We start from the raw sequence: 114,522 nt of genomic DNA, 5'->3' as shown, positions 1-114,522 counted from the left end.
CGTTGAAGCCGATGATCACCGCGTTGGACGCAGCTGCCAGGTTGACGTTGGTCTCGGTGATGCCACCGACACCGCGGTCGATGACCCGCAGACGCACCTCGTCGTCGATCTCGATACCCATGAGGGCCTCTTCGAGGGCCTCGACGGTACCGGAGTTGTCGCCCTTGAGGATGAGGTTGAGCTCGTTGTGCTCCTTGAGAGCGGCATCGAGATCCTCGAGGCTGATCCGCTTACGGCTCTTCGCAGCGAGCGCGTTGCGCTTGCGTGCATTGCGCCGGTCGGCGATCTGGCGAGCGATACGGTCCTCGTCGACGACAACCAGGTTGTCGCCGGCGCCGGGCACCGACGTGAAGCCGATGACCTGGACGGGCCGCGACGGAAGCGCTTCGAGGACGTCCTCGCCGTGCTCGTCGACCATTCGCCGGACGCGACCGTAGGCGTCGCCCGCGACGATGGAGTCGCCGACCCGCAGCGTGCCGCGCTGGACCAGCACCGTGGCGACCGGACCGCGACCGCGGTCGAGGTGCGCCTCGATGGCGACGCCCTGCGCCTCCATGTCGGGGTTGGCCCGCAGATCGAGCGATGCGTCTGCCGTGAGCAGCACCGCTTCGAGCAGCTGGTCGATGTTCAGCCCCTGCTTCGCCGAGATGTCGACGAACATGGTGTCGCCGCCGTACTCCTCGGTGACAAGGCCGTACTCGGTGAGCTGCTGACGGATCTTGTCCGGGTTCGCGCCCTCCTTGTCGATCTTGTTCACCGCGACCACGATCGGCACGTCGGCCGCCTGGGCGTGGTTGATCGCTTCCACCGTCTGCGGCATGACACCGTCGTCGGCCGCGACCACGAGGATCGCGATGTCGGTGGACTTCGCGCCACGGGCACGCATGGCGGTGAACGCCTCGTGACCCGGGGTGTCGATGAAGGTGATCAGGCGATCGTCACCGTTGAGGTGTGTGAGCACCTGGTAGGCACCGATGTGCTGCGTGATGCCGCCGGCCTCGCCCTCGCGGACCTTGGCCTGACGGATCGTGTCGAGCAGTCGGGTCTTGCCGTGGTCGACGTGACCCATGACGGTGACCACGGGCGGACGCTGCTGGAGGTCTTCCTCGCCGCCCTCGTTCTCGCCGTACTGAATGTCGAACGACTCGAGCAGTTCACGGTCCTCGTCCTCGGGGGAGACGACCTGCACGACGTAGTTCATCTCCGAGCCGAGCAGCTCGAGGGTCTCGTCGTTCACGGACTGAGTGGCCGTGACCATCTCACCGAGGTTGAACAGTGCCTGCACGAGTGCAGCGGGGTTCGCGTCGATCTTCTCGGCGAAGTCGGACAGCGATGCGCCACGAGCGAGCCGGATGGTCTCGCCGTTGCCACGCGGCAACCGCACGCCACCGACCGACGGCGCCTGCATCGAATCGTATTCCTGCCGCTTCTGCCGCTTCGACTTGCGACCGCGACGCGGAGCACCACCGGGGCGACCGAACGCACCGGCTGCGCCGCCACGGCCACGACCGCCGGCGCCACCGCCGCCGGGACGACCGCGGAAGCCACCGGGAGCACCTGCTCCTGCGGGCGCGCCGCCACCGGCGCCACCACCGCGGTAGCCGCCGCCACCGCCGGCGCCGCCACCGGGACGACCGCCCGGAGCACCGCCGGGACGACCCGGACGGCCGGCCGGAGCCGGACGTGCAGCCCGCTGCGGCATGGCACCGGGGTTGGGACGAGGGGGCATCGAACCCGGAGTCGGGCGAGGTCCGCCCTGACCGGGAGCCGGACGCGGACCGCCCTGGCCGGGAGCCGGACGGGGTCCGCCCTGACCTGCGGCGGGACGACCCTGACCGGGAGCCGGGCGGGGTCCGCCCTGACCTGCGGCGGGACGACCCTGGCCGGGAGTCGGGCGGGGACCACCGGGACGCGGAGCCGGACGCTCTGCCGGAGCAGACGAGTACGGGTTGTTACCGACGCGCGGGGCCTTGGGGCCGGGACGCGGGCCTGCCGGCTTGGGACCGGGCTTGGCCGACGGAGCCTGCGGGGACGCCGCCGCAGCGGGTGCCGCTGCTTCGGGAGCCGACGCAGCCGGAGCCTCGGCAGCCGGAGCGGCCGGAGCCTGCGCGGCCGGAGCCGGAGCTGCGGGAGCCGGCTTGGGGGCGACCGGCTTGGGAGCGCCGGGCTTCGGCCGCGAACCGGCGGCCGGGCTCGGAGCCGGTGTGGTCTCGGCCGGCGCGGGTGCCGCCGGTGTTGTTTCGGGGGCCGGGGCTGCAGCCGCCGGCGCGGGTGCCGCCGGGCGCGGACCCGGACGGGGTCCTCCGCCGGGACGCGGTCCCGGGGTGGGTGCGGCCTTACCGGCCGTAGCGCCGTCTTCCTTCGCGCTGCCGAACGATTCGCGCAAACGACGCGCAACCGGGGGCTCGACGGTCGAAGACGCCGACTTCACGAACTCGCCCTGCTCCTTGAGCCGTGCGAGTAGTTCCTTACTGGTGACACCGAGTTCTTTAGCCAACTCGTGCACGCGGGCCTTGCCTGCCACTGCTCTCCTCACTGATGAGGTCGAGCCGGCCAATGCCCGCACGACCTCGGGTTATCTCCGATGGACGTTCATCGCTGGTGCTTCACGGTGTGCTCATGAGTGTTCGTACCTGTTCTTCTCAGAGTTCGATGTCACTGTTGGTGCCTCGTCGCCGATCTCACTGTCACGCAGTCCGGTGACAATCGCCGGACTCCGCCACGTTCTGTGATCTCGCCGCCGCGGACCCGACCAGCTGATCCAGCGCCGCTGTATCCGGATTTCCGGATACTTTGAGTGCTCTGCCGAATGCTCGGCGCCGAACGGCCTGACCCAGGCACTCCGGGGTGGGGTGCAACCATGCACCTCGCCCGGGAAGCCTGTGCCCGGGGTCGGGAACCACGACGAACGTTCGTGATCCGTGCTCGCGTGCCACGACCCTCAGCAGCTCGGCAGCCAGCGTTCGCTGCCGACAACCGATACAGGTACGCACCGAGCCGGTGCGCGACCCATGGGCCGAGGGCAGTTCATGCTGAACCATCGACCACTCTACCGTTGTTTTGCGAAGAATCCCGCATTCCACGCCTACCTGCCTGTCGGCGCGTTACCGGAAGCCTCGTTCGTGGCGGGTGCAGCGTCACTGCGGATGTCGATTCGCCAGCCGGTCAGGCGTGCTGCCAGGCGGGCATTCTGACCCTCTTTGCCGATGGCCAGGGACAACTGGAAGTCGGGCACCACCACGCGCGCGGCGCGTGCTTCGGGGTCGACGACCGTGACCGATACCACCTTCGAGGGCGACAGGGCATTTCCGACGAACTTCGCAGGATCCTCGTCGTAGTCGATGATGTCGATCTTTTCCTCGCCCAGTTCGCGCATCACGTTGCGCACGCGCTGACCCATCGGCCCGATGCACGCGCCCTTCGCGTTGAGACCCGGAACGAGCGAGTGCACGGCAATCTTCGACCGGTGACCGGACTCGCGAGCGACCGCGACGATCTCCACCGAGCCGTCGGCGATCTCGGGCACCTCGAGCGCGAACAACTTGCGGACCAGGTTCGGGTGCGTACGCGAGAGCGTGATCTGCGGTCCGCGCTGGCCGCGGGACACGCCCACGACGTAGCACTTGATGCGGTCGCCGTGCTCGTACGTCTCGCCGGGGACCTGCTCGGCAGGAGGGATGAGCCCCTCGGTGCTGGTCGTCTCGCCGCCGATCTTGACCACCACCATGCCGCGGGCATTCGCGCGGGAGTCGCGCTGGACGACACCGCTGACGATTTCGCCCTCGTGGGTGGCGAACTCGCCGAACCGCTTTTCGTGTTCGGCGTCGCGAATGCGCTGCATGATGACCTGGCGCGCCGTCGTTGCGGCGATGCGTCCGAAGTCCTCGGGGGTGTCGTCCCATTCGGCGACGACGTTGCCGTCCTCGTCGCGCTCCTCCGCGAGCACCTGGATCGCACCGGTCTTGGTGTCGACGGCGACCCTGGCGTGCGGCTGGTGGCCGTCCACGTGGCGGTACGCCGTCAGCAGCGCGGTTTCCAGCGTCTCGATCAGTTCTTCGAACGGGATGTTCTTCTCGGACTCCAGCATTCGCAGAGCCGCGATCTCGATATTCACTTGTCCAGCCTCGTTTCGTTCACGTCTTCTTCTTCGTCTTCTTCGTCGCCGAGGACCTCGGCGATCTCGCCTGCGGCCGCCCTGCCGTCCGGGAGTCCCCCGGCCAGTTCGAGCTCGCGCGGGTTGGGCTTGGCGAACTCCACCTCGACCACCGCATGCCGGATCTCGCTCAAGGGGATAGCGCGCACGAACGGGCCGGCACGATCCGGCAGCACGACGCGGATCTCGTCACCGACCAGTTCTCCGACGCGCGCGACGATGGTCTCGTCGGCGAGCTGGATCTTCGCCTTGCGTCCTTGAGCCCGCCGCCAGTGCCGGTCGTGGACGAGCGGGCGGCCTACACCCGGACTGGTCACTTCGAGCATGTAGGGCGCCTCCCCGAAGTCCGACACGGAGTCGAACGCCTCGGAGACCACCCGGCTCAGTCGCGCGGCCTCGTCCAGGCTGAGCCCGGCATCGCTGTCGACGAGCAGCCGGACCGTGCTGTGTTTTCCGGCCGCGGTCACCACCACGTCTTCGAGGTCGTATCCCTCTTCGGCGAGAAGATCGGAGACGAGCTCGACGATCCGTTCCGGGGGCGGCACAGGCATTGCGGGCGGGCTCCTCGTTCAGTTGTGGTCACAGCGGACAGCCGGCCGATACGGATCCGAACCGGCTGGGTCAAGCGTAACGCGCAAATCGGGGCGCCGTGACCAGGCCGCCGTGGTTCGCTACCGGGGTCTGCTGGCACGATGGTGCGGTGCCGATGTCAGTTACCCGTACCACCCTGTCCCGACGAGCCCTGTTGCGATGGTCCTCGGCGACGATCGGCGGGGTCGGTGTCCTGGGAGTCACCGGATGCGGGCTCTCCGACGACGACGCCGAATCGGAGCCGGATCCGCTGCTGGCGCAGGCCGCGAGCGCGCGGCGGGATGCCGCGACCGCCCGCGCACTCACCGCCCTGTACCCGGATCGGGCGGGCGCGCTGAGCGTGATCGCCGACGAACGCACCGCGCACGCCGACGCGTTGGACGCGGACGTCGCTCGCATGGCGGGAATCACTGCCGACACGACCACATCGGGTACCTCGTCCACCACGTCTGCGCCCGGCGCGGAGCAGCCGACCGTCGAACAGTTGCGGGAAATGCTGGTCCGGTCGCAGCGCAGCGCGGCGGACCTCGCCCGCACGCTCACCGGCTACCGAGCCGGTCTCCTGTCCTCGATCAGCGCAGCATGTGGAGTCCAGACGGAGGTTCTGCTGTGAGTTCCCCGGAGCTCGGACCCGAGCAACAAGCCCTTGTCGACGCGCTGGAGGCGGAGCATTCGGCCGTCTTCGGGTACGGACTCGTCGCCGCGTTCGCGGACCCCTCCCGTTCGGGTGACGTCGCCGCCGATGCCGCCGCGCACCGTGCCCGCCGCGATGCAACCGTCGACGCACTCCAGTCCGCCGGAGTGACACCGCCCACCGCCGCGCCCGGGTACACCGTTCCGTTCCCGGTGACCGACCCCGTCGAAGCAGCCCGGCTGGCCGTGCAGATCGAGAGTGACACGGCGGTCGCGTGGCGGTCGGTCGTCGAGCGCGCACGCAGTGAGGCCACGCGTGGAAACGCACTCGACGCGCTCACCGAAGCCGCCTTGCGCGCTGCCCGCTGGCGTGTCGTCGAAGGGGTTCCCCCGACCGTCGCCTTTCCCGGCCGGCCCTGACAGCGGCGCCGTGGCCGAGCCCGCAGGCTCGACCACGGCGCGTGGTGTTGCTGCTCGCCCGGCCGGGGCCGGACGCGCGGCGGTCAGACCCTGGCCAATCGGTCCGAGTCCCGGGACTCCGGCAGAACCGACGGCGACTCGACCGGGAGGTTCGCGTCGCGCACCTCGCGGTACGGGCGCAGGTGGGTGTACAGCTCGTCGCGCAACGGGTTGCGGTGCCGCGTGACGATGGTGAACACCTGGTAGGCCGCGACGGCGATGTTGGCCGCGAGCGACAGCGCCGACACGACGAACAGTGCGGTGGGGTTGTGCGACGACTCGACGGCGAACTGCGACGAGGTCACGAACGTCGGGACTGCCATCGTGAACATCATCCACAGGGCCAGCGTGTGGGCGCGGTGCTGCAACCAGGCGCCCTTCTTGATGAAGAAGGCGGGGATGGTGCAGGAGATGAGCAGGGCCGCACCGGCGTAGAAGGCGTGGTCACCGACGCAGTTGTAGACGTAGGCGAAGTTCCACAGGTCGTACGCGATGATCCAGAACCACATCATGTCGGGCCAGATCATGTCCTTGGACTTGTCGCGCGAGACGATGATGCCGGCCCAGCCGCAGATGGTGACCAGGTTGAGGATCCCGGCGATGCCGTTCATGTAGTTCCACGGACCGCCGACCATGAAGACGCCGTCGTGCATGCCCTGCATGCCCGCGACCTCGAAGTCACGAATGACTGCCTCGCCGATGTTGATCGCCAGGATCAGGGCGGGGAACATCAGCATCCAGCGGTTCTTCGCCAGACGCGGGACGTACCGGATGAGCATGAAGCCCAGGCACCCGATGAGCGCCGAGTACACCTTCACCCAGTGGAACCAGGTGCCCGTCGACGAGCCTGCGCCGGCCGTCGTCGGCCACACGAACAATGTCAGGACGAGAGGCAGCGCCACGAAGAAGCCGAGACCGGCCCACTTCCAGCGGCGCGTCACCTCGTTGAGGGCGATGAGGGCGGCCAGCACGACGCACCACATCACCCAGGAGTACCAGGGAATGGATTCGAACAAGAACATCGGAGCTCCTCTTCGCGGCCCGCGGCGTGCGTGCCGTCCGGATATCTTTCGCGGCCCGCGGCATGCGTGCCGTCCGGATATCTACGGTAGGAATCCCGGCACCGAGCGTCACTAGACATCTGACGCGATGTGTCCAGGGACCTCGGGCGGTACCGTGAGCCATGGCCGACGAGAGTGCCGATGCGCAGCGGCGTGCAGGTGCACGCGACGCGCTGGCAGCCGCGCTCAAGGCCCGGCTACGGACCGAGCCGCTCGACAAGGTGACCGTGACGGAGCTGACGCGCGACTGCGGACTGACGCGGCAGGCGTTCTACTACCACTTCCCCGACGTGCGGCACCTCGCTGTCTGGGTGTTCGAGAGAGAGGTCGCCGGCCGTGTCCGCACGTACGCGTCCGAGGAGGGATGGGCCGACGGTCTGGTCCGGTTGCTGCTGTACATGCGCGACAACCGCTCGTCGACGCTCGGGGTGCTCGACGGGCTGGGCAGATCCGGGCTCGAGCGCTTCCTGTTCGGCCAGATGCGGCCCGTCACCGAGGCCGTGATGGACCAGGACGGCGGCGGACCGGCACGCGCGCAGGACCGCGTGCTGGTGGTCGACTTCTATACCTCGGCGGTGCTCGCCGTGGTGCTGCGGTGGGTCTCGGACGGCATGGTCGAGCACCCGTACCAGGTGGTCGGCGATCTCGAGATCATGCTGCACGGCGCGGTGCGGGAATCCGTCCGCCGGCTCGACGCTCGTGCCACGCCGCCGCGGCGAGCTCAGGGCCGGTGACCGGCAGGGCCGGGTTTCCGGGACAGTCCCGACCGTCACCGGTTCAGTGCGCGCCGTACCGCCATCTCCACCGGGGAGGTGCCGGTGGCGTCGAGCCGGAAGGGTGCGACCGTCTCGATCGGCGGCTGGGCGATGATGCGGGGTGGCCGAATTCCGCACCCCTGCCCACTGTTCGGCGGTTGAGCGCTGCGCATCGGCTGGGCCGCATGCACCAGGAACGGGTGGCACACATAGACATCGCCCGCGGCACCGGTCGCCTCGACCGTCGGCCGGGAAGCCGCGTCGAGCATGCCGTCCTCGTCCATGGCGCGGCACAACTCCAGCACCGAACGCCCGTCGCGGTGGTCGACGAGGTAGCCGGGCACGTCGAGGTGCGAACCCACCTTGATCCTGGTGGGAGCGTCGTCCGGTCCTACGTCGGTGAGCAGGAACAGCACCAGCAGACCCCGGCCGCGTGAGCGGAGATCGACGTACGGCCAGGTCTGTCCCTCGACGGCGAAACTACCGTCGACGTGCCATCCGGTATCTCCGGGATCGGCGGGATGCGGAAACCGGACGGGAAACGTGCCGAGGCCGCGGGGCCGAACCCAGCGGCCGGATCCCAGCAGACGGTCGTAGGCGTCGAGTAGGACCGGCATCGTGGCGGCCTCGACGAACGGCGGATCCCATCGACCTCCGACCCGCACGACAGGTTCGGTCCACGTGCCCGGGTCCGATCGGTCTGCGTCGAGATCTTCCCAGAGGAGATCGCAGCACCGCTCCGTGATCGAGCGCGGAACGGCGCCTGCGATCTTCAGATATCCCTCGTCGATGAAACGCTCGGTGTCGACCATGCGCTCGGTGTCGATCACGCGCTCGGTGTCGGCCGCTTCCCGGTTCTCGCTCACACGAACAATGTCCGCCGTCCCGGGTGCCGGGCGCCACCGATTTTCTGCCGGACCGGCGGTCCCGGCTACGGCTACTGCTCGACGACCAGTGCCAACGCGAAACCGTCCCAGCCCTTGACCCCGACGGTCTGCAACGCCGTGGCGTCGAGACGAGGTTCGGCCGCCAGCACGGCGAGCAGTTCCCGCGACGCGCGGACCTTCGAGTCGTCGTCCTCCGGATCGCTGATCGCGCCGGCGCGGACCACGTTGTCGACCACGATCACCGTGCCCGGACGTGACAACCGCAACGCCTCGCGCACGTAGTTGCTGTTGTTCTCCTTGTCGGCGTCGATGAACACCAGGTCGAACGGTCCTTCGAGGTGCGGGAGCGTGTCGAGCGCCGCGCCGACGCGAATGTCGACGCGCGCTCCGACGCCGGCCTGGTCGAGGTTGGCACGCGCCACCTCGGCGTGCCGGGGTTCGTACTCGAGAGTCGTCACGTGTCCCGACTCGCCGACCGCGCGTGCCAGCCAGATCGCCGAGTACCCGCCGAGCGTGCCGATCTCGAGCACCCGGCGGGCACCTCGGATCCGGGCCAGCAGGTACAGGAACTTGCCCTGAACCGGCGCGACGTCGATGGGCCTCAGTCCCGCCTCCGCGTTCGCCTCGAGGGCGGCGTCGAGGGCGGGATCGTCACCGATGAGGAAATCGGCGAGATAGATGTCGGTCGCGCTCCAGTTCTCGGACATGGGCCCATTCTGGCCCACCGGCTCCGGGTGTGCGATCAGCGCCCGAGGATCTCCCGCACCGCCTCGCCCACCGGCACCTCGCTCGACTCTCCGGTGAGGCGGTTGCGCACTTCGACGTTGCCGTCGGCGAATCCGCGTCCCACCACGACGACCAGAGGCATCCCGAGCAGTTCCGAATCCTTGAACTTCACACCGGGCGACGCCTTGCGATCGTCGAACAGCACGTCCAGGCCGGCGTTCGAAAGTTCCTCGACGAGGTTTTCCGCCCCGGCGCGAGCCTGCTCGTCCTTGTTGGCGATGACGACGTGCACGTCGAACGGCGCGACCTCGGACGGCCAGCGCAGGCCCTTCTCGTCGTGCTGCTGCTCGGCGATCACCGCGACCAGGCGGGACACGCCGACGCCGTACGAGCCCATCGTGGGGCGCACCGGCTTGCCGTTCTCGTTGAGCACATCGACGGCGAACGCGTCGGTGTACTTGCGGCCGAGCTGGAAGACGTGGCCGATCTCGATGCCACGGGCGGACACCAAGGGGCCGGCACCGTCCGGCGACGGGTCACCGTCGCGGACCTCTGCGGCCTCGACGGTGCCGTCGGCGACGAAGTCACGACCGGCGACGAGCCCGAAGACGTGCTTGCCGTTCTCGTCCGCGCCGGTGATCCATGCCGTTCCGTCGACCACGCGCGGGTCGACGAGGTAACGGACGCCGTTGGCGAGCAGCGCCTTCGGGCCGATGTAGCCCTTGACGAGGAACGGGTTGGCGGCGAAATCGGACTCGTCGAGCAGCGCGACCTCCGCCGGCTCGAACGACGCCTCGAGACGCTTGTCGTCGACCTCGCGGTCTCCCGGGATGCCGATTCCGACCAGTTCCCACTCTCCGCCGGGCTGCCGCACCTTGACGAGGATGTTCTTCAGGGTTTCGGAGGCGTCGACGTCACGGCCGAGGATCTCGGTGGCCACCTCGACGAGCGAACCGATCGTCGGGGTGTCCGGCGTGTCGTGGACGACCGCGTCCGGCAGTCCGTCGAACGGAATCGGTGCGGGGGCGAGCGTCTTGACGGCCTCGACGTTGGCGGCGTAACCGGACTCGACGCACCGGACGTAGGTGTCCTCCCCGACCTCGCTCTCGGCCAGGAACTCCTCCGAAGCACTGCCGCCCATGGCGCCCGACGTCGCGGACACGATCACATACTTCACGCCCAGGCGGGCGAAGATCCGCTCGTAGGCGTCGCGGTGTGCCTGGTACGACTGCGCGAGGCCCTCGTCCGTGAGATCGAAGCTGTACGAGTCCTTCATCACGAACTCGCGGCCGCGCAGGATGCCGGCGCGGGGGCGCTCCTCGTCGCGGTACTTGGTCTGCACCTGGTAGAGGGTGACCGGGAAGTCCTTGTAGGAGTTGTACTCACCCTTGACGGTGAGCGCGAACAGTTCCTCGTGCGTGGGCCCGAGCAGGTAGTCGTTGCCCTTGCGGTCCTGGAGACGGAACAGTCCGGCGCCGTACTCGGTCCAGCGGTTCGACGTCTCGTAGGGCTCGCGCGGCAGCAACGCGGGCAGGGAGATCTCCTGCGCTCCGATGCTGTTCATCTCCTCGCGGACCACCCGCTCGACCTGACGCAGCACCTTGAGCCCCAGTGGCAGCCACGAGTAGATGCCCGGCGCGATGCGCCGCACGTACCCGGCCCGGACGAGCAGTTTGTGGCTGGCGACCTCGGCATCGGCCGGGTCGTCGCGGAGAGTGCGGAGGAACAGGTGCGACATGCGAGTGATCACGGTCGATGAGCCTACCGCTCGCCGGAATCGGGCCCTCGGTACGGTGGGCTGTTGTGCTGGTGCTTCTCCCCCCTTCCGAAACCAAATCCACCGGCGGCTACGGCGGGCCGCTGGATCTCGGCGACCTCTCGATGCCGCAGCTGACCGAGACCCGCGAGCTGCTCGTCCGGGCTCTGGTCGAGCTCGCCGCCGATTACGACGCGTCGAGCCGGGCGCTCGGCCTGGGCGCGAACGGAGCAGACGAGATCGAACGCAACGCCAAGTTGTGGGTCTCCCCCACCCGTCCCGCACTCGAGCGGTACACCGGGGTGCTGTTCGACGCCCTCGACGCCGCACGCTTCACGAAGGTGCAGCGCGAGAAGGCGTACCGGCGACTGGCCGTCGGCTCGGCGCTGTTCGGTGCCGTGCGTGCGAGCGACCCCATTCCGGCCTACCGCCTCTCGGGTGGCTCGAAGCTTCCCGGGTTCGGCACCCTCGCGGCGTTGTGGCGGCCCGAGTTGACCGACGCGCTCGTCGCCGAGGCGGCAGGTGACCTCGTCGTCGATCTCCGTTCGGGTGCCTATCAGCAACTCGGCCCGGTTCCCGGCGCGATCACCGCGACGGTGCTGACGGAAAAGCCCGACGGCACCCGCTCGGTCGTGAGCCATTTCAACAAGCACCACAAGGGGCTCCTCGCCCGCGCGCTGGTGCAAACCCGGGCCGAGCCGGCCGATGTGCGTGGTCTCGCGCGCGTGGCGTCGAAGGCCGGACTGCGGGTGGAGATCGCCTCCCCGACGGAACTGGTCGTCCTCACCTGACCCGGACTGCCGGCGCGACGCGCCGGCGGTCCGGGGTGACACCTCACCCGGACTGAGCGGACTTCTCGGCTTCCTGCGCCTGGGCCACCTCTTCGGAGGTGAACCGGATGAACAACGCCGCGATGCCGGCGATCACCGCGCACGCGGCGCATCCGACGAGGGCGAACATGTATCCCTCACCCTGCGCGGTGAGCTGCGCGGCGGTCATATCCGCGACCGCGCCGGACGTGCCTCCCAGCGACATCGTCTTCGAGGTGGCCAGCGCGCCGATGACGGCGAGGCCGAGCGGTCCGCCGAGCGTCTGCGCGACCTGCGCGATGGCGGACAGCGGCCCGATCTCGTGCGCGCCGACGCCCGCGATGGCGCACAGCGGAAGCGGAACCACGGCCAGACCCACTCCGAACCCGACGACCAGCACCAGCACGAACAGCGTCGGGAAGTACCGCACCGTCTCGTCCATCGTCGACCCGTAGAGCAGGCTCAGGGTCATGATGACGGCACCGGTGACCACGAGCCATCGGGGCTGCACCCGCGCAGCGAGCTTGGACGAGGCCGCGGCCGCTCCCCCGAGACCGAATGCGAACGGCACGAACGCGAGGCCCGCCTGCAGCGGTGTGTAACCGAGGACGTCCTGCACGAACAGCGCGACGAACGCCGCGAGGCTGAACATCACCGCGCCGGCGAAGAAGATCGCCACGAAGGTCGCCACGCGGTTCTTGTTGCGGAACAGCACGAAGGGCAGGAGGGGGTTCTCGGCACGGCGCTCGACCAGCAGGAAGATCCCGAGCAGGACGACGCCGGCAGCGAGCGCACCGATCACCGCGGCGCTGCCCCAGCCGAGTTCGGGACCTTCGGTGAGGCCGAACACGATGCCGGTGCATCCGAGCGTCGCAAGAATGGCACCCGGAACGTCCAGCGCCAGACGTTCGGACGACGTTTCGCGCAATGCACCGAGGGCCAGTACGACGATCACGACACCGATCGGGACGTTGATGAGGAAGATCCATCGCCACGACACCTGCGTCAGCGCCCCACCCAGGATGAGGCCTGCGATCGATCCGACGCCGGTCATCGCCGCGAAGACCGCAATGGCCCGGTTACGGGCGGGACCGGCGGCGAACGTGGTCGCCACGAGCGCGAGCGCCGTGGGTGACGCGATCGCGGCGCCGACTCCCTGGAGCGCACGCGCACCGATGAGCATCGCCTCGTTGGTGGCCAGACCGCACAGCAGCGACGCGAACGTGAACAGGCCCACGCCGGCGATGAACATCCGTTTGCGCCCGAAGCTGTCTCCGAGGCGGCCGCCGAGCAGCATCAGCCCACCGAACGCGAGCGCGTACGCGGTGAGGACCCAATTCCGGCCGGCGTCGGACAACCCGAGTTCCGCCTGCAGTGGAGCGAGAGCAAGGTTGGCAACGGTGCCGTCGAGCACCACCATGAGCTGCAATCCGCTGAGGACCAGGGTGGCCAGAGCGAGTGCGCGAGCGGTCATGGGGTGCGCGGCGCCGGAGGCGTGTGCGGTATCCGAGGTGTGTGCCACGGGGTCCAACGTTACCGACCTTCCGGACCGAACCCGGCGACCGGACCGATGACGATGATGGCGGGTGGACGGGTCCCCTCTTCGCGGACCCGGGCGGCGACGTTGCCGAGATCGGTCCGGAGCACCCGCTGGGTGGCCAGGGTTCCTTCCTGAACCACCACCACCGGGGTGTCGACGGGCCGGCCCCCGGCCGTCAGGGCGTCGGCGAACTTCTCGATGCGTTCGACGGCCATGAGCAGCACGAGCGTCCCCCGGAGTTTCGCGAGGGCACTCCAGTCGGTGAGCGAATCGGGATGGTCGGGCGCGACGTGCCCGCTCACCACGACGAACTCGTGTGTCACCCCGCGATGGGTCACCGGAACACCCGCGGCGGCCGGCACCGAGATCGCGCTGGTGATGCCCGGGACGACTGTCACCGGTATTCCGGCGGCGGTGCACGCCTCGAGCTCTTCGTATCCCCGTCCGAAGACGTAGGGGTCGCCACCTTTGAGCCGGACCACGAACTTTCCGGCCTTCGCCCGATCGATCAGCGTGTCGTTGATGACCTGCTGCGCCATCGCGCGGCCGTACGGCAGCTTGGCCGCGTCGATCACCTCGACGTGCGGATCCAGTTCGGCGAGGAGTTCCTGGGGGGCGAGATGATCCGCCACCACCACATCGGCACGGGCCAGCAACCGGCGGCCCCGAACGGTGATGAGGTCCGGATCACCGGGTCCACCGCCGACCAGCGCCACGCCGACCGGTTTCTGCGCCGCGTCGTCGGCGACCTCGGACAGCGCCGCGCCCGCGAGGGCGTCCCGGATGGAGGTGCGCACTGCCGCGGACCTGCGATGGTCGCCGCCGGCGAGGACTCCGACGGAAAGCCCGTCGTAGCGAGCGGTCGCGGGTGTGACGGCACTACCTTCGCGTGCGCTGTCGGCGCGCACGCAGAAGATCCGGCGGCGTTCCGCCTCGGCGACGATGGCGGCGTTGGTCTCGGGCTCGTCGGTGCAGGCCATCGCGTACCAGGCGTCTTCGAGGTCGCCGTCGCGATAGTCGCGGATGTCGAGCGAGAGACGGCCCTTCGTGGCCATGCTCTCCACCGCGGGTGTGGCGGCCCGTGCCACGACGTGGACATCGGCGCCCGAGGCCACCAGCAGGCCCAGACGACGTTGCGCAACGCTGCCGCCGCCCACGACCACCACACGTCGTCCCCGAAGGTCGAGCCCCACCAGGTAATTGGTCTCGTCGTCGGCTACCGGCACCGGCATTCCCCATCTCTCGTGTCGAAGCGAACCGTCGAGAGATCAACCCCGGGAGCGCTCCTCGTCTCGCCCGCCCGTCGCGGACGAGTGCGGCCCGGCTCGGAGCCGGGCCGCCATATCCGTGCCGCGGATCAGACCGCGGCGGCTTCCATGGGTGCGACCTGACCGCGACCCGGAACGACGTCGAGCTGAAGCGTCTTGGTGGTGTGGTCCCACACCTGACGGAACAGATCCTGGTTCTCGGTGAGCTTGACCCCGAGGGAGGGGACCATCTCCCGGAGCTTGGGCTGCCATGCGTCCCACTGCTGCGGGAAGCAGCGTTCGAGAACGTCGAGCATCGCGGGGACTGCGGTGGACGCACCCGGCGACGCTCCGAGCAGACCCGCGATCGAACCGTCCGCAGCGCTGACCACGGCGGTACCGAACTCGAGCACGCCGCCCGCGCCCTTACGGCGGATCACCTGCACGCGCTGGCCGGCGACGATCAGCTCCCAGTCTTCGAGTCGTGCCTCGGGCGCGAACTCCGCGAGGGTGCCGATGCGATCGGCGGGCGACTGGGTGAGCTCACCGACGAGGTACTTGACCAGGCCGAGTTCGGTCACGCCCACTCCGAGCATCGACATCAGGTTGTTCGGCTTGACCGACTTGGGCAGGTCCATGATGCCGCCCTGCTTGAGGAACTTGGGCGACCATCCGGCGTACGGCCCGAACAGCAGACCCTGCTTCCCGCCGATCACGCGGGTGTCGAGGTGAGGCACCGACATCGGGGGCGCGCCCACCGCGGCCTTGCCGTACACCTTGGCGCTGTGACGAGCGATCACCTCGGGGTTGGTGCAGCGCAGGAAGGCACCCGACACGGGGAATCCGCCGAAGCCCTTGGCCTCGCTGATGCCGGACTTCTGCAGGAGGTGGAGGGCACCGCCACCCGCGCCGACGAAGACGAACTTGGCGTGGACCTTGCGGGACTCGCCCGTGCGGCGGTTGCGCACCTTGACGATCCAGCTGCCGTCGGACTGCTTGCTGATGTTGGTGACCTCATGGCCGAAGAAGACCGTGCCACCCGAGGCCGCCACATTGTTGATGAGCTGCTTGGTGAGGGCACCGAAGTCGACGTCGGTTCCCGTCTCGGTCCAGTTCAGCGCGACGGGGTCGGAGAAGTCCCGGCCGGCGGCCATGAGCGGCAGCCGCTCGGCGAAGAACTCGGGGCTCTCGGAGTACTCCATGCCCGCGAACAGCGGATGGCCCGCGAGGGCGTCGTACCGGGCACGCAGGTACTTCACGTCGTCCGCGCCGTGCACGAAGCTCACGTGCGGGATCGGGTTGATGAAATCCTTGGGGTCGCTCAGGATGCCGTTGTCGACCGCGTACGACCAGAACTGGCGCGAAACCTGGAACTGCTCGTTGACGTTGACCGCTTTGGCGATCTCCACCGAGCCGTCGGGCTTGCCCGGCGTGTAATTCAACTCACACAGCGCCGAGTGGCCGGTACCCGCGTTGTTCCACGGGTCGCTGCTCTCCGCCGCCGCGGCGTCGAGCCGCTCGAAGGCGGTGATCGACCAGTCGGGCTGGAGCTGACGCATCAGCGCGCCGAGGGTCGCGCTCATGATGCCGGCGCCCACGAGCACTACATCGGTTTTCGCCTCTACCACGTTCTCTGACACGGGGAAATCGACTTCCTTGTCTGTTCGCACGCGCCGTCGCGCCTTCGCGCACCGCTTACGTGAGTGTCCCGAACGCGCCCGCACACAATCCCCGATTTCAGGATTCGTCCGCAGCCGCGCGACTGCGACGCACAGGTTACCCGGGCGTATACCGGCTCTTCATTTTCACCTCATTGTCTACCCGCAGCACCCCCCGCCGAACCCTCCTAGAGTGTGATAGTGACTACTTGGCAGCCCGACATCCTGGGCGACGGATACGAGCAACTCGTGTTGCCGCTGGGCGACGACCCGGACGGTGAGGGCGACATCACCGCAACCCTGGTGCGATATCAACCCGCCACCAGCGCGGTGGGCGAGCCGAGCACGCTGCCCCGTCGCGCGGTTCTCTACGTTCACGGCTTCACCGACTACTTCTTCCAACAGCACCTCGCCGAACATTTCGCCGCGCAGGGGTACCGGTTCTTCGCACTCGACCTCCGAAAATGCGGACGCTCGCGCGCCCCGGGCCAAACGCCCCACTTCGTCACCGACCTCGAGTATTACGACCAGGAACTCGACGAAGCGCTGCGCATCGTCTCGGCCGAGGTCTCCGGTGGCGGCGTCGTACTGGCCGCGCACTCCACGGGTGGCCTCGTGCTTCCGCTGTGGCTCGACCGCCTACAGCGTCGCCCCGGCGGATCGGCCTCGGCCGGGGTGAGCGGGCTCATCCTCAACAGTCCGTGGTTCGACCTGCAGGGCCCGTCGTATCTGCGCAACGTCGGTACCGCCGCGATCGACGTGCTCGGACGCGTTCGCCCACACTCCGCCGTGCCCGGGCGAAAGCTCGACACCTACGGTGTCAGCCTGCAGAACGGCGGCTGGTCCTACGACCTCGACATGAAACCGCTGACCGGATTTCCGATCCGGTTCGGCTGGTTGCGTGCCGTGCGCATCGGGCACGCTCGCCTGCATCGCGGTCTCGATGTCGGGGTGCCGTCGCTGATCCTTCGTTCCGGGGCGTCACGCTTCGCCCCGAAGTACGACGCCACCATCGACACCGTCGATGCGGTCCTCGACGTGCGTCAGATCGCGCGGTGGGCGGGCTGCCTGGGAGACCGCACCACGATCGTGCCGATCGCGGGCGCGCGACACGATGTGTTTCTCTCCACACCGGGGCCCCTGGCTGCGGCATTCCGGGAATTGGACCTGTGGCTGGGATGGTTGAACGGAGACGGAACCGCGGGCGAGCCCGCCGGGGCCGGGGATGTTTCCGCACCGCCACAACCCACGGGAGAACACGCGTGACCCATTACGACCTCGCGATCATCGGCTCCGGATCGGGCAACTCGATCCTCGACGAGCGCTACGACGGCAAACGCGTCGCGTTACTGGAGGCGGGCACCTTCGGTGGCACCTGCCTGAACGTGGGCTGCATCCCCACCAAGATGTACGTGTACGCAGCGGACGTTGCCCGCACCATCCGGTCGGCGCCCAAGTACGGGATCGACGCCACGATCGACGGGATCCGGTGGAACGACATCGTCGACCGGGTCTTCGGCCGCATCGATCCGATTGCCGCGGGCGGTGAGCAGTACCGGCGTGAGGGCTGCGCGAACGTCACGGTGTACGACGGTCATGCACGGTTCGTCGGCGAACGCACGCTCGACACCGGGACCGGCGAGACGATCACCGCCGACCAGATCGTCGTGGCAGCCGGCGCGCGCGCCGAGATCCCGCGGGAAGTGCTCGACGGCGGGGTGACCTACTACACGAGCAACAACATCATGCGGCTCCCGAAGCTCCCCGAATCGATGGTGATTCTCGGAACCGGCTTCATCGCGATGGAGTTCGCCCACGTCTTCTCCGCCCTCGGCACCAGGGTGTCGGTGATCGGGCGGAGCGGCAGACTGCTGCGCCACCTCGACACCGACGTCTCCGAACGCTTCACCGCACTCGCGCAGCAGAAGTGGGACGTCCACCTGGAGAACCCGGCCCGTGCCTTCCGGCCGGTGGGCGACGGAGTGGAAGTCGAACTGGCCGACGGCGCCGTGGTGGCCGGAGACGTGCTGCTCGTCGCGACGGGCCGGCACCCCAACGGCGATCTCCTCGACGTCGCGGCGGCGGGGATCGAACTCGGCGCGTCCGGGTCCATCGTCGTCGACGACTTCCAGCGCACAACGGCGGAAGGTGTCTTCGCGCTGGGCGACGTGTCGTCGCCGTACCAGCTCAAGCACGTCGCGAATCACGAAGCGCGTGTCGTGCAGCACAATCTCCTGCACGACGCGTGGGGACCGGACACCTCCGCACTACAGCGCACCGATCACCGGTTCGTGCCTGCCGCGGTGTTCACCGATCCGCAGATCGCGACCGTCGGACTCACCGAGGCGGAGGCCCGCGCCGCGGGATACGACATCTCCGTCAAGATCCAGGACTACGGAAATGTCGCCTACGGCTGGGCGATGGAGGACACCGAGGGGTTCTGCAAGCTGATCGCAGACCGGTCCACCGGCCTGCTTCTCGGTGCCCACATCATCGGTGCGCAGGCATCGACAGTGATCCAGCCGCTCATCCAGGCCATGGTGTTCGGTATCACGGCACAGGACATGGCCACACGCCAGTACTGGATCCATCCGGCACTTCCCGAATTGGTGGAGAACGCACTGCTCGGCCTGTAGAGCCGAACTCCTCCGGCCCTCGCACCCTCCGCGGCTGCGGGGGCCGGATGCGTTGTGGCCTACCAGCTCCCGGTGCGCAACGCGATCGCCGACGCGAACTCTGCCGCTGCCCGTGCGGGCACGTTGTCGATGCTGCCGAGGTCGACCACGCGAAACTCTCCGGTCACGTACCGCATCGAGGCGTCCGCTTCCGGCTTGCGGGCCGGGTCTCCGATCACGATGGTGGTGGGTACTTCCGCCACCGGTGCCGACGCGTCGCGTACGGCGCCGTCGAACATCGGGACGACGGGATGGCCGCGGTCGACCACAACGAGACTCGCGAAGCGGCCGAAGCGGCCGGAAGCGACCGTCCAGGCCATTTCGGCGCCGGCGCCGATGCCGGCGAGATGCACCCACGGCAGCGACAGTTGATCGAGCACGGCGAAGACGCCGTCCGGGGTCAATCCGTCGAGCGTCTCGGGCACGATCGTGCGCAGATCCGAATTGTGCAGTCTCTCGCACACCGCGTCGAATACGTCGGCTCGTTCCCCCGCGTCGGGCAGCAGCAGCACGGAGTGCCGGCTGTCCGGTCCGTCGACGCGCACCTCGATCGAACCCGAATCGGTGGTCACCATCGTCGATTCCATGCCCCGAAACGCTACACGTCCCCACGACGACCGGCCCTGCGTCCCGTACCCGGGAAACCCGGACGGGCACGCCCGTCGCTTCTGCGATTTCCCGACGGATCGGTGTGTCCGGGTTTAACCGGATCCGGCCCGGGAAATCGGCCGCTATGACTCCGACGAGCAACGGCGACCGCTCGCCCCGAAACGACCCGTCCGACACCGTGTCCGGCCACGATTCGGTCTCCACCCTCGACCGAACCGCCGAACACCGGGAAGCACACGCACCGGCGACATCGTCGGCACCGGCGAACACCCGACACGAGAACCGCAAGCTCGGTGGCTACGTAGCAACCCTGCTGCTGTACGGGCTGTTCGTGGGGGTGGTGGCCGTCCTGACCGCAGTCACCCCTCGGCGACTGCCGGGACGGCTGACCGTGCGCGACCTCGTCGTCTCCGCCGCCGCGGCCCACAAGTTGTCGAGGACGGTGACCAAGACGTCGGTCACGCGCCCGCTGCGCGCCCCGTTCACGAAGCCCGGTGAAAAAGGCGGCCCCGGCGAGGTCATGGACCGGCCGGCCGGGCGTGCGGGCCTCAAGCACAGCATCGGAGAGTTGCTGACGTGCCCGTTCTGCTTCGACGTGTGGGCGATCACCGCCGTCACGGTGGGCAGGGTGTTCGCACCCGCCGCCACGGTTGTCGTGGTGGATGCACTCACAGCGCTGACGGGCGCAGATTTCCTGCACCTCGCCTACGCCCGCGCACAGCAGATGGCGGAGGGGTGATCCGGCGGGTCGGCGGACCCGGCGACGGGTAGGTGAGACGGCCGGTTTACGGAACCGTCAGAATCTCGGCTCCGGTGTCGGTGACGACGAGCGTGTGCTCGAACTGCGCACTCCACTTGCGGTCCTTGGTGACGACGGTCCAGCCGTCCTCCCAGATCTCGTAGTCCGGAGTGCCGAGATTGATCATCGGCTCGATCGTGAACACCATGCCCGGCTCGAGGACCGTGTCGATGTCGGGGCGGTCGTAGTGGAAGACCACCAGACCGTTGTGGAAGGTCTCGCCGATGCCGTGACCGGTGAAATCGCGCACCACCCCGTACCCGAACCGGTTCGCATACGACTCGATGACGCGACCGACCACGTTGAGGGCTCGCCCGGGCGCGACCGCCTTGATCGCCCGGGCTGTGGCCTCGCGGGTGCGTTCGACGAGAAGCCGTGCCTCCTCGGACACATCACCGGCGAAGAACGTCGCGTTGGTGTCGCCGTGGACGCCGTGGATGTACGCGGTCACATCGATGTTGACGATGTCGCCGTCCTCGATCACCGTGGTGTCGGGGATGCCGTGACAGATCACCTCGTTGAGCGAGACGCACACCGACTTCGGAAATCCCCGGTAGCCGAGATCGGACGGGTACGAACCGTGGTCGCACATGTACTCGTGTGCGATGCGGTCGATCTCGTCGGTGGTGACGCCCGGTGCGACGGCTTTACCCGCCTCGATCAGCGCTTGTGCAGCGATCTTCGACGCGATCCGCACCTTCTCGATCGTCTCGGGCGTCTGCACCCACGGCTCGTTGCCCTCGTTCGCGGTCGGCTTCCACACGTATTCGGGACGCTCGATCGACTTGGGTACTTCACGGATCGGTGTCGCGGTTCCGGGGACGAGCGGGGCGCGGGTAGGCATGGAATCAGATTAACCCGCGCGCCGCGCTCGCACCGACACCCCGGCCGAGCCGCGGTTCTCGTTACGGAGTGACGCCCTGACGGCCCTCGTTACGGAGTGACGCCCTGACGGCGCAGAATGTATCGCTGGACCTTGCCGCTCGGCGTCTTGGGAAGGTGCGGAACGAAATGCACGGTCCGCGGGTAGGCGTGAGCCGCGAACTTCTTCTTCACCAGTTGCTGGAGATCGGCCTCGAGCGCATCGTCGCCCTCGACGCCTTCGCGCACCACGACGAACGCTTCGAGGACCTCCCCGCGAAGTTGGTCGGGCACGCCCACCACCGCAGCCTCCACCACGTCCGGGTGCATCACCAGAACCGATTCCACGTCGAACGGCCCGATGCGGTATCCGGCCATGATGATGACGTCGTCGTCGCGCGAGGAGAAGAAGAAGAATCCGTTCTCGTCGACCCGCCCGGCGTCGCCGGTGAGGTACCACCGGCCGTCGTCGCTGAACCGGTCCGCCGTCTTCTCCGGCGCGTCGACGTAGCCGGTGAACCACACGAGCGGGCTGGCGGGGACGTCGATCGCCACTCTGCCCACCTCTCCCGGGGCCGCGACCTCGTCGCTGTCGTCGCGCAGTACCGCGCAGGTCCATCCGGGCAGCGGCTTGCCCATCGATTGCGGCGGAACCTGTTCGCGCAGCCCGTCCGCCCAGGCGTCGACCACGAACATGCCGTGCTCGGTCTGGCCGTACTGGTCGCGCACCACGACACCGAGGGTCTCCTCGGACCACGCCAGCACATCGGGGGTGAGCGGCTCCCCCGCCGACGACGCACGGCGCAGCGTCACCTCGGGATGTGCCGCGGTGTCGGCTCGCAGGCTGCGATAGACGGTGGGCGCGGCAGCAAAGTTCGTGACGCCGAAACCGTCGAGGATCTGCCACGTCAGGGCCGGTGAGAAACCTCCGTGGAGGAGGATGCTGCGGCGTCCCGCCGCGAGCGGGCCGAGCAGGGCGTAGTAGAGGCCGTACGCCCAGCCGGGATCGGCGGCGTTCCAGAACACGTCGTCCTCGCGCACGTCGAGCCCGAATTCGAGGTACGCGTGGAAGGACGCGAGGGCCCTGACCGGCACGGGCACGCCCTTCGGGGTGCCGGTCGTGCCCGAGGTGAACAGTTGCACGAGACCACCGGTCGCGCCGACCGCCACCGCCTCGGCACGCGGGTCGTCGGCCGAGTGGGATTCGAGCAGGTCCACGAAGCGCACACCGACTCCGCTGCTCTCTCCCGCGACCACGACCTGCCACGGAGCGTCGTGCGGCATGTCGTCGCCCGGTGCGAGTTTGCCCACCTGATCGCCGTCCGCGACGACGACCCGCGCACCGCCGGCCTGCAACCGGAAGGCGATGGCGGGCGGCGCGAATGCCGTGAACAAGGGCAGGTGGACGGCACCGCGACGCCAGATCCCGAGCAGCGCGACGACCAGGTCGGCGGACTTGCCCATGAGCGTGGCGACGTGGTCACCGGGTTCGACGCCGAGGTGCGCGAGTGCCGCGGCGAAACGCTGCGATCGTTCGCGGAGTTCGCCGTAGGTCAGGTCGGTGGAGGTGAGGTCGGGTTCGATCACGGTGAATGCCACCGCATCCGCGGGATGGTCGTCGCACAGCAACTGCGCAGCGCACGCATCAGGGGTGTCGTAACGATCCAGCAGTTCCCGAACGCGTGTCGCTGTGTCGACCATCAGGTCCGTCCTCTCCTCGTATCCCGGCGGGCCGCGCTCTACGCGGCACTCGTATGCCTCTATGATCCGAGTCACACATTGGTTCCGATACCCCCGGAAAGGGGTGACATCCGGTGTCGGTCGTCTCATCGCCGCTGCTTCGCCCCCGTGACGGGGATGCACTGCGTCTCGAACTCCGTCGCACCGCCGCACAGGCACAGGTACCCGTGGTCTTCGCCGGCCAGGTCCAGAACAACGACCTGCATCTGAGCGAGTTCTTCGGGACCCGCACCAACAACCTCGCCGGCGTCGTCGTGCCACCCCGCGCGGGGCTGGGAGGCCGTGTGCTCTCGGAGGGCCGCCCCGTCACCGTGGCCGATTACGGACGCTCGTCGTCGATCACCCACCACTTCGATCGCCCGGTCCTCGGGGAAGGTCTCCGGTCGATCCTGGCGGTGCCGGTGATGGTCGGCGGGGTCGCGCGTGCGGTGTTGTACGGGGCCGCGCGGGAATGCGCACCGCTCGGCGAACGCGCGGTACATGCCTTCGCGCAGACGGCAAGCCGGCTCGCGAACGAAATCGCGGTGCGCGACGAAGTGGACCGGCGGATGGCGATGCTCACGCACCTCGGGCCGAACGGGCACGATCCGGTCGCGACCGCTCATATACGAGAAGTCCACGCCGAGTTGCGCACTCTCGCACGGGATGCCGGCGACGAGCACTTACAGCGGCGCCTGCGCGAGCTGTCCGAACGACTGGCGGTCGCGATGGGAGGCACCGAGAAGGGGCGGCCGGAGGTGACGCTCTCGTCCCGCGAGACCGATGTCCTGTCCTACGTCGCCCTCGGGTGCAGCAACGCCGAGATCGCGAGGCGGTTGTCGGTCGGTCCGGAAACGGTCAAGAGCTACCTCCGCAGCGCCATGAGCAAACTCGATGTCCATTCCCGCCACGAAGCGGTGGTCGCCGCGAGAAAATCAGGGCTGCTGCCCTGACCCCTTCGGGTTCCGGATCGGTCGGGCATCGGGAAGGAGCGTTCGATGCCGGAGACCACCGCAGCGCCCGAACTCAAACGTGTGATGGGGCCGGGTCTGCTGCTCCTGTTCATCGTCGGAGACATTCTCGGCACAGGGATCTATGCACTCACGGGCAACGTCGCGAACGAAGTCGGCGGAGTCGTCTGGCTGCCGTTCCTGACCGCGTTCGTCGTCGCCACGATCACCGTGTTCAGCTACCTCGAACTGGTCACGAAGTATCCGCGCGCCGCGGGTGCCGCGCTGTACACGCACAAAGCTTTCGGGATCCACTTCCTCACGTACATGGTCACGTTCACGGTGATGGCATCCGGTATCACCTCCGCATCGACAGCGGCACGGGCGTTCGCGGCGAATTTCGGGGAGGCGTTCGAGCTCGACCTCGCGGGCGGAATCGGGATCACCGTGGTGGCGCTGGGGTTCATTGTCGCGGTCGCCGTGATCAACGTGCGCGGGGTCAGCGAAAGCGTCAAGACGAACGTCGTGCTCACCGTCGTGGAACTCTCGGGCCTGCTCATCATCATCTTCATCGGGATGTGGGCGCTCGGGTTCGGCACCGGTGACTTCTCGCGAGTGGTCGAGATCGATACCGGTGATCGCTCCGTCTTCACCGGGGTGGTCGCGGGCACGGCTCTCGCGTTCTTCGCCATGGTGGGATTCGAGGATTCCGTGAACATGGCCGAGGAGTGCAAACACCCGACGCGGATCTTCCCGAAGGTCCTGCTCGGCGGTCTGTGCATCACCGCGCTCATCTACGTGCTGGTCTCCATCACGTCGGTGGCACTGGTGCCCCCCGACCTCCTCGGGGAGGGCGAGACACCGCTGCTGCGGGTCGTCGAAGCGGGTGCGCCGGCCTTCCCCCTCGGCATCTTCGCGTTCATCACGATGTTCGCGGTCGCCAACACCGCCCTGATCAACATGCTGATGGCGAGCCGCCTCCTCTACGGGATCTCGCACGAGGGTGTGGTCCCCGCTGCGCTGGGCAAGGTGCACCGGACGCGGCGCACGCCCTACGTGGCGATCGCCTTCACCTCCTTGCTCGCAGTCGGGCTCATCACGTTCGTCGGGGAGATCCCCGAACTCGGCGGCACGACGGCATTGCTTCTCCTCATGGTGTTCACGATCGTCAACGTGGTCGTGCTGGTCCTGCGCCGTGATCACGTGGACCACAACCATTTCCGGGCGCCCACGGTGCTGCCGGTCATCGGTGCCTCGAGTTGCCTGTTCCTCGTGTCCCCGTTGGTGGATCGACCGGGCACCCAATACCGCATCGCAGGCGTCCTGCTGGGAATCGGCGCACTGCTGTGGGTCGCCACCCGCCTGCTGGCACGATACGGCGGGATGACGCACCGGACGTCTGCACCGGCGGAGCCACCCGTCGACTGACGATCAGGCTCCGTCGTCCCGGTAGCCGGGAGGCAACGCGGCGAACATGTCGCGCGTGACCGCGACGGCATTGTCCGAACTGCCTCCTCGCACCACGAGGGTCGCGAACGCGAGGTCACCCCGGTAGCCGACGAACCAGGAGTGCGAACCGCCCTCCACCTCTGCCTCACCGGTTTTGCCGTACACGTCGCCTTGGTCCCGGATGCGGTCGGCGGTGCCGCTCGTGATCACCAGGCGCATCATGTCGCGCAGGCCCGCCACCACCTCCGGAGAAACCGGAGCGGGATCACCCTGCACGACCGTCTCCCGGCCTTCGATCAGATACGGGACGGGTGTGCGCCCGCTCGCGACGGTCGCGGCGGCGAGCGCCATCCCCAACGGGCTGACGACCACCTTGCCCTGCCCGAATCCGTCCTCGGTGCGTTCGACCAGATCGTCCGCGGGCGGAACCGACCCGGTGAATGTCGGCATGCCGACCACCTCGTAGTCGACGCCGATGCCGAATCGCCCGGCGGCGGTGTGCAACGCATCCGATTCCATCTCGGAGGCGAGTTTGGCGAACGAGGTGTTGCACGACCTCGCGAAGGCGGTGGCGAGTGTGACCGAGCCGAGCGCGAACTCGTTGTAGTTCGGGATGCTGCGGTCGCCGATGGTGATGCGTCCCGGGCACGGAACGATGGTGTCGGGCAGTGCGAGACCGCTCGACATGGCGGCGCCCGATGTAATGATCTTGAATGTGGAGCCGGGCGGGTATTGCCCTGCGAGCGCCACCGGTCCGTCGCGGTCGGCAGCGGAGTTCTGCGCCACCGCAAGCACCGCGCCGGTGGAGGCCTCGATGACCACAGTCATTGCTTGCTCCGTCCGGGCGCCGACCGCATTCTGCGCGGCCACCTGGATCGGACGGTCGAGGCTGATGGAGACCGACGGCACCGGCATGGGTTTCGTCTCGGTGAGCACATCGGTGTCGACGCCGTACTGGTTGACGATGACGACGCTCCACCCCGCGGTCCCGTCGAGGTCGCCGATCACCGCCTTCTTCACCTGCCCGACGAGGTCGGGCGCGAAGGCACGATCCGTCGAGACCAGATCGGACTGTTCGGTCACCACCACACCGGGTATCGCGGCAAGACGGCCGGCAACGAGTTCGTAGTCGTCCTCCGCGAGCCGCATCACCGACCGAGGGCCGGACACCGCGGTCACCGATTCGGCGATCGCCTGAGCACTCAGCGACGAGTCGAACTGCACGAGCGCGGCGGCCAGAGCCTTCGCCGCGGACGAGACGTCTCTGTTCTGCGTCGCATCGAAGGCGATGCCGTACACGGTCCCCGGGACGAGCACGTCGCTGCCCGCATGCTCGTTGACGCGGGCGCGCGGGGCCGGAGTGCTGCGCAGTTGCATGGTCTGGCGGTTGCCGAGTTGCGGGTGGAGAGCCGATTTCGCCCATCGGACCGACCACTGCTCGCCGCTTCGCCCCATATGCAGTTCACCCGTGTACTGCCACACCCTCTCTCGCGGCAGGTGCCATTCGTAGCTGTACCCGACGGTCGCGGAATCTCCGTCGATGCGCGTGGAGGTGGTGGTCGCCACCAGGGATTCGGCTTGCAGCCCGTCCCATGCCTCGCCCAGTGCGCCCTCGGCCTCGTCCGGCCGGTCCGAATGCGCGGCCGCTGCGGCGAAGTCCTGCGCCGCGAAGTCGTCGAGAAAAAGCTGCGCGGCGGCTTGGGGGCCCGTGACGCCGGGCGTGCACGCGACGAGAAGACCGCACAGCAGCGCCGTCGCCACCCAGACCGCGACGACGGCGACACGACCGGGCCGCGCGGGCGCCAGAGGTGAACGTCGAGGGCTCATCGCCCGTCATGGTAAGCGGACGAGCGCCCGAATCGGCCGAGGCGCGTCAGTCGAGCAACACGGTCGTGAATGTCGCGACCTGGCGGAAACCGATGCGTTCGTACGTGGCGCGCGCCCGGGTGTTGAAGCTGTTGACGTACAGGCTCGGCAGACGCCCCGTCGCGGTGACGGCTGCGCCGACCGCGGCCGTTCCGGCGGCACCGAGACCGGCGCCGCGTTTGTCCGGGTCGACCCACACGCCCTGGATCTGGCCCACCGTCGAGGACTGTGACCCTACCTCGGCCTTGAACACGACCCGGCCGTCCTCGAAGCGCGCCCAGGCGCGTCCGGCGGCGATGAGGCTCGCGACCCTTCGCCGGTATCCCGCTCCCCCGTCGCCGAGACGCGGGTCGACTCCGACCTCCTCGATGAACATCGAGATGGCGGCGGGGAGATAGGCGTCGAGCTCTTCCGGGCGCACCCGCCGGACGCGCGGATCGGGATCGATGCGGGGTTCCCGGTCGAGAACCAGCAGCGGTTGCTCGGCGCGAACCTCACGCGGAGGCCCCCACGCGGATTCGAGTGCTTCCCACATCGGCAGCGCCAACTCGGCGCGGCCCACGATCGAGGAGCACAGACGCGGCCCGCGGACGGCTCGCTCGGCGAACGCCTGGATGTCGTCGGGGTTCCCGAGCAGGGGTATGAGGTTTGCGCCGGCGAAGCAGAGTGAGGACTCCGGCCCGCCGCGACTCCACATGTCGCCGCCGACAGCACGACCGTCGAGACCGTACTCCTCGACGCGACCCGCCACCATGCACGACGCCACAGGGTCTCTCGCGAGCACCCGCAACACCGAGGCCGTATCACGGCCACCCAGCGACCGGACACCCAGAAGCTTGAGCACTCGCTCACCACCCGTCGACAAGCCGATACGAGATCAGGGTGCCACGCGTCACCCGCTCAGGGAAATCGGGGTATCAGCCGACGGACACGACCGGGTTTCCGGCTCCGGCGTCGCCTTCCATCTCCTCGGCGATCCGCATCGCCTCTTCGATCAGCGTCTCGACGATCTGCGCTTCCGGCACCGTCTTGATGACCTTGCCCTTGACGAAGATCTGGCCCTTGCCGTTACCCGACGCCACACCGAGATCCGCCTCGCGGGCTTCACCCGGACCGTTGACGACGCAGCCCATCACTGCGACGCGCAGCGGGATCTCCATCCCCTCGAGCCCAGCCGAGACCTCGTCGGCCAGCGTGTAGACGTCGACCTGTGCGCGCCCGCACGACGGGCACGACACGATTTCCAGCTTGCGGGGGCGCAGGTTCAGCGATTGCAGGATCTGCGTGCCCACCTTGATCTCCTCCGCGGGCGGAGCGGACAGCGATACGCGGATGGTGTCGCCGATCCCTTCGCTCAGCAGCGCGCCGAACGCGACCGCGGACTTGATCGTGCCCTGGAAGGCCGGTCCGGCCTCGGTGACACCGAGGTGCAGCGGGTAGTTGCACTGGGCGGCGAGCTGACGGTAGGCCTCGACCATCACGACCGGATCGTTGTGCTTGACCGAGATCTTGATGTCGCCGAAGCCGTGTTCCTCGAAGAGGCCCGCCTCCCACAACGCGGACTCGACGAGCGCTTCGGGCGTCGCCTTGCCGTATTTCTGCATCAGGCGCGGATCGAGGGAACCGGCGTTCACGCCGATGCGGATCGGAATGCCCGCGTCGCCGGCCGCCTTCGCGACCTCCTTGACGCGACCGTCGAACTCCTTGATGTTGCCGGGGTTGACCCGCACCGCGGCGCATCCCGCGTCGATGGCGGCGAAGATGTACCGGGGCTGGAAGTGGATGTCGGCGATCACGGGGATCTGGCTCTTCTTCGCGATGGTCGCGAGAGCGTCGGCATCCTCCTGCCGAGGGCAGGCAACACGCACGATGTCGCAGCCCGAGGCGGTGAGCTCGGCGATCTGCTGAAGCGTGGCGTTGATGTCGTGGGTCTTGGTGGTGCACATCGACTGCACCGAGATGGGGTGATCGCTTCCGACACCGACATTGCCGACCATGAGCTGGCGTGTCTTGCGTCGCGGCGCGAGGACCGCGGGCAGTTCGGGCATGCCCAATCCGACGGGGCTGGTCACAGTTCGCCTTCTTTCGTAGCTACCCGGCAATTCTAGCGGCGCAGGTCAGAACAGCTGGATGGGGTTGATGATGTCGGCGGTGAGGGTGAGGACCATGAACGCGCCACCGATCACGACGGCGACGTAGGTCAGCGGAAGCAGTTTCATGTAGTCGACGGGCGCTCCTTCCGGCAGCCCGCGCAATCCGCGCACCCAGTTGCGGATGCGTTCGTAGATCGCCACGGCCATGTGCCCACCGTCGAGCGGAAGCAGCGGCAGGAGATTGAAGGCACCGAGGAAGAAGTTGAGCTGCGCGAGCAGCAGGACGAAGGATTGCCAGATCCCGCGCTCCGCGAACTGCCCGCCGATGACACTGGCACCGACCACGCTCACCGGGGTGTCGATGGCGCGCTCACCGCCTGTCACCGCAGTCCACAGATCCGACACCTTGCTGGGCAGATCCATGAGCGACTGGGCAGTGATCACGGCCAGGTCGCCGGTGAATTGGAACGTCGCCGGAATCGCCGTGAGTGCGTTGTACTCGGTCGGACGGTTCTCCTCTCCCGTCACGCCGATCGCGCCCACGGTCTCGGAGGTGATCTCCCCGGTCGCGGTGTTCTCCACGTACCGCTGCACCTGTTCGACGGTCACCGGCACGGTGAGGGTTTCCCCACCCCGCTCGACCGTGAAGTCCACGGTACCCGTGGCGGCGCGTGTCGCCTCGACCAGCGCGTAGAACCCTTCGACCTCCTGGCCGTCCACAGCGACGATCACGTCACCGGGCTGGATTCCCGCCTCACCCGCAGGCCCGGTGCCGGTACACGGGGCGAGCGCGTAGTCGCCGTCCGCCCCCGCCTGGCTGGGTGCCACACAAGACACCTCCGCGACGGTGGCCTTGGGATGCAGTTGCGGCAGCGCCCACGCGACGGCGAGGACATAGATCAGGACGATGCCCAGCGCGAAGTTCATCCCGATGCCACCCGCCATGACGACCAGGCGCTTCCACGTCTTCTGCTTGTACATCGCGCGGTCGTACTCGTCGGGAGCGAGTTCGTCGAGGGCGGTCATGCCCGCGATGTCGCAGAAACCTCCGGCCGGGATGGCCTTGAGACCGTATTCGGTCTCGCCGCGGCGGAAGGCGAAGATGCGCGGCCCGAAGCCGATGTAGTAGCGCCGAACCTTCATGCCCAGTTTCTGCGCGGTCCACATGTGGCCGGCCTCGTGCAGGGCGATGGAGGCGGCGATGCCAAAGGCGAAAACCACAACGCCCAATACGAACATCATGTGTGGCCGATCCTCCTAGTCGACGAGTGTGCGCGCCCGGCTGCGGGCCCAGCCGTCGGCTGCGAGCACATCGTCCACGGTACTGGGTTGCGCCGACCACTCGTCGGCGTCGTCCAGCACGGCCTCGACGGTCTGCACGATCCGGGGGAACGAGAGCCGTCCCGCGAGGAACGCCTCGGCGGCGATCTCGTTCGCCGCGTTGTACACGGCGGTCAGGCAGCCGCCGCGGCTTCCCGCGGCGCGTGCGAGTTCCACAGCAGGGAACACCGCGTTGTCGAGCGGCTCGAACTCCCATGTCGACGCCGTCGAGAAATCGAGCGCCGGAGCCGCCTCCGCGACACGGTGCGGCCAGCCGAGCGCGAGCGCGATCGGCAGAGTCATCGACGGCGGCGAGGCCTGGGCGAGCGTGGACCCGTCGGTGAAGGTCACCATGGAATGCACGATCGATTGCGGATGGACGGTGACGTCGATCCGGTCGTAGGCGATACCGAACAGCAGGTGCGCCTCGATGAGTTCGAGCCCCTTGTTCACGAGCGTCGCGGAATTGAGGGTGTTCATCGGGCCCATCGACCACGTCGGATGGGCGCCGGCCTGCTCGGGTGTGACCGACTCGAGACGATCTGCCGTCCAGCCCCGGAACGGCCCACCCGACGCGGTGAGCACCAGACGGGCCACCTCGTCGGCAGTGCCGCCGCGCAGGCACTGCGCCATCGCCGAATGCTCGGAATCGACCGGCACGATCTGGCCCGGAGCGGCCGCTGCCGTCACGAGCGCACCACCGGCGACGAGCGATTCCTTGTTCGCCAGCGCGAGGCGCGCCCCGGTCTCGAGAGCCGCGAGGGTCGGCGCGAGCCCGAGCGAGCCGACGAGCCCGTTGAGCACCACGTCGGCTTCCACCTCCCGCACGAGCGCGGTCACCGCGTCGGGGCCGCTGCGCACCGGACGGTCGAGGCGCGACGCGGCGGCGGGGTCGGCGACCGCGACCTCGGAGACACCGAACAGACGGATCTGCTCCGCCAGCAGGTCGATGTTGCCACCGCCCGCGGCGAGGCCGACCACCTCGAACTTGTCGGGGTTCGCGTCGATCACCTGGAGCGCTTGGGTCCCGATGGAGCCGGTGCTGCCCAGCAGCAGCACGCGTGTACGGGAGGAGTTCTCTGCTTCGGCCACGGATGCATTGTTCCCGACGGCGGTGTCCACGTCATGAACCGGTGGTCACGGGTCGTACCGGACTTGCCGTGAGAGCGCCCCCACTTCATACGACGGGCGGTCGTATGTCACGATTAGCGGCAACAGGACCAACTGGCAAGCAGGAGGAAACGGTGGCCGGTACCGAGCTGGAGTCCATTCATGACAGAACGGTGGCGGAGGTGCCCTCGGCGGAGTGGGGCTGGAGTGGTGAAGCACCGCGCGCGTTCCGTGCCGCAGGCTGGATTTTCGCCGCGTTCCTCCTCCTGATGATGATCGGCAACCACACCGGCCGCGTCGAGGACCTCTACCTCATCGGTTTCGCTGCGGTGATCGTGTTCATCCTTGTGCGCGACATCGTCAGTCGCCGTCGCATGCGGTAACACCACTGGTCGAACAGCAGGGCCCGCCCGGAGTGATCCGGGCGGGCCCTCGCCGTCGTGGTCCCCGCGTCTCCCGCCACTGCGCGGAATCAGCGGCCCCGCCACCGCACAGAATCAGTGGCCCCGCCACCGCACTGAATCAGTGGCCCCGCCACCGCACTGAATCAGCGGCCCCGCCACTGGGGCGCACGTTTGGCCGCGAACGCCCTCGGCCCTTCCTGCGCGTCCTCGCTGTTGTAGCAAAGCTCGGACGCGTGCCGGGCGGCGACCAGCGCAGCCGAGCGTCCCATCTCCGTCGAGAGCATCACGGTCTCCCGCGCCGCACGAACCGACAGGGGTGCGCCGGCGAGGATCTCACCCGCCAGGCCGAGTGCCGTCGCGAGGAGGTCTCCGGGCTCGGCGAGCCTGTTGACCAATCCGATCTCGTACGCCCGCTGCGCGGTGATCGGTTTTCCGGTCAGGAGGATCTCCATCATGATCCGCTGCGGGATCATGTGGATCAGTGGAGAAGCCCACGGTGAGCTCCTGCCCACCTTCACTTCCGTCACCGCGAACGTCGCACCGGTACTCGCCACACACAGGTCGCACGACTGCGCGATCAGCCAGCCCCCGGCGAACGCGGCCCCGTTGACCGCCGCGATCGTGGGTTTCGACAGTTCGACCGTGTCGTACGGGACCGGAATCAGCGTGCGGGGCGGAACCGTCATCCCCGTCTCGACCATCTCCTTGAGATCGCCACCCGCACAGAACGCCTTGTCCCCTGCCGCGGTGAGGACGGCGACCCGCAGGCCGGGATCGTTCTCGAAGCGGTCCCATGCGGCGTACAACCCCGCGCGCACCTCCGCGGTGAGACAGTTGCGCGTCTCCGGCCGGTTCAGCGTGATGACGGCGATGCCGTCGTCCCGGGCATCGAACAACACTGCGGCGTTCGCCGGATCCCCGGTCATCGGACAACTCGGCTCATCAGAAACCTCTCTGTCGGATCACGTGTGCCTCACGGTCGAGCGCGTCGCGGAAGTCGGGGTGGGCGATGGCGATCAGCCGTCTGCTTCGTTCGGCCAGCGTTCGTCCACGCAGTTCTGCGGCTCCGAATTCGGTGACGACCACGTCCACCTCGCTTCTCGCGGTGGTGACCGGGCCCGAGAGCGCGGCGGTGATCCGGCTGACGGTGCCGTTCTTCGCGGTCGCCGGCAGCGCCATGATGGCGTGGCCTCCCGGCGAACGTGCGCCCGCACGCACGAAATCCACCTGCCCACCCGTGCCGCCCAGGTACGCGGACCCGCTCTGTTCCGCGTTGACCTGCCCGGTCAGGTCGACCTCCATCGCGGAGTTGATCGTCACCAGGTTCTCCAACTGCGCCAGCACGCCGGCGTCGTGGGTGTACGAGGTCGTGCACATCCGGATCTCCCGGTTGCGGTGCGCGAATCCGTAGAGCCGATCGGTGCCGATCAGAGCGCCGGTGATCGACACCCCCCGGTCGATCTTCTTGCGGGCGTTGGTCAGCGCGCCGGACTCGACGAGATCGACGAGTCCGTCGCCCAGCATGCCGGAGTGCACCCCGAGATCCCTGCGGTCGGAGAGCAGGCGCAGGACGGCGTCCGGAACGGCGCCGACCCCCATCTGCAGGACCGCGCCGTCACCGATGTACTCGGCGGCGTGCCGGGCGATCGCTTCGTCGGTCTCGCCGATCCGTCCCGGCGGCACCTGCACAGGTGGGCGCGAGACGTGCACCGCGTAATCGATTCTCGACTCCGGGAGCATCTCGCCGAAGGTGAACGGCACCTGATCGTTGACCTCGGCGACCACTACCCGCGCCCGCGCGACGGCGGCCTGCACATAGTCGCTGACAAGACCGAAACTGTGGTTGCCCTCGCCGTCGGCGGGACCGACCTGAACGAATGCCACGTCGCAACCGATGATTCCCGCCTCGATCATCGGGCCGACCTGACTGACGTGGCACGGAATCACGTCGAGGCGGTGCGCCTTGCTCATCGACCTCAGGGCGCCGATGGCGCCCATGCTGGACAGCGCGAAACTCTCGGCCGATTCGGGGGTGAAGATTCCCGAGAAACTGGTCGCGACGAACACCGTCAGATCGCCGACGTCGCGGCCCTGCGCAATCAGCGCTTCGAGCACGCTCGACGGTTCACCGCACGCCTGGCCGACGACGATGTGGTCCCCCGGGCGGAGGAATTCGCGAACATCGATAGCCGCGTCGGTACGAACCTGTGTCATGTGCCTTCCGTTCCGCGGGTGCCGTTCGAGTCGGCATCCCCTGCACGCGAACAGGGTTCGGCGGCACGCCGGAGTTGCTCGAGGACGTCGGCGGTGTCGGCGCCGAGCCGGGGCGCCGGTCCCGCGATGCGTCCGGGTGTACGCGAGAACCAGGTGGGCGGCCCGGGATAGCGGACCGGCCCGTACGGAGAGTCGACGTCGTCGAAGAAGCCGGTCTGTTCGAGATGCGGATTGTCGAACAGTTCGTCCAGCGTTCGCACCGGAGCGGCGGGGATATCACGAGACCGCAGGAGATCGAGCCATTCCTGCGTCGTGCGCTCCTCGAACGTCGTGCCGAGAAGTTCGTAGACCTCGTCGATCCGACGCGCCCGCTGTTCGAGAGTCGCGAAGTGTTCGCCGGCCCATTCCGGTTTCACGGCGTCGACAAATGCCGCCCATTGCTTGTCGTTGTAGACGAGCGCCGAGATCCGGCCGTCCTTGGTGCGGTACGGCTTTCGGTTCCGTGCGACGACGCGCGGGTAGACAGCCGGACCCAGCGGCGGTGTGAACATCGCGCCGTTTCCGTGTTCGACGAGCATGAAGGCCGCCATGGTTTCGAACATGGCTACTTCGACTTCCTGCCCCTCCCCTGTCCGTTCACGATGGAAAAGGGCCATCATCGTGGCGTAGAGCGCTGTCATCCCGGCGACCTTGTCGGCGATGATCGTGCCCACGTACCCCGCCTCACCGGTCAACTGCTCTTGCACCGACGGCAAGCCGCATTCCGCCTGGATCGTGTCGTCGTAGGCCGTGAGGTTCGAGTCGGGTCCGCCGCGCCCGTATCCGTAACAGTTGGTGTAGACGATCGACGGGTTGAGTGCCGCGACATCGTCGTATCCGAATCCGAGACCCGCTACGGCGGTCGCACGCATCGAGTGGATGAACACATCGGCGTCGACGATCAACTCCCGGAGCGTCGACGCGCCCTCGTCGGTGCGCAGATCCAGTACGACGCTTCGTTTGCCGCGGTTGACGTTGACGAAGACACCGCCCATCCCGGGCTCGGGGCCCACCGAGATGTAGCGGGTGTTGTCGCCCGCGGGGGGTTCGATCTTGACCACGTCCGCCCCCATGTCGGCCATGATCTGGGTGCAGTACGGACCCATCACCATCGCCGTCAGGTCGACGACTCGCACTCCTGACAGGGGACCTCGGTGTTTCATCGACAGAACCTCGCTGCTGCGTCGGGTCGGATTCCCCGGCGCGCGGGCCTTCCGGGAACGGCGCAAAACTATCAGATGAATCTTTACAAGGATAGTGGTATGACTGGGTGGTGGACAGAACCAGCGCCCTCTCGGGCACGATCGACACGGTGCTCGACTCCGCCCTTTCGTCCCACCCGGACGCACCGGCGATCGAGGCCGCCTCGGGAGTGTGGTCGTACGCCGAACTCGACGACCAGGCCCGACGCGCCGCAGGGGCATTGTGGACACTCGGCGTCCGGCCCGGCGACCGGGTGGCAGCGTGCCTGCCCAACGACCTCGACATCGTCGCGGCCTTCCACGGAGCACAACGCGTCGGCGCGGTCTGGGCCGGGATCGGCGAAGCACTCTCCGCCGCAGAGCAACAGAACCTGCACGACATCTGCGCGCCGGCCGTGGTGCTCGCCGGACCCCAGTACAAGGCCGGCGGGTCGCGGTGTGTCGGCCCCGATCGCTGGGCCGACCTCCTCGCCGCCGACCACGAGTACCCGCCCCTCACCCACGATCTCGATCAGCCCGCCGGAATCGCCTTCACCAGCGGGACTTCCGGGACACCGAAAGCCGTCGTGCACAGCCAGCGCAACCTTCTCTTGCCCGGAGCAGTGCTGGTCGCCACCCGGGGCTGGGGCCGGGAACTTCGCAAGGGAGACAGCTTCCCGCTGACGATTCTCAATCTCATGGTGCTCTCCACCCTGCTCACCGCACAGGCGGGCGGGTGCGCCGTGATCATGAACCGGCGCGACCTCGAGGGTGTCGCACACTGGATCTCTTCCCGCCGCGTCACCGTATGGAACGGCGCCCCGGCCCAGCTCTACGATCTCGCCGCGCGACCCGACCTGGATCTCGGTTCGCTGCGCGAGGTGTGGAGCGGCGGCAGCGACACCCCCGACGGCCTGCGCCGATCCTTCGCCGACGCACACGGCCTGATACCGCGCGTCACCTACGGTCTGACGGAAGCACCCACCGTCGTGTCCATCGACCCACCCGGCACCGCATGGCGAGCCGGAACGAGCGGACAGGTACTGCCCCAGTACGACGTCGGCGCGTACGACGACGACGGTCGCCGCCTTCCTCCCGGTGAGCCGGGTGAACTGCGGCTGACCGGCGCGACAACCGGACACTGGGCACACGCATGGACGCCGATGCTCGGTTACCTCGAGGACGGGAACATCCGGCCGCCGGAACCCGGAACCGTCCCGACCGGCGACATCGGGACCGTGGACGCCGACGGCTGGCTCACCGTCGTCGACCGTAAGAAACTCGTCATCATCCGCGGCGGAGCGAACGTCTACCCGCTCGAGGTCGAGCGCGTCATCGCCACCCATCCCGACGTCACGAAGGTCGCGGTATACCCGGTGCCGGACGACCGGCTCGGCCAGCGTGTCGCCGCGGTCATCGAAAGTTCCTCAGAACAACCGGATTTCGACGCGCTCACCGAGTTGTGCCGAAGTGAACTCTCCCCGTACAAGGTCCCCGAGATCTGGAGCCGGATCGACTGCCTGCCCGTCAACGCCATGGGCAAGATCCAGCGCGCCGGGTTGTGCGAACTCGTCCACGCACACCGGCGGCCCGCGCCGGACCGGACGTGACACTCTGCTCGTACATCGATCCACCCCCGAACCCGAGGAGCGCCCCGTGGCGTTGAACAGCGAGATCGTCACACGAATGTTCGGCCTGGAAGGCCGGGTCGCGATCGTGACCGGCGCGTCCTCCGGACTCGGCGCGACCGTCGCGGAAACCCTCGCGGGACTGGGCGCCGAGGTTGCCGTCGTGGCCCGCCGGAAAGACCGTCTCGAAGAACTCGCCGAACGGATCGGCGGCTTCGCGGTGGCCGCCGACCTGACCGATCTCGACGCGATCGGACAAGTCGTGCCGGCCGTGGCCGAGAAACTCGGACCCCCCGAAATCCTCGTGAATGCAGCCGGAAGCATGTTCACGGAGGAGCGGGCCGAGTCGGAACCGCTCGACGCGATGCGCCGTACCCTCGACCTCAACCTGCTGGCGCCGTTCCGCCTCGCACAGGACGTGTTCCCGCACATGCGCGCTGCCGGACGCGGCTCCATCGTGAACGTCTCGTCCATCAGTGGACGAGTCGGCGTCCCGGGTATCCCCCAGGCTTCTTACGCGGCAAGCAAACTCGGGCTGTCCGGTCTGACGGCCGAGCTCGCCGTCCAGTGGGCGCGACACTCGATCCGGGTGAACACGGTGGCGCCCGGCTTCTTTCGCAGCGAAATCACCGGGCCGCTCTACGACAGTGAACGCGCCTCCGAATACCTGCGGAGAAACACTCCGCTCCCGAAGGACGGAACCGCCGACGACATCGTCGGCGCGATCGTGTGGCTCGCCGGTGACGCCGGTAGTTACGTCACCGGTCAGACCGTCGTCGTGGACGGCGGGTGGACGGCGCGCTGATCTTCCCGCTGTCCGGCAGCGACGCCGACCCCCGCGGCACGGTCGGTCTCCGACGAGACGCCCTCCGGGTAATGGCATGCCACGAAATGGCCCGGACGTATCTCGCGAATCGACGGTTCCTCGGCGGCGCACGTGTCCCGGGCCGACGGGCACCTGGTGCGGAACCGGCATCCACTCGGCGGATCGACAGGTGACGGGATATCTCCGGCCGGTGCCGTGCGTTGCACCGGCGCCTCGGGATCGGGTTCGGGAACGGCGCTGATCAGAGCGCGCGTGTACGGATGCGCGGGTGCGCTGAACAGTTCGTCGGACGCTGCGACCTCACACACCTTGCCGAGATACATCACCACGACACGGTCGCTCACGTTCTTCACCACCGCGAGGTCGTGCGCGATGAAGACGAGAGTGAGCTTGTACCGGGTCTTCATGTCTTCGAGCAGGTTGATGATCTGGGCCTGGACGGACACGTCGAGCGCGGATACCGGCTCGTCGCAGATCACGAGTTCGGGATCGAGAACCATCGCCCGCGCGATCGAGATGCGCTGGCACTGTCCTCCGGAGAATTCGTGGGGCAGCCGATCCGACGCCGTATCCGGGTCGAGACCCACACGTTCGATCATCGCCCGGGTGCGAGACTCGATTTCCTCTGCCGGCGCGCCGCCCTGGATCCGCAAGCCTTCGGCCACGATGTCCTTGACCTTGCGCATCGGGTTGAGAGAGGAAATCGGATCCTGGAAGATCATCTGCAGCTTCCGGCGGTGCGCACGAAGTGCGGAGCCTCTGAGACCGACGATCTCGGATCCGTCCACGACCACCGAACCCGATGTGGGAGGCGGAAGTTGCAGGATCGCCTTCGCCACGCTCGACTTACCGCATCCCGATTCCCCGACCAGGCCGACTGTCTCTCCTCGTCTGGCGTCGAAGCTCACGTCCGAGACCGCGAAGACCCGCTCGTTGCCCTTGCCTGCATATTCGACGGTGAGGTTCCGGACGCTGAGCACCACGTCCTGGTCGTCCCGCAGATGCGCAGTTCCACTGCCGGCCATCAGATCACGTCCCTGGAATCGATTCGGGTCCCGGCCGCCGTCACACCGGCGGAGGCGTTGGCTTCTCGTGCGGTGTCACCGGCAGGCGTGCCCAGTGGATAGAAACAGGCGGCGGAATGCTGCGGTGAGTCGTCTGCGGCCTCGAGCCGGGGCGTGTCCACCAGGCACCGGGCCTGCGCCGACGGGCATCTCGGCGCGAAGCTGCACCCCGCGGGCGGGTCGATGACGGTGGGCGGCCGCCCGGGGATGGACGGCAGTCGGGTGTGGCTCGGATCGCCGAGACGCGGGATCGCGTCCATCAACGCCCGGGTGTAGGGGTGGCGCATGTGGGAGAACAACTGTCGCGTCGGGCCGGTCTCGACGACCTTTCCCGCATACATGACCGCGATGGAATCCGTGCGTCCTGCCACGACTCCGAGGTCGTGCGTGATGAGAATCATGCCCATGTCGGTCGTCGCCTGCAGATCGCCGAGCAGATCGAGGATTTGCTGCTGCACGGTGACGTCGAGCGCGGTGGTGGGTTCATCGGCGATGAGTAACTTCGGTGAGCACGCGATTGCCAGTGCGATCGTCACCCGCTGCCGCATTCCCCCCGACAGGTGGTGCGGGTACCGGCCGAACCGCGTGGCCGGCTCCGGTATGCCGACTTGCGTGAGCAACCGGATCGCCTCGGTCTTCGCTGCCCGGCGGTCGAGGCCGAGGTGGAAACGCAGTGTTTCCGTGAGTTGCTGTCCGATGGTGAGGACCGGTGTCAGTGAGGTCATCGGGTCCTGGAAGACCATCGCCAGATCCACGCCCCACAAGTGCTTGTTCCGCTTCGGTGAGACCGTGGCGAGGTCGACTCCGTCGAGCAGGATCTCGCTGCCCGGCAGGACTCGCGCGCTGGGAGCCAGGATCTTCATGATCGCGCGTGAGAGCACCGATTTTCCGGAACCCGACTCGCCGACGATGCCGAGTGTCCGTCCCGCTTCGACGCGCAGGTTCACGCCGTCGACGGCCCTGACCTGACCTCGCGGCGTGTCGAACCACACCCGCAGCCCGCGCACCTCGAGCAGCGCACCGCGGGATGACATGACACCCGGATTCTCGGCGGCGGCGTCCGCCGTCATCTCCCCTACCTCGGTCATATGGAGGACTCCCTGCCTATCCGGCCCCGCATCCAGTCGCCGAGCTTGTTGAACGAGTACACGGTCAAGAAGAAGAACAACGACGGAATCAACACGAGATGCGGGTATTCCCTGAGTGATTCACGTCCCGCGGCGAGCATCCCGCCCCAGCTCGGCGTCGGTGGCGGCACCCCCAGTCCCAGGAAGCTCAAGCTGCCTTCGGCGACCACGAGGGTGGCCATCACCACCAGGGCAAGCGACATGACGGGAAGCATCACGTTGGCGAGTAACTCCCGCAGCAGCACACGCCACGGTCCGGCCCCGAGCGCCTTTGCCGCGGTGACGAATTCGCGCTCTGCGAACGCCATGGTGTTGGCTCGTGCCACGCGTGCGAAGTTCGGTATACCCAGCAACGCGAGGCCGAGGACCAATGTCGGCAGGCCCGGCCCGAGAGCCGCTACCAGCGCGATGAGGAAGATCAGGGCAGGGAAGGACAGCAGGAAGTTGACGAGAAGCGACACGATCCGGTCCGTCACTCCACGGAAATAACCGGCGACCATGCCCACCGCGACTCCGATGACCATCGCGATAGCGGTACCGCCGATCGCGACCGCCATCGACACCCTGGCACCGTGGATGCACCGCGACAAGATGTCTCGTCCCAGCGAATCGGTTCCCAGCAGATGCGATCCCCACGAAGGTGGGGCGCTGAAGTCGTCGGTGATCTCGTTGGGGTCGGGCATCGGGAGCCAATCCGCGACCAGGGCGGCGACGACCACGGCAGCGATCCACACCGCACCGAGTACCGCGCCGTAGTCGCGTCCCCGTCTGCGCGCGGCCTTCCGGGGGGCGGGAGGGACGTCGGTCGGCGGGAGATGTTCCGTCGCGGTGCCGGTGCTGTCCTGCCGGATGACATCGGTCACGAGGCACTCACCTTCCGTACTCTCGGGTCGAGCAGCGGGTAGGCCAGGTCGACGACGGTATTGATGGACAGGTAGAGCAGCGCGCTGAGCAGAACGACCGCCTGCACCACGATGAAGTCGCGCGAGAGAATCGAATTGACGACGAGGCTGCCCATCCCCGGCAGAGAGAAGATCAGTTCCACGATCACCGTGCCCCCGATGAGCCGGCCGATCACCACACCGGACACGGTGACGAGTGAGAAGGACGACTGCCGCAGCGCGTGCCGGACGAGGATCCGCGACGTGGGCAATCCCCGGGCGCGCGCCGAGAGGACGTGATCCTGTTGCAGGGTCGCCATCATGTCGCCTTTGAGAAGCCGCGTGAACAGCACACATTCGCCCGCGGCCAAGGTCAGGACCGGAAGGGCGATGTGCGAGAGGTGCTCGACGGGATCCTCGGAGAACGGCACCCAGCCGAGTGTCGGGAGCAGACCGAGTTGCACGCCGAAGACGAACACGAGGAGGATGCCGAGAACGAAGGACGGCACGGCCAGTGTCGCCGAGGTCAACGCCGTCGCGACCCGGTCCAGACGGCCCCCGGGGCGGTAGGCCGACCAGACACCGACGGGGATCGACACCGCGAGCGCGACGAACATCGACAAGATCGCGAGTTCCAGCGATACCGGAGCACGTTCGGCGATCGAGGCCAGCACATCCGTCTGGGTGGTGAACGAACGCCCGAAATCGCCCTGGAGCACGCCACCGATCCACGAGAGGTACCGCTCCATCAGCGGATCGTCGAGACCGTAACTCGCGCGGGCGAGTTCGCGCATCTCGTCGCTCGCACCCGGTGGAACCAGACTGTCGACCGGATCGCCGGGGATCAATTCCAGCAACAGGAACACCGCCACGCTGACCATCCAGATCAGCAGCAGGAAGTTCCCTATCGGTACCGCACTTCGTCTGACGATGACGCCCACGCTCGATCAACCCCGTTCGTTCGGTGTGCCGAGTCGCGGCGGGCGCGGCCGTAGGTCACGGCCGTGCCCGCCGCACACCGCGGCAAATGTGGAGGATTACTTGTCGACCCACGCCCGATCGAGGTAGACCCCTGCGCCGCTGAGAGTGCCCGTGAGGACCAGGCCCTGCACGTATCCCGGAGTGAAGATGTACCCGGTCTGGTAGCGCCAGTTCCGCAGCGGCGCGTCGTTGGAGATCTCACCGTTGATCACCCTGTACGCCTCGGCGACCACGTCCGGATCCTTCGATGCCCGGCTCGCGTCGAGAGCCTCGTCCACCTTCGGATTCGAGTACCCGGTGATGTTGTTCGTGCCGTCCGAGTGGAACGTGTCGTAGATGGCGTCCATATGCTGCGACAACGTCGCGGCGATCCCCATCTGGTATCGGCCCGAACGTAGAACACCTTGCAGGGTTGCGTAATCCATCGAGTCGATCTCGACTCGCACGCCGTCGAGTTGCTGCACCTGCGACTGGATGAGCTGGGCGACCTGCTCGAGCGCGGGCAGGCCGGCGAACGTGCTCAGCCGCAACGTGAGGTCGCTCTTCCCGGTCTTCGCCAGGTACTCGTCGAGCAGGGCCTGCGCTTCGGGAAGATTCTTCTCGGGGAAGGTGCCCAAATCGTCGTCGCGATACGCGCTGTCCGGGAACAGAAATGCGTCCACGGGGTCGTCGCCGGGGTACACGGCGCTGTTGATCTGCGCGCTGTCGAACGTCTTCAGCACTGCGAGCCGGAGTTGCGGGTCCTTGAGGTCCGGGTCCTCGAAATTGAAGTTCAGTCCCGTTCCCCCGACCAGTGGCAGCGCATGGACCGTGAATCCCTCGGCTTCGACCGCTCTGGCGTCCTTGGAGAGCAGCGACCAGTTGATGTCGATCTCTCCGGATCGTAAGGCGTTGAGGCGCTGATCGTCCTGGCCGATCACTTTCAGGACGAAGCTGTCGAGGTACGGCGCGCCTTCGTCCCAGTACTCGGGGTTGGCCGTGAACCTGGCCTCGGAGTTGCGTGTCCATTTCTCGAGGAGAAACGGGCCGGCGCCGATCGGGGCGTTGCCGAAGTCGGCGCCGAGTTGGGTGATGGCGGTGGGTGACCCGATCATGCCCATCCCCTGCGCAAGCGCCCACGGCAACTGGTAGTTCGGTTCGCCCGAGACCACCTCGACCGTGAGCGGATCGATCACCCTCCAGGTCAGCGGCGCCGCGATCCGGGCGGACGGCGAGAGATTCGCGGGGTCCTTGACGCGGTCCCAGTTGAATACGACGGCGTCGGCGTCGAACGGTGTGCCGTCGCTGAATCGCACACCGTCGCGCAGTGTCAGGGTCCAGGTGATGCCGTCCTCCGACTCGAACGACGACGCCATCGCGGGTACGAACTGTTCTTCCTCGGTGTCGAAGCGGAGCAGGGTTCCGAATACGGGCAGGCATCGGTCGAACGCATGGGTTGCGCACCAGACCGGGTCCATCGTCTGGCCCTCGACGTTGACGGCCATCACCAGTTCGCCGCCGCGGACCGGTGTTTCGGACCCGGCGCCGTCGTTCCCCGACGCCCCGCCGCTACCGCAACCGGCTGCCACCATGACCGATGCGACGGCCACCAGCAATGGACGTGGCATTCTTCGCCAGTTCACTGTCACTTTTGTTTGCTCCTGTCATTGGTTCTGGCCGGTGCGGTAGCGATGGGGACTACTCGGTGACCCAGATCTCCTCGGGCAACGGCGATCCGAGTGCGTAGACGTCGACTCCCTGCACGTTCTGTCCCCACACGACTGCGGGCACCGCGCGGTAGTACCAGATGCCCGGATTCAGCTCGACCAGGCGCTCCTGGACCGTTTCGTAGGCCGCCGTGCGCTCTTCGACGGTCACACCGATGCGGCCGGCGTCCAGTGCTGCGTTGAGTTCCGCGTCGTCGACACCGACTGTGTTGCCGGACGAGTCCTTGTGAAAGGCCAGCCACAGCGGGTTGTCGGGATCCTGGATGACGGCCGACGAAATGAGCATGTCGAAGTCGCGTGCGCCGGTGCGGGCCGTTGCCTGGGCATAGTCGACGACGTCCACCTTCGCCTCGACGTTCTGGAACGCGCTCAGCTGTGCCTGCAGAGCCTCGCCGAGCGTCCGGCTCTCCGTCGTCGGGTAGGACAAGAACGTGAACGAGACGGGTTTGCCTTCGGCGGCCAACTCGTCGAACAGTTTCTGCGCGGCGGCCGGGTCGGTTTCCTTGAGCGGGATGTCACTGAAGAACTGTGAGCTCTCCTCGAAGAGAGTCTCCGGGATCTGACCTTCGTCGTTGTAGACGGCCGTGTTGATCGCATCGAGGTCCACAGCGAGGGACACCGCCCGGCGTGCACGTGCGTCGTCGAAGGGAGCGCGTGCGAAGTTCATGCCCACGAACTGCCCGCCACCTGTCGGGACGACCTCGGTGTTGAGCCCTGCGGCTTCGACCTTGTTCAGGCTCGCCCAGTTCGTTTCGGACGCCAGATCTGCGGCGCCGGTCGTCATCGCGTTCACGCGCTGGTTCGTGTCACTCACGGTCCGGATGGTGAGAGTGTCCAGATACGGCTTCGGCGCGTCCCAGTAATCGGGGTTCTTGGTCAGTTCGATCGCATCCTGGCGCGTCCACGATGTCAGGGTGAAGGGACCCGCACCGACAGGGTTCGCATCGAACTCGCCCGGCCCCTTGGCCAATGCTGCCGGCGACGCGATCCAGTTCAGCGAACTCCCCACGATGGACTGCGCATAGTGCGGGTTGGGGGATCTCATCGTGATCTGCAGTGTGGTCGGATCTTCGACACGCGTCTCGGCGATCTGGGCCGCCCACCGGCCGGACGTCGAGCCCAGGGCCGGATCGACGAGGCGATCCCAGTTGAACTTCACCGCAGCAGCATCGAGCGGGGTGCCGTCCGTGAACACGAGGTCGGGCCGGAGTTTCAGAGTGAACGTGGCTCCACCGTCGGTGGTCGAGAAGTCGGTGGCCATCTTGTACTCGATGTCGAGCGACTCGACATCGTTGATCATCAATGTTCCGTACAGCGCGTTGCCGAGGGTGGGCTGGAACGCCCAATAGTTGGTCAGGGCCGCAGGATCGAGCGAACGTGGCTCGCCGGTCTGCAGGACGGTGAGCGAGCCGCCCGAGACCGGGTCACCCGCCTCGGTGGTCGACGCGCCCGCGTCGGAACTCGACTCGCCACACGAGGTCAGCAGCAGCGCCGCGGCGCATGCCGCGGCTACCGCGGGCAGGAAACGTCTGTGTCGGAACATGGGGACCTCTCGATGGAGACGGAACAGCCGGGATGAGGCACACGGTGCGCGGGTCGGTGGGCAGGAAATCCGGGTGCTTTCGGTGCATGACGGCTCTCGCCGCGCAGAAACGATTCCCACACTCGAACACGATGCATCGTGACGACGATCACAGGGAGTATCACCGGTCGAGCCCGAACATTCAAGTATTGCCATCCTTGTAATGATTGAAGTACGGTGCGGTCGGAGTGCAACGTCCGAACGCACCTCGGGCGTCCCAAGGAAGGAAGTCTCTACAGATGTTTTCGGCACTAGTGATCGAAAAGGGCGACGCCGGCCAGACGGTAACCCTGAAGAACCTCGAGGACAGCGATCTCCCCGACGGCGACGTCACCATCGACGTGGAATACTCCACACTGAATTTCAAGGACGCACTGGCGATCACCGGCAAATCCCCGGTGGTGCGCAAGTTCCCGATGGTCCCCGGAATCGACCTTGCGGGCGTCGTCACCGATAGCGCCCATGCAGACTGGTCGCCGGGAGACCGGGTCGTCCTCAACGGCTGGGGGGTCGGCGAAACCCATTGGGGCGGACTGGCTCAGCGGGCGCGACTCCGCGGAGACTGGCTCGTCCCCCTGCCCGACGAATTCACGGCCCGGCAAGCGATGGCAATCGGCACCGCCGGTTACACGGCGAGCCTGTGCGTGGAGGCTCTCCTGAACTTCGGTATCACCCCGGATCAAGGCGAAATTCTCGTCACCGGCGCGACAGGCGGTGTCGGCAGCGTCGCGATCGCTCTGCTCACCAAGGCCGGATTCACCGTGGCGGCCGCGACGGGAAAGACGTCCGAAGCCGACTACCTCCAGCAGCTCGGTGCGTCCACCGTCGTCGACCGCGCGGACCTGTCCGGACCGGGCAAGCCGATGCAGAAGGAGCGCTGGGCAGGCGTCGTCGATACAGCCGGCAGCCATACACTCGCGAACGCGTGTGCGCAGACACGCTACGGCGGTGCCGTGGCCGCCTGCGGACTGGCACAGGGCATGGATTTCCCGGCCTCGGTCGCGCCGTTCATCCTGCGCGGCGTGTCCCTGCTCGGAATCGACAGCGTGATGGCGCCACGCGAGCGGCGCGTCACCGCGTGGGCTCGCCTGTCCCGCGATCTCGACGCGACCGCACTCGACGCCATCGCCCGGGAAGTGTCGCTGAAAGAAGCGATCACCGCGGCGGACCACCTCATGGACGGCACGGTGCGCGGGCGCATCGTCGTCGACGTCAATCGATAATCGGGGAGTACAGATGAGCAAGAAGTCCTCAGCGCCGGAAACCGTGGAACTGGACCTGTCCGACGTGGAACACCGCGTCGGCAAGCCGGTCGGCGGTGGGCAACTCTGGGATCCGTGCAGCACGTCCGACATTCGGCGTTGGGCCATGGCGATGGACAATCCCAATCCCCTGCACTGGAACGAGACGTTCGCGCGCGAATCCAAGTTCGGAGGCCTGGTCGCGCCCCAGTCCATCGCGGTGGCTCTCGACTTCGGGCACGGCGCCGCACCCGCGTGTGTCGGCTACATCCCGAACAGCCACCTGATCTTCGGCGGCGAGGAATGGTGGTTCTACGGAGTCCCGGTCCGCCCCGGCGACAAGCTCTTCCAGGATCGCCGCTTCCACGACTACAAGGTCACGGAAACAAAATTCGCGGGCCCCACGATGTTCTCGCGTGGCGACACCACGCACACCAATCAGCACGGCGCCCTGGTCGCCCGTGAACGTTCCACCGCGATCCGCTATCTCTCCGCCGAAGCCACCAAGCGTGGCATGTACGAGAATCAGCTCGGCGAGATCAAGAAGTGGACCAACGAGGAACTTCTGGAGATCGAGGCCCTGCGCCACGAATGGCTGTTGTCCAACTGGGCGGGCACGTCCCCGCACTTCGACGAGGTCAAGGTCGGCGACACCCTCCCCCGCCGCGTGATCGGACCGCACAGCATCTCCACCTTCACCACGGAATACCGGGCGTTCCTCTTCAACATCTGGGGCACGTTCGAATGGGTGGCACCGGAGGGCGTCGAGGATCCGTGGATCAACCAGGATCCGGGCTGGGTCGAAGGATTCGGCTTCGACGAAGAAGGCGCCATGATCGACCCGCGCAAGCGGGACGGCTTGTACGTGGGCCCGTCGCGCGGGCACATCGACGCCGAGAAGGCCGGCGAGGTCGGCATGGCCCGGGCCTACGGCTACGGCGCGACGATGGGTGCGTGGTGTACCGACTTCTTGGCCAACTGGGCCGGGCACGAAGGCATGGTGCGCCACATCAAGTCGGACTTCCGCGGGCCGGCCTTCGAGGGCGATGTCACGTACTTCGACGCCGAGGTCGTCGGCAAGGAGACCGACACCACGTGGGGTGTCCCTCTCGTCCAGATCAAGCTGCGCCTGACCAATCAGGACGGCAACGTCCTCGTCTCCTCCACCGCCGAGGTCGAGCTGCCGCTCTGACGGCACCGCAGACAAGGGAATCATCATGAGCACTGGGACGAACACGGAAGTGGTGGAGTCCGTTTCGATCGTGTCGGGACCTCCGCTCAGCGAAGAGCCCGGTCTGGGTGCCCTCACCCTGCCCGGTTTCCTGGGCGAAGTGACAGAGTTGTACAGCGACCGGGAAGCCCTCGTGATGCACGACGCGGACGGCACCACACGCTGGACCTATGCCGACCTGTGGGAACGCGCCATCGAGGTGGCACGGGCACTGCGCGGCGTCGGACTCACCAAGGACGGCCGCGTCGGTGTGTTGATGACGAACCGGCCCGAATGGATCGCGGCGGTGTTCGGCACCTCCCTCGCGGGAGGCGTCGCCGTCACGTTGAGCACCTTCTCGACCCCGGCCGAACTCGACTACATGCTCGAGACGTCGGGAGTGTCGGTGCTGTTGTTCGAGCGCACCGTGCTCAAAACGGATTTCGCCGCTGCCCTGGCCGGTCTGGAACCGCAGATCGGCACCACGACGTCCGGCGTGGTGCAGTCGGCGAAGTACCCGTTCCTGCGGTACGTCGCCATGGTCGGCTCCCCCGACGGAGTCGCGTCGCTTCCGTCGTGGGAGGAATTCCTCGCCCACGGTGAGGCACAGCCGCGCGCACTGGTGGAAGCCTCCGCGGCGGCTGTGCGGCCCAGTGACGTCGCCGTGCTGTTCTTCTCCTCCGGTTCGACGAGCAAGCCGAAGGGGATTCTCAGTGCCCACCGCGGCGTGAGTATCCAGATGTGGCGCTTCCGGCGCATGTACCGATTCGCACCGGAACACAACATCCGATGCTGGACGGCCAACGGCTACTTCTGGTCCGGAAACTTCGCGATGGCGTTGGGCAACACCCTCGCCAGCGGCGGCTGCCTGGTGCTGCAACCGACGTTCGATCCCGTGGAAGCACTCGACCTCATCGAGCGGGAGCAGGTGAACTTCCCGTTCGCCTGGCCGCACCAGTGGGCCCAACTCGTGGGCGCACCCAACTGGGACAATGCCGATCTGAGCAGTCTGCTCTACGTCGACTTCAACACCCCCGTCGCGCGGCACCCCACGGTGACCGCCGAGTGGTACGAGCCGGGGCACGCGTACGGCAACACCGAAACGTTCACCATCAGCGCGTGTTACCCCGCCAACACCCCGCCCGAGGTCGCGGCCGGCAGCAGCGGTGAACCACTGCCCGGCGTGACGATCGAGATTGTCGAACCACTGACCGGTGCAGTTCTGCCACGCGGCGAGCGGGGTGAAATCTGCGTCAAGAGCCCCACGCTGATGCTCGGATACGTCGGCACACCTCTCAGTGAGACCGTCGACGAGCACGGGTTCTTCCACACCGGAGACGGCGGCTACCTCGACGAGGCGGGCCGGTTGTTCTGGGAAGGCCGGCTCACCGACATCATCAAGACCGGCGGCGCGAATGTGTCACCGCTCGAGGTGGACGAGGCACTCGTCGCGCATCCCGGGGTGAAGGTCGCCCGCACCGTCGGCGTTCCGCACGACACGCTCGGCGAGGTCGTCGTCTCGTGCATCGTGGCGCACTCCGGCGCGGACCTCGATGTCGACGGGATCCGGTCGTACCTGCGGGAGCGACTCGCGAGCTACAAGGTTCCGCGCGAAGTGCTGTTCTTCGACGAGGACGAGATCAGCTTGACGGGTAGCGCGAAAATCAAGTCGAACGAGATCCGGGACCTGGCTGTCGCGCGTCTCGGGTGACGGAACTTTGGTAGCTTTCTGCCCGCTGAGCGGGCAGAAAGCTACCAAAGTTGAGGGTGTCAGCCGCAGGTCGGCTCCGGAACGTTTCCGGTCCGCGCCCGATCGACGAAAGCCTTCACCTCCGGTAGCGATTCCTCCAGCACACCGCGATGGTCGGCGCCGTCGTAGACGCTGTAGGTCAGTGCGGCACCGTTGCTGCACAACACTTCCGTGATCCGGTCGGTGGCGGCCCGGGAGACGAGGACATCCGCGGTGCCCTGCACGACCAGTGTCGGCACGACCGGGGTGAGTGACTCGAGTTCCTGGGTCGCGTAGTACTCCCCGATACGGCTCAACTCGGCGTCCGGCGCGAACAGGTTGTCCACGGGAACCGTGTCAGCCACAGCACGCACATCGTCCATGCACCCGGTGCGGGCAGCGGCGAGCAACGGTCGCGCCGTGTCGGTGAGCATCGCATCGGCCGACAGGGTCGGATCGGCCGCCTCGGCACCCAGCAGAAGGACCGGCAGGAAACTCAAGGCCTGCTCGATCCCCGGGCCGCCGGACACGAAGAATCCCGCGACGTCGCTGGTCCTACTCCCGGGTGCGAGCACCACTGCCGATTGCAGTTCGAGTTCCGGAGCGCGGTCGAGGCCACCGGCAGCCGTGTACAAGGCGGCGTGCCCACCTTGACTGTGCCCCATCACGGTCCACCGACTTCCGACGCCGGCATCGAGTTCCCGTGCCGCACGCACGATGTCGACGACCGAATTCCTTGCGCTCTCGCCGTTCATGTAGGGATGCTCGCCGGGCGTACCGAGCCCTTCGTAATCGGTCTGGACTACGACGTAGCCGTCGGCGACCCAGCGATCGAGCATCGCACCCGCTCTCGAGACATAACTGTGTGCGGGTCCGCCGGCCGTGTCGGCCGACGGAGCGCACGCGTCACCGATCCCCGTCGTGCCGTGTGCCCAGCTGACAACCGGCCATCCGCCTTCCGGAGCATCGCCTCGCGGGATCGCGACAGTGCCGGACACCAGGACCGGCTGTCCGGCGGCGCCCTCGGACACGTAGGTGATCAACTCGGTGCGTACCGCGCTCGGCAGCGCCGCAGCGGTGGCCAGCGGCCGGTGGGTGACCAACGATCCGGGCGAGACCTCACCTCCTTCCGCGGATTCGCCGTTCGCGCACCCCGCGAGGCCCAGCATCGAGGCGAGCACGAAGGCCCCGAGGACGGAACGGGTGGAGGAGTCGTTCATGGAGCTCCCTAAGAAGAACGTATTAATATTTCAGGTGAGCTTCTTAGTACAGTAGGTGAATGGCAGTGTCAACAGGTCGCCTCGCTCTTCTGGACGCGGCGGAGAAACTGGTCGCCCTCAAGGGGATTCACGGGACGTCCGCGCGCGAACTCACCAAAGCCGCGGGTCAGCGGAACAACTCCGCGATTACCTACCACTTCGGATCGTGGCACGGACTGCTCGACGCGGTCTGGAGCCGGCATGCGCCGCGGGTCAACATCGAACGCGCCACGCTCGTGGAAGTCGCCGAACGCGACGCGCCACCCACACTAGAGCGCCTCGTCTACGCGTACGTCCACCCGATCGCCACAGAGGTCGCTCGTGGGAACCCGAGCTACTGGGCGCGTTTCAACGAGCAGTGGCTCGCTGCCGCACCGCTCGAATTTCTTACCGTTCCCGCGCCGGACGACGCCGGAGCCGACTACTACCCCAGCGATGAGTCACTCGACGTGCTGACTGCTCTTCTGACCCGGATCGCAGAAAGACTCGACCTCCCCGATGGCGACGCCCGACGCCGGGTGGGGTTGATGGTGCGCTTCGTCATCGGCTCGTTCGCCACCTGGGAGCGCGCCGGGGACTCGGGCGCCACACCGGACCTGACGACATTCGAAACCGAAGTCCTCGACATCGCGTGCGCGATGCTTCGTGTACCTCAGCGGTGAGAGGTGGACGCTCGGCGACCACCAACACTCCTCGATGTCATCGGGTTCCGGCCCGGTACCGTTCCGCCACACGCGCGCGATGCAGCGCAGGTGAGCCGAACAGCGAACGGTTGAGCGTCGCCCGCTTGAGGTACACGTGGATACCGCTCTCCCAGGTGTATCCCATACCGCCGTGCAATTGCATTGCCTTACCGGCAATCTCGACTGCTCCGGCACAGGCATAGGACTTCGCCATCGATGCCGCGACCGACGCGTCCGCGTCCCTGCCCGCGATGCCGCGCACGGCCGCGTCGACGAGCCTGCGCGCGACTGTCACCTGAACGAGCATGTCGGCGCACGCGTGCTTGACGGCCTGGAAGGAACCGATCTTGCGGCCGAACTGTTCCCGCGTGCCGGCGTAGGCGACCGTGGCCTCGAGCATCGCCTCGCTCAGACCCAGGCTGTCGCATGCCACCGCCACCGCGGCCCGGTCGTGAAGGTGCCCGATCGCCTCCAGGGGGTCGCCGCGGAATCGCCACACCGACTCGGAGGGAACGCGTAACTCTGCCGCCAGGACGGAACCGAAACTGCGGGAAGCGTCGATCACCGGTTGCTCGGTGACCATCAGCCCGGGAGTTCGCCGATCCACGTCGACGACCACGACCGTCCCGTCGGGTTCCTCGGCGGGCACGAGAATCCGGTCCGCTCCCGGCGCCCCGAGAACGAAGGGTGCCGTGCCGTCGAGAACTGCGCCGCCCGGCACGTACGCGAGACGGAAAGGCACCCGACCCGTGGGCTCACCTGCTGCGGCGAAAACCGGAACAGAGGTCCCCGCGACGGTGTCGCGAAGCATCCGGTCACGATTCGCGGACGGCTCGAGCAGACCGAGCGCCCCCATCGCCAGTACTGCGACCGCCGGGTACCCGCCGGGGGCGGCGGCACGACCGATCTCGCGGAGGACCACCGCCACTTCCGCGAAAGACGCGTCGGCACCGTCGAACTCCCCCGGCGCCTCGAATCCCAGCCAACCGGAGCCGGCGATCGATTCCCACTCCGGCGCAGTTTCGCTTCCCGATCGGCCGAGGATGTCTCGGGCGACCGCGCGCACGTCGTCGTGGAACTCGGAAAGGTCGGTGAGCGACTCCGTCATCGGTTGCCTCTCGGTTCGTAGGGCAGGCCGAGGCCGCGTTCCCCGATGATGGTGCGCTGGATTTCGCTGGTTCCGCCCGGGATCGTCCATTCCCACGACCCGATGAAATCCAGAACCCACGCACCGGATTCCCACCCGCTCGACGACGGCTTGCGAAGCTGCGTGTGGGCCGAGAGACCGGCGATCTCGGTGCCGAAATCGGTCATGCGCTGGAGCAATTCGCTGTAATAGAGCTTGACGATCGACGCATCGGCCGGGCCGGGCCGATCATCCGCGACGAACTCGGCACACAGCGCTCGCAGTCCGGTGAGTTCGATCTCGAACTGGGCGAGTCGGTCGGCGACCAGAGGATCGTCGAGTGGCGTCGTCCCGAGCGGACCCGGTCGGGCGCACAACTCGACGAGCCACCGGAATCCGCCGTTGCCCAGCCGCTCCGCGAGTTCGAGCATGGTCATCCCGCGTTCGGCCCCGAGAGTCTCCTGTGCGACCCGCCAGCCTTCGTTCTCGGGACCGACGAGGTCGGTCGCCGGCAGTATCACGTCGTCGAGAAAGATCTCACAGAAGTGCGATTCTCCGGTCGCCTGCCGGATGGGCCGTACCTCTATTCCCGGTGTGCGCATATCCATCAGGAAGTACGAAATGCCGCGGCGCTGCGGGGCGCCGGGATCGGTGCGGGCGAGCAGGAGGCACCGATCGGCGTGCATCGCACCGCTCGCCCACAGCTTCTGCCCGTTGACGACGTACGTATCGCCGTCCTTGCGTGCGCTCGTCGTGAGCGCAGCCATATCCGATCCGGCGCCGGGTTCCGAAAACCCCTGGCACCAGATCTCTCCGTCGAGGATCGCGGGCAGGTGGCGCTCCCGCTGCGCGTCGGTGCCCGCCGCCAGCAGCGTCGATGCGGCGTGATGGATCGATACGAAGGGCAGGACCAGACGAGGCGCGTCGTGTGCGGCCAGCTCCTGATACAGCACGACCTGCTGGGCGACCGGCATCCCGCCGCCCCATTCCTTCGGCCAGTGCGGCACAGCGAATCCTGGGCCGCGCAGGGTCCGGAACCACTCCTTCTGGAATCGCACGAACTCGTCGTCCGGCACTCCGGTCTGCGCACGGCGCCAGTCGGGCGGAACGTGGTCGCGACACCAGTCGCGGACCGTGGCCCGGAATTCCGCGAGCGTAGGGGCCGCAGCCTTCATCGCGTCGGCTCCTTCTGTCTCGACGCGTTCTTCCGGAGCGCGGTCAGCCGGTCCCGATGCTCGGCGGACTGCATGGTCGCGACCTCGGCCGCGAAACCGGCCTGCATCGGACCGCCGAGCGCTTGGGACAGGTACATGTTGACCACTCGCTTCGTAGCCCGCAATGCCTGCGCGGGTTGCGCGGCGAGCCGGGCGGCGAGGCGGTGCGCCTCGGGCAACAGATCCTCGGGTGCGGTGACGCGGGTGGCGAGGCCGAGTTCGACCGCCGTGCTCGCCGTGATCTTGTCTCCGGTATAGAGATACTCCCGGGACCGCATGATCGGGGTGAGCAACGGCCAGAAGGCGGCGCCACCGTCCCCCGCGACAAGACCGACTGCCACGTGGGGATCGGCCAGGTATGCCTTCTCCGACATGAGGACGACGTCGCAGAGCACCGCGACGCTGCAGCCGAGGCCGACGGCCGGACCGTTGACCGCGGCGATCACGGGGAGCGGGAAGCGCAACATCTCGTCGATGATCTCGGCGCCCTCGCGGATGCTCTCGTCGCGCCCGACCGGATCGTCGAGGAACGACGTGATCCAGTCCAGGTCACCACCCGCACTGAAGGCGCGGCCGGCTCCGGTGAGGATCACCACCGCGGCATCGGTGTCGGCCGCCAGTTGCCGCCACACGGTCGCCAGTGCCCGGTGCAGAGTCTTGTCGACGGCGTTGAGTTCGTCGGGTCGGTTGATTTCGACGATGCGGATCGGCCCGTCGCAGGTCACGGTCAGCGCGCCCGGGAATTCGTAGTTCATCGCATCGCCTTCTCGTGAGCGTCACCGAACAATCCCGTCAGTCCACGCCGGCCGATCCGGCGGGTCAACGCGTCGAGCGTCCCGGACGGTCCCCACGGGATGCGCCGTATCGGCAAGCTGTACCGCGAGATCCAGGACAGCGTCGTCTCGTCGCAGAACCCGCTCGCGCCGTGCAACTGGTGCGCGACGCGAAACACCGTCTGTGCAGCTTCGACGGCCGCCAGGCGCAGTGCGAGCGCATCGTCGAGCGCTTCGGCGTTGCCGGCCTGGATGCTCCACAGTGTGTATTTCGCGAGTACGTCCAGTCCGGTGCGTTCGACTTCCGCCTCGGTGAGCTGGAACTGCACACCTTGAAGCGTGGCGAGCGGCGCGCCGAATTGTTCACGAAGGAGCACGTGCGAGCGCGTCAACGCCATTGCCCGGTCGAGCATTCCGAGCAGCGTCCAGCACGGCAGGGTCAGTGCGAGCGCGAGGTCGCTCGCACCGTTGTCGTCGACCGGCTGGAGGTCGAGTTGCGCGACGAATGCCGAGGTTCTCGGCGGGGTGCTCGGGGGCCTGGCCACCGCGATACTGCGCCGGCCGTCCAGCGAGACTGCAGCCCACCGTAGATCGAGACATCCGACGGGCGCCTTGGGGTCGGAGTCCGCGACGACGAGCAGTCCGTCGACGTCGAGATCGGCCGGGCGCGCCAACCGTTCCGCAACCGGGTAGGGCACCGCCCAGTAGCCCACGCTGCGGCACAGGGCGGCGGATGCCTCGAGTTCGTCGGCGTTGCCACGCGGATCGAGGTCCCACGCACCCAGCTCACCGAGCAGTGGTGCCACGGTCGTTCGGCGACGGTCGGGGTCGTTTTCGACTGCCAGAGTGAGGTCGTCACCTCCGGCCGCTTCCAGTGCTCGGACCACTTCGCGTCCGTAGTCTGTTGCTTCCGTGCTCAGGTCCGTGTTCATGATGCCGCCAGAAGGGTTCGGGCCAGCAGGATCCGCTGCATCTCGATGCTTCCCGATGCCACGGTGGCTGCTTGTGAATACCGCCAGTGATCTTCGACCGCGCGCCGGAACCACTTGGCGGTGTCGTCGTCGAATCCGTTCGCATCGTCGTCGGGCGGTGTGGCGTAGGCGGCTATCTCGGTGAGCACCTCGGCGCTGTCCTGATCGAGGGTGGTCACGGCGATCCGATATGCCGCCGCGTCGCCCGGTTGCACGTCGCCGCCGCTTTGCAGCGACACCACCCGGTAGGCGAGTAGCCGGGCACGACGGCAATGGGTGAGCATCCTGGCCCAGCGTGCTTTCAGTTCGTCCGGCACATCGTCCCACCGGTCGCCGAGGACCGACGGCGCCGCCTGCAGGAGACGCTCGCATCGGGCGTACCGGGCGATGCCCACCCGTTCGTAGGCGAGCACTTCCTGCACCACTTTCCAGCCCTCGTCCACCGTGCCGAGAACATCGGCGTCGGTGACACGGAGGTTGTCGAAGAACACTTCGTTGAGGTGATGGGGCCCGAGCATGGCGCGGATGGGCCGGACCTCGATGGCAGGATCTGACATCGGCACGAGGAACACGGTGAGGCCCTGCTGCTTCCGCGCGCCGGTCGAGGTTCGCGCCAGCAGGAAACACCACTGCGCCATCGTGGCGTAGGAGGTCCAGATCTTCTGGCCTGAGATGAGCCACCCGTCGCCGTCACGGCGCGCAGCGGTCCGCAACGAGGCGAGATCCGATCCGGATCCCGGTTCACTGAACCCTTGGCACCAGATTGCCTCGCCCCGCGCGATGGGCGGCAGATGGGTGCTCTGCTGGTCTGCTGTCCCGTGACGCATTATCGTCGGTCCCACCCAGTTCACGCCCATATACTGTGCGCCCCTGGGCTCGTGGTGCGCCCACATCTCTTCGCGGACCACCGTCTGCTCCCAGATCGACGCTCCACGACCGCCGAATTCCTCGGGCCACGTCATGCACAGCAGGCCACGGTCGGCGAGGAGCCGGCAGAACGCCTGTGCCGCTTCGAGATCGGCAGGGTCGTCCGTGAACGCGCCGAGAAAGTGCGAGGGGACGTGCTCGTGTACCAGCCGGCGCAGCTCACTCCGGAGTTCCGGGGCCGCCCCACCCATCGTGAAGTCCATGCCCGGACATTACGACAATCCTAACAAGGATAGCAATGCTTAAGAGAATTAACCTCGCAATACTTGGTAGAAAAGACGGCCTGTCGCTAGACTGACGTTCCATGTATGGAAGGCGCTTTTCGTGACGACCCCGCGGCGCGGCCGGGTGCCCCAACGCCGCATCGCCGAGACCGTTGCCGCGGAATTGCGCGACCACATCCTGTCCGACGACAACTACCGTCTGCCGACACAGGACCAGCTGGTCAAGGACTTCGGCGTCAGTTACCCCTCGATCCGGGAAGCACTTCGCATCCTGGAAACCGAAGGACTCGTCACCGTACGCCGGGGCAACGTCGGCGGCGCCGAAGTCCATCGCCCTGACGAGTTCTCCGCCGCCTACCACCTCGGACTCTCGCTCCAGGGCGCCCGCGTCACCCTGCGCGACCTCGCGGCCGGCCTGCAGATGCTCGAGCCGATGTGCGCGGCCGAGTGCGCGCGGCGTGAGGATCGACTCGAAGTGGTCGTACCCGTCCTCGAGGCTTCCATCGAGAGTTCCGCGGAGGTTGTCGGAGACGGCGTCGCGTTCACCCAGACAGCGCGCGAATTCCACGATCTCGTCGTCTCCTTCACACCCAATGTGACGATCCGGTACGCCGTGAGCAGTTACGTCGCCCTGTGGTCCGCGCAGGAGGAGGCCTGGGCAGAGGCCCTGACCCGACGCGGCGAGTACCCGGCCGAAGAGGACGCGAACGAAGCCGTGCGCGCCCACCAACGGATACTCGGGGAGATCGCCGCAGGCCGCGCCGACGAGGCGGAACGACTCGCTCGGATCCATCTCGCCGCGACCCAGACTCTCGTGCTCGAACGCTTCGGCGACAGCGTGGTCAATGCGTCGGCCGCATTGGAGCGCAACGCCATTCGCGCCGGTAGGCGTTCGCGAATGTAAGCACTCCCCTACTCCACCGGAATATCCCACCCGGTACGCCACCGAACGGCCGAGCACCGCGTTTCGACGCCGTGCCCGGCCGTTTCGCGTGTGACCGGCCCCCGAGTCGGCAGGGGTCCCGACTCCTCGGATCTCCGTACCGATCAGACGAGAATGTAGTTCTCGTCAGAGTGCAGGCGCACCGGCCTATCATTGTAAGGATAACAATACTTGTAACGCTGTTGCGTTCGTGGTTAACTGCGAAACGCAGCCGGGAGTGGCTTAGGTCACTACTTTTTACACGGATTCTCCGCATACGCCTCGCAGTACGGCCACTCTCGCGCCCATAACGGCAGAACCATGTTCTCGTCATACGCAGAACTGCGTTCTCTTACAGGAGGGGACCCACCTTGACGCAAGGGTCGCGCTACACAGGTACATCGACAAGCCTCGCGGAAGGATGGAGCCTCGAACGGCTCACCCCGCCCAGCAGGCTGTTCGGCGCGAACGGCATCCGTGCTGGTGCAGACGGCCGCATCTATGTTGCGCAGGTGGCCGGGAGCCAGATCAGCGCCTTCGACCCCGGAACCGGGGAACTCGAAACCATCAGCGCCATGGGCAGCGACATCACCGCGCCCGACGACCTGGCCTTCCACCCGGACGGCGAGCTCTACATCACCGAGTACTACGACGGCCGGGTCAGCGTGCGAGGCAAGGACGGAAGCACCCGCCTGCTGCGCGACGACCTTCCCGGCGCGAACGGCATCACGTTCCACCAGGGCCGGCTGTTCGTCGACGAATGCCGCCCCGACGGCCGCCTCATGGAGATCGACCTCAACGGCGGTGCACCCAAGATCCTCGCGGAGGGCCTCCAGCTCCCCAACGCCCTCGAAGTCGGGCCGGACGGAAAGCTGTACTACCCCATGCTCGGCACCAACGACATCTGGCGGATCGATCCCGATGGCGGCGAACCGGAACGTGTCGCCGGCGACCTCGGCGTGCCGGTCGCGCTGAAGTTCGATTCCGAGGGCTACATCATCTCTCCCCAGGTGGCATCGGGACAGGTGCTGCGCATCGACCCCCGCAACGGTGAGAGCACCGTCATCGCCGACATCGGTTCGGGCCTGGACAATCTCACCTTCGTCGGCGACCGCCTGTTCGTGTCGAGCTTCACCGGGCAGATCACCGAGGTGCTCGGGGGCGGCGAGACGAAAACGGCCCTCGCCGACGGGCTGACCTGGCCGTTGGATCTGACGGTGGGCCCAGACGGAACCCTCTTCGTCGCCGACGGAACCTTCCTGCTCGCGCTCGGCTCGGACGGCGAACTGCACACGGCAGGAATGCTCTTCCACCCCGGCTGGCCCGGTTACATCCGCGGCGTCACGGCCGTCGGGGACGGCGACTTCATCGTCGCCGGCGACACTCACGTCTCCCGCTACCGTCCCTCCACCGCCGAGAGCGAGTTGCTCTTCGACGGACTCTCCCAGGCCTACGGCGTCGCGGTCTCCGGGAACGGAACCGTGGCGGTCGCGGACCTCGGCACCGGCAAGGTGCACTCCGTCCGGTCCGGACAGTCGGAAGTACTGGCCTCGGGACTTCAGGATCCGACGGGCGTGGCATTCACCGCGGGTGGAACTCTTCTCGTCTCCGAAGCCGGGGCGGGTCGCGTCGTCTCCGTCACGAGCGGTGGCGTCGACACGCTCGTCGACGGTCTCGAACGACCGCAGGGGATCCTCGTGCGCGACGGAAAGCTCTACATCGTCGACGCCGGGTCGAAGCAGTTGATCAGTGTGGACCTGGACACCAAGGCTCAGCAGATCATCGCCCGGCACCTGCCGGTCGGCGCGCCCGAAGGTGTCACCCCCAAGCCGCTCAAGGGGATCATCCCGTTCGCAGGCCCGCAGGGACCGTTCGCCGGAATCGCCGCAGGCCCCGACGGAACGCTGTACGTCTCCGCCGACGCCGAAGGCAGCATCCTCGCGATCCGTGAGCAGAGGTGAGTACCCCGGTGAACAACAATTTCCTCGATCTCAGCGGACGCACTGTCATCGTGTCCGGGGCTGCGGGCGGCGGCATCGGCACGTCGGTGACCAGAATGGTCGCCCAGGCCGGCGCGACGGTCGTCGCGGTGAGCCGCTCCCCGGAGAACCTCGGTAAACACATCGAACCTATGGCGGCCGAAGGGCTTTCAGTGGTTCCGGTCGCGGCGGACGCGTCCACGGACGAGGGGATCGCCACCGCCCTGGAGGCCGCTCGCCGGACGGATGGCGAGCTGTACGGACTGGTCAACGTCGCCGGTGGCGCGGCGCCGGCGACGTGGATGCCGTCGACTCGCGTCACGCGGGAGGATTGGCGAGCCCTGTTCACTCAGAACGTCGAGACGATGTTCTTCATGAGCCAGGCGGTGGCGGCCGAACTGAAGTCGCAGTCCCTGCCCGGATCGATCGTCTCCATCTCGTCGATCAGTGGCATGAACACCGCGCCGTTCCACATCGGATACGGCACTGCCAAGGCCGCACTCGTTGCGGCAACACGCACGATGGCTGTCGAACTCGCCACGGACAACATCCGTGTGAACGCCATCGCGCCCGGGGTCACCGCGACCCCGGCCTCCGGAACCTACGTCGACGACGACGTCGAGCGCGACCGTCGTGCCATCGCCATGGGCCGGCGCGGCAGACCCGAGGAGCAGGCAGGGGCGATTCTCTTCCTGTTGTCCGACCTGTCGAGCTACATCACGGGGCAGACGATCCTCGTGGACGGCGGACTGAACCTCAAGTGGACCCACATGGGCGCCGACCACACCTCGCTGTTCCTCAAGGACGACACCTTCCGCGCCGCCATCACCCGCTGACACAGCACGGTTTCAGAGGAGATCCCCATGACCGACACCGTCGACAACATCGAAGACACCGCTACCGCGACCACCGAACCGCTTTCGACCCCGCTCACGATCGGTGTGGAGGCATACACCTCCCGCGAATACGCACGCGCCGAGGGCGACAAGCTCTGGGCGAAGGTGTGGCAACAGGTCGGCCGCGTCGAGGAACTCACCAAGGTCGGGGACTTCCTCACCTACGAGATTCTCGACGACTCGATCATCGTCGTGCGTACTTCCCCCGAGACGATCCGCGCGTATCACAACGTCTGTTCGCACCGGGGCCGCCGGCTCGTCGACACCCCGGCCGGTGCCCGCGAAGCACACGGGTGCGCGAAGCAGTTCGTGTGCGGTTTCCACGGATGGCGCTACGACCTCGACGGCAACAACACTTTTGCGCCGGAGCGGGACGACTGGCAGGAAAGCCTGACGGCGGAGCGTTCCCGCCTCGTGGACGTCAAGGTCGACACCTGGGGTGGCTGGATCTGGATCAACATGGACCCGGAGGCCGAGCCCCTGCGGGACTACCTCGAGCCGGCGGCTTCCCTGCTCGACCACTTCCAGCTCGAGAACATGCGGTACCGCTGGCGCAAGTGGCTGGTCTTCGATTGCAACTGGAAGGTCGCACTCGAAGCCTTCATGGAGACCTACCACGTGCCGTACACCCACCCGGAGTTCATGAACTTCGGCAACTTCCTGGGGTGGTCGCGAGCACAGGGCAAGCACAGCAACATCGGTTACGACGCGCCGAAGGGCATGGAGGAGAACCAGGCGAAACTCCGGGTCGGAAACGGTCCGGACGCGCGCAAGGCCACCATCCAGCTGCAGAACTTCACGTGGGAGAACGCGAACACCAACACCACCCGGACTCTGGTCGACGCCGCACAGCGGCTGCTCGACGAGCTGCCCGAGGGCACGCCTCCCGATCAGGTGCTGCGCCACTGGCTCGATTCGGCCCGCCGCGACGACGAGGCACGCGGCGTGGTGTGGCCGACCGTTCCGCCCGAAGTGGTCGCCCAGAGCGGTACCGCGTGGCAGATCTTCCCGAACTTCCAGATCGGGCATGCCCTCAACAACATGCTCTGCTACAGCGCCCGTCCCTACGGCGACGACCCAGACAAGTGCATCTTCGAAGCCGCTGTGTACGAACTCTTCCCCGCCGGTGAGGAGCCGAAGACGGAATGGGAGTACACGCCGGCGGACGACCCGGGCTGGCGCACGGTGCTTCCCCAGGACTTCCACAACATGGCCGCTGTTCAAAAGGGCATGAAGACCCGCGGGTTCTCCGGCCCCAAGCCGAATCCGTACCGCGAACGCAGCGTCGTCAATCTCCATCACAATCTCGCCACCTACATGGGTACGGGCGCTCCGCGCGACCTCGCCTGACCCGACTCCCCCCTAGCCCGAGGATCTCCGCATGCAGAACTGCGCCCCCACCCAGACACCCGACGTCGACATCCCCGCCCTCAGAGAGAAGTACCTCGCCGAGCGCGACAAGCGACTTCGCCCCGAGGGCCAGAAACAATACCTCGAAGCCGACAACGAGTTCGCGGAGTTCTACGAGGGCGATCCCCACATGCCGGTCGTGCCACGGCAACCGATCACCGACGACATCGAGGTGGTCATCCTCGGTGGTGGGTTCTGCGGTCTCATCGCGGCACATCGTCTTCAGCAGGCCGGCGTCACCGACTTCCGCATCGTCGAACTGGGCGGCGACTTCGGTGGTGTCTGGTACTGGAATCGCTACCCCGGCATCCAGATCGACTCGGATGCCTATTGCTATCTCCCCCTGCTCGAGGAAACCGGCTACATGCCGAAGGAGAAGTACTCGAAGGGCGACGAATGCTTCGAACACGCCCAGCGCATCGGTAAGCACTTCGGCCTGTACGACAACGCGATCTTCCATACGCTGATCCGCTCCCTGGAGTGGGACGACGAGATCGATCGCTGGCAGATCCGCACGAACCGGGGCGACGAGATCCGCGCTCGCTTCGTCGTGATGGCACAAGGCCCCTACAACCGCCCGAAGCTTCCGGGCATCCCCGGGATCACCGACTTCAAGGGCCACACCTTCCACACAGCCCGCTGGGATTACGACTACACCGGTGGCGACCTGCACGGCGGGCTCGACAAGATCGCCGACAAGAAGATCGCCATCATCGGCACGGGTTCGAGTGGCGTCCAGGCGATCCCGCATCTGGCGCAGGGTGCGAAGCACCTGACCGTCTTCCAGCGGACACCGTCGTACATCTTCGAGCGCGCCAACTACCCGACCGATCCGGAGTGGGTGGAAAGCCTCGAGCCGGGCTGGCGCGCGGCTCGGCAGCGCAACTTCCACAACGCCGCGTTCGCGTTCTACAACCCGGGCGAGCCCGACCTCATCTGCGACGGCTGGACCGAGGTGGCCCGCAACATGGCGGCCAAGCTCAACGAGACCAACGGCTGGGCCGCGCTGGCGGATCCGGCGAAGTTCATGGAACTGAAGGAAATCGAGGACTACCGGTCGATGGAGCGCCTCCGTCGCCGGGTCGACGAGATCGTCGAGGATCCCGAGACGGCGGAAAAGCTGAAGCCGTACTACCGCAACATGTGCAAGCGCCCGGTCTTCAACGACGAGTACCTTCCGACCTTCAACCGCCCGAACGTCACCCTCGTCGACGTCTCCGGGACGAAGGGTGTCGAACGGATCACCGAGAAGGGCATCATCGTCGACGGTGTCGAGCACGAGTTCGACTGCATCGTGTTCGCCAGCGGTTTCGAGATCACCACTGCGCTCGAGCGCCAATTCGACATCGCGCCGTTCGCAGGCCGCGAAGGCACTTCCCTCTACGACCACTGGGGTAAGGGTTTCCGCACCCTGCACGGCATCATGGCGCACGGGTTCCCGAACCACTTCGCGACCGGATTCGTCCAGGGCGGTGTCACCGCGTCGACCACCCTCATGTTCGAGCAGCAGGCCGACCACATCGCCTACATCATCAAGGAAGCGCAGACCCGCGGCGCCACCGTCGTCGAGCCCACGGCCGAGGCGGAGGAGGACTGGATCCAGACCGTCCGGACGTACTCGGTGGACAACAGCACCTTCACGACGGAATGCACTCCCGGCTACTACAACAGCGAAGGTGAGCCGAGCGGCCGTTCGTTCCTCGGCGATCCCTTCTGGGGCGGCTTCTACGAACTCACGGAGCTCCTCGAAAACTGGCGTAGCACAGGGAAACTGGAGGGCCTGGTGCTCGAGAAATGACACGTGCACCCCACCCCCACATCGCGACGGCGCGAGGAGTGTCCGATGTCTGACCTGCGGTTCGACGGCCGCGTCGCCGTGATCACCGGCGCCGGCCGCGGGTTGGGGCGCGACTATGCGCTCCTGCTCGCATCCCTGGGTGCCAAGGTCGTCGTCGACGACCCGGGCGCCGCCATCAGCGGAGACAATGTGGACTCCGGTCCCGCCGAGGAAGTGGTCCGGGAGATCCGGGCGGCCGGTGGCGAGGCCGTCGCCTGTACCGAATCCGTCGCGACTGCCGAAGGCGGCCGGGCGATCGTCCAGGCAGCCCTGGACAACTACGGGCGTATCGACATCCTCGTCCACAACGCGGGTAACAATCGCTACGCGTCGCTGTCGGAGATGTCGTACGAGGACTTCGACGCGGTCCTCGACGTTCACCTGCGCGGGGCGTTCCACGTCGTCCGTCCGGCATTCCCCCTCATGTGCGAAGCCGGATACGGACGGATCGTGCTGACCTCGTCGATCGGCGGCATCTACGGCAACGCGAACGTCGCCAACTACGCGGCGTCGAAAGCCGGGATGATCGGGCTGTCCAACGTGGCCGCGATCGAAGGCGCGGAGCACGGCGTGAAGTCCAACGTCATCATCCCGGCGGCCCTGACGAGGCTCGCCGACGGGCTCGACACCTCGTCGTACCCCCCGATGGGACCGGAACTCGCCGCACCGGTCGTCGGGTGGCTCGCCCACGAGTCCTGCTCGGTCACCGGCGAAATGTTCGCCGCGATCGCCGGACGGGTGGCGAAGGTGTTCGTCGCCGAAACCCCCGGCGTGTACCGGCCGTCCTGGTCGATCGACGAGGTCGCGGACAACATCGACGCCATCCGGAACACGGACGATCCGTGGATTCTGCCGGCCGTCTCCGGTCACGTCGACCACATCACCAAAAGCTTTGCGATAGCCATGGAGGGCAGTACGCATGTCGGTTAAGGTTTACGAGCGCATTTTGGATCTCTTCGAAGCCGAGGGCATCAACACCCTGTTCGGCATTCCCGATCCGAACTTCGTTCATCTGTTCCATCTCGCGGAGGAGCGCGGCTGGAACGTCGTTGCGCCCCACCACGAAGAGTCCGCCGGCTTCATGGCCGAAGCCGTCTCCCGTATGACGGGCAAGGCCGCGTTGTGCATCGGCACGCTCGGGCCGGGACTCGCGAACCTCGCCGGCGCCATCATGTGCGCCAAGGTCGAGAACTCCCCCGTCATCTTCCTCGGCGGGCAGCGGGCGCGGATCACCGAGCAGCGTGTCCGGCGCGGACGCATCCAGTTCGTGCAGCAGATGGCACTGGTCGAGAACTCCGTGAAGTACAGCGCGAGCATCGAATACGCCGAGCAGACGGACGAGATCATCCGCGAGGGTCTGCGCAAAGCCCTCTCCGGCACCCCCGGTCCCGTGTACATCGAGTACCCGCAGCACGTCATCCAGGAAGAACTCGACGTTCCTCCGGTCCTCCCGCCCGAGGCCTACCGCCTCGTCGGGCAGACCGCCGGCGCGGACCTCGTCGCCAAGGCTGCCGAATTGATCGGTGCTGCACAGCAACCCGTTCTCCTCGTCGGTCACGGTGTCCACACCTCACGCGCGGGCGCGTCGGTGAAGGCACTCGCAGACCTGATGGCCTGCCCGGTGATCCAGACCTCCGGCGGCACCTCCTACATCGAAGGACTCGAGGACCGGACCTTCCCGTACGGCTTCTCTGCCGCCGCGATCGACGCGGTCGTCAAGTCCGACCTGTGCCTGGCCATCGGCACCGAACTCGGTGAGCCGGTGCACTTCGGTCGCGGACGGCACTGGGTCGCGAATGAAGCGAACCGTCATTGGATCCTCGTCGAACAGGACCCCTCGGCCATCGGAGTGAACCGTCCGATCGATGTTCCGCTGGTCGGCGACCTGCGAGCGATCGTGCCCCAGCTCGTCGACGCGCTGAAGGACACCCCGAGGACCCCGTCGCCTGAACTCGAGGGATGGATCAAGCAGGACGCCGATCAGCTGGCGGAGCTCGCGGAGACGGCACCGTCCGGCATGTCCCCCGTGCACCCGGCCCGCCTGATCGTCGAGGCCACCAAGGCGTTCCCGGAAGACGGCATCATGGTCCGTGACGGCGGCGCCACCACCATCTTCGGCTGGACGTACTCACAGGCGAAGCCGCACGACGTGATGTGGAACCAGAACTTCGGCCATCTCGGCACGGGTCTCCCCTACGCCGTGGGTGCGGGGGTCGCCGCCGGAGGCAAGCGGCCGATGATGCTCATCACCGGCGACTCGTCGTTCCAGTTCCACATCGCCGAACTGGAAACGGCTGCGCGCCTCGGTCTCCCGCTGGTCTGCGTCGTCGCGGTCGACTACGCATGGGGCCTGGAAGTCGGTGTCTACAAGCGCACCTACGGTCAGGGATCGCTCGAAACCGGCGTCCATTGGAGCAAGGACACCCGCTTCGACAAGGTCGCCGAAGGGTTCGGATGCTACGGCGAGTACGTCGAGCGCGACGAAGACATCGCGCCCGCGATCAAACGCGCCTACGCCAGCGGCAAGCCGGGCGTCATCCACGTCGCCGTCGACCCCAAGGCCAACTCGGAGGAAATGCCCAGCTACGACGAGTTCCGTACCTGGTACGCCGAAGGTCAGCAGTGACAGCGCCTTTCCGGAGTCCGGCAGTGACATCCGGGTCGAACAACACGAGAGAATCGGGCAAACATGCGTGAGTACCGGAAGTTCTATATCGACGGGCAGTGGACCGATCCTGCGCAGTCGGAGACCTTCGAGGTCGTCAACCCGGCCACCGAGGAGGTAGCGGGGATCGTGGCGCTCGGCTCCGCCGCGGACGTCGACAAAGCGGTCGGAGCCGCCCGGCGCGCCTTTCCCGGTTGGTCCGGGACGAGCCGCGAGCAGCGACTGGGCGTGCTCCGCAACATCCTCGACCTCTACCAACAGCGGATGGGCGATCTCGCGTCCGCACTGACCGAGGAGATGGGCGCTCCGAAGGCGCTGGCGGGTGGCTTCCAGGTGAACCTGGGACTCGGGCACCTGACCACCGCGATCGACGTACTCGAGCACTTCACGTTCGAGGAACAGCGTGGCGGCACCCTCATCGCGAAAGAGCCCATCGGCGTCTGCGGCCTGATCACGCCGTGGAACTGGCCGCTCAACCAGATCGCGGTGAAGGTGTTCCCCGCCTTGGCCACCGGCTGCACCATGGTGCTCAAGCCGTCGGAGCAGTCGCCCTTCAGCGCACAGGTCTTCGCGGAGATCCTGCACGAAGCGGGTGTCCCCGCGGGCGTGTTCAACCTGGTCCAGGGTGACGGCGCCGGCGTCGGCCGGGCCATCTCCGGCCATCCCGATATCGACATGGTGTCCTTCACCGGTTCGACGCGCGCCGGAGCCGACATCGCCGCCGCCGCGGCGGTCGGCGTCAAGCGCGTGACGCAGGAACTCGGCGGCAAGGGCCCGAACGTCATTCTCGACGACGCCGACTTCGCCGCGAATGTCGGAGCGGGCGTCGCCACCATGATGGTCAACTCGGGCCAGACCTGCAGCGCCGGGTCGCGCATGCTCGTTCCCGGCGAACGCATGGCAGAGGCCATCGACATCGCGGCGCAGACGCTGTCGCAGATCACCGTGGGCGACCCCGAGGGCGATTTCTCGATCGGGCCGGTGGTGTCCAAGGCGCAGTTCGACAAGATCCAGTCGCTGATCCAGAAGGGCATCGACGAGGGCGCGACTCTCGTCGGCGGCGGTGTCGGGCGCCCGGACGGACTGGCCGTCGGGTACTACGTGCAGCCCACCGTGTTCGCGGACGTCAAGAACGACATGACGATCGCACGCGAAGAGATCTTCGGGCCGGTCCTCACGATCCTCGGCTACGACAGCATCGATCACGCCGTCGACATCGCCAACGACACCGAGTACGGTCTCGCCGCATTCGTGGCCGGTGCGGACCTCGAGCAGGCCCGCAGCGTCGCGCGTCGAATCCGCGCGGGCAACATCACCATCAACGGCGCATTCGATTTCGGTGCTCCGTTCGGCGGCTACAAGAAGAGCGGGAACGGGCGCGAGTGGGGCGAATTCGGCTTCCACGACTACCTCGAGATCAAGGCCGTGATCGGATACGCGTCCGAGGACGGCGCGGAGTGAGCGAAGACCCCGACCTCGGCGTGCTTCTCGCACACCATCGGGTGCGTGCGCGCGTCGTCGGGCTCGCGCGCGGCGAGGACCGCCGGGACGGTGAGTCCGTCCGCGCCGCCTTCTGGCCGGACGCGACCGTGGATTTCGGCATCTTCGCGGGGTCGTTCGACGAGTACTTCGCATGGGTCGTCCCGGGCTCGCCCGCCGTTCTGGTGACACAGCATCTGCTCGGTCAGACCCACATCGAGCCGGCAGGTGATGCGTTGCTCGCCGAAACGCATGTCGTCGCCTACCACCGCGTCGACATGGGCACCGAAGAACGCGACACCGTCCTCGGCGGCCGCTACCTCGATCGATTCGAGCAGCGCGACGGGCAGTGGCGGATCGCGGAACGCACGATGCTCTACGACTGGTTCCGCGACGACGGCGTCTCGGTCGACTGGTCGCAGGGCGTCATGGGCACGCCGTTCAGCGACGACCGGTTCACAGGCAAGGCCGCCGGAGATCACAGCGAAGCGTTCTTCGCCGCCGGCGACCTCGCCACACGCAAGTAACCCGCTACAGCGGTAAGGAGTTCGAATGGGTGCGTTGTCGGGCAAGGTCGCTGTGGTCACCGGCGCCAGCCGCGGTATCGGCAAGGGGATCGCGCTGGCACTGGCGGAACAGGGCGCCACCGTCTATGTCAGTGGCCGCACGAATACGCCCGGCACGCATCCACTCCCCGGCACCATCGGGGAGACCGCGTCCGAGTGTGATCGCCGTGGCGGCCGGGGCGTCGCCGTCCAGGTGGACCACGCGGACGACGATCAGGTTGCTTCCCTCTTCGAGCGTGTCGGCAACGAACAGGGCCGCCTCGACATCCTCGTCAACAATGCGTTCTCGCTTCCCGACGACCTGACGGACCCTGATCCCTTCTGGGAGAAACCGTTGTCGAACTGGGAGATGGTGGATGTAGGGGTGCGGTCGAACTTCGTGGCCGCCCGGCACGCCGCGAAACTGATGGTTCCGCGAAGGTCCGGGCTCATCGTGGCGGTGTCCGGCTATACCGGCGTGGCCTACACCTACGGCGTCGTCTTCGGGACGGCCAAGTCCGCGGTGGACCGCATGGCGCGGGACATGGCAGTCGAGCTGCAGCCATACAACGTGGCGTCGGTCTCGCTCTGGCAGGGCTTGACCTTCACCGAACGCGCGGAACGGAACCTCGCCGGCATACCCGGCCTGACAACCGGTTCGGCCACACGCCCGGAAAACGGCTGCTCACCGGAGTTTCCCGGGCTGGTCATCACGGCCCTCGCGAACGACCCGGCAGTCATGAGCCGTTCGGGCGGCACCTTCATCACCGCCGAACTGGCACAGCACTACGGAATCAAAGACCTCGACGGCAGAGAAATTCCGTCACTACGAGCGACGCGCGGCGAACCCATCTGGTCGCCGATCGAAGCGGTTGAATCCCACTCCTCTCGAATGCAACGGAGCGCACCATGACCACGCCGGTGACATCACTTTCCGCAGACAGGATTGCCAAGCTCGAGGCCGTTCTCGATCGCCAGGAAATCCTCGATACGCTGACCCGATTCAGCCGGGCCATGGATCGCTTCGACCGCGACCTCTTTCTCTCCGCCTTCCACACCGACGCGACCATCGCGGCGGGCAGCTTCGTCGGCGGACCGGTGGAGCTCTACGACTGGTCGACCGCCATGCATGAGCAGGGCCAGAAGGCCACCCACCACAATCTGCTGAATCACACGTGCGATATCGACGGCGACACCGCACACACCGAGACCTACTACCTGTTCGCCGCCCGGAACCTCGACGACAGCAACTGGATTGCCGGCGGACGGTACATCGACCGGCTGGAACGCCGCGACGGCCAGTGGCGTATCGCTCTGCGCACCAACGCGATCGAGTGGTCGGGAATGGTTCCGTCGATGGAGATCCCGTTCGCCGACGTGCCCGGTATCCATGACAACGGCGCACCGTCCCGCAGCACGAGCGACCCTTCGTACACCCGCCCGCTGACCAACGTCCGGGAACCGAACATCCCGAGCTGACAGCAGGATCCGAACCTGCCCGCGAACCCATGATCACAAGCGAGGAATGACGGATGCGCACACTCACCATAGAAAAGCTGAGCGAGAATGTCGGGGCCGAGATCCTCGACGTCGACGTCGATCGACTGCTCCACGACGAGGACCTGCCCGGAGCATGCCTGGACGCGCTCGAGCAGTACGGCGTCCTGTTGTTCCGCGAACTGCACGCCGACGACGACGCGCAAGTGGAGTTCGGCCGCAAGCTCGGCCCCCTGCGCGCATTCCCCCATCTACCTCCGGCCGCGGAGGAAGTCATGGAAATTAGCTTCGATCCCGCCAACGGGAACGCGGAGTACCTCGCTGCCAACGTCTTCTGGCATATCGACGGCCTGACCGACGAGGTTGCCTCGAAAGCGTCGATGCTGAGCGCGCGAGTCCTTCCCGGCGAAGGCGGCGAGACCGAGTTCGCCAGCACGTACGCCGCGTACGACGCGCTCTCCGACGACGAGAAGGAGCGATTGGCCGGTCTTCACGCCGTCTACACCTTCGAAGCCATCCAGCGCCGGTCGTATCCGAATCCGACACAGGAACAGCTGGACGAGTGGTCGTCGCGGACTCCGAGGGAGCACCCCTTGGTCTGGGAACACGATTCGGGACGGCGCTCGCTCGTGATCGGTGCATTCGCATCGCACATCGTGGGGATGGACTTCGATGAGGGGCGGGCGTTGCTCGAGGATCTCGAACGACGGGCAACGACTCCGGATCGGGTGTATCGACACACCTGGTCGGTCGGTGACCTGGTGGTCTGGGACAACCACGGCCTGCTGCACCGGGCGTGCGCCTTCGACCGGTCGCAGCCGCGCGTGATGCACCGCTCGACCATCGCCGGAAGGGAGCCGATCAAATGAGCGACCGCATCGCGATAGTGACCGGCGGAGGTTCCGGTATCGGCCGGGCCATCGGCCTGCGTCTCGCGTCCGACGGGAACATGGTGGCAATTTTCGATCTCGACGGCGACGCTGCAGCCGCCACGGCCGACACGATCGTCGAGGCCGGAGGAAAAGCACTCGGTGTGCAGGTCGATGTCACCGACCGAGCGAACATCGACGCCGGTGTCGCGGAGGTGCGCTCCAATCTGGGCCGGCCCACCATTCTCGTGAACAACGCCGGGCTCTCCCTCGACTCTCCTTTCCTCGACATCACCGCGGAGTTGTGGCAGAAGTCCCTGGCGGTCAACCTCACCGGCACATTCGACTGCTGCCAGGCCGTGCTTCCCGACATGCTAGAGGAAGGCTGGGGCCGCATCGTCAACATCTCGTCCTCGAGTTTCCACAGCGGCTCCCCCGGTCTTGCGGGCTACGTGTCCGCCAAGTCGGGTGTCGTCGGACTGACCAAGGTGCTGGCCCTGGAATTCGGCAAGCACGGTGTCACCGTCAACACGATTCCGCCCGGCTTCATCGACACACCCATGTTGCGCCGAACGGTCGAGAAGGGATTCGTCGACCTCGATCAGCAAACCGCGAAGACGCCGGTCGGGCGGATCGGGCAGCCCGAGGACATTGCCGCGACCTGCGCGTTCCTCGTCCGCGAGGAGGCCGGCTACATCACCGGCCAGGTCATCGGCGTCAACGGCGGACGCAATACCTGATCGGGCTCTGCCGAGCACTCATCTTCCCGAAGAAAGGACACCGAGCACGATGGTCCGGATTTCTCCTGCCCCCCAAGAGGATTGGACGGAGGAGATCGCAGCGTACGTCACCGGGTTCCGTTCGGCCGTCGCGAGCAGCGCGCCCGAAGAAGACCGGCAACCGGGAACCAATCTGCTCGGCACGCTGGCCCGCCACCCGTCGCTGGCAATGGCGTTTCTGAGCTTCAACCGGCATTTGCTGGCGCAGTCCACGCTGTCGATCCGGCAGCGGGAACTGATGGTTCTCCGAGTCGCCACACTCCGCCACTCCGACTACGAATGGGCCCAGCACGTCATCCTCGCGGATCGTGCCGGCATCACGGCCGACGAGATCACCCGCATCGCCGAAGGTCCCGCAGCGCCGGGCTGGTCCGACATCGACCGCGCACTGTTGGCGGCCACCGACGAACTGATCGGTGAGGGCGCGGTGTCCGGCGAGACGTGGGGTGTGCTCTCCGGCGAGTTCGGGGAGCAGCAACTGATGGACATCGTGTTCACGGTCGGGTGTTACGCGATGCTGGCGACCGCGTTGCGCTCGTTCGAGGTGCAGCCCGAACCCGGCCTGGTGCCGTACCTACCCGAACACACACTCGCCGCCCGATCTCTCACTTCCCGCGACTGATTCGAGAAAGTGGCACACCCATGAAGAAGCTCCATATCGGTGCGATCGCAGCAGTGGCCGCACTCACCGTGTCGGCGTGCGGATCGAGCGGCGGCGACGCGTCCGGAGACGCCGCCGCACCCACCGGCGCCCCCATCGTCATCGGCGCGCAGGCACCCATCAAAGGTGCAACCGCGTACCCGCAGACCGCCTACGGGCTCGAAGCCGGCGTCCACTACGTGAACGAGGTGCTCGGAGGCATCAACGGCCGTCCACTCGAAGTGGATGTGTGCGGTGGTGACGGCAGTCCCGAAACGTCCATCAACTGTGCCAACGGCTTCGTCTCGAAGAATGTGCCGCTCGTGATCGACGCGGTGGATCAGAGCATGGGGGCCGCGGTACCGATCCTCGGTTCGGCGGGCATCCCCATCATCGGAACGCTCGCCGGATCGTTCGTCGCCGATGCCGCCGAATACGGGCAGGCGTTCTACTTCACCGGCCCGGTGTCGTTCGCGGCGCTCGCCAGCATGTCGGCGCTCGACACCATGGGGAAGACGACAGCGTCGCTCGCGGTCAACGAATCCCCCACCTCCCATGCCTACGTCGACGATCTGATCATGCCGATTGCCGACGGGATGGGGATCGATGTCAGCGTGCAGTACCCCCCGGCATCGGGCGCGAATCTGAATGTCGTTGCCGCGACACAGCTTGCGGACAACCCCGACATGGCCGGTGTGATCGCTCTACCGGAAGACGGCTGCACCAGCCTGTTCCAGGCCTTGCGCCGGCAAGGCTACGAGGACACCATCCTCGCGGGGTCATGTTCCCAGTTCATCGACGAGATGGGGACCGACGCCGCCGGTATCGTCACACAGCCGCGGTTGTGGGTGCCGCTGGCCAAGGAGTCGGCGCCCGCCGAGGTGCAGGAACAACTCGACATCTTCGCCGACGCGATGGACGCGGTCGGTTACGGGAACGAACTGTCGTCGCGGTCGATCTACACGTTCGCCGCGATCGTCAACATCGCCCAGATCCTGTCCGACCACGGCGGAGAGATCACCGCGGGCACGGTCACGGACGCGTTCAAGGCAGTGAAGGACTTCCCGTCGTTCGCAGGACCCACGGTGACGTGCGACGGGCAGCAATGGCCCGGGGTCGCCACCACCTGCAACGCGCAGGCCATCTTCTTCGAGGTGCAGGAGGACGGGACTCTCCGCTCGGTGGACGAGAACGGATACATCGACCTCGATCCGTCACTGATGCCCGCGTCCTGACGATCACGACATGACGACCGAGACATGACGACCGAGACATGACGACCGAGACGCGCCGGAGTACACCATGAGCACCTACCTGCAGTTCATCGTCCTGGGGTTCGGCCTCGCAGCGGTGTACATCGGGCTGTCGGGCGGCCTCCTGCTCGTCTACCGGTCGACCGGCATCATCAACTTCGCCCAGGGCGCGACCGCGATGTGGGGCGCGTACGTCTTCGCGCAGTTGCGCCGCGACGGAACACTGGTTCTGCCGATCGGAAGCCTGGAGTTCGACGAGAAACCGTCCACCCCGGTGGCGCTGGCCATCGGGCTGCTCATGGCACTGCTCCTCGGCCTTCTCACGCACTACCTGGTGTTCCGGCCCGTCCGGCGCGCACCGGCACTCGCGCAGGTGGTCGTCTCGGTCGCACTGATGCTCACCATCCAGGCGCTGGTGGTGCTTCGGTTCGGCCCGAACAACATTCCGATCGAGGCGATCGTCCCGGACGGCTCCCTCGACGTCTTCGGCACCACCGTCTCGTCCGCCGAGTTGGTGATGGCGGGGATTATGGTGGCGCTCTCCGCACTGATCTGGGCATACTTCCGCTTCACGCGGGCCGGTGCGGCTACCCGGGCGGCCGCCGAGAACGAGCGGGGCGCGACGCTCATGGGATTCTCGGCGGACCGCCTCGCCGCACTCGCGATGGTGATGGCGTCGTTCGTCAGCACGATGGGTGTCGTCCTGGGCGCGAGCTTGACCGGGTTGAATCCTCTCAATTACTCGCTGCTCGTGGTGCCCGCTCTCGCGGTGCTCCTCGTCGCCCGGATGGAGTCCGTCGCGACGATCGTGATCGCCTCGCTCGCCCTGGGAGCATTGCAATCGGTGCTCAACCTGCTCACCGGTGAGAACTGGTGGCCGGTGTGGGCGCAATCCGGCGTCGACCAGGTTGTGCCGTTCCTCGTGATCATCGTGATCCTCTTCGCGTTCGGCGGACGGATACCGTCCCGCGGTTCGCTCCAGACGGTCAAACTGCCCGATGTGCGGATTCCGCGCTTCCGGCCGATCCCCGCCGCCGTCGTGGTCGTCGCGACCGGGGTCCTGCTGGCGGTCACCTCCGGCACGTACCGTTTCGGGTTGACCTATTCGATCATCCTGATGCTCCTGGCCCTGTCGTACGTGGTGATCACCGGTTACCTCGGCCAGATCTCGTTGGCGCAGGCGGCATTCGCCGGAGCGGCAGGATTCATGCTGTCGAAGGTGACCACCGGCTGGGGTCTACCGTTCCCGGTAGCACTGGTGTTCTGCTCGCTCGTCGCGGCGGGGCTGGGAATGCTGGTCGCGCTGCCCGCCTTCAGAATCCGGGGCGCGCAACTCGCGATCGTCACCATCGCGGCCGCCCTGGCCATCGAGCGGTTCGTCTTCAACAACTACAGCCTGACCCCTCCGTCGGGAAATCCCATCGCCAACCCCACGCTGTTCGGACTGAATCTCGGTGTGCGCGAGGGCAGCGACATCGCGCGTCTGTCGTTCTCCCTCACCGTCCTGGTCGTCGCAGCCCTGGTCGTCTGGGGATTCATCCGGCTCGCATCCGGCGACACGGGCCGGACGTTTCTGGCAGTACGCGCCAATGAGCGCGCCGCCGCCGCGAGCGGCATCAACGTGCGGCTGACCAAGCTCGTCGGGTTCGGTCTCTCCGCCTTCATCGCCGGTGTCGCCGGGTGCCTCATCGGGTACAGCGCAGGCCAGCTGTCGGCAGAGTCCTTCACGGTCTTCGTGGGATTGCAGGTGCTTGCGGTCGCGTACCTGGGCGGCATCACCTCGGTCGGCGGCGCGATGATCGCCGGCGTGATCGGGCCACTGGGGATCGTCTACGTGTTGCTGCACAACGTGTTCGATTTCGGTGACTACTACGCCCTGATCTCCGGACTGGCGCTGATCGCCACCGCGATCGTCAATCCCGTCGGGGTGGCGGGAGAAGCATCCCGGATCGCCGATCTGGTCCGCTCCCGCCGATCGCGACCACCGGCCCCACCCGGGATCGACTCCGCCCCGAACGCCGACGACAGAAAGGTTGCGGTGAGTGATGCCGGATGAGAAACCGGCGCGGCTGTCCGCGCGTAACGTGACCGTGGCCTACGGAGGCGTCGTCGCCAACGACGACGTGTCGCTGACGGTCGGCTCCGGGGAGATCGTCGGACTGATCGGGCCGAACGGTGCCGGCAAGACCACGTTCGTCGACGCAGTCACGGGCTTCACCGAGTACTCCGGCGAGATCACACTCGGCGACACACGGCTCGACGGACGTGCTCCGCATCTGCGCCGACGCGCCGGACTGTCCCGCACATGGCAATCCGGTGAGCTTTTCGGCAACCTCACCGTCGCGCAGAATGTCGTTGCCGCCCTGCGTCCCGGCGGACCGGCGACGCTGTGGCGCGATCTGTTCGGCCGACGGAAGACCGGCACGGACGAACTCGTGGCCTCGACGCTGCATGCGGTAGGCCTCGGCGATCTCGGGGAGACCACGGCGCGCGATCTCACCCTCGGACAACAGAAACTCGTCGGCGTCGCACGTGCACTCGTCGGGAACTGCCGCCTGCTGCTGCTCGACGAGCCCGCCGCGGGCCTCGACAGCCAGGAGAGCCTCGACTTCGCCGAGCGTATCCGTGCCGTGGCGCGCGGCGGTCCGGGAGTGCTGCTCATCGACCACGACATGTCGCTCATTCTCGGTGTGTGCGACCGCATCTACGTCATGGAGTTCGGGAAGGTGATCTTCTCGGGCACACCGGAAGAGGCGAGAAAGGATCCTGCTGTGATCGCTGCGTACCTCGGCACACCGATGGAGACCACTCATGGCTGACGTGGTGCTCACCGCCGAATCCATGACGTCCGGTTACAACGGCGTCGCCGCGGTCTCCGACGTGAACCTGACCGTCTCCGCCGGTGAGGTCGTCTCGATCCTCGGATCCAACGGCGCGGGCAAAACGACGACTCTGTTGACACTCGCGGGACTGCTTCCGGTGATGGGCGGTGCGGTCACCACCCTCGGTGCCCCGGTCGACCATCGCAGGCCCTACCGGATGGCGCGGCGCGGTATCCGACTCGTTCCCGACGACCGCGGACTCTTCTCCACCATGACGGTGCGCGACCACTTCCGGCTGGCCCGCAGTACAGCCGACCGTGCCCGGGAAGAATTCGTTCTCGACAGGTTTCCGGCTCTGGCCCGATTGCAGTCGCGCACAGTCGGTCTCCTGTCCGGCGGTGAACAGCAGATGCTCGCGATCGCGGTGGCGCTACTCGCGGAACCGCGGATCCTCATGGTCGACGAGATGAGCCTCGGGCTGGCACCGCTCGTCGTGGAACAGATGCTGCCCGCCATCCGGGATCTCGCTCGCGACGAGAACATCGCCGTCGTGCTGGTGGAGCAGCACGTCGAACTCGCTCTCGCCGTGTCGGACCGCGCGATCGTGCTCGGGCACGGCCGCGTCGTCCTCGAGGGCAGCGCGGCGGAACTGCTGGCCGACCGGGATCGTCTCGAGGCAGCGTACTTCGGCGCCGGGGACAGCGAGGCGAAGCACGATCGCGCAGTCTGAGCCGGCTCAGTCCGAGGTGGACCGGGTCGCCACGTCACCGAAGTAGCGGGCGAGGAACAGCGCCGTGGACGTCACGCCGACAGCCACCGCGCCGTATTCGCGTGCCGTCCCGGTGAATCCGCGCAGCAGCGCACCACCGATCACGACGTTGACGGCACCCCAGACGATGTTCTCGGTCGGAGACGAGAGTCCTACGCCCGGCGGATCAGCGAACGGCGTGGGGAATCGCTCGCCGGTGACACCGCGAACCGAATGCGGAACGGCGTTGGTCAGAAACGCTCCGGCTGCCACGCACGCGAGAGTGCCGGCCACACCACGGACATCTACCATCGGAAACCCCCCGGTGACCTGTGCATGCGGCCGATCGTACGGGAGCGGTGGATTCGCGCCCGCTACACGATCCCGGTACCGGCCGTCGGCAGCCCCGTTCTCAGCCTTCGGCGGCGAGCTGGCCACACGCCGCGGCAATTTCCTGGCCGCGGGTGTCACGCACCGTGCAGGAGACGCCCTGGGCCTGTACGCGCCGCACGAACTCGCGTTCGACGTGCTTGGGGCTTGCGTCCCACTCGCTACCCGGCGTCGGGTTGAGCGGAATCAGATTGACGTGCACCAGCGCGCCGAGTGCCTTGTGCAGCTTCTTGCCCAGCAGGTCGGCACGCCACGGCTGATCGTTCACATCGCGGATCAACGCGTACTCGATGGAAACCCGGCGCCCGGTCTTGTCGGCGTAGTAGCGCGCGGCGTCGAGCACCTCCTTCACCGACCAGCGGTTGTTCACGGGTACGAGGGTGTCGCGCAGTTCGTCGTCGGGGGTGTGCAGCGACACGGCGAGTGTCACGCTCAGCCCCTCGTCGGCGAGCTTGCGGATCGCGGGCGCCAAGCCGACCGTCGAGACAGTGACCGAACGCTGGGACAAACCGAGACCGTCGGGTGCCGGCGAGGTGATACGACGGACCGCAGCGACGACCCGCTTGTAGTTCGCGAGCGGTTCGCCCATGCCCATGAACACGACGTTGGACAGTCGCCCCGGCCCGCCGGCTACGTCACCGTCGCGAAGCGCGGCCGCGGCCGCACGCACCTGGTCGACGATCTCCGCGGTCGTCAGATTGCGGTCGAGACCGCCCTGGCCGGTCGCGCAGAAGGGGCACGCCATCCCGCATCCGGCCTGGCTCGAGATGCAGAGTGTCGCGCGGTCGGGGTAGCGCATCAGCACACTTTCGAGGAGTGTGCCGTCGTGGGCGCGCCACAGCGTCTTGCGGGTCTCGCCCTTGTCGCAGGCGATGTGCTTGACCGCGGTGAGCAGAGGGGGGAACAGGGCCGTGCCCACCGTGTCCCGCACCGTGGCGGGCAGGTCGGTCATCTTGGCCGGGTCCGCCTCGAGACGCCCGTAGTACTGGCGAGCGAGTTGGTCGGCGCGAAACGCCGGCAGACCCAGCTCCCGCACCGCCTCACGTCGCTGCTCGGAATCGAGGTCGGCGAGGTGTCGCGGCGGCATGCCGCGCTTGGGTGCGTCGAATACCAGGGGCAGAGAAGAAGCCATAATGATCCATTCTCCCATGAACCGGAGCGGGCCGGACTCGCCGTTGCTGTGATGCTCGCCTATCGGCAGGGGGACGATGGCTCTATGGCCACCAGCATCGCTCCGGAACTCGCCCGATCGTGGCTACTGGTGCCCGGCACCGCACCGGAAAAATTCGACGCCGCGGCCGCGTCGCCCGCCGACGCGATCGTTCTGGACCTCGAAGACGCGGTTCCGGCCGCGAGCAAGGCGGAAGCCCGCGCCGCCGTGGCGCACTGGATCAGCGACGGCGGCTCCGCGTGGGTGCGCATCAACGACACCAGCACCCCGCACTGGGCGGACGACCTCGCGGCTCTGAGCGCGATCCCGCATCTCGCCGGAGTCATGCTCGCGAAGACCGAAAGCGGCCAGCAGGTCGATGCCACCGCCGACGCGATGCCCGACAGTACCCGGATCCTGGTGCTCATCGAGTCGGCGACCGGTCTCGAGGCCGCGCCCGAGATCGCCCGGGCCGACGGCACGTTCCGCCTCGTCTTCGGCAGCGGTGACTTCCGGCGCGACACCGGTATGAGCGATTCGCCGCTGGCCCTGGCCTACCCGCGGTCGCGTCTGGTGATCACCAGTCGCGCCGCGCGCCTGCCCGGGCCCGTCGACGGTCCATCGCTGAGCGCCGACCCGGCGGCGCTGCGGCAGGATGCCGAGCACACACGCTCGATGGGCATGACCGGAAAGCTCTGTATGACGCCGGAGCGGACGCCGTATGTCAACGCGGCGTTGAGTCCCAGCGCCGAGGACGTCGCATGGGCACGCCGGGTGATCGACGAACTGGGCGAGGACGGCCACGGTGTGCACGACGGCAGCGACCTGCCCACACTGGCGAAAGCGAAGAAGATCACCGAACTCGCGAGGGCATTCCACGTCGGAGTGTCGCGCTGACGGGCACGACGCGGTCCGGCTCAGCGTATTTCGACGCCTGCCGGTTTGCGACGGACGTGGAGGCGATAGCGCACGGTCAGTGTCGTGCCGGGTGTTTCCCTGATCGCCCGGGATGCCACCTCCGGGCCGAATTCGATACCCAGCACGCGTTCGAGGGCCGCACGGTCCGGAAACGCCCATTCCGTGTCGACGCGTCGCAGGTCGAATCCCTGGGCGCGGAAGAACGCTTCGACGGCCGGAGGGTCGTAGTGCGGGAGGTCGGCGCGCATCCACTCTCCGTACGGATGGGCGGTCGCGTCGAGATCGACGACGGCGAGCGCTCCCCCGGGCCGCAGCACCCGCATGGCCTCGAGGATTCCGGCCCCGCATCCGGGGCCGAAGAAGTAGGCGGTGCGGGCGTGAACGAGGTCGGTGGAGCCGTCCGGCAACGGCAGAGACGCGGCGGATCCTCGCAGAACCCGGACGGTCGACAGATCCTCGACCCGGCGCCGTGCCGCCGCCACGAGCGGCGGGTGGGGTTCCACACCGGTCACCGTGCGCGCCGCACGGGCGAACATCGGCAGATGGTAGCCGCTGCCGCATCCCACGTCGACGACATCACGGCCGGTCCAGTCGACCGACTCCCGCAGCGCCGCATAAACGGCGCCGCGGGTGTCCTGGGCCCGGTTCTCCTCTTCGTAGACCGCGGGCCAGTGCCAGATGTTGGGGCTCGCTATCACGCCCCGGTCGCGGCCGCTGTTGCCGACAGCCACTAGATGAAAGCGGTGAGGATCAGCCAGGTGACGAATGCGGACGGCAGGATCGAATCCAGCCGATCCATGATGCCGCCGTGGCCCGGCAGGAGTGTGCCCATGTCCTTGATGCCGAGTTCCCGCTTGACCTGGGATTCGATCAGGTCACCGGCCGTGGCCGTGAAGACCAGGACCACGCCGAGGACGGCACCGACCCACCACGGGCCGTCGAGCAGGAAGGTGACGGTGAGGATTCCTACGGCCACACAGGCGACCAGCGAACCTCCGAATCCTTCCCAGGACTTCTTCGGGCTGATCGCCGGGGCCATCGTGTGCTTACCGAACAGCACGCCCGCCGCGTAACCACCGATATCGGACGCCACGCACACCAGCATCAGGCAGAAGACGCGGGCGGCACCCTGATCTTCGAGGACCATCAATGTCGCGAACGAGGCGAGCAGCGGCAACCACGCCGCGGTGAACACCGCTACCGCGGTGTCCCGGAGATAGTTGTGCGGCTGCGCCGCCAAGCCGCGGTCGAACAGTCGCCACAACATGGTGACCACCACGGTGCCCGCGAAGGCACCGAGGACGCCGGTGGTGCCGTACGGCCATCCCAGCCAGATGATCGCCTGCCCACCGAGCAGGAGAGGCACGCGCGGAACCGACACGTCGGCTTCGCGGAGGCGCTTGGTGACCTCCCACGTTGCTATGGCGATCGCCGCCGCGACCACGGCAAGCCAGGCAGTCGGGGCGAACAGCAGAATTACGATGACAAGACCGCCGAGCCCGGACCCCACCGCGATCGCGGCAGGGAGGTCTCGGCCGGCACGGGAGGCCGGCTTCGCGGGTGCGGTACCGGATGTCGAGTCCGAGACTGCGGGGGTGGTACCGGAGTCGCCTTCGGCACCGAGTGGAAGCTGCGGGGTTGAAGACCCGTCGGCTCTGCCCACCGTCAGACCTCCATCAACTCGGCTTCCTTGTGCTTGATCAGTTCGTCGATCTGCGCCACGTACTTGGCCGTGGTCTTGTCGAGTTCCTTCTCCGCGCGGTTGACTTCGTCCTCGCCGGCTTCGCCGTCCTTCTGGATGCGGCCGAGTTCTTCCATCGCCTTGCGCCGGACGTTGCGCACGGCAACCTTCGCGTCCTCGCCTTTCGACTTGGACTGCTTGACGAGTTCGCGGCGACGTTCCTCGGTGAGCTGCGGCACCGAGATACGGATGATGTGCCCGTCGTTGCTCGGGTTCACGCCGAGATCGGAGTTGCGGATCGCGGTTTCGATCGCGCCGAGCTGTGACTGCTCGTACGGCTTGACGATGACCATGCGTGCCTCGGGCACACTGATGCTGGCAATCTGCGTGACGGGCGTCGGCGAGCCGTAGTAGTCCACCACGATGCGGTTGAACATGCCGGGATTCGCGCGTCCGGTGCGGATGCCCCCGAGCTCGTCCTTGGCCACCGTGACGGCCTTGTCCATCTTCTCCTCGGCTTCGAAGAGGGCTTCATCGATCACGGCAGTTCCTCCATGTTCCGTTGTCCGTTCATGACCGTACGAGCGTTCCGATCTTCTCACCGTTGACGGCCCGGGCGATATTGCCCTTGGTCAGCAGGTTGAAGACCATGATCGGCATGGAGTTGTCCATGCACAGGCTGAAAGCGGTCGCGTCCGCGACCTTGAGGTCCTTCTCGATGACCTCGCGGTGGGTGATCTCCTCGAACATCACCGCATCGGGAACCACCCGCGGGTCGGCGGAATAGACGCCGTCGACGGCTTTCGCCATCAGCACGACGTCCGCCCCGATCTCGAGCGCGCGCTGCGCGGCGGTGGTGTCGGTGGAGAAGTACGGCATGCCCATGCCCGCACCGAAGATGACGACGCGGCCCTTCTCGAGGTGCCGGCGGGCGCGAAGCGGGAGATACGGCTCGGCGACCTGCCCCATCGTGATGGCGGTCTGCACGCGGGTGTCGATACCCTGCTTCTCCAGGAAATCCTGCAGCGCAAGGGAATTCATGACCGTGCCGAGCATGCCCATGTAGTCGGAGCGAGCGCGTTCGAGGCCGCGCTGTTGCAGTTCCGCGCCGCGGAAGAAGTTTCCGCCGCCGATCACCACGGCAACTTCCACACCGCTGCGCACGACCTCGGCGATCTGCTCTGCCACCGTGGTCACGACGTCGGGATCCAGCCCCACCTTGCCGGTGCCGCCGCCGAACATCTCGCCGCCGAGCTTGAGGAGCACCCGGCGGAAACCGGGCCGTTCGTGGGCGTGTTCGGACATGACTCTCCTCTGGTTGCGCATGAATCGGCCCTTTCATCCTGCCTCATCGACCCGGTGGAACCGAGACCGGGCGCGAGACGACACGCTGTGTCATGACCGTTCGCACGGCGGCGGACCGCCCGTGCGGCGGCCGTGCGCGTGCCGGTGGGCGTGCCCTGACACACCTCGACCCCGCCGGCAGAGAGCCGGCGGGGTCGAGAAGCAGACATTCTAGCTGGCGCCGACCTCGAACCGCACGAAGCGGACCACCGTGGCACCGGCGTCGTCGAGGATCGCCTTGACGGTCTTCTTCGAGTCCGTGACGGAGGCCTGCTCGGTGAGCACGACATCCTTGAAGTAGCCGTTGACGCGGCCTTCGACGATCTTCGGGAGCGCAGCCTCGGGCTTGCCCTCGGCCTTTGCGGTCTCCTCGGCGATACGACGCTCGTTGGCGACGATGTCCTCGGGGACCTCGTCACGGGTGACGTACTTGGCCTTGAGCGCAGCGATCTGCATCGCGGCGGCACGCGCGGCCTCGGCGGCAGCGTCGCCTTCACCGGTGTACTCGACGAGCACGCCGACCGACGGCGGCAGGTCCGAAGCACGCTTGTGCAGGTAGACGGACGTCTGGCCGTCGAACGACGCGACGCGGCGAAGCTCGAGCTTCTCGCCGATCTTCGCGGACATCTCCTGAACCAGCGCGTCGACCGTCTTGCCGTCGATCTCGACGGCCTTGAGGGCGTCGACATCGGCGGGACGCGCCTGCGCGGCCGCAGTGACGATCGTGTCGGCGAGAGCCTTGAACTCGTCGTTCTTGGCGACGAAGTCGGTCTCGGAGTTCAGCTCGACGAGCACGCCGTCCTTGGACACGACCAGGCCCTCGGCGGTGGAGCGCTCGGCGCGCTTGCCCACGTCCTTGGCACCCTTGATGCGCAGCTGCTCGACGGCCTTGTCGAAGTCGCCGTCGTTGTCGGCGAGAGCATTCTTGCAGTCCAGCATTCCGGAGCCGGTGAGCTCACGGAGACGCTTGACGTCGGCGGCGGTGTAGTTCGCCATGGAAGCGAGCCTCCTGTGTCTGTGATGGAAAGTCTCGGAGTGCGGGCGGCGCAGCGAATGTCCGGGCCGCTCGCGAACAGACGGCCCCGACCATGGATCTTGCGATCTACCGGTCGGGGCCGTCCATCGGGATCAGGCCTCGGGCGTTGCGTCCGCGGCAGGTGCCTCGGCAGCGGGAGCTTCCGCCGCGGGAGCCTCTGCAGCAGGGGCCTCGGCCTCGGCGGCCGGGGTGGCCTGCGAGAGCAGTTCCTGCTCCCACTCGGCGAGCGGCTCGGCGCCGGCCTCGGGCTTGGCGTCGGCGTCCGTGCTCTTGCCGGCGCGGGCCTGGAGGCCCTCGGCGACGGCGGAAGCGACAACCTTGGTCAGAAGCGCAGCCGAACGAATCGCGTCGTCGTTACCCGGGATCGGGTAGTCGACGAGGTCGGGATCGCAGTTCGTGTCCAGGATCGCGATGACCGGGATGTTGAGCTTGCGAGCCTCACCGACGGCGATGTGCTCCTTGTTGGTGTCGACGATCCACACGGCCGACGGAACCTTGGCCATATCGCGGATACCACCGAGGGTGCGATCCAGCTTGTTCATCTCACGCGTGAGCATGAGGATTTCCTTCTTGGTGCGACCCTCGAAGCCACCGGTCTGCTCCATGGCCTCCAGCTCCTTCAGGCGCTGCAGGCGCTTGTGGACGGTGGAGAAGTTGGTGAGCATGCCGCCGAGCCAGCGCTGGTTCACGTACGGCATTCCGACGCGAGTGGCCTCTTCGGCGATGGATTCCTGCGCCTGCTTCTTGGTGCCGACGAACAGGATCGTGCCACCGTGGGCGACGGTCTCCTTGACGAATTCGTACGCCTTGTCGATGTACGTCAGCGTCTGCTGCAAGTCGATGATGTAGATGCCGTTGCGGTCGGTGAAGATGAACCGCTTCATCTTCGGGTTCCAGCGTCGAGTCTGGTGACCGAAGTGGGCGCCGCTGTCGAGCAGCTGCCTCATGGTTACGACAGCCATGGCTGTTGTCTCTCTTTCGTGTCGGTTGATGCGGGCGATCTTGCGATCCCCGCCCTGGCGTCCACATGCCCGTCGAACCCTTGCGGGACCGATCGACGGCCATCGGGTGTACACCGTACGAACGGGTGACACCGTGCGCGGACGCGCGAAGTCGATCTGCGAACACAGACCGCCCGACAAGTGTACGTGCCCAGGTGCCGGATCGCTAAACCGGCACGTCGCCCCTGTGGAGCACTCCCGCTTTGTCCACAGACCCGGATCGGGTCTGTCGCTCGGGCGGCTGCGGACGGCACCCTTCCTGCATGAGTATCGCGGCCGTCCGCCGGATCGTGTCCCGCAGCGCCTGCCTCGCGGTGCTGGTGTTCACCGTGGGGACCGTCCCGGCCCTGGGCGGCCCCCTCCGGACCGACGGGCCGCCCGCCGGTCCGCTGTTCGGATGGCCGCTCGATCCCCGGCCCGCCGTCACCCGCGCCTTCGACCCGCCCGACCGGAATTGGCTGCCCGGTCACCGCGGCGTCGACCTGGCCGCGTCGCCCGGACAGCACGTCCGGTCTGCGGGTGACGGTGTGGTGGTGTTCGCAGGCACCGTCGCGGGGAAGCCTGTCGTGTCCGTCGACCATCCCGGTGGGCTGCGCACGACGTACGAACCCGTCGTCGCCGCGGTCGTGTCCGGGCGGCGCATCGGGCGCGGCGATCCGATCGGCACCGTCGAGAGCGGTCACGAGGGGTGCCCGGTCGCGGCGTGCCTGCATTGGGGACTGCGCCGGGACCGGGACGAGTATCTCGACCCCCTCCCCCTCGTGGAGCGACCGGTGATCCGTCTCCATCCGGTGTGACCGGCATCGAGGACGAGTAACCGGGGACCACGCTGCCGATTCGCCGATCACCGCCCGGGTGGATGCCGCAGACTCGGTCTATGCCTTCCGCGTCGACGGAGCCGTCCCCGATGCTGGCGACCCTCGGCGTGCTGCCGGCCGGGGACGGCTGGGCATTCGAGATGAAATGGGACGGTGTCAGGGCGATCGCGCGGGCCGGAGCCGACGACTGCCGATTCTCGAGCCGCAACGGCAACGACATCACCGTCTCCTATCCGGAACTGCCCGGCCCGGTGTCGATCGCCCTGGGCGGCCGCGAGGCGGTACTCGACGGCGAGATCGTCGCGCTCGATGCGAAGGGAAGACCGTCGTTCCACCGGCTCCAGCGCCGGATGCACGTGCAGCGGCCCACGCCTGCGTTGCGACGCGAGATCCCGGTGGTGCTGTACCTGTTCGATGTTCTCGCCGTCGACGGCCGGTCGACCACCGCGTTGCCGTATGCCGAGCGCCGGGCCGTGCTCGACGATCTGGTGCGGCCGAGTCCGCAGGTGCAGATCCCGCCGTACTGGACCGATGTCGACGGCGCGCAGATGCTCGACCTCGCCCGCCTGCACGGGCTCGAAGGCGTGGTGGCCAAACGCCTCGACTCGACGTATCTGCCCGGGGCCCGGGCGCCGAGCTGGATCAAATCACCGCTGCGGAACAACACCGAGGTCGTGGTCGTCGGCTGGCTCCCCGGGTCGGGGTCGGCCGCCGGAGGCATCGGTTCCCTGATTCTCGGCGCGCACGACGACGAAGGGCAGCTGGTGTACATCGGGAAGGTCGGCACGGGTTTCACCGCCGCAACCCGGCGGACGCTGCGCGCACAACTCGATTCGCTCGAGCGGACGACGAGCCCGCTGGCAGTCCCGGCACCGGCTCGCGACACCCGCGATGCGCACTGGGTCGAGCCTGTCCTCGTCGGCGACGTCGAGTTCCGCGAATACGCGGGCGGGAGCCTGCGCCATCCGAGCTGGAAAGGACTACGGACCGACAAGTCACCGGCCGAGGTAGAGCTACCGGGCAAGCACTGAGCAGCGCGCCGCGACCCTCGGCCGGACCGGAGACACCCGGATCGTCAGCCGCGGCCGGCATGCCGGCCGGACAACGGCGGAAAGTCGTCCGCCACGATCGCGGCAAGCTCGACGAAGGCACGCCGGGTCGCAGGCCGCAACCGCTCGAGGTCGATCTCGGCTCCCTCCGCCAGATGCTCGTCGAACGGGACGACATGCAGTGCGCGGCACCGCGCGAGGAAATGCGCGGTCAGCGCATCCATGTCGATCGTCGACGTGCCCGGACGCGGCGCGCTGATCACCACGACCGTGCGGTCGACCAGATCGTCGTACCCGTGGGCCTGCAACCAGTCGAGGGTCGCGGCAGCGCTCCGCGCGCCGTCGAGCGCGGGCGACCCCACCAGCACGAGGGCATTCGCCAGATCGAGTACTCCCCGCATCGCGGAGTGCATGATCCCGGTACCGCAGTCGGTGAGGATGATGTTGTAGAAGACCTGGAGGATGTCGACGACAGCGCGGTAGTCGTCCTCGCTGAACGCCTCCGACACCGCCGGGTCACGTTCGCTCGCCAGCACCTCGAGCCGGCTCGGCGCCTGGGAGGTGTGCGCCCGGACATCGGAATAGCGCCGGATCGTGGGCGCTGCCGCGAGCAGGTCCCGGACCGTGGCGTCGGTCTGCTGCGGGATGCGCTGCGCGAGCGTGCCGAAATCAGGATTCGCGTCGACCGCCACCACACAGTCGCCACGTAACGAGGCGAACGTGGAACCGAGCCCGATCGTCGTGGTCGTCTTGCCCACCCCACCTTTGAGGGACAGCACCGCGATGCGGTAATCCCCCGAGATCGGTTGCCGGATTCGTTCCACGAGATGTTCGTGGCGAGCGCTCCCCGTGGAGTCGCCGGGCTCGAGGAGTCCCTTCGCGAACCGTTGCACACCACGGCGCCACCCGGCCGGCGAAGAACGACGGGATCGTCGGACCAGCACGTCCGACGCGAGATCGACAGTGGACGGCTGGTGCTCGAACGCGTGCGGGAGCAACGCCGACGGATCGTGTTCACCGGCCTGGTGCGGCGCCCAGGGTTCCTCGGCCTCGACCACCGGATCGGGACAGTCCTCCCCGGAGGCGTTCACCGGGGATGGTTCGGAAGCCGTGACGGACGGCTCGGTCTCTTCGGAGCGCGGCATGTCTTCGGATCGCGGCGCTCCGGGCTCCGGGCTCGGTGTCTCTCCCGCGTCGTCCGCCGCACCGGCCGGGGGCAGGAGTGGCGTTCCGAACGGGACCGACGCGACGGGGCGCTCGGCCGCCTGCACAGCGGTGGCAGCTGTCTCGGGCGTCTCACTCTTCGGTTCGGAGCCTGCCCCCTCCGGCCGGACCACCCGGCGGAAAGACTTCCGTGCCGGTGGTGGCTCACTTGCGGCAGGCGGCTGGTCCCGCAGCCACGCGGGCAGAGCATGGCCCGGTTCGTCGCGTCTCATCTGATCCCCCCGAATTCGATGGTGCGGCGCGCACGCTATCAATCCGGGCGGGACTGCGCACGTCCGCACCGGGCGAACCCCTGCGCGGAGGACAGTTCGCGCGGGCGACGAGGGCCGACGTTCCGGTCGTCAGGCCCGTGGATGTGCTTGCTCGTGCACGGCACGCAGCCGCGCGACGGACACGTGCGTATAGAGCTGGGTGGTTGCGAGGCTCGAATGCCCGAGCACTTCCTGGACCACTCTCAGATCCGCGCCGCCCTCGAGGAGATGGGTCGCGGCACTGTGCCGGAGTCCGTGCGGCGCGAGATCTGGGGCTCCGGGAATTGCCGACACCGCGTCGTGCACGACCGTGCGGACCTGGCGCTGGTCGATGCGTCCGCCGCGCTTCCCGAGTAGCAGCGCCTCGCCGGACGACGGCCGCACCAGATGCGGGCGGCCGTGACGGAGCCAGGCATCGAGCGCGTCGGCCGCCGGAACGCCGTAGGGCACCACCCGCTCCTTGTCACCCTTGCCGAGCACACGTAGCACGCGCCGCTCGCTGTCGACGTCGCCGAGGTCCATCCCGCACAGTTCGCCGACACGGATGCCCGTCGCGTACAGGACCTCGAGGATGACCCGGTCGCGGAGTGCCGACGGGTCGAGTTCCTGCGCACCCGATTTCGCGGCCTCCATGACCTCGATGGCCTGCTCGTCGTGCAGCACTGTGGGCAGTGTCCGATGTGCCCGCGCCGACGCGAGTCGCACTGCCGGATCCTGGTCGAGCCGCCCGGTCCGAACCAGCCAGGCCGTGAACGCCCGCGCCGTCGACGTGCGTCTCGCAATCGTGGTCCGTGCCGCGCCGGCCTCGACCTGCCCTGCGAGCCACGATCGCAGCGTCGCGAGGTCGAGGTCCGCGATGCGAGCGTCCGGGTTCGTTGCAGCCAGGTGGGCGAGCAGGGACCGGACATCGGTGGAGTAGGCGCGCACGGTGTGGGCGGAGCGGTTGTTCTCGAGGGCGAGGTGGTCGGCGAAATCGTCGAGGTGCACGGCGAGCGGGGGCGGCAGTTCTCTCGGACCGTCGGTTCGCATGGGTCTACCGTGCGCGGAGTCACCGCACGACGCAACGAGCCACGCCGTTACAGTTCGTTAGTGAGTAAAACAATCCCGTTGTCGATGCTCTGCGCGCTCGCGCTGCTGTCGGCGATCGCACCACTTTCCACCGATATGTACCTTCCCGGGCTCCCCGTCATGTCCGAAAGCCTCGGCACGACGACGGTCGGTGTCCAGCTCACCCTGACGACGTTCATGGCCGGTCTCGGCCTGGGACAGCTGATGATCGGGCCGCTCTCCGACGGCTGGGGGCGACGCCGACTGCTCATCATCGGCACGCTCGTCCTGGTGACGAGCAGCGCCCTCTGCGCGCTGGCGCCGACGGTGGAGGTGCTGATCGCCGCGCGTCTTGTCCAAGGATTCAGCGGCGGAATCGGAATCGTCCTGGCGCGTGCGGTCATCGCCGACCGCGCGCGGGGCGATCAGGCCGCCAAGCTTTTCAGCATCATGATGATCATCGGCGGTATCGCGCCGGTAGCCGCGCCCCTGCTCGGCGGCGCGCTTCTCGGTCCCATCGGGTGGCGTGGCATCTTCTGGGTTCTCACGGCGCTGGCCGTCGCGATGACCGTTGCGGTGCTGCTCTTCGTCCCGGAAACCCTGCCGCCGGAGAAGCGGCACGGGGGCGGCTTCTCCGCCATGGCAGGCAACTTCGGGTACGTGCTGTCGCAGCGGCGGTTCGTCGGCTACGCCGCGACCTTCGCTCTCAGTTTCGGGGCGATGTTCTCCTACATCTCGGCGTCCCCGTTCGTGACGCAGGAGATCCTCGGACTCAGCCCGGGACAGTTCTCTCTCGTCTTCGCCGTGAATTCCGTCGGTCTCGTCGGCGGTAACATCGTCAACAGCCGTCTGATCGGACGTTTCCCGACGCGGTCGCTGCTGCGCGCCGGCGTCACCACCCTTTTCTGTGGTGGAGCACTCCTGCTGCTCTCGATCCTGGTCGTCGGGTACACACCGTGGCTGATCCTCCCGCTGATGTTCGTGTGCGTCAGCAGCCTCAGCTTCATCCTCGGCAACGCCACCGCGCTCGCCCAGTCGCAGGTCCCCAAGGCGGCCGGCACCGGTTCGGCGGTGATCGGCGCGTCCCAATTCGGGCTCGCGGCACTCGTCTCGCCCCTCGTGGGACTCGGCGGTGAGGGCACCGCGGTACCGATGGCGATCTCGATCCTCGTGTGCGGGACCCTCGCGTTGACCGCGTTCACCGTGCTCACCAGGGAATCCCGCGTCGACGCCGCCCGCGAGCCTGCGCACTGACGCAACGCGCCCGTCGGCACGACGAGTGCGGCCCGGCTCCCCTCACCGGGGACCCGGGCCGCACTCGTTGTGAATGCCGTTACGACGCTTCGATGGTCGCCAATTCCTGCTTCCAGGTCCGGAAGCCTTCTTCGGTACGACCACGACGCCAGTACCCGGAGATAGAGGCGCGGGCAGGACTCACGCCCCGGTCCTTTCGCAGGTACGGACGAAGATGCTTCATCACCGTCTCCGCCTCACCGTGCACGAAGACGTGGACGTCCCCGGCCGGCCACGGGAGCGACTTCACCGCGGCGACGAGCGGAGCGCTCCCGTCGATCAGGTTCTGCGGCGCGTCACCGGCAGCCACCCCACGATGCACCCAGTGGACCTCGACACCCGCCGGAACGGACAAGGGCAATTCGTCGGATACGCCCGCCACCTCGACGAATACCGCGCCCCGAGCATCGCCGGGCAGCGACTCGAGTGCAGCAGCGATCGCCGGGAGTGCCGTCTCGTCGCCCGCGAGCAGGTGGAAATCCGCGGCCGGATCGGGCCGGTATCCACCGCCCGGTCCGCGCACTACGACGTCGGTGCCGGGCTGCACGCTGCGCGCCCACGGTCCGGCGACACCCTGGTCACCGTGCACGACGAAGTCGATCCAGATCTCGCGGGCAGCCTCGTCGACCCGTCGCACCGTGTAGGTGCGGACCGCTGTGTCCTCCCCCGCGGGAAGTTCGATCTTGACGTAGCTGTCGGTGTCGGCTCGCGCGGCGAAGTCGCCGAAGCCGTCCCCGCCGAGGACGACCCGCACGAAGTGTTCGGCGATCGTCTCCGTGCGCAGCACGGTCAGGGTCGTCGATGACGGAGATTTCCGGGCCACTGCGCCTCCTGGTAAGGGTTACCTATATCGGCGCAACCGTACTCCGAGGCGGGGTCCAGCGGGGACGTCACCCCTCGGGACGCTCTAGGCTCGATACCCATGAGCACCACCGCGACCGAGATCGCCACCTGGATGACCGACATCATCACCACGGAACACAAGGTCACCCAGACCGACATGGTCGACGCGATCGAGGCCAAGTTCGGACCCGAGTGGACCTACGTCAACGACAACGGTCACGTGTCGATCGACCGGGCCGTTCTCCGGGAGTTCCGCAAGGCCCACCGCGGTGGCGTGAAGTGGGACCGGGAGGATCGCGCCTGGTACGTGGACGACACCGCCGCCGCCGAAGGCACCGACTCGGAGACCACCGAGAACTGACACGACACCCCGGCGACGCCGACCCGCCGGGACGATTCCGCGATACTCCGATTCCCGGACCGGCCGAAACGTCCGAACGACCACGCAGGACAGACTCCGGTGGCCATACTTCCGAGTGTGGATTGTTCTCGATCGCCTGCGTTCGATCCCTTCACGGCCGCGCCGGCACGGCGCGGCCTGCGCCCGTAGCCGACATCCCCCGGTACTGGAGAGCGCATGGCGGATTCACGCGACAAATCGGACGAAGCTCCCGTAGTCGCGCGCGAACTCGCAATCGTCTGCCTGGTCGCTGCTGTTGCCGGCGCGCTGATCGGCTTCGTCGGAGGAGCGTTCCGATGGTGTCTGCTGAGGGCTGACGCAGCACGGATCGATCTTCTGGGCTGGGCGCACGAGTTGCCCGGACCGGGATGGTTGATCCCGATGGGGGTCACGGCCGTCTGTGCCGCGATCGCGGCGTTGATAGTGCGCTGGGTGCCGTTCGCATCCGGTAGCGGTATTCAGCATGTCGAGGCCGTCTCCCGCGGCGAGGTCGACCCACCGCAATTCCGGATATTGCCTGCGACGTTGGTGGGCGGCGTCCTCAGCATCGGGTCGGGTCTCGTGCTCGGACGTGAAGGCCCCATCGTGCACATGGGCGCAGTCGCAGGGGCCGAGACAGCTCGCCGCGCGGGCATGAACGCCGATCACCAGCGACTCCTGCAGACGTCGGTATCCGGCGCGGGACTGGCGGTCGCGTTCAATGCGCCCATCGGTGGCGCGCTGTTCGTCTTCGAGGAAGTCATGCACTCGTTCCGGCTCCGGACTGTGGTGCCGGTTCTGGTGTCTGTCGCCGTCGGGGTCGCGTGCTCCCGTCTTGTCGTCGGAGATTCGCCTGACTTCTCGGTCGGCCCGGTCGATCCCCCCTCGATCACCCTGCTCCCGGCGTTCGTCGTGTTCGGTCTCCTCACCGGAGTTCTCGGCGCTGCCTACAACCGTGCGGTGATGGGTTCACTGTCCGTTGTGGACGCTCTCCGCTCGGTCCCCTCGGTGGTGAAGGCCACTGCAATCGGAGGTGCCATCGGCTTGCTCTCCGCAGCCTCACCTCCTGCTACCGGCGGCGGCGACTCCCTGGTGCAGCACGTGCTGTCGGGCGGCGCGCTCGCGATCCCGCTCGTCGCGTTGTACGTCGCATTGCGGTTCGCCACGGGGCCCCTCTCGTATGCCGCGGGCACTCCGGGAGGTCTGTTCGCTCCGCTACTCGCGCTCGGTGCGCTGTGGGGCGTGCTCTACGCGGGGATCTGCCACGCAATAGTTCCCGGAATCGATTCCTCTGTTGCGGTGCCGATGGCAATCGTGGGAATGGCCTCGATGTTCAGTGCGACGGTGCGCGCACCCGTCACCGGCGCGGTCCTCGTCATGGAGATGACCGCGACGACCAGCATCACCGTCCCGATGCTCGCAGCCGTCGCCGGGGCATTCGCCGTAGCGCAGTTGATGGGATCCTCGCCGATCTACGACAGCCTGAGAGAACGCATGCTCGCGCAACTGCACCACCCCCCACGTGGAGACTGACATCCGGCCCTGGTGAGGTTCACGCACGCCGCCAGCCACCGTCCACCAGGACCACGAGCCCGTCCAGCTCGAGCAATGTCAACGCCGCACGCACCTGCTCGACCGGCACACCCGCCGACTCCGCCAGGACGGACGGAGTGCAACTGTCCGTGGCCGGAAAAGCCTCGTACACAAGAGAACTCTCCCTCGACAAGCCATCGAGATCGCGGCGGAACAACGCATCACGTCCGTCGTCACGCCCGAGCAGCGGACCGCATTCCTCCACGACCTCGTGCGCACTGCCCACCAGACGCGCTTCACCTTCCCGGATCATCCGGTGGCACCCCTGCGACGATGCGGAGGTCACCGGCCCCAGTACCGCCATCACGGGCTTACCGAGCCGTCGAGCCCACGTCGCCGTGTTGCGGGCGCCGCTACGTCATCCTGCTTCGACCACGACGATGCCCGCTGCCGCGGACCTGGCGGGATGAGTGCATGGGAGAGCTACTGAACGGCGTCGGCATCCGCGGCTTTCGTAGTTTTCATGGAGAACTTCAAATTGGTTTCCCCTCTCCGAAAGTTGAACCTCATTGCAGGGCAGAACAATAGCGAAAAATTAAATGTATTTCGTGTCGTCCGCCGCATGCCTGATTTTCTTGGGAGCCCCCCCCCCCGCGCGGATTAGATATACCGAGGTCGGCGACCGAAGACACCTTCAAGATGGCCATTACTCTGAATAAGCGACGGGACGAATTAGTTGATCAATTGGTTGACTTAGGGGAAGGTCCGAACGCAGAGGTGGCGCGCATGCTAGATCATTCGTCTGTGTCTTACTGGTGGGGATCTCGTATGGCTAAGGATTGGACAAGCTCGCCACGGACTGTCACCGCGATCGCAGGCAAAATCGCTCCTGGGCGATGGCGTAAAGGGAAACTGGCTTTCGGCGATATGTTCCTACACGAGACTACCCAATCGGGAGCCCCTTGAGTGTGCGTCTCGGATCCTTGAACACCTGACTAGCTTTCAGGGTTACGTGGCCAGATGCGTGATTGACGTGAGCCGTCGAATCACGGTTGGTGACAATGACCAGGATGTCGCCGCTTCAATAAACGTGTCAGGTCTAGTAAAACGTCTGCTTGCACTTCAGTTCCCCGCCCCAGAACGCCCCGGTCAGGTGATGACGAAAGAGGAAGCCGGTGCGAAACCGGCGCGGTCCCGCCACTGTAATCGGGAAGCGACCCTCCACTCTGCAACGGCCCATGAGCCGAAAAGCAGGAGGGGAGCGACGATCCGAGAGCCAGGACACTCCCGTCATCGCGACCTCCTATTCGGGGCGGATTTCCCCGAGAGAGGTGGGCCGTCCACCATGCGCTTCACCGCGCCGTCGCTATGCCCCATAGCAACCTCCGGCGTATCCGGGCCCGACGACTCTTTCACTGTTCACGCCTGCCGTCTGCCCTAATTCGGCTCGGAACGCTGGCGACCTTGGCTAGGCTTGTCTCGATTCCTCGGCTACTCGAGCATCTGCCGGCACGAACTAGATCTTCGGTCGACCATTACCGCTCACCTGTGGAGAAACATGATCCAACGGCCCATGACCGCCGCGCTTTCCGTGCTCGTCACTGCAGGTCTCGTCCTGAGTGCGTGCTCGCCCGACACTTCGGGCGCAGACACCGCCATCGACGCACGCGGCTGCATCACCGATTTCGACGCGAACACCGATTACTTCCCCGACAAGTCGACACTGTCGGACGCGAAGAACTTCACCCTCGAGTACCACGACAGCTACCAGGTACTCACCGTGAACCAGCCGCACCCAGGCGGAGCACCGGAATCATATGTTCTGGTCAAGTGCGGCGCCCCAGCTCCGGAACTGTCCGGCGACCTCACGGCGGCTCCGAAGATCTCGACGCCGATCACCAGCCTGTACTCGGCCTCGACCACGCACCTGCCGCTGATCACCGAGCTCGGCCAACTCGACGTCCTGACCGGTGTCTCGAACGCCGGGTTCGTGTCCGATCCCGCGGTGCGTGAGCGGATCGACGCCGGAGAGATCGTCGAGTATGCGCCCGGACAGACGGTGAACACTGAGACGGTTGTCGCCGCGGACCCGGATGTGCTGATGACCGGCGGCACCGACGATCCGTCGTACGCCAAGCTCCGCGCCGCCGGGATTCCGGTTGTCGCGAACGCCGAATACCTCGAGTCGACCGCCCTCGGGCGCTCCGAGTGGATCAAGGCGATGGCAGCGCTCACCGGCACCGAAGCACAGGCAGCGGACGTCTACTCGCAGATCCGCAGCGACTACGAGGACGTCTCGGCGAAGGCGCAGGGCGCCGCGGCCAGCCCGGTACTACCCGGCACGATGACCCAGGGCACGTGGTACATGCCCGCCGGTGGCAGCTACATCGGCGGACTGGTCCGCGACGCGGGCGGCAGCTACCCGTGGCTGACCAATCCGGCGACCGGCAGCCTGCAACTGAACTTCGAATCGGTGTACGCGCAGGCCGGCAGCGCGCCGACGTGGTTCGTCACCAATTCGTGGGAGACGACCGCCGACGCCGTCGCCGAGGATCCCCGCTACGGTCGGCTCGCCGCGGCCCGCGACGGCGCGGTGTGGTCGGCGACGAAGGCGATCGGCCCGACGGGCGGTAACGACTTCCACGAGCGCGGCGTCACCCGCCCCGACCTGGTGCTCGCCGATATTGTCGCGATCCTGCATCCGGAACTGATGCCGAACCACGAGTTCGTGTTCTACCGGCAGGTGCCGCGGGCATGACGACGCTCCTGTCCCCTCCGCCGGCCCCGGTCACCGGGCCGGCGGACGGGAGCGGGCCGACGCCGGCACCGCGTGCGTTCTCGCGGCGGACCGCGATCACGCTGGCGCTGCTGGCCGCCTTCACGGTCGTGCTGTTCGTGCTCGCGCTGGCCCTCGGCCCGGTGCGGGTGCCGCTGGCGGACACCGCGCGAGTGCTGATCGGCGCTGCCCCCTCCGACCCGCGCTGGCAGGTGGTGGTGCACGAACTGCGCTTGCCTCGTACGATCACCGCCGTCCTCGTCGGCGCGGCGCTCGGTGTCGCCGGCCTGCAGATGCAGACCCTGTTCCGGAATGCGCTCGCCGACCCGTTCGTTCTCGGAGCGAGTTCCGGGGCGAGTCTCGGTGTCGCGCTGGTCGTCGTCGCCGCGGGAGGCGCGGGCGCGGCGTCGTTCACGTCCGGTTTCGCGGGAGCGGGACGCGCGGGTGTCGTGGCGGCGGCCGCGACCGGAGCCGCTGTCGTCCTGCTGCTGGTGCTGCTGTTCTCGCACTGGGTGAAGAACGCCGTGACTCTGCTCCTGATCGGCGTGATGGTCGGCTCCGCCACCACCGCGATCGTGAGCGTCCTGCTGGTCTATGCCGATCCACAACGTGCGCAACACTTCCTGCTGTGGGGCCTGGGCAGCTTCGCCGCCACCACGTGGGCCGATCTCGTGCTCATGGCCCCGATCGTGCTGGTGTGCATCTGCTTCGCGCTCGCCACGGTCCGACCCCTCAACGCACTCCTGCTCGGGGAGGGTTACGCCCGAACGATGGGCATCAACGTCCGACGTGCCCGCCTGCTCACCCTGCTCGCGGCCTCGTTGCTGGCGGGAGTGACCACAGCGTTCTGCGGCCCGATCGGTTTCCTTGGTCTCGCCGTTCCGCACCTGTCCCGCCTCGCCGTCGGTACATCGGACCACCGGTCGCTGATGCCGACCGTCATCCTCATGGGGTCCGCCGTGGCGCTCGCGTGCGGCATCGTCAGCCAGGTCCCCGGCAGTGACGCAGTTCTTCCGCTCAACGCCGTCACCGCGCTGATCGGTGCACCGATCGTCGTGACGATCCTCGTCCGCAGCGGCCGCGGCGTCGGAGGTGCACTGTGACCGACATCGTCCTGGACCTCACCGACGTCGCCGTCGGCTATCACGCCCGCCGCGCGCTGCGCCCGACCACCACGCGGATCGTCGCGTCGAACATCGACGCCGTCGCACGCCGCGGCGAGCTCACCGTGCTGCTCGGCCCCAACGGCAGCGGCAAGTCCACGCTGCTGCGCACCCTGTGCGGCCTCCAACCCGCCCTCCGCGGCTCGATCACATTGTCCGGCAACGACCTGCATGCAATGCCCGCCGCCGAGCTTGCCCGCACGATCGCCGTCGTGCTCACCGACCGCGTCGATCCTGGCATGCTGTCGGCGCGCGAACTGGCCGGACTGGGCCGCACCCCGCACCTCGGACTCGGCGGCCGAATGAGCGCCCGCGACCACGCCGTGGTCGCGTGGGCGCTCGACGCGGTCGGCGCCACCCATCTGGCCGACAGGCCGGCGAGCGAACTGTCCGACGGCGAGCGCCAGCGCGTGCTCACGGCGCGGGCGCTTGCCCAGGAGCCCACCCTGTTGGTCCTCGACGAGCCCACCGCGTTCCTCGACGTCCCGTCACGGGTCGCGCTCGTGGAACTGCTTCGCGCAGCAGCCCGGGAACACCATCTGGCGGTGGTGATGTCGACGCACGACCTCGAGTTGGCGCTGCGTGTCGCCGACCATGTCTGGCTCGTCGACCGCACCGGCCGATTGTCCACCGGCACGCCGGAGCGCCTCGCGCTCGACGGCCGGATCGGCGACGTCTTCGATTCGCGGTCACTGCGATTCGACGTCGGCTCCGGGGTCTTCACTCTCACGCCCGCACACAAGTCCCCGATCCGGGCGCGGGTCCGCGCGCCGCAGCCGGCAGCGTCGGCGATCGGGCGGCTACTCGGTCGCGAGGGCGCAGTGGTGGTCGACGACGACCAGCCCGCCGATCTGCTCGTCGACACAGGCGAGGGTCTCTCGGTTTTCCACGCCGGGAAGGTGCGTCCCGTCGAAGGCCTGGATGCGCTCCCACGTGTCCTACGTGACCTGCCGCGCACCGATCTACGCCTCGCCCCAGGCAACGCGGTCACCTCGACACTCGAAACCTTGGCCAGCATCAGCCCGTGCTTCACCGCCACGACGGGCGATCGCGGCCCGAGCAGATGGCGCCCGGTGCACGACCTCTACGACTACGCCGACGCGCTCGCCGGCGTAGTCGGACACGTAGGCGCCCGGATCGGCACCACCGAATACCGGGTGGCGGCATCGACGCTGTATCTCGGCTACGCGGCCCGCCTGTGGTCGCTCGCGCTCGGCGGCATCGTCCGCACCGGAATCCTGCCCGACGTCGACCGCCTGCTGTGGCGTGACGTGGACGGTCGCATCGACCTGCACCTGCCCGATGCCGTCGGCTGGGTGGACGACGATCTGGACGAGCTGGTCGAGGTCGCGCGCGAGATGGTCCTGGGCCGCCACATGGAACCGATGATCGCGGCGATCCGCGCCGCCGAGCCCATGTCGGCGCGCCTGCTGCGAGGCAACACCGCGTCGGCGCTGATCGGCGCAGCCCGAGTACTCGACGGAGAGGCCGGAACAGTCGCCGTGAAACTCGCGGAGACGATCCTCCTCGACCAGCGACTGGTTGACACAGTCGACCGGGAGGGACCCGGGTTCCGGCGCCGCAGCTGCTGCCTTTTCTATCGCACGCCCGCCTCCGGCTACTGCGAGGACTGCGTGCTCACCCGTCCGAATGCACTCGAAAAGAAGGAGGAATCGGCATGTCCACCACTCAACCCGAAGGGGTCCAGACCCCGATTATCGTCACCGAAAGCGGAGGGCGCGAACAGCGCTGGCCTATCCCGGCGGACGAGGAATCGCTGCTGAAGCTGATACACATCCTGTTCGACGAGTACTGGGACGACATCTGGTTCGGCATCATGATGGAGGGCGCCGCATGGGAGGTCGCGGCACCGAACGCTTCCAAACGCATCTCGATGTTCGACGGTTACGCGACGATCGACTTCGGCCGCTGGCACTTCCATCTGTGCATCGGCGAACACAACGACAGCGGACCGGAACTCGGCCGGATCCGCCGCTGCTCGCGCGCCGAGCTGTACCGCAGCCTCGGCGCCGACGGCACCCCACACTCGTGGGGCGTCCGCATGTTCAACGGCCGCGACGAACAGATGATGACAGCCATGCTGCCCAACCCATTCCTGACCAAGACACAGCAGATCCGCGACGAACTCGACTTCTCGCAGCTCCAACTCTGGGACCGCCTGCGCGAGCAGTACCTCGGGCTCGGTCCGGATGAGTTGGACCGCCAAGGCAGGGGCTACCGCCATCAGAGCTAGCGATAGCTCGCGCACTACCTTGCATCGAGCACCCGCGACCGGGGTGGGTGGCCTGCTCAGTCGGTCCGCGCCGGATCGTCGACCAGACGTAGTTCGGGGCGAGTGCTCGGGTCCCCGATGAGCGTGCGGAGCCTGGGCAGCTTGAAGGACAGTTCGCCAGCAAATTCCTTGATGGATACCGTTCGCCTCGGCGAGTTCGAGGGCCCGCTCGAGGAGAACAGGGACCTCTCCGGGATAGTCGTCGACGGGTTCGGGCCGGCCAGTTCCAGGTTCGTAGCTGCCGGAGCCTCTGGTAGGCGCGCCGGTAGGTTGCACCACTCACCGCACCGACCTCGCGGCACCGGTAGATCAGGGGGTCGACCGAGTACACCCCCTTGCTCGCCGAGTTGTGCGAGCGCGTTGAGGTCGAGTCGGCCCGGCAAGAGTGGGGTGATCTGGGCGGAAGGCGTGAGCAGCTCTGCGGCGAAACGATCTGCCTCCCTTTTCTGCGGGTCCCCGGCGACACGGTCCCCGTGCATGACCAGATGCCCAAGTTTCGTACGCCGCCGGTGAAGCGGTGCCGGTAGACGTCGTAGGCACGCCCTCCTCCCAGCGCAGTCACCTGGGCACGACTGAAGATCGAGTTGGCGCGCAGTTCGGTGTTTGAGATTCGAAAAATGACTGCGCGAGATTCCACAGATCGTGATACTTCGCCATCACGTCCTGCGGATTCATCAGCGAATAATGAAGGGCCCTGGTGAGGTTCACGCCCGCCGCCACCCTCCGTCCACCAGAACCACGAGCCCGTCCAGCTCGAGCAGGGACAAGGCAGCCCGCACCTGCTCGACCGGCACACCCGCCGACTCCGCCAAGACCGACGGAGTGCAACTGCCCGTGGCCGGAAAAGCCTCGTACACAAGAGAACTCTCCCTCGACAAGCCATCGAGATCGCGGCGGAACAACGCGTCACGTCCGTCGTCACGCCCGAGCACCGGACCGCATTCCTCCACGACCTCGTGCGCACTGCCCACCAGACGCGCTTCACCTTCCCGGATCATCCGGTGGCAACCCTGCGACGATGCGGAGGTCACCGGACCCGGCACCGCCATCACGGGCTTACCGAGCCGTCGAGCCCACGTCGCCGTGTTGCGGGCGCCGCTGCGCCATCCTGCTTCGACCACGACCGTGCCCGCAGAGAGCGCCGCGATCAACCGATTTCGCGCCAGGAACCGGTACCGGGCAGGCGTGGTCCCCGGCGGATATTCGCTGACGACGAGACCCGCCTCCGAGACCGAACAGAGCAACGCGGAGTGCGCTGCGGGATAGGCGCGGTCGACGCCGCAGGCAAGGACGGCCAGCGTCGTTCCCCCGACCCCCAGCGCCGCTCGGTGCGCGGCAGCATCGACCCCGAACGCCGCACCGGACACCACTGTCCACCCGTCGACAGCAAGATCCCCGGCGACCTGCGCGGTCACGTGTTCGCCGTATCCACTCGCCGCGCGGGTGCCCACGATGCCCACGGACCGGTCCGTCAGTTCGTCGATTCTTCGCTCCCCCCACACCCACAGCGCGAGAGGCGGCGCGTCGGCGTCGGCGGTGGTGGTCAGCGACTCGAATCCGAGTAGGTGCCAGGCCGGCCACTCCTCGTCGTCCGGCGTGACCAGGCGCCCTCCCGATCGTGCGAGCCTGCCGAGATCCTCCGCCGCCGTGTCGAGGTGCGCCCGCGCGGCAAGCCGGGACGACAACCGTCCGCCCGCGCCGCCCTGACGAACCGCCTCGGCCACCTCGACCACACCATGTTCCCCGATCGCCGCGGACAACGACCGGGACGCGCCCTGCGCCACCGTGGACAGATACGCCCAGGCGAGACGTCTCTCGTCGGCCGCGCTCACACCAAGCCCCTGTCGCGGAACTGCAGTGCTGTCGCGACGTGCACCTCCGACGGAGAGGCCGCACCCGCGAGATCGGCCAGCGACCACGCGACGCGCAACGCCCGGTCGGCGCCTCTCGCGGTGATCGCACCCTTCCGCAGCGCTCGTTCGACGGGCCGCACCGCCGCCGGGGCGAGCCGGAACTTTTGCCGCAGAGCGGGTCCGGGAACCTCGGCATTGGTGGACCACCCGTACTCGGCCCAGCGCTCCCGCGCGGCGCCGCGTGCGTTCGCGACCCGGGCACGCACTTCGTCGGTACTCTCGCCGGTCTCGTCCATCAGGGCGCTGGTCGCGACGGACTCCATCCGGATGCGTAGGTCCACCCGGTCGAGCAACGGACCCGAAAGCCTCCCGAGATACCGGCGGCGCGCCGTGGGAGCACAGACGCAGTCGGCGTCGCGTGCCGGTGCGCACGGGCACGGGTTCGCCGCCAGGATCAGCTGGAACCGCGCCGGGTACCGTGCCACGCCGTCACGCCGCGCAATCCGGACTTCGCCGTCCTCGAGGGGTGTCCGCAGCGCTTCGAGTGTTTTCGTGCCCATCTCGGCAACTTCGTCGAGGAAGAGGATTCCGCGGTGTGCTCGGCTTACCGCACCCGGCTTCGCCATCCCGGTCCCACCACCGATCAGCGAGCTCACGGAGGCGGTGTGGTGCGGTGCGATGAAGGGGGGTTCCGTCACCAGAGGACGGTCGGCGGTGAGCGTACCGGCCACCGAGTGGATCGCGGTCACTTCGAGGGCGTGCTTCTCGGTGAGCACGGGAAGAATTCCCGGGAGACGCTGTGCGAGCATCGTTTTGCCGATCCCCGGCGGACCGGTGAGCATGAGGTGATGCGCCCCCGCAGCGGCCACTTCGAGGGCGCGGCGCGCCTCGTACTGCCCGACGACTTCGCTCAGGTCCCCGCGGACCGCACGCGGAGGGGCGCGACGCTCGCCGGGACGCTCGAGAGCACCGTCACCCTGCAACCAGCGCACGAGGTCCGCGAGGGTATCGGCGCCGTAGATCTCGATCCCCTCCACCAGCGCGGCTTCGATCATCGTCGCGGTGGGCACCACCACCCTCCGCCACCCGTGATTCATCGCGGTCACGACCGCCGGCAGCACTCCCCGGATCGGCCGCAGCCTGCCGTCCAGTGCGAGTTCACCGAGGAGGATCGTCTTCTCGAGGAGATCGAGGGGGACGACGTCGGCGGCGTTGAGCACCGCGCACGCAAGACCCACGTCGTAGACGCTGCCCACTTTGGGCAGCGTCGCCGGCGACAACGCCAGCACGACTTTCGAATCCGGCCATGCAGCACCCGAATTGGACACCGCGGCGCGCACCCGATCGCGCGACTCCTGCAGTGCGGTGTCGGGCAGACCCACCATGGTCACGCCGGGTAGCCCCCGGCCGATATCCGCTTCTATCTCGACGACCTGCCCGTCGACACCCGAGACCGCCACCGACCAGGCTCTGCCCAGCGCCATCACAGCACCTGCCGCAGGTGGGTGATGACAGGCGCGTAGCCGCGCTGGAGCAGCACTGTCACGACATCCACCCGGATGTGCGTCCACCGCCTGCCCTGCGCGGCGAGCCACATGCCTGCGAGACGCCGGATCCGTTCGGTCTTACCGCGGGTAACGGCTTCGGCGGGTGTCCCGTACCCGAGACCCGACCGGGTCTTGACCTCCACGAATACGAGGACCGCGCCGTCCTGCGCGATCAGATCGAGTTCCCCGTACCGCGTGCGCCAATTGCGTTCGAGCACCACCATTCCGGCGGACTCGAGGAATTCTGCGGCGAGGTCTTCTCCGCGTATCCCCAGATCCCGATTACGTCCCATGCCCGGCTCCTCCCCCTGCGTGCACCTACTGTGCAGCGGGGAGGGCGCGAGGCAACGGAAACAAGGGCGCCGGGGCGTGATCTGTGGATGAGGGCGGGCGTTGTGGACAACCCCCTCCGCCCGGCTATCCCAGCTTGTCGGGCAGCCTCAGCTCGGGCTTGTCGAGTTCTTCGATGTTGACGTCCTTGAAGGTGATCACCCGGACGTGCTTGACGAACCGCGCGGGGCGGTACATGTCCCAGACCCAGGCGTCGGACATGCGTACCTCGAAGTACACCTCTCCGCTCGCGTTGTGCGGGAGCAACTCGACCGCGTTGGCGAGATAGAACCGTCGTTCGGTCTCCACGACGTACGCGAACTGACCGACGATGTCCCGGTACTCCCGGTACAGCGAGAGCTCCATCTCGGTTTCGTACTTTTCGAGATCCTCGGCACTCATCGCTTTCGGTGTCCTCCCAGTCCGGTGTGTCCTGTCATCATCCCGCATCTGCCTCGTCGATGAACAATCGCCGCCGGAACGGGGTGTCGCCGGACACCGCCGCGACGTTTGCCCACGACCGTCGATGCTCGTGGCACGGGCCGCGTTCTCGCAGCGCCGCGATGTGGGCGGGTGTGTTGTAGCCCTTGTGTACCGCGAAACCGTACCCCGGTATCTCGCGATCGAGGTCCACCATGATCCGATCTCGCGTGACCTTCGCGAGAATACTGGCAGCCGCAATACAGGCGGCCGCGCCGTCTCCGCCGATGACCGGAAGCGACGGAACCGGCAGACCGGGCACCCGGAATCCGTCGGTGAGCACATAGCCGGGTGCGAGGGACAGGCCTGCGACGGCGCGTCGCATGCCTTCGATGTTGGCCACGTGGATACCGATCGCGTCGATCTCCGCGGCCGGTACCTCGATCACATTCCACGCGAGTGCCCTGCGCGTGATGACCGCGTACAACTCTTCGCGAGTCTTCTCGGTGAGCTTCTTCGAGTCGTCGAGCCGATCGAGCGACGGGTGCGGCTTCGGGCCGAGAATGCAGGCCGCGATGACCAGCGGGCCGGCGCACGGACCTCGCCCGGCCTCGTCGACTCCGGCCACGGGACCGAGTCCGCACCGGACGAGGGCGGATTCCATCGTCCGCAGGCCCGCGGACCTGCGGATCACCGGACGAGGGGGCCAATTGTCCAGAACGGTCACGAGGGGATTATCTCCGGAGAATCGATCAGACCCCACCGCCCGGGGGGCAGCACGATGAACTGGGCCTTGCCGATCACGTTGTCCAGGGGAACGGCACCCTGGTATTCGTCGCCGACGTGATACCGCGAGTCCGCGGAGTTGCTGCGGTTGTCGCCCATGACCCATACCGCGTCCTCGGGGACGGTGATCGGTCCGAAGCACCGGCCGGACGGTACGTCGGTGTCGCAGTCGACCACACCGGGCGTGAACGGGTAGTCCATCTGCACATAGGGCTCGTCGAGCGGTTTTCCGTCGACGAGGACGCGGCCCTGGTCGTCACAGCACTCGACCGTCTGACCCCCGACTGCGATGACGCGCTTGACGAGGTCGTTCTCGTCGGGCGGCACGACACCGATCAGCGAGCCGACCTCCTGGAGGCCGCGCAGAACGACATTGTCGGAGCGAGTCGAGGTGTATCCCGCCGACCACGAGTCGGGTCCCTTGAACACGATGACGTCGCCGGGCCGGGGATCGGTGAAGCGGTAGCTGATCTTCTCGACGACGATCCGGTCTCCGGTACAGCCCGGGCATCCGTGGAGCGTGGGCTCCATCGACTCGGACGGGATGAGGTAGACGCGGGCGACGAATGTCTGGAGCAGGAAACTCAGTGCCAGCGCCACCACGATGAGAATCGGGAGTTCGCGCCAGAAGGACTTCTCCTTCTTCGTGTCCGTGTTGTCGTCCTTGCGGGAGAATCCACCGCCCGGATCGGCGTCGTCGCGCCGGTGGTGTGCACCGGAGGTTCGGTGGTTGCGGGCGACGGCGTCGTCGCTGTAACGGTGCGCACCCGGACCGGCCGGATCGTGCGGGGAATCTGCCACGACGACAGCCTAGCGTCTGCCACCACGCTCTCCGAACGGCGACAACCCGGCACGGACGAATGTCCGTACCGGGTTGTCGAACTCGTGGTTCAGCGCGTGGAGATCAGCGCTTTTCCTTGATCTTCGCAGCCTTGCCGCGCAGGTCGCGCAGGTAGTACAGCTTGGCGCGACGCACGTCACCGCGGGTGAGGACGTCGATCTTCGCAATGTTGGGGCTGTGGACCGGGAAGGTGCGCTCGACACCGACGCCGAACGACACCTTGCGCACGGTGAAGGTCTCGCGGACGCCGCCGCCCTGACGCCGGATCACGACGCCCTTGAAGACCTGCACGCGCTCCTTGGAGCCCTCGATAACCTTGACGTGCACGTCGAGCGTGTCGCCGGGACGGAAGTCCGGGATGTCGTCGCGCAGCGACTTTGCGTCCAGAAAGTCCAGGGTGTTCATCGGTTACATCCTCTTTTTTGCTCGAGCAGAGGAACCTGGCGGCGACCACCGTGAGGCGGGCTCGACCGGTTCATACCCAGGTCAGGTAGGCGTGCCCTAACGGGGCAACCCGTCAATTGTGCCAGACGACGCCGCCGGAGGCGAAATCGACGGCGGTGGCAGCGCAGGATGGACCTCCCGGTCGAGGACCTCCTCGGCCACGACCTTCGAATTCTCCACGCTTCCGCGCACCGTCTCGAGCGTCGGAGCCCCCGCCACGAGGTTCTGCACGACGACCTTCGCCCGGACGACGGGGCGACGTACTTTCCGCTCCCGGGCGAGCGACCGAGCCATCTTGCGCGAGTCGGGTGCGTACCGCGCCCGTGCCCACGGCGCCGCCGGACGCGACAACCGGAGCGCACCGACCCACAGCAGCGGAGCGAAGAACAAGCCCACCAGCCCCGTCCAGATCTTCCCTTTGGACAGGACGACCATCGCCAGCAGCAGGTCGATCACCGCACCCACCACCAGCAGGCCGCGGCTGATCAGGTCGCCGGTGTCCTCGAAATTGCCGGCGTCCCCGAGGTCCAGCGGCCGGAGCCCGACGAGCAACATGCCCGTCACGGCGACCGCGACGAACACCGCGTCGACCGAGACGCGGCCTTCTTCGTCCCAATAGACGTCGTTGAGGTAGAAGATCAGCGCGAACTCGTCCAGGGTCAACGCGGCGCCGATCCCGAACAGCGTCGCGAACACGACCCCGGCCGCCAGGCTGCCGTCCTCGTAGAAGCCGATCAGGCCACCACCGGCGATCACCATGGTCACCACGCCGAACACCACATGGTGCACATGGTGTCCGCCGGGACTGATGTTGCCGGGCCACCACCGCACGTTCGCGCGGATCATGCGCACGCTCATCCGGATGAACAAGAAGGCCACCACGAAACCGATGAGGAAGCACAGCAGCGGAAATCGCCCCTGCTCGACGATTTCTCTGCGGAACCAGTCGATCATTCCGGTCATCGCACGACCGGCAGCCACTCCATACAACTCAGCATCGCAGGTGCGGGGCCACGCCGCGGAACAACGCGACCCCGCACCGGGATACGAACTACTTCCCGAATCCGGCTCGTCGCAGCGCCTCGGCCATGGACCCGGCGGCCGGAGCTTCGCTGCGCCGGCCCGACTGCCCGTCGCGGTTCCGGCCGCCCTGTCCGTTGCCCCGCGTCTGGCTGTCGCCCCGGCCCTGAGTGTTGCCCCGGCTCTGGCCGCCGGCCGGTCCCCCGCGGCGTGCGCCGCCGCGCGACGGACGCCCGTCGGACGCATCGGGCGTGGTCGAGGGCAGTTCGTCGTCGAGGCGGAGGGTCAGCGCGATGCGCTGTCTCGGCACGTCGACCTCGAGGACCTTCACCTTGACCACTTCGCCGGACTTGACGACGTCGTGCGGATCCTTGACGAAGCTGCGCGACATGGCCGACACATGCACCAGACCGTCCTGGTGCACTCCGACGTCGACGAACGCACCGAATGCGGCGACGTTGGTGACGACACCTTCGAGCACCATTCCCGGCTTCAGGTCGCCCACCTTCTCGACGCCCACCGCGAAGGTGGCGGTCTTGAACTCCGGGCGGGGGTCGCGTCCGGGCTTTTCGAGTTCCCCGATGATGTCGGTGACCGTCGGCAGCCCGAACTTGTCGTCGACGAAGTCGTCCGGACGCACCGTACGGAGCGTTGCGGTGTTGCCCAGCAGTTCGCGCACGGCCGTCCCGCTGCGTTCGGCGATCCGTCGCACCACGGGGTAGGCCTCGGGGTGCACGGCGGACGCGTCGAGCGGGTCCTCACCGTTGGGGATGCGGAGGAATCCGGCGCACTGCTCGAACGCCTTGGGACCGAGCCGCGCGACGTCCTTGAGCGCCCGGCGGCTGGGGAAGGGACCGTTCTGGTCGCGGTGCGCCACGATGCTCTCGGCGAGCGACGACGTGACACCCGAGACGCGCGAGAGCAGCGGCACCGACGCAGTGTTGACATCGACCCCCACCGCGTTCACCGCATCTTCGACGACCGCTCCGAGGGACCGGGCGAGCATCGTCTCCGAGACGTCGTGCTGGTACTGCCCCACGCCGATGGACTTGGGATCGATCTTGACCAGTTCGGCGAGCGGATCCTGCAGGCGCCGGGCGATCGATACCGCGCCGCGGATCGACACGTCGAGGTCGGGCAGTTCCTGTGAGGCGTACGCCGAGGCCGAGTACACCGAGGCCCCCGCCTCGGACACCACGATCTTCGTGAGACCGGGCGTGCCGAGCTTCGCGATCAGTTCGGTGGCGAGCGCGTCGGTCTCCCGCGACGCCGTGCCGTTACCGATGGCGATCAGTTCGACGCCGTGCCTCGCGACGAGTTGGGCGAGGGTCGCCAGCGACTGGTCCCGTTTGTTGTGGGGCTGGTGCGGGTAGATCGTGGCATGGTCGACGACCTTGCCGGTGGCGTCGACCACTGCGACCTTGGTGCCGGTGCGGAAGCCGGGGTCCAGGCCCATGGTGGGACGGGACCCGGCGGGTGCGGCGAGCAGAAGATCCTTGAGGTTTGCCGCGAAGACGTCGACGGCATCCTTCTCCGCGGACTGCTTGAGCCGCATCCGGAGATCGACACCGAGCGAGACCTGCAGGCGGGTCCGCCACGCCCAGCGCACGGTGTCGAGCAACCAGCGGTCGGCGGCCCGGCCGCGGTCGGCGATACCGAAACGTGCGGCGATGCGGCCCTCGAAGTACGACGGCTCCCCCGGCTCGGGCTCGTCGGCATCGGGAACGAGCGTCAGGGAGAGCACCTCTTCCTTTTCGCCACGCAGCATCGCGAGGATGCGGTGGGACGGAAGCTGGGTGAACGGCTCGGAGAATTCGAAGTAGTCCGCGAACTTCGCGCCGTCGGTCTCCTTGCCCGGGCGGACGGCCGCTTTCATGCAACCGCGGCTCCACATCGCCTCGCGAAGTTCACCGACGAGGTCGGGGTCCTCCGCGAAACGCTCGACGAGGATGGCACGTGCACCGTCGAGTTGCTCTGCGGAGAACCCGGCGGGATCGGTGCTCGGGTCCGAGTAGAGGGCGTCGGCGACGGGTTCGTGGCCGGCTTCCCGCGCGATCTGCGCTTTCGTGCGCCGCTTGGGCTTGTAGGGCAGGTAGATGTCCTCGAGCCTGGCCTTGGTGTCCGCGAGGCGGATCTGGGCGCGCAGGTCGTCGTCGAGTTTGCCTTGGGCCTCGATCGATTCGAGGATCGCGGTGCGGCGCTCGTCGAGTTCACGCAGGTACCGCAGTCGCTCTTCGAGGGTGCGGAGCTGGGCATCGTCGAGTCCGCCGGTCGCTTCCTTGCGGTAGCGCGCGACGAACGGAACGGTCGCGCCGCCGTCGAGCAATCCCACCGCCGCAGCCACCTGGTGTTCGCGGACGTCGAGTTCGTCGGCGATTCGCCGGATCACGGTGTCGGGTTCGGTTGTCACGACGATCGACCCTACATTTATCCTTGCGAAGCTCCCCGGGCGCCACATCGGGTTCCGGACGGAGCGTCGACGACGGACGCGTGGACGCATGGTGCTGCGCGCCGCACAATGGCATACAGGAGCAAACGATGAATCGGGGTCGCCGGACCGGTGCTCGGTCGTACGCAACGGTGCTGCTCGCAGCAGCAACGGTAGTGGCGTGTGGATCGCAGTCCGACGGGTCGAAAGAGATCGTGCCGGCGCTTGCCGCGCTGAACCCGGGTGTCACGGATACCGACGGTGACGGGTTCGCGGACCTCGCCTTGCAGATGGGCTCGTCCTCACTCGACGTGGAGTCGGTCGCCGACCGCATCGAAGCGGCAGCGACCCTCGCGGAACGCCGGGGTGCCCGGATGACCATCGCCGTGCTGGATCGCAGCACCGGCGCACGCACGGTGGGCGGCGTGGACGAGCCCGTGGAAACCGCATCGGTGGTGAAACTGTTTCTCGCCGACGACCTGCTGTTCCGCGAGTCGACCGGCGAAGTGACACTCACCGAGGACGACTACGACCTCATCGAGAACATGCTCCGGTCGTCCGACGACACGGCCGCGAATCTGCTGTGGGCGCAGCACGGTGGTTCGGAGATGGTCTTGCGGGTTGCGGAGCGGCACAACCTCACCGGGACCACGCCGCCGTTCTCACCGTGGTGGTGGAACACGACGACCACGGCGTCGGACCTGCTCACCTGGTATGACGATGTGCTCGGTGGTCGCGGCGGGCTCGACGAAGAGGCGCGCGCCCGGATCATCGGATATCTGACCGATTTCACACCCACAGGATCGGACGGGTACGACCAGACGTTCGGTCTGCCCGAAGGCCTGCCGGGCATGACCGATCTCGGGGTCAAGCAGGGATGGATGTGCTGCCTCGACGGCGAGTGGGTGCACCTGTCCACCGGTTTCTTCGGCGACGACCAACGGTATGTCGTGGCCGTGACGTCGCAGGAAGAGGTCACCTACGAGGAGGGCGATCCCGAGTTCGGCACGGGAAGCCTGCCGGATACGGCGCTCTACGACGTGACCTACGACGGCAGCGCCCGGCATGCGCGCGAGACGGTGTCGATGGCGGTGGAGACGGCACTGGGCAGCAGCGCCGATCGCTGAGCGGCAGCGCGCAGAGCGGTCAGTTCTCGTCGGGCAGCAGGTCGGGCCGGCGTTCCCGGGTGCGGGCGAGCGATTGCTCCCGGCGCCAGGCGGCGACCTTCGCGTGGTCGCCCGAGAGGAGCACCGCCGGTACGTCCAGTCCACGCCAACTGGCGGGCCGCGTATAGCTCGGTCCCTCGAGGAGTCCGTCGGAGAAGGAATCTTCCTGGTGCGACTGCTGATTGCCGAGGACGCCGGGGAGCAACCTGACGACGGCCTCGACCATGACGAGTACCGCGACTTCCCCGCCGATCAGTACGTAGTCCCCGATGCTCACTTCCTCGACGCGCACGCGGCGGGCCGCGTCGTCGAAGACACGTTGGTCGATGCCTTCGTACCTGCCGCACGCGAAGACGATGCGCTTCTCCTGCGACCAGCGCTGGGCGGTGGCCTGGTCGAACGGCCGCCCCGCGGGGGTGGGGACGACGAGCAGGACGTCGGGGTCGGTGTCGCCGTCGGGGCCGGCGAGCACGTCGTCGAGGGCAGGCCCCCAGACGGTGGGTTTCATGACCATTCCGGGACCCCCGCCGTACGGCGAGTCGTCGACGGCCTTGTGGACGTCGTGCGTCCAGTCGCGGAGATTGTGGATGTCCACGGAGATCAGGCCTTTGTCGATGGCCTTGCCAAGGAGCGCTGCACGCATCGGTGCGAGATATTCGGGAAAGATGGTGACGACATCGAGTCGCACGGAACTACCTGTCTCCCTTGCTGTTCCGCTGTGACGCCTTCGAAGGCGGCTCCCCGAAGTCGGGGTCGAGCAGACCTTCGGGCGGATCGATCTCGATGACACCGTCCGCGAGAGACACGGTCGGCACGATGTCGGTGACGAACGGGATCAGCAGTTCCGCGCGCTCGTCGTCGACGGGACGGAGCGAGAGCAGTTCACCGGCGGCCGTGTGCAGCACCTCGCGCACGGTGCCCACCACGGTGCCGCCGTCGGGACGGCCGGCGACGATGCGCACCGACAGCCCTTCGAGTTCGTGATCGTAGAATTCGTCGGGATCGTCGGACGGCCCCAGGTCGTCGCTGTCGACGACGAACAGGGTTCCGCGCAGCGCGTCCGCCGTGCTGCGATCGTCAACCCCGGTCAAGCGCAGCAGAAGCCGCCCGGAATGCTCCCGGGCGGCTTCTACCGTGTAGTCCTGCAGGTTCTTCTCGCGGGGTTTGCGGCCACGCAGGACCGCACCCACAGCAAAGCGCTCCTCGGGTTCGTCGGTGCGAACCTCGACGACCACCTCACCCTTGATGCCGTGCGACTTCGCCACCCGGCCTACCACGAGCTCCACCTGCATGCGCCTATCGGTCGGTGTCGACGACGTCGACGCGAATGCCCCGGCCACCGATGCCGGTGACGAGGGTCCGCAGCGCGGTGGCGGTACGCCCACCACGACCGATCACCTTGCCGAGATCGTCGGGGTTGACGTGAACCTCGACGGTGCGTCCCCGTCGGCCTGTGATCAGGTCGACGCGGACGTCATCGGGGTTGGCGACGATTCCACGAACAAGATGCTCGACGGCGTCGGCGACCACGGTGCTCATTACTCGGCGGCCTCGGTGGACTCGGCCTCGGTGGCCTCTTCCTTGGCAGCCTTCTTCTTCTTCGGGGTGGTCGCTGCGGCGGCCGGCTCGTTCTCGGCCTGCGCGAGAGCGGCCTGGAACAGCTCGAGCTTGGACGGCTTGGGCTCTGCGGTCTTCAGGGTGCCCTCGGTGCCCGGCAGGCCCTTGAACTTCTGCCAGTCACCGGTGATCTTCAGAAGGTTGAGGACGGGCTCGGTCGGCTGTGCGCCGACGCTCAGCCAGTACTGCGCGCGCTCCGAATCGATCTGGATCAGCGACGGCTCTTCCTTGGGGTGGTACTTGCCGATCGTCTCGATCGCCCGGCCGTTGCGACGGGTACGCGAGTCCGCGATGACCACGCGGTACTGCGGGTTGCGAATCTTGCCGAGACGGGTGAGCTTGATCTTCACAGCCATGGCTGAGTTCTCCTTCGAAGCGCACAAGGCGCATGTCACGTGCAATTCGGACGGCGCACCCTTTTGGCACGCCCGGTTTTGCCTCTAACCTGTGACCGCCGCGCGGTACGTAACCGGATGCGACGACAGCGGTCCATTCTGCCAGATCGCCGAGCCAGGACGAAACCGGAGGTCACGCGAGTGATGCACTCCGCGTGACGACCGCACCGCGGAGGACGACGAGATCCGGACGTGCTGCCGCGGGGTCCCGGCGCGGGTCCTCGGTGTAGACGATGAAGTCGGCCGGAGTGCCCGGCTCGAGGCTGGGGTGGCCGAGCCACGTCCGGGCCGCCGACCCGGCCGCGTCGAACGCTTCGGTCGGGCCGAGACCCACGCGGGCGAGTGCGGCGATCTCGTCCGCGATCCGGCCGTGCCGGACGTGCCCACCGGCGTCCGTGCCGGCATAGATGGGGACCCCGGCGTCGTGGGCCGCGCCGATCGTGTCGGCGACGCGGGCGTGCAAATCCCGCATATGCGCGGCATACACTGGGAAACGCGTTGCGGAATCGGCGATTTCGGGGAAGTTGTCGATGTTGACCAGCGTCGGGACGAGCGCGGTGCCCGCTGCCGCCATGGTCGCGATCGTCTCGTCGGTCAGGCCGGTGCCGTGCTCGATGCAGTCGATCCCCGCGGCGAGCAGACCCGGCAACGCGTCTTCACCGAACACGTGCGCGGTGACGCGGGCGCCCTCGCGGTGTGCCGCGGCGATCGCCTCGACGAGGATGGCATCGCTCCACAACGGCGCCAGGTCGCCGCTCCCCCGGTCGATCCAGTCGCCGATCAGTTTGACCCAGCCGTCGCCGGCGCGCGCCTGCCTCACCACCTCCGCGGGAAGTTGCGATTCGTCGTCCAGTTCGACCGGCAGACCCCGGATATACCGCTTCGGGAGTGCGATGTGACGGCCGGCGCGGACGATCCGCGGCAGGGCCGGATCGTCGTCGAAGCTGCGCGTGTCGGCGGGAGACCCGGCGTCGCGGAGCAACAGGACGCCCGCGTCCCGCTCGACGATCGCTTGCGCGAGGGCCCCGGCAGCGTCTTCGATGCCGCCGCCGTAGCGGATTCCGACATGGCAGTGGGCATCGACGAGACCGGGCAGGATCCACCCGCCGGTCGACGCAACCTCGGCGCCGGGAATCGGCTCGGACGCGAACATGCCGTCCGAGCCGACCCACAGTTCGACGGGCTCACCGTCGAGCGTCTTTCCCCGAACCGCGAATGCCTCGGCGGTCCCCCCTGCCACCGGTCGCTACTTCTTCGGCAGCTTGAACTGCGAGAGGTCGAATCCCTCGAGGCCGGGCGGCAACTCGTCGAGACCCTTCGGCATCTTCGACAGATCCGGCATGCCACCCGGAAGTCCGCCGGGCAGGCCCGGGAAGCCGCCGGGCAAGCCGCCCCGCACCTTCGGCGGAGTGGGCCCGCGGCCGCCCTTCTTGCCCTTCTTGCCCTTCTTGGACCGCTGGTTCTTGCGAGAGCCCATGCCCATCTGGCCGGCCATCGCCGTCATCATCTTGCGGGCTTCGAAGAAGCGGTCGACGAGCTGGTTCACGTCGGAGACCTTCACGCCGGAACCGTTGGCGATACGGAGACGACGCGAACCGTTGATGATCTTCGGGTTCGCCCGCTCGGCCGGGGTCATGCCGCGGATGATCGCCTGGATGCGGTCGAGCTGCTTCTCGTCGACGTTGGCCAGCGCGTCCTTCATCTGGCCCGCGCCGGGCAGCATGCCCAAGAGGTTTGCGATCGGCCCCATCTTGCGGACGGCCATCATCTGGTCGAGGAAGTCCTCGAGCGTGAGCTCTCCCGAACCGATCCGGTTGGCCGTGGCTTCGGCCTGCTCGGCGTCGAAGACCTGCTCGGCCTGCTCGATGAGGGTGAGCACGTCGCCCATGCCGAGGATCCGGCTCGCCATGCGCTCGGGGTGGAAGACGTCGAAGTCTTCGAGCTTCTCACCGGTCGACGCGAACATGATCGGCTGACCGGTCAGTTCGCGGACGCTCAGGGCGGCGCCACCGCGGGCATCGCCGTCCAGCTTGGTCAGCACGACGCCACTGAATCCGACGCCGTCACGGAAGGCCTCGGCGGTGCTGACGGCATCCTGGCCGATCATCGCGTCGAGGACGAACAGCACCTCGTCGGGATCGACCGCATCGCGGATCCCGGCGGCCTGAGCCATCAGTTCCTCGTCGATGCCGAGACGACCGGCGGTGTCGACGATCACGACGTCGTACTGCTTGCTCTTCGCCTCGGCGATGCCCTGCTCGGCCACCGCGACGGGGTCTGCCGCCGTGATGCCCAGAGCGTTCTCGCCGCCGCCGATGGACGTTCCGGGGTGGGGCGCGAACACCGAGACCCCGGCGCGTTCACCGACCACCTGAAGCTGCGTCACGGCACCGGGCCGCTGCAGGTCGCACGCGACGAGCAGTGGCGTG

At 67.3% G+C, this 114,522-nt stretch carries 105 protein-coding genes, 1 pseudogene and 1 riboswitch (2 of these 107 running past the window's edge); of the genes and pseudogenes, 45 read left to right on the top strand and 61 right to left on the bottom strand.

The genetic code is table 11. The annotated features are described in order from the left end of the window. The 4 genes from infB to rimP all read right to left on the bottom strand — a co-directional run. Nucleotides 1-2,524 carry the 5' portion of a translation initiation factor IF-2 gene (gene infB / locus ACLQ3J_RS01295; protein ID WP_169652406.1) on the bottom strand. The gene continues 425 nt to the left of window position 1, outside the view, so 2,524 of the gene's 2,949 nt are visible here — the first part of the coding sequence; it begins with the start codon at nt 2,522-2,524; its stop codon lies beyond the left edge, outside the window. A gap of 163 nt (nt 2,525-2,687) precedes the next feature. After that, the gene (locus ACLQ3J_RS01290) at nt 2,688-3,041 is read right to left on the bottom strand and encodes a YlxR family protein (RefSeq protein WP_169620591.1); all 354 of its coding nucleotides are present in this window, start codon (nt 3,039-3,041) and stop codon (nt 2,688-2,690) included. 44 nt (nt 3,042-3,085) lie between these two features. Next, nucleotides 3,086-4,114 (bottom strand): transcription termination factor NusA, encoded by a 1,029-nt coding sequence (gene nusA / locus ACLQ3J_RS01285; RefSeq protein ID WP_169652407.1) that lies wholly within the window; start codon nt 4,112-4,114, stop codon nt 3,086-3,088. Beyond that, complete coding sequence (gene rimP / locus ACLQ3J_RS01280; protein WP_169620589.1) at nt 4,111-4,704, bottom strand: ribosome maturation factor RimP; 594 nt, start codon at nt 4,702-4,704, stop codon at nt 4,111-4,113. Before rimP ends, nusA begins: the two co-directional genes overlap by 4 nt. A gap of 155 nt (nt 4,705-4,859) precedes the next feature. On the opposite strand from rimP, the gene ACLQ3J_RS01275 reads away from it, so the two are divergent. Both ACLQ3J_RS01275 and ACLQ3J_RS01270 read left to right on the top strand, forming a co-directional pair. After that, nucleotides 4,860-5,357 carry a hypothetical protein gene (locus tag ACLQ3J_RS01275; protein WP_169620588.1) on the top strand — a complete coding sequence of 166 codons (498 nt, stop codon included), beginning with the start codon at nt 4,860-4,862 and terminating at the stop codon, nt 5,355-5,357. After that, nucleotides 5,354-5,797 carry a ferritin-like domain-containing protein gene (locus ACLQ3J_RS01270; protein WP_169620587.1) on the top strand — a complete coding sequence of 148 codons (444 nt, stop codon included), beginning with the start codon at nt 5,354-5,356 and terminating at the stop codon, nt 5,795-5,797. The genes ACLQ3J_RS01275 and ACLQ3J_RS01270 overlap by 4 nt, the downstream gene beginning before the upstream one ends. An 83-nt stretch (nt 5,798-5,880) precedes the next feature. Here ACLQ3J_RS01270 and ACLQ3J_RS01265 read toward each other — a convergent pair whose 3' ends face one another. Further along, nucleotides 5,881-6,858 carry a DUF5692 family protein gene (locus ACLQ3J_RS01265; protein ID WP_169652408.1) on the bottom strand — a complete coding sequence of 326 codons (978 nt, stop codon included), beginning with the start codon at nt 6,856-6,858 and terminating at the stop codon, nt 5,881-5,883. Between the two features lie 161 nt (nt 6,859-7,019). On the opposite strand from ACLQ3J_RS01265, the gene ACLQ3J_RS01260 reads away from it, so the two are divergent. Next, a complete protein-coding gene (locus tag ACLQ3J_RS01260; RefSeq protein WP_169620585.1) occupies nt 7,020-7,631 on the top strand; it encodes a TetR/AcrR family transcriptional regulator in 612 nt (203 codons plus the stop codon). A 35-nt stretch (nt 7,632-7,666) separates the two neighbouring features. On the opposite strand, the gene ACLQ3J_RS01255 is transcribed toward ACLQ3J_RS01260, so the two are convergent. From ACLQ3J_RS01255 to ACLQ3J_RS01245, 3 genes are all read right to left on the bottom strand, one after another. Beyond that, nucleotides 7,667-8,518 (bottom strand): phytanoyl-CoA dioxygenase family protein, encoded by an 852-nt coding sequence (locus ACLQ3J_RS01255; protein WP_346765089.1) that lies wholly within the window; start codon nt 8,516-8,518, stop codon nt 7,667-7,669. A 71-nt stretch (nt 8,519-8,589) separates the two neighbouring features. After that, a complete protein-coding gene (locus tag ACLQ3J_RS01250) occupies nt 8,590-9,246 on the bottom strand; it encodes an O-methyltransferase (RefSeq protein ID WP_169620584.1) in 657 nt (218 codons plus the stop codon). A 35-nt stretch (nt 9,247-9,281) separates the two neighbouring features. Beyond that, nucleotides 9,282-11,015 (bottom strand): proline--tRNA ligase, encoded by a 1,734-nt coding sequence (locus ACLQ3J_RS01245; protein ID WP_169620583.1) that lies wholly within the window; start codon nt 11,013-11,015, stop codon nt 9,282-9,284. A 53-nt stretch (nt 11,016-11,068) separates the two neighbouring features. Between ACLQ3J_RS01245 and yaaA the strand changes: the two genes are divergently transcribed. Beyond that, entirely contained in the window at nt 11,069-11,812 is a 744-nt protein-coding gene (yaaA, locus tag ACLQ3J_RS01240) for a peroxide stress protein YaaA (protein WP_425901968.1), read from the top strand. Nucleotides 11,813-11,855: 43 nt separating this feature from the next. Here yaaA and ACLQ3J_RS01235 read toward each other — a convergent pair whose 3' ends face one another. The 3 genes from ACLQ3J_RS01235 to mqo form a co-directional block, all read right to left on the bottom strand. Continuing rightward, a complete protein-coding gene (locus ACLQ3J_RS01235) occupies nt 11,856-13,304 on the bottom strand; it encodes an MFS transporter (protein ID WP_378528296.1) in 1,449 nt (482 codons plus the stop codon). Between the two features lie 59 nt (nt 13,305-13,363). Beyond that, nucleotides 13,364-14,602, bottom strand: a complete 1,239-nt coding sequence (cobA, locus tag ACLQ3J_RS01230; RefSeq protein WP_169620581.1) for a uroporphyrinogen-III C-methyltransferase — start codon at nt 14,600-14,602, stop codon at nt 13,364-13,366. 125 nt (nt 14,603-14,727) lie between these two features. Continuing rightward, nucleotides 14,728-16,257 (bottom strand): malate dehydrogenase (quinone), encoded by a 1,530-nt coding sequence (gene mqo / locus ACLQ3J_RS01225; RefSeq protein ID WP_169620580.1) that lies wholly within the window; start codon nt 16,255-16,257, stop codon nt 14,728-14,730. Between the two features lie 219 nt (nt 16,258-16,476). Here mqo and ACLQ3J_RS01220 point away from each other — a divergent pair, with 219 nt between their 5' ends. Together ACLQ3J_RS01220 and mtr are read left to right on the top strand one after the other, a co-directional pair. Then, nucleotides 16,477-17,541, top strand: coding sequence for an alpha/beta hydrolase (locus tag ACLQ3J_RS01220; protein WP_425901967.1), 1,065 nt, complete (start codon nt 16,477-16,479; stop codon nt 17,539-17,541). Then, the gene (mtr, locus tag ACLQ3J_RS01215; protein ID WP_425901966.1) at nt 17,538-18,911 is read left to right on the top strand and encodes a mycothione reductase; all 1,374 of its coding nucleotides are present in this window, start codon (nt 17,538-17,540) and stop codon (nt 18,909-18,911) included. Before ACLQ3J_RS01220 ends, mtr begins: the two co-directional genes overlap by 4 nt. Nucleotides 18,912-18,970: 59 nt before the next feature. On the opposite strand, the gene ACLQ3J_RS01210 is transcribed toward mtr, so the two are convergent. Then, the gene (locus tag ACLQ3J_RS01210; RefSeq protein ID WP_422424136.1) at nt 18,971-19,537 is read right to left on the bottom strand and encodes an alpha/beta fold hydrolase; all 567 of its coding nucleotides are present in this window, start codon (nt 19,535-19,537) and stop codon (nt 18,971-18,973) included. 146 nt (nt 19,538-19,683) lie between these two features. On the opposite strand from ACLQ3J_RS01210, the gene ACLQ3J_RS01205 reads away from it, so the two are divergent. Continuing rightward, nucleotides 19,684-20,298: a DUF1360 domain-containing protein gene (locus ACLQ3J_RS01205; RefSeq protein WP_422424138.1), complete on the top strand. Its 615-nt coding sequence runs from the start codon at nt 19,684-19,686 to the stop codon at nt 20,296-20,298. A 46-nt stretch (nt 20,299-20,344) separates the two neighbouring features. On the opposite strand, the gene map is transcribed toward ACLQ3J_RS01205, so the two are convergent. Together map and ACLQ3J_RS01195 are read right to left on the bottom strand one after the other, a co-directional pair. After that, entirely contained in the window at nt 20,345-21,202 is an 858-nt protein-coding gene (gene map / locus ACLQ3J_RS01200; protein WP_169620576.1) for a type I methionyl aminopeptidase, read from the bottom strand. Between the two features lie 89 nt (nt 21,203-21,291). After that, nucleotides 21,292-22,920, bottom strand: a complete 1,629-nt coding sequence (locus ACLQ3J_RS01195; RefSeq protein WP_425901964.1) for an AMP-binding protein — start codon at nt 22,918-22,920, stop codon at nt 21,292-21,294. A 113-nt stretch (nt 22,921-23,033) separates the two neighbouring features. Here ACLQ3J_RS01195 and ACLQ3J_RS01190 point away from each other — a divergent pair, with 113 nt between their 5' ends. Further along, nucleotides 23,034-23,891, top strand: coding sequence for a helix-turn-helix transcriptional regulator (locus ACLQ3J_RS01190; protein WP_169620574.1), 858 nt, complete (start codon nt 23,034-23,036; stop codon nt 23,889-23,891). A gap of 45 nt (nt 23,892-23,936) precedes the next feature. Further along, the gene (locus tag ACLQ3J_RS01185) at nt 23,937-25,316 is read left to right on the top strand and encodes an APC family permease (protein WP_169620573.1); all 1,380 of its coding nucleotides are present in this window, start codon (nt 23,937-23,939) and stop codon (nt 25,314-25,316) included. 3 nt (nt 25,317-25,319) lie between these two features. Here ACLQ3J_RS01185 and ACLQ3J_RS01180 read toward each other — a convergent pair whose 3' ends face one another. From ACLQ3J_RS01180 to dxr, 5 genes are all read right to left on the bottom strand, one after another. Beyond that, nucleotides 25,320-27,164: a penicillin-binding transpeptidase domain-containing protein gene (locus tag ACLQ3J_RS01180; RefSeq protein WP_425901962.1), complete on the bottom strand. Its 1,845-nt coding sequence runs from the start codon at nt 27,162-27,164 to the stop codon at nt 25,320-25,322. A gap of 46 nt (nt 27,165-27,210) precedes the next feature. Then, a complete protein-coding gene (locus ACLQ3J_RS01175) occupies nt 27,211-28,047 on the bottom strand; it encodes a GNAT family N-acetyltransferase (RefSeq protein WP_169620571.1) in 837 nt (278 codons plus the stop codon). Nucleotides 28,048-28,120: 73 nt separating this feature from the next. Beyond that, a complete protein-coding gene (gene ispG, locus ACLQ3J_RS01170; protein ID WP_169620570.1) occupies nt 28,121-29,275 on the bottom strand; it encodes a flavodoxin-dependent (E)-4-hydroxy-3-methylbut-2-enyl-diphosphate synthase in 1,155 nt (384 codons plus the stop codon). A 45-nt stretch (nt 29,276-29,320) separates the two neighbouring features. Beyond that, the gene (locus ACLQ3J_RS01165; protein WP_169620569.1) at nt 29,321-30,538 is read right to left on the bottom strand and encodes a M50 family metallopeptidase; all 1,218 of its coding nucleotides are present in this window, start codon (nt 30,536-30,538) and stop codon (nt 29,321-29,323) included. A gap of 15 nt (nt 30,539-30,553) precedes the next feature. Beyond that, nucleotides 30,554-31,675 carry a 1-deoxy-D-xylulose-5-phosphate reductoisomerase gene (gene dxr, locus ACLQ3J_RS01160; protein WP_378528294.1) on the bottom strand — a complete coding sequence of 374 codons (1,122 nt, stop codon included), beginning with the start codon at nt 31,673-31,675 and terminating at the stop codon, nt 30,554-30,556. Between the two features lie 185 nt (nt 31,676-31,860). Between dxr and ACLQ3J_RS01155 the strand changes: the two genes are divergently transcribed. Beyond that, nucleotides 31,861-32,109 carry a DUF2631 domain-containing protein gene (locus ACLQ3J_RS01155; protein ID WP_296550871.1) on the top strand — a complete coding sequence of 83 codons (249 nt, stop codon included), beginning with the start codon at nt 31,861-31,863 and terminating at the stop codon, nt 32,107-32,109. A gap of 164 nt (nt 32,110-32,273) precedes the next feature. Here the strand turns inward: ACLQ3J_RS01155 and ACLQ3J_RS01150 are convergent, their stop codons facing one another. The 3 genes from ACLQ3J_RS01150 to ACLQ3J_RS01140 are packed head-to-tail and all read right to left on the bottom strand — an operon-like array spanning nt 32,274 to nt 35,546. Beyond that, entirely contained in the window at nt 32,274-33,056 is a 783-nt protein-coding gene (locus tag ACLQ3J_RS01150) for an enoyl-CoA hydratase/isomerase family protein (RefSeq protein WP_425901961.1), read from the bottom strand. Between the two features lie 16 nt (nt 33,057-33,072). After that, a complete protein-coding gene (locus ACLQ3J_RS01145; protein ID WP_296550869.1) occupies nt 33,073-34,344 on the bottom strand; it encodes an acetyl-CoA hydrolase/transferase family protein in 1,272 nt (423 codons plus the stop codon). Then, the gene (locus tag ACLQ3J_RS01140) at nt 34,341-35,546 is read right to left on the bottom strand and encodes a CaiB/BaiF CoA transferase family protein (protein WP_425901959.1); all 1,206 of its coding nucleotides are present in this window, start codon (nt 35,544-35,546) and stop codon (nt 34,341-34,343) included. The genes ACLQ3J_RS01145 and ACLQ3J_RS01140 overlap by 4 nt, the downstream gene beginning before the upstream one ends. Before the next feature lie 110 nt (nt 35,547-35,656). On the opposite strand from ACLQ3J_RS01140, the gene ACLQ3J_RS01135 reads away from it, so the two are divergent. Next, nucleotides 35,657-37,174, top strand: a complete 1,518-nt coding sequence (locus ACLQ3J_RS01135; protein ID WP_425901958.1) for a class I adenylate-forming enzyme family protein — start codon at nt 35,657-35,659, stop codon at nt 37,172-37,174. A 46-nt stretch (nt 37,175-37,220) separates the two neighbouring features. Further along, nucleotides 37,221-37,997 (top strand): SDR family NAD(P)-dependent oxidoreductase, encoded by a 777-nt coding sequence (locus tag ACLQ3J_RS01130; protein WP_367113049.1) that lies wholly within the window; start codon nt 37,221-37,223, stop codon nt 37,995-37,997. Here ACLQ3J_RS01130 and ACLQ3J_RS01125 read toward each other — a convergent pair. From ACLQ3J_RS01125 to ACLQ3J_RS01100, 6 genes are all read right to left on the bottom strand, one after another. Beyond that, nucleotides 37,958-39,043, bottom strand: a complete 1,086-nt coding sequence (locus ACLQ3J_RS01125) for an ABC transporter ATP-binding protein (RefSeq protein WP_425901957.1) — start codon at nt 39,041-39,043, stop codon at nt 37,958-37,960. The two genes, ACLQ3J_RS01130 and ACLQ3J_RS01125, sit on opposite strands and share 40 nt — an antisense overlap. Beyond that, on the bottom strand, nt 39,043-40,170 hold the full coding sequence (locus ACLQ3J_RS01120) for an ABC transporter ATP-binding protein (protein ID WP_425901955.1): 1,128 nt from the start codon (nt 40,168-40,170) through the stop codon (nt 39,043-39,045). The genes ACLQ3J_RS01125 and ACLQ3J_RS01120 overlap by 1 nt, the downstream gene beginning before the upstream one ends. Then, nucleotides 40,167-41,072, bottom strand: a complete 906-nt coding sequence (locus ACLQ3J_RS01115; RefSeq protein ID WP_425901953.1) for an ABC transporter permease — start codon at nt 41,070-41,072, stop codon at nt 40,167-40,169. Before ACLQ3J_RS01115 ends, ACLQ3J_RS01120 begins: the two co-directional genes overlap by 4 nt. Next, the gene (locus ACLQ3J_RS01110) at nt 41,069-42,031 is read right to left on the bottom strand and encodes an ABC transporter permease (protein ID WP_425901951.1); all 963 of its coding nucleotides are present in this window, start codon (nt 42,029-42,031) and stop codon (nt 41,069-41,071) included. Before ACLQ3J_RS01110 ends, ACLQ3J_RS01115 begins: the two co-directional genes overlap by 4 nt. Nucleotides 42,032-42,127: 96 nt before the next feature. Beyond that, nucleotides 42,128-43,678: an ABC transporter substrate-binding protein gene (locus ACLQ3J_RS01105; protein WP_425901950.1), complete on the bottom strand. Its 1,551-nt coding sequence runs from the start codon at nt 43,676-43,678 to the stop codon at nt 42,128-42,130. Nucleotides 43,679-43,748: 70 nt separating this feature from the next. After that, on the bottom strand, nt 43,749-45,320 hold the full coding sequence (locus ACLQ3J_RS01100; protein ID WP_425901949.1) for an ABC transporter substrate-binding protein: 1,572 nt from the start codon (nt 45,318-45,320) through the stop codon (nt 43,749-43,751). A 278-nt stretch (nt 45,321-45,598) separates the two neighbouring features. Here ACLQ3J_RS01100 and ACLQ3J_RS01095 point away from each other — a divergent pair, with 278 nt between their 5' ends. The 3 genes from ACLQ3J_RS01095 to ACLQ3J_RS01085 are packed head-to-tail and all read left to right on the top strand — an operon-like array spanning nt 45,599 to nt 49,521. Continuing rightward, a complete protein-coding gene (locus ACLQ3J_RS01095; protein ID WP_425901948.1) occupies nt 45,599-46,582 on the top strand; it encodes an MDR family oxidoreductase in 984 nt (327 codons plus the stop codon). 13 nt (nt 46,583-46,595) lie between these two features. Next, nucleotides 46,596-47,792 carry an FAS1-like dehydratase domain-containing protein gene (locus ACLQ3J_RS01090; protein ID WP_425901946.1) on the top strand — a complete coding sequence of 399 codons (1,197 nt, stop codon included), beginning with the start codon at nt 46,596-46,598 and terminating at the stop codon, nt 47,790-47,792. Between the two features lie 25 nt (nt 47,793-47,817). Then, a complete protein-coding gene (locus ACLQ3J_RS01085; protein ID WP_425901944.1) occupies nt 47,818-49,521 on the top strand; it encodes a class I adenylate-forming enzyme family protein in 1,704 nt (567 codons plus the stop codon). A 59-nt stretch (nt 49,522-49,580) separates the two neighbouring features. Here the strand turns inward: ACLQ3J_RS01085 and ACLQ3J_RS01080 are convergent, their stop codons facing one another. After that, nucleotides 49,581-50,759, bottom strand: coding sequence for a lipase family protein (locus tag ACLQ3J_RS01080; RefSeq protein ID WP_425901942.1), 1,179 nt, complete (start codon nt 50,757-50,759; stop codon nt 49,581-49,583). 59 nt (nt 50,760-50,818) lie between these two features. Between ACLQ3J_RS01080 and ACLQ3J_RS01075 the strand changes: the two genes are divergently transcribed. Next, on the top strand, nt 50,819-51,460 hold the full coding sequence (locus ACLQ3J_RS01075; protein WP_425901941.1) for a TetR/AcrR family transcriptional regulator: 642 nt from the start codon (nt 50,819-50,821) through the stop codon (nt 51,458-51,460). 37 nt (nt 51,461-51,497) lie between these two features. Here ACLQ3J_RS01075 and ACLQ3J_RS01070 read toward each other — a convergent pair whose 3' ends face one another. Genes ACLQ3J_RS01070 through ACLQ3J_RS01050 form a run of 5 tightly spaced genes read right to left on the bottom strand, consistent with a single transcriptional unit; the run spans nt 51,498 to nt 56,695 of the window. After that, nucleotides 51,498-52,589 carry an acyl-CoA dehydrogenase family protein gene (locus ACLQ3J_RS01070; protein WP_296550855.1) on the bottom strand — a complete coding sequence of 364 codons (1,092 nt, stop codon included), beginning with the start codon at nt 52,587-52,589 and terminating at the stop codon, nt 51,498-51,500. Further along, a complete protein-coding gene (locus tag ACLQ3J_RS01065; RefSeq protein WP_425901939.1) occupies nt 52,586-53,782 on the bottom strand; it encodes an acyl-CoA dehydrogenase family protein in 1,197 nt (398 codons plus the stop codon). Before ACLQ3J_RS01065 ends, ACLQ3J_RS01070 begins: the two co-directional genes overlap by 4 nt. Continuing rightward, nucleotides 53,779-54,576, bottom strand: a complete 798-nt coding sequence (locus ACLQ3J_RS01060) for an enoyl-CoA hydratase/isomerase family protein (RefSeq protein WP_296550853.1) — start codon at nt 54,574-54,576, stop codon at nt 53,779-53,781. Before ACLQ3J_RS01060 ends, ACLQ3J_RS01065 begins: the two co-directional genes overlap by 4 nt. Continuing rightward, nucleotides 54,573-55,526 (bottom strand): acyl-CoA dehydrogenase family protein, encoded by a 954-nt coding sequence (locus ACLQ3J_RS01055; protein ID WP_296550852.1) that lies wholly within the window; start codon nt 55,524-55,526, stop codon nt 54,573-54,575. Before ACLQ3J_RS01055 ends, ACLQ3J_RS01060 begins: the two co-directional genes overlap by 4 nt. Beyond that, nucleotides 55,523-56,695: an acyl-CoA dehydrogenase family protein gene (locus ACLQ3J_RS01050; protein ID WP_296550851.1), complete on the bottom strand. Its 1,173-nt coding sequence runs from the start codon at nt 56,693-56,695 to the stop codon at nt 55,523-55,525. Before ACLQ3J_RS01050 ends, ACLQ3J_RS01055 begins: the two co-directional genes overlap by 4 nt. 121 nt (nt 56,696-56,816) lie before the next feature. Here ACLQ3J_RS01050 and ACLQ3J_RS01045 point away from each other — a divergent pair, with 121 nt between their 5' ends. The 18 genes from ACLQ3J_RS01045 to ACLQ3J_RS00960 all read left to right on the top strand — a co-directional run bounded on the left by ACLQ3J_RS01045 (nt 56,817) and on the right by ACLQ3J_RS00960 (nt 77,039). Next, a complete protein-coding gene (locus ACLQ3J_RS01045) occupies nt 56,817-57,620 on the top strand; it encodes a FadR/GntR family transcriptional regulator (RefSeq protein ID WP_296550850.1) in 804 nt (267 codons plus the stop codon). Between the two features lie 389 nt (nt 57,621-58,009). Further along, nucleotides 58,010-59,599 (top strand): SMP-30/gluconolactonase/LRE family protein, encoded by a 1,590-nt coding sequence (locus ACLQ3J_RS01040; RefSeq protein WP_425901936.1) that lies wholly within the window; start codon nt 58,010-58,012, stop codon nt 59,597-59,599. Nucleotides 59,600-59,607: 8 nt separating this feature from the next. Then, the gene (locus ACLQ3J_RS01035; RefSeq protein WP_425901935.1) at nt 59,608-60,453 is read left to right on the top strand and encodes an SDR family NAD(P)-dependent oxidoreductase; all 846 of its coding nucleotides are present in this window, start codon (nt 59,608-59,610) and stop codon (nt 60,451-60,453) included. 27 nt (nt 60,454-60,480) lie between these two features. Further along, a complete protein-coding gene (locus ACLQ3J_RS01030; RefSeq protein WP_425901934.1) occupies nt 60,481-61,863 on the top strand; it encodes an aromatic ring-hydroxylating oxygenase subunit alpha in 1,383 nt (460 codons plus the stop codon). Between the two features lie 31 nt (nt 61,864-61,894). After that, the gene (locus ACLQ3J_RS01025) at nt 61,895-63,721 is read left to right on the top strand and encodes a flavin-containing monooxygenase (protein ID WP_072698600.1); all 1,827 of its coding nucleotides are present in this window, start codon (nt 61,895-61,897) and stop codon (nt 63,719-63,721) included. Nucleotides 63,722-63,766: 45 nt separating this feature from the next. Then, nucleotides 63,767-64,690: an SDR family NAD(P)-dependent oxidoreductase gene (locus ACLQ3J_RS01020; protein ID WP_072698601.1), complete on the top strand. Its 924-nt coding sequence runs from the start codon at nt 63,767-63,769 to the stop codon at nt 64,688-64,690. Beyond that, the gene (locus tag ACLQ3J_RS01015; RefSeq protein WP_072698602.1) at nt 64,680-66,386 is read left to right on the top strand and encodes a thiamine pyrophosphate-binding protein; all 1,707 of its coding nucleotides are present in this window, start codon (nt 64,680-64,682) and stop codon (nt 66,384-66,386) included. Before ACLQ3J_RS01020 ends, ACLQ3J_RS01015 begins: the two co-directional genes overlap by 11 nt. 63 nt (nt 66,387-66,449) lie before the next feature. Continuing rightward, entirely contained in the window at nt 66,450-67,886 is a 1,437-nt protein-coding gene (locus ACLQ3J_RS01010) for an aldehyde dehydrogenase family protein (protein WP_425901931.1), read from the top strand. Further along, nucleotides 67,883-68,431, top strand: a complete 549-nt coding sequence (locus tag ACLQ3J_RS01005) for a nuclear transport factor 2 family protein (RefSeq protein WP_425901930.1) — start codon at nt 67,883-67,885, stop codon at nt 68,429-68,431. Before ACLQ3J_RS01010 ends, ACLQ3J_RS01005 begins: the two co-directional genes overlap by 4 nt. Before the next feature lie 25 nt (nt 68,432-68,456). Continuing rightward, nucleotides 68,457-69,362 carry an SDR family NAD(P)-dependent oxidoreductase gene (locus ACLQ3J_RS01000; RefSeq protein ID WP_072698604.1) on the top strand — a complete coding sequence of 302 codons (906 nt, stop codon included), beginning with the start codon at nt 68,457-68,459 and terminating at the stop codon, nt 69,360-69,362. Further along, entirely contained in the window at nt 69,359-69,928 is a 570-nt protein-coding gene (locus ACLQ3J_RS00995) for a nuclear transport factor 2 family protein (protein WP_072698605.1), read from the top strand. The genes ACLQ3J_RS01000 and ACLQ3J_RS00995 overlap by 4 nt, the downstream gene beginning before the upstream one ends. 53 nt (nt 69,929-69,981) lie before the next feature. Next, entirely contained in the window at nt 69,982-70,815 is an 834-nt protein-coding gene (locus ACLQ3J_RS00990; RefSeq protein ID WP_072698606.1) for a TauD/TfdA dioxygenase family protein, read from the top strand. Continuing rightward, nucleotides 70,812-71,555, top strand: a complete 744-nt coding sequence (locus ACLQ3J_RS00985; protein WP_072698607.1) for an SDR family NAD(P)-dependent oxidoreductase — start codon at nt 70,812-70,814, stop codon at nt 71,553-71,555. The genes ACLQ3J_RS00990 and ACLQ3J_RS00985 overlap by 4 nt, the downstream gene beginning before the upstream one ends. A 49-nt stretch (nt 71,556-71,604) precedes the next feature. Beyond that, nucleotides 71,605-72,216: a carboxymuconolactone decarboxylase family protein gene (locus ACLQ3J_RS00980; RefSeq protein ID WP_072698608.1), complete on the top strand. Its 612-nt coding sequence runs from the start codon at nt 71,605-71,607 to the stop codon at nt 72,214-72,216. Nucleotides 72,217-72,236: 20 nt separating this feature from the next. After that, the gene (locus tag ACLQ3J_RS00975) at nt 72,237-73,469 is read left to right on the top strand and encodes an ABC transporter substrate-binding protein (RefSeq protein WP_072698609.1); all 1,233 of its coding nucleotides are present in this window, start codon (nt 72,237-72,239) and stop codon (nt 73,467-73,469) included. Between the two features lie 67 nt (nt 73,470-73,536). Next, on the top strand, nt 73,537-75,543 hold the full coding sequence (locus ACLQ3J_RS00970) for an ABC transporter permease (protein ID WP_425901928.1): 2,007 nt from the start codon (nt 73,537-73,539) through the stop codon (nt 75,541-75,543). Next, on the top strand, nt 75,533-76,306 hold the full coding sequence (locus tag ACLQ3J_RS00965; protein ID WP_072698611.1) for an ABC transporter ATP-binding protein: 774 nt from the start codon (nt 75,533-75,535) through the stop codon (nt 76,304-76,306). Before ACLQ3J_RS00970 ends, ACLQ3J_RS00965 begins: the two co-directional genes overlap by 11 nt. Then, nucleotides 76,299-77,039 carry an ABC transporter ATP-binding protein gene (locus tag ACLQ3J_RS00960; RefSeq protein ID WP_425901926.1) on the top strand — a complete coding sequence of 247 codons (741 nt, stop codon included), beginning with the start codon at nt 76,299-76,301 and terminating at the stop codon, nt 77,037-77,039. The genes ACLQ3J_RS00965 and ACLQ3J_RS00960 overlap by 8 nt, the downstream gene beginning before the upstream one ends. A gap of 6 nt (nt 77,040-77,045) precedes the next feature. Here the strand turns inward: ACLQ3J_RS00960 and ACLQ3J_RS00955 are convergent, their stop codons facing one another. Both ACLQ3J_RS00955 and rlmN read right to left on the bottom strand, forming a co-directional pair. Then, nucleotides 77,046-77,369 carry a hypothetical protein gene (locus ACLQ3J_RS00955; protein WP_425901925.1) on the bottom strand — a complete coding sequence of 108 codons (324 nt, stop codon included), beginning with the start codon at nt 77,367-77,369 and terminating at the stop codon, nt 77,046-77,048. A gap of 100 nt (nt 77,370-77,469) precedes the next feature. After that, the gene (rlmN, locus tag ACLQ3J_RS00950) at nt 77,470-78,579 is read right to left on the bottom strand and encodes a 23S rRNA (adenine(2503)-C(2))-methyltransferase RlmN (protein ID WP_072698613.1); all 1,110 of its coding nucleotides are present in this window, start codon (nt 78,577-78,579) and stop codon (nt 77,470-77,472) included. An 84-nt stretch (nt 78,580-78,663) separates the two neighbouring features. Between rlmN and ACLQ3J_RS00945 the strand changes: the two genes are divergently transcribed. Beyond that, nucleotides 78,664-79,494, top strand: coding sequence for an HpcH/HpaI aldolase/citrate lyase family protein (locus tag ACLQ3J_RS00945; RefSeq protein WP_425901924.1), 831 nt, complete (start codon nt 78,664-78,666; stop codon nt 79,492-79,494). 20 nt (nt 79,495-79,514) lie between these two features. On the opposite strand, the gene ACLQ3J_RS00940 is transcribed toward ACLQ3J_RS00945, so the two are convergent. From ACLQ3J_RS00940 to rpsB, 6 genes are all read right to left on the bottom strand, one after another. Next, a complete protein-coding gene (locus ACLQ3J_RS00940) occupies nt 79,515-80,213 on the bottom strand; it encodes a class I SAM-dependent methyltransferase (protein ID WP_425901923.1) in 699 nt (232 codons plus the stop codon). Nucleotides 80,214-80,245: 32 nt separating this feature from the next. Then, the gene (locus ACLQ3J_RS00935; RefSeq protein WP_072698614.1) at nt 80,246-81,178 is read right to left on the bottom strand and encodes a phosphatidate cytidylyltransferase; all 933 of its coding nucleotides are present in this window, start codon (nt 81,176-81,178) and stop codon (nt 80,246-80,248) included. A 2-nt stretch (nt 81,179-81,180) separates the two neighbouring features. Then, nucleotides 81,181-81,738, bottom strand: a complete 558-nt coding sequence (gene frr / locus ACLQ3J_RS00930; RefSeq protein ID WP_072698615.1) for a ribosome recycling factor — start codon at nt 81,736-81,738, stop codon at nt 81,181-81,183. A gap of 28 nt (nt 81,739-81,766) precedes the next feature. Next, nucleotides 81,767-82,501: a UMP kinase gene (gene pyrH, locus ACLQ3J_RS00925; RefSeq protein WP_072698616.1), complete on the bottom strand. Its 735-nt coding sequence runs from the start codon at nt 82,499-82,501 to the stop codon at nt 81,767-81,769. Between the two features lie 210 nt (nt 82,502-82,711). Beyond that, nucleotides 82,712-83,536 (bottom strand): translation elongation factor Ts, encoded by an 825-nt coding sequence (gene tsf, locus ACLQ3J_RS00920; protein ID WP_425901922.1) that lies wholly within the window; start codon nt 83,534-83,536, stop codon nt 82,712-82,714. A 132-nt stretch (nt 83,537-83,668) separates the two neighbouring features. After that, on the bottom strand, nt 83,669-84,538 hold the full coding sequence (gene rpsB, locus ACLQ3J_RS00915) for a 30S ribosomal protein S2 (RefSeq protein WP_072698618.1): 870 nt from the start codon (nt 84,536-84,538) through the stop codon (nt 83,669-83,671). A gap of 302 nt (nt 84,539-84,840) precedes the next feature. Here rpsB and ACLQ3J_RS00910 point away from each other — a divergent pair, with 302 nt between their 5' ends. Together ACLQ3J_RS00910 and ligD are read left to right on the top strand one after the other, a co-directional pair. Continuing rightward, nucleotides 84,841-85,374 (top strand): M23 family metallopeptidase, encoded by a 534-nt coding sequence (locus tag ACLQ3J_RS00910; protein ID WP_358472930.1) that lies wholly within the window; start codon nt 84,841-84,843, stop codon nt 85,372-85,374. A gap of 80 nt (nt 85,375-85,454) precedes the next feature. Continuing rightward, a complete protein-coding gene (gene ligD, locus ACLQ3J_RS00905; protein WP_169620550.1) occupies nt 85,455-86,426 on the top strand; it encodes a non-homologous end-joining DNA ligase in 972 nt (323 codons plus the stop codon). A gap of 44 nt (nt 86,427-86,470) precedes the next feature. Here the strand turns inward: ligD and ACLQ3J_RS00900 are convergent, their stop codons facing one another. Next, the gene (locus ACLQ3J_RS00900; RefSeq protein ID WP_072698887.1) at nt 86,471-87,589 is read right to left on the bottom strand and encodes a MinD/ParA family ATP-binding protein; all 1,119 of its coding nucleotides are present in this window, start codon (nt 87,587-87,589) and stop codon (nt 86,471-86,473) included. A 420-nt stretch (nt 87,590-88,009) separates the two neighbouring features. Continuing rightward, on the bottom strand, nt 88,010-88,924 hold the full coding sequence (locus ACLQ3J_RS00895) for a tyrosine recombinase XerC (RefSeq protein ID WP_425902269.1): 915 nt from the start codon (nt 88,922-88,924) through the stop codon (nt 88,010-88,012). Nucleotides 88,925-89,032: 108 nt separating this feature from the next. Between ACLQ3J_RS00895 and ACLQ3J_RS00890 the strand changes: the two genes are divergently transcribed. After that, on the top strand, nt 89,033-90,220 hold the full coding sequence (locus ACLQ3J_RS00890; protein WP_425902267.1) for a multidrug effflux MFS transporter: 1,188 nt from the start codon (nt 89,033-89,035) through the stop codon (nt 90,218-90,220). A 79-nt stretch (nt 90,221-90,299) separates the two neighbouring features. Here the strand turns inward: ACLQ3J_RS00890 and ACLQ3J_RS00885 are convergent, their stop codons facing one another. Next, nucleotides 90,300-91,082, bottom strand: a complete 783-nt coding sequence (locus ACLQ3J_RS00885) for a siderophore-interacting protein (RefSeq protein ID WP_425901919.1) — start codon at nt 91,080-91,082, stop codon at nt 90,300-90,302. A gap of 99 nt (nt 91,083-91,181) precedes the next feature. Here ACLQ3J_RS00885 and ACLQ3J_RS00880 point away from each other — a divergent pair, with 99 nt between their 5' ends. Together ACLQ3J_RS00880 and ACLQ3J_RS00875 are read left to right on the top strand one after the other, a co-directional pair. Continuing rightward, nucleotides 91,182-91,463: a DUF6953 family protein gene (locus ACLQ3J_RS00880; RefSeq protein WP_296550834.1), complete on the top strand. Its 282-nt coding sequence runs from the start codon at nt 91,182-91,184 to the stop codon at nt 91,461-91,463. A 216-nt stretch (nt 91,464-91,679) separates the two neighbouring features. Further along, a complete protein-coding gene (locus tag ACLQ3J_RS00875; protein WP_425901917.1) occupies nt 91,680-93,014 on the top strand; it encodes a ClC family H(+)/Cl(-) exchange transporter in 1,335 nt (444 codons plus the stop codon). Nucleotides 93,015-93,033: 19 nt separating this feature from the next. Here ACLQ3J_RS00875 and ACLQ3J_RS00870 read toward each other — a convergent pair. After that, a pseudogene (locus tag ACLQ3J_RS00870) lies at nt 93,034-93,462 on the bottom strand (DNA-processing protein DprA); the annotation flags it as partial. A 686-nt stretch (nt 93,463-94,148) separates the two neighbouring features. Further along, nucleotides 94,149-94,321, top strand: a riboswitch (cobalamin riboswitch). A gap of 251 nt (nt 94,322-94,572) precedes the next feature. Here ACLQ3J_RS00870 and ACLQ3J_RS00865 point away from each other — a divergent pair. Genes ACLQ3J_RS00865 through ACLQ3J_RS00850 form a run of 4 tightly spaced genes read left to right on the top strand, consistent with a single transcriptional unit; the run spans nt 94,573 to nt 99,207 of the window. Beyond that, complete coding sequence (locus ACLQ3J_RS00865; protein WP_425901915.1) at nt 94,573-95,772, top strand: ABC transporter substrate-binding protein; 1,200 nt, start codon at nt 94,573-94,575, stop codon at nt 95,770-95,772. Continuing rightward, a complete protein-coding gene (locus ACLQ3J_RS00860; protein WP_084722328.1) occupies nt 95,769-96,893 on the top strand; it encodes a FecCD family ABC transporter permease in 1,125 nt (374 codons plus the stop codon). The genes ACLQ3J_RS00865 and ACLQ3J_RS00860 overlap by 4 nt, the downstream gene beginning before the upstream one ends. Further along, complete coding sequence (locus ACLQ3J_RS00855; protein ID WP_072698628.1) at nt 96,890-98,737, top strand: ATP-binding cassette domain-containing protein; 1,848 nt, start codon at nt 96,890-96,892, stop codon at nt 98,735-98,737. The genes ACLQ3J_RS00860 and ACLQ3J_RS00855 overlap by 4 nt, the downstream gene beginning before the upstream one ends. After that, entirely contained in the window at nt 98,632-99,207 is a 576-nt protein-coding gene (locus ACLQ3J_RS00850) for a DUF7676 family protein (RefSeq protein WP_072698629.1), read from the top strand. The genes ACLQ3J_RS00855 and ACLQ3J_RS00850 overlap by 106 nt, the downstream gene beginning before the upstream one ends. A gap of 743 nt (nt 99,208-99,950) precedes the next feature. Here ACLQ3J_RS00850 and dprA read toward each other — a convergent pair. The 9 genes from dprA to ACLQ3J_RS00805 form a co-directional block, all read right to left on the bottom strand. Then, complete coding sequence (gene dprA, locus ACLQ3J_RS00845) at nt 99,951-101,078, bottom strand: DNA-processing protein DprA (protein WP_296550961.1); 1,128 nt, start codon at nt 101,076-101,078, stop codon at nt 99,951-99,953. After that, the gene (locus tag ACLQ3J_RS00840; protein ID WP_296550960.1) at nt 101,075-102,583 is read right to left on the bottom strand and encodes a YifB family Mg chelatase-like AAA ATPase; all 1,509 of its coding nucleotides are present in this window, start codon (nt 102,581-102,583) and stop codon (nt 101,075-101,077) included. Before ACLQ3J_RS00840 ends, dprA begins: the two co-directional genes overlap by 4 nt. After that, on the bottom strand, nt 102,583-102,939 hold the full coding sequence (locus ACLQ3J_RS00835) for a YraN family protein (protein WP_296550959.1): 357 nt from the start codon (nt 102,937-102,939) through the stop codon (nt 102,583-102,585). The genes ACLQ3J_RS00840 and ACLQ3J_RS00835 overlap by 1 nt, the downstream gene beginning before the upstream one ends. Before the next feature lie 124 nt (nt 102,940-103,063). Next, a complete protein-coding gene (locus ACLQ3J_RS00830; RefSeq protein ID WP_072698634.1) occupies nt 103,064-103,378 on the bottom strand; it encodes a DUF2469 domain-containing protein in 315 nt (104 codons plus the stop codon). Nucleotides 103,379-103,415: 37 nt separating this feature from the next. Continuing rightward, nucleotides 103,416-104,114, bottom strand: coding sequence for a ribonuclease HII (locus ACLQ3J_RS00825; RefSeq protein WP_169620716.1), 699 nt, complete (start codon nt 104,112-104,114; stop codon nt 103,416-103,418). 5 nt (nt 104,115-104,119) lie between these two features. Then, on the bottom strand, nt 104,120-104,983 hold the full coding sequence (gene lepB, locus ACLQ3J_RS00820; RefSeq protein WP_296550958.1) for a signal peptidase I: 864 nt from the start codon (nt 104,981-104,983) through the stop codon (nt 104,120-104,122). Between the two features lie 103 nt (nt 104,984-105,086). Next, on the bottom strand, nt 105,087-105,428 hold the full coding sequence (gene rplS, locus ACLQ3J_RS00815; RefSeq protein WP_072698636.1) for a 50S ribosomal protein L19: 342 nt from the start codon (nt 105,426-105,428) through the stop codon (nt 105,087-105,089). Between the two features lie 96 nt (nt 105,429-105,524). Continuing rightward, complete coding sequence (locus ACLQ3J_RS00810) at nt 105,525-106,421, bottom strand: hypothetical protein (RefSeq protein WP_206038754.1); 897 nt, start codon at nt 106,419-106,421, stop codon at nt 105,525-105,527. A 97-nt stretch (nt 106,422-106,518) separates the two neighbouring features. Further along, nucleotides 106,519-108,897: a Tex family protein gene (locus ACLQ3J_RS00805; RefSeq protein WP_296550957.1), complete on the bottom strand. Its 2,379-nt coding sequence runs from the start codon at nt 108,895-108,897 to the stop codon at nt 106,519-106,521. 128 nt (nt 108,898-109,025) lie between these two features. Between ACLQ3J_RS00805 and ACLQ3J_RS00800 the strand changes: the two genes are divergently transcribed. After that, entirely contained in the window at nt 109,026-110,042 is a 1,017-nt protein-coding gene (locus tag ACLQ3J_RS00800; protein ID WP_169620538.1) for a serine hydrolase, read from the top strand. A 19-nt stretch (nt 110,043-110,061) separates the two neighbouring features. Here ACLQ3J_RS00800 and trmD read toward each other — a convergent pair whose 3' ends face one another. From trmD to ffh, 6 genes are all read right to left on the bottom strand, one after another. Beyond that, on the bottom strand, nt 110,062-110,769 hold the full coding sequence (gene trmD, locus ACLQ3J_RS00795; protein WP_169620537.1) for a tRNA (guanosine(37)-N1)-methyltransferase TrmD: 708 nt from the start codon (nt 110,767-110,769) through the stop codon (nt 110,062-110,064). Nucleotides 110,770-110,773: 4 nt separating this feature from the next. Beyond that, nucleotides 110,774-111,367, bottom strand: coding sequence for a ribosome maturation factor RimM (gene rimM, locus ACLQ3J_RS00790; RefSeq protein ID WP_169620715.1), 594 nt, complete (start codon nt 111,365-111,367; stop codon nt 110,774-110,776). Between the two features lie 10 nt (nt 111,368-111,377). Further along, nucleotides 111,378-111,620: an RNA-binding protein gene (locus tag ACLQ3J_RS00785; protein WP_072698641.1), complete on the bottom strand. Its 243-nt coding sequence runs from the start codon at nt 111,618-111,620 to the stop codon at nt 111,378-111,380. Further along, nucleotides 111,620-112,054, bottom strand: coding sequence for a 30S ribosomal protein S16 (gene rpsP / locus ACLQ3J_RS00780; RefSeq protein WP_169620536.1), 435 nt, complete (start codon nt 112,052-112,054; stop codon nt 111,620-111,622). Before rpsP ends, ACLQ3J_RS00785 begins: the two co-directional genes overlap by 1 nt. A 172-nt stretch (nt 112,055-112,226) precedes the next feature. Beyond that, nucleotides 112,227-113,333, bottom strand: coding sequence for an amidohydrolase family protein (locus ACLQ3J_RS00775; RefSeq protein ID WP_169620535.1), 1,107 nt, complete (start codon nt 113,331-113,333; stop codon nt 112,227-112,229). 6 nt (nt 113,334-113,339) lie between these two features. Continuing rightward, nucleotides 113,340-114,522, bottom strand: the 3' portion of a protein-coding gene (gene ffh, locus ACLQ3J_RS00770; protein WP_425901912.1) for a signal recognition particle protein. 386 nt of this gene lie beyond the right edge of the window; the window shows 1,183 of its 1,569 coding nt (coding positions 387-1,569); the start codon falls outside the window, past its right edge; the stop codon is at nt 113,340-113,342.

Source organism: Rhodococcus sp. DT1, from assembly GCF_049844875.1.
Lineage (GTDB): Bacteria > Actinomycetota > Actinomycetes > Mycobacteriales > Mycobacteriaceae > Rhodococcus.
This window is presented reverse-complemented; position numbering and strand designations above follow the sequence as displayed.

Excerpts from the sequence above, each read along its gene's own strand:
- ACLQ3J_RS01290 (WP_169620591.1), bottom strand. The coding sequence starts at position 3,041 with ATGGTTCAGCATGAACTGCCCTCGGCCCATGGGTCGCGCACCGGCTCG.
- rimP (WP_169620589.1), bottom strand. The coding sequence starts at position 4,704 with ATGCCTGTGCCGCCCCCGGAACGGATCGTCGAGCTCGTCTCCGATCTT.
- ACLQ3J_RS01275 (WP_169620588.1), top strand. The coding sequence starts at position 4,860 with ATGTCAGTTACCCGTACCACCCTGTCCCGACGAGCCCTGTTGCGATGG.
- ACLQ3J_RS01265 (WP_169652408.1), bottom strand. The coding sequence starts at position 6,858 with ATGTTCTTGTTCGAATCCATTCCCTGGTACTCCTGGGTGATGTGGTGC.
- ACLQ3J_RS01260 (WP_169620585.1), top strand. The coding sequence starts at position 7,020 with ATGGCCGACGAGAGTGCCGATGCGCAGCGGCGTGCAGGTGCACGCGAC.
- ACLQ3J_RS01250 (WP_169620584.1), bottom strand. The coding sequence starts at position 9,246 with ATGTCCGAGAACTGGAGCGCGACCGACATCTATCTCGCCGATTTCCTC.
- ACLQ3J_RS01235 (WP_378528296.1), bottom strand. The coding sequence starts at position 13,304 with ATGACCGCTCGCGCACTCGCTCTGGCCACCCTGGTCCTCAGCGGATTG.
- cobA (WP_169620581.1), bottom strand. The coding sequence starts at position 14,602 with ATGCCGGTGCCGGTAGCCGACGACGAGACCAATTACCTGGTGGGGCTC.
- ACLQ3J_RS01210 (WP_422424136.1), bottom strand. The coding sequence starts at position 19,537 with ATGGAATCGACGATGGTGACCACCGATTCGGGTTCGATCGAGGTGCGC.
- ACLQ3J_RS01205 (WP_422424138.1), top strand. The coding sequence starts at position 19,684 with ATGACTCCGACGAGCAACGGCGACCGCTCGCCCCGAAACGACCCGTCC.
- map (WP_169620576.1), bottom strand. The coding sequence starts at position 21,202 with ATGCCTACCCGCGCCCCGCTCGTCCCCGGAACCGCGACACCGATCCGT.
- ACLQ3J_RS01195 (WP_425901964.1), bottom strand. The coding sequence starts at position 22,920 with ATGGTCGACACAGCGACACGCGTTCGGGAACTGCTGGATCGTTACGAC.
- ACLQ3J_RS01185 (WP_169620573.1), top strand. The coding sequence starts at position 23,937 with ATGCCGGAGACCACCGCAGCGCCCGAACTCAAACGTGTGATGGGGCCG.
- ACLQ3J_RS01180 (WP_425901962.1), bottom strand. The coding sequence starts at position 27,164 with ATGAGCCCTCGACGTTCACCTCTGGCGCCCGCGCGGCCCGGTCGTGTC.
- ACLQ3J_RS01165 (WP_169620569.1), bottom strand. The coding sequence starts at position 30,538 with ATGATGTTCGTATTGGGCGTTGTGGTTTTCGCCTTTGGCATCGCCGCC.
- ACLQ3J_RS01150 (WP_425901961.1), bottom strand. The coding sequence starts at position 33,056 with ATGACCGGGGATCCGGCGAACGCCGCAGTGTTGTTCGATGCCCGGGAC.
- ACLQ3J_RS01145 (WP_296550869.1), bottom strand. The coding sequence starts at position 34,344 with ATGACACAGGTTCGTACCGACGCGGCTATCGATGTTCGCGAATTCCTC.
- ACLQ3J_RS01140 (WP_425901959.1), bottom strand. The coding sequence starts at position 35,546 with ATGAAACACCGAGGTCCCCTGTCAGGAGTGCGAGTCGTCGACCTGACG.
- ACLQ3J_RS01125 (WP_425901957.1), bottom strand. The coding sequence starts at position 39,043 with ATGGCCGGCAGTGGAACTGCGCATCTGCGGGACGACCAGGACGTGGTG.
- ACLQ3J_RS01120 (WP_425901955.1), bottom strand. The coding sequence starts at position 40,170 with ATGACCGAGGTAGGGGAGATGACGGCGGACGCCGCCGCCGAGAATCCG.
- ACLQ3J_RS01105 (WP_425901950.1), bottom strand. The coding sequence starts at position 43,678 with ATGCCACGTCCATTGCTGGTGGCCGTCGCATCGGTCATGGTGGCAGCC.
- ACLQ3J_RS01100 (WP_425901949.1), bottom strand. The coding sequence starts at position 45,320 with ATGTTCCGACACAGACGTTTCCTGCCCGCGGTAGCCGCGGCATGCGCC.
- ACLQ3J_RS01095 (WP_425901948.1), top strand. The coding sequence starts at position 45,599 with ATGTTTTCGGCACTAGTGATCGAAAAGGGCGACGCCGGCCAGACGGTA.
- ACLQ3J_RS01090 (WP_425901946.1), top strand. The coding sequence starts at position 46,596 with ATGAGCAAGAAGTCCTCAGCGCCGGAAACCGTGGAACTGGACCTGTCC.
- ACLQ3J_RS01085 (WP_425901944.1), top strand. The coding sequence starts at position 47,818 with ATGAGCACTGGGACGAACACGGAAGTGGTGGAGTCCGTTTCGATCGTG.
- ACLQ3J_RS01080 (WP_425901942.1), bottom strand. The coding sequence starts at position 50,759 with ATGAACGACTCCTCCACCCGTTCCGTCCTCGGGGCCTTCGTGCTCGCC.
- ACLQ3J_RS01075 (WP_425901941.1), top strand. The coding sequence starts at position 50,819 with ATGGCAGTGTCAACAGGTCGCCTCGCTCTTCTGGACGCGGCGGAGAAA.
- ACLQ3J_RS01070 (WP_296550855.1), bottom strand. The coding sequence starts at position 52,589 with ATGACGGAGTCGCTCACCGACCTTTCCGAGTTCCACGACGACGTGCGC.
- ACLQ3J_RS01065 (WP_425901939.1), bottom strand. The coding sequence starts at position 53,782 with ATGAAGGCTGCGGCCCCTACGCTCGCGGAATTCCGGGCCACGGTCCGC.
- ACLQ3J_RS01060 (WP_296550853.1), bottom strand. The coding sequence starts at position 54,576 with ATGAACTACGAATTCCCGGGCGCGCTGACCGTGACCTGCGACGGGCCG.
- ACLQ3J_RS01055 (WP_296550852.1), bottom strand. The coding sequence starts at position 55,526 with ATGAACACGGACCTGAGCACGGAAGCAACAGACTACGGACGCGAAGTG.
- ACLQ3J_RS01050 (WP_296550851.1), bottom strand. The coding sequence starts at position 56,695 with ATGGACTTCACGATGGGTGGGGCGGCCCCGGAACTCCGGAGTGAGCTG.
- ACLQ3J_RS01030 (WP_425901934.1), top strand. The coding sequence starts at position 60,481 with ATGACCGACACCGTCGACAACATCGAAGACACCGCTACCGCGACCACC.
- ACLQ3J_RS01025 (WP_072698600.1), top strand. The coding sequence starts at position 61,895 with ATGCAGAACTGCGCCCCCACCCAGACACCCGACGTCGACATCCCCGCC.
- ACLQ3J_RS01020 (WP_072698601.1), top strand. The coding sequence starts at position 63,767 with ATGTCTGACCTGCGGTTCGACGGCCGCGTCGCCGTGATCACCGGCGCC.
- ACLQ3J_RS01015 (WP_072698602.1), top strand. The coding sequence starts at position 64,680 with ATGTCGGTTAAGGTTTACGAGCGCATTTTGGATCTCTTCGAAGCCGAG.
- ACLQ3J_RS01010 (WP_425901931.1), top strand. The coding sequence starts at position 66,450 with ATGCGTGAGTACCGGAAGTTCTATATCGACGGGCAGTGGACCGATCCT.
- ACLQ3J_RS01000 (WP_072698604.1), top strand. The coding sequence starts at position 68,457 with ATGGGTGCGTTGTCGGGCAAGGTCGCTGTGGTCACCGGCGCCAGCCGC.
- ACLQ3J_RS00995 (WP_072698605.1), top strand. The coding sequence starts at position 69,359 with ATGACCACGCCGGTGACATCACTTTCCGCAGACAGGATTGCCAAGCTC.
- ACLQ3J_RS00990 (WP_072698606.1), top strand. The coding sequence starts at position 69,982 with ATGCGCACACTCACCATAGAAAAGCTGAGCGAGAATGTCGGGGCCGAG.
- ACLQ3J_RS00985 (WP_072698607.1), top strand. The coding sequence starts at position 70,812 with ATGAGCGACCGCATCGCGATAGTGACCGGCGGAGGTTCCGGTATCGGC.
- ACLQ3J_RS00980 (WP_072698608.1), top strand. The coding sequence starts at position 71,605 with ATGGTCCGGATTTCTCCTGCCCCCCAAGAGGATTGGACGGAGGAGATC.
- ACLQ3J_RS00975 (WP_072698609.1), top strand. The coding sequence starts at position 72,237 with ATGAAGAAGCTCCATATCGGTGCGATCGCAGCAGTGGCCGCACTCACC.
- ACLQ3J_RS00970 (WP_425901928.1), top strand. The coding sequence starts at position 73,537 with ATGAGCACCTACCTGCAGTTCATCGTCCTGGGGTTCGGCCTCGCAGCG.
- ACLQ3J_RS00965 (WP_072698611.1), top strand. The coding sequence starts at position 75,533 with ATGCCGGATGAGAAACCGGCGCGGCTGTCCGCGCGTAACGTGACCGTG.
- ACLQ3J_RS00960 (WP_425901926.1), top strand. The coding sequence starts at position 76,299 with ATGGCTGACGTGGTGCTCACCGCCGAATCCATGACGTCCGGTTACAAC.
- ACLQ3J_RS00955 (WP_425901925.1), bottom strand. The coding sequence starts at position 77,369 with ATGGTAGATGTCCGTGGTGTGGCCGGCACTCTCGCGTGCGTGGCAGCC.
- rlmN (WP_072698613.1), bottom strand. The coding sequence starts at position 78,579 with ATGGCTTCTTCTCTGCCCCTGGTATTCGACGCACCCAAGCGCGGCATG.
- ACLQ3J_RS00945 (WP_425901924.1), top strand. The coding sequence starts at position 78,664 with ATGGCCACCAGCATCGCTCCGGAACTCGCCCGATCGTGGCTACTGGTG.
- pyrH (WP_072698616.1), bottom strand. The coding sequence starts at position 82,501 with ATGTCCGAACACGCCCACGAACGGCCCGGTTTCCGCCGGGTGCTCCTC.
- tsf (WP_425901922.1), bottom strand. The coding sequence starts at position 83,536 with ATGGCGAACTACACCGCCGCCGACGTCAAGCGTCTCCGTGAGCTCACC.
- rpsB (WP_072698618.1), bottom strand. The coding sequence starts at position 84,538 with ATGGCTGTCGTAACCATGAGGCAGCTGCTCGACAGCGGCGCCCACTTC.
- ACLQ3J_RS00910 (WP_358472930.1), top strand. The coding sequence starts at position 84,841 with ATGAGTATCGCGGCCGTCCGCCGGATCGTGTCCCGCAGCGCCTGCCTC.
- ligD (WP_169620550.1), top strand. The coding sequence starts at position 85,455 with ATGCCTTCCGCGTCGACGGAGCCGTCCCCGATGCTGGCGACCCTCGGC.
- ACLQ3J_RS00900 (WP_072698887.1), bottom strand. The coding sequence starts at position 87,589 with ATGCCGCGCTCCGAAGAGACCGAGCCGTCCGTCACGGCTTCCGAACCA.
- ACLQ3J_RS00890 (WP_425902267.1), top strand. The coding sequence starts at position 89,033 with ATGCTCTGCGCGCTCGCGCTGCTGTCGGCGATCGCACCACTTTCCACC.
- ACLQ3J_RS00880 (WP_296550834.1), top strand. The coding sequence starts at position 91,182 with ATGAGCACCACCGCGACCGAGATCGCCACCTGGATGACCGACATCATC.
- ACLQ3J_RS00875 (WP_425901917.1), top strand. The coding sequence starts at position 91,680 with ATGGCGGATTCACGCGACAAATCGGACGAAGCTCCCGTAGTCGCGCGC.
- ACLQ3J_RS00865 (WP_425901915.1), top strand. The coding sequence starts at position 94,573 with ATGATCCAACGGCCCATGACCGCCGCGCTTTCCGTGCTCGTCACTGCA.
- ACLQ3J_RS00860 (WP_084722328.1), top strand. The coding sequence starts at position 95,769 with ATGACGACGCTCCTGTCCCCTCCGCCGGCCCCGGTCACCGGGCCGGCG.
- ACLQ3J_RS00850 (WP_072698629.1), top strand. The coding sequence starts at position 98,632 with ATGTCCACCACTCAACCCGAAGGGGTCCAGACCCCGATTATCGTCACC.
- ACLQ3J_RS00840 (WP_296550960.1), bottom strand. The coding sequence starts at position 102,583 with ATGGCGCTGGGCAGAGCCTGGTCGGTGGCGGTCTCGGGTGTCGACGGG.
- ACLQ3J_RS00835 (WP_296550959.1), bottom strand. The coding sequence starts at position 102,939 with ATGGGACGTAATCGGGATCTGGGGATACGCGGAGAAGACCTCGCCGCA.
- ACLQ3J_RS00830 (WP_072698634.1), bottom strand. The coding sequence starts at position 103,378 with ATGAGTGCCGAGGATCTCGAAAAGTACGAAACCGAGATGGAGCTCTCG.
- rplS (WP_072698636.1), bottom strand. The coding sequence starts at position 105,428 with ATGAACACCCTGGACTTTCTGGACGCAAAGTCGCTGCGCGACGACATC.
- ACLQ3J_RS00810 (WP_206038754.1), bottom strand. The coding sequence starts at position 106,421 with ATGATCGACTGGTTCCGCAGAGAAATCGTCGAGCAGGGGCGATTTCCG.
- ACLQ3J_RS00800 (WP_169620538.1), top strand. The coding sequence starts at position 109,026 with ATGAATCGGGGTCGCCGGACCGGTGCTCGGTCGTACGCAACGGTGCTG.
- ACLQ3J_RS00785 (WP_072698641.1), bottom strand. The coding sequence starts at position 111,620 with ATGAGCACCGTGGTCGCCGACGCCGTCGAGCATCTTGTTCGTGGAATC.
- rpsP (WP_169620536.1), bottom strand. The coding sequence starts at position 112,054 with ATGGCTGTGAAGATCAAGCTCACCCGTCTCGGCAAGATTCGCAACCCG.